General features: G+C 61.7%; 111 protein-coding genes (2 of these 111 running past the window's edge). 50 read left to right on the top strand and 61 right to left on the bottom strand.

What is annotated here, in order from left to right; genetic code table 11:
* Window positions 1-434: the 3' portion of an SDR family NAD(P)-dependent oxidoreductase gene (locus tag FHS64_RS01050; RefSeq protein WP_167174390.1), read on the top strand. The gene continues 289 nt to the left of window position 1, outside the view; the window shows 434 of its 723 coding nt (coding positions 290-723); its start codon lies off the left edge, out of view; its stop codon occupies window positions 432-434.
* A gap of 6 nt (window positions 435-440) precedes the next feature.
* On the opposite strand, the gene FHS64_RS01045 is transcribed toward FHS64_RS01050, so the two are convergent.
* On the bottom strand, window positions 441-1484 hold the full coding sequence (locus FHS64_RS01045; protein WP_167174387.1) for a CaiB/BaiF CoA transferase family protein: 1044 nt from the start codon (window positions 1482-1484) through the stop codon (window positions 441-443).
* A gap of 200 nt (window positions 1485-1684) precedes the next feature.
* Between FHS64_RS01045 and FHS64_RS01040 the strand changes: the two genes are divergently transcribed.
* The 5 genes from FHS64_RS01040 to FHS64_RS01020 all read left to right on the top strand — a co-directional run bounded on the left by FHS64_RS01040 (window position 1685) and on the right by FHS64_RS01020 (window position 8944).
* Window positions 1685-2860, top strand: a complete 1176-nt coding sequence (locus tag FHS64_RS01040; RefSeq protein ID WP_243862658.1) for an acetyl-CoA C-acetyltransferase — start codon at window positions 1685-1687, stop codon at window positions 2858-2860.
* Between the two features lie 27 nt (window positions 2861-2887).
* The gene (locus FHS64_RS01035; RefSeq protein WP_167174384.1) at window positions 2888-3667 is read left to right on the top strand and encodes an SDR family NAD(P)-dependent oxidoreductase; all 780 of its coding nucleotides are present in this window, start codon (window positions 2888-2890) and stop codon (window positions 3665-3667) included.
* A gap of 186 nt (window positions 3668-3853) precedes the next feature.
* Window positions 3854-5905, top strand: a complete 2052-nt coding sequence (locus FHS64_RS01030; protein WP_167174381.1) for a 3-hydroxyacyl-CoA dehydrogenase NAD-binding domain-containing protein — start codon at window positions 3854-3856, stop codon at window positions 5903-5905.
* A 27-nt stretch (window positions 5906-5932) separates the two neighbouring features.
* Window positions 5933-7183, top strand: coding sequence for an acetyl-CoA C-acetyltransferase (locus FHS64_RS01025; RefSeq protein ID WP_167174378.1), 1251 nt, complete (start codon window positions 5933-5935; stop codon window positions 7181-7183).
* A gap of 159 nt (window positions 7184-7342) precedes the next feature.
* On the top strand, window positions 7343-8944 hold the full coding sequence (locus tag FHS64_RS01020) for a fatty acid--CoA ligase (RefSeq protein WP_167174375.1): 1602 nt from the start codon (window positions 7343-7345) through the stop codon (window positions 8942-8944).
* A gap of 46 nt (window positions 8945-8990) precedes the next feature.
* Here FHS64_RS01020 and FHS64_RS01015 read toward each other — a convergent pair whose 3' ends face one another.
* The 4 genes from FHS64_RS01015 to FHS64_RS01000 form a co-directional block, all read right to left on the bottom strand.
* Window positions 8991-9236 carry a hypothetical protein gene (locus tag FHS64_RS01015; RefSeq protein WP_167174372.1) on the bottom strand — a complete coding sequence of 82 codons (246 nt, stop codon included), beginning with the start codon at window positions 9234-9236 and terminating at the stop codon, window positions 8991-8993.
* A gap of 131 nt (window positions 9237-9367) precedes the next feature.
* Window positions 9368-9736 carry a hypothetical protein gene (locus FHS64_RS01010; protein ID WP_167174369.1) on the bottom strand — a complete coding sequence of 123 codons (369 nt, stop codon included), beginning with the start codon at window positions 9734-9736 and terminating at the stop codon, window positions 9368-9370.
* Entirely contained in the window at window positions 9733-10368 is a 636-nt protein-coding gene (locus tag FHS64_RS01005) for a TetR family transcriptional regulator (protein ID WP_208380500.1), read from the bottom strand. The genes FHS64_RS01010 and FHS64_RS01005 overlap by 4 nt, the downstream gene beginning before the upstream one ends.
* A 125-nt stretch (window positions 10369-10493) precedes the next feature.
* Window positions 10494-10754: a hypothetical protein gene (locus tag FHS64_RS01000; RefSeq protein WP_167174366.1), complete on the bottom strand. Its 261-nt coding sequence runs from the start codon at window positions 10752-10754 to the stop codon at window positions 10494-10496.
* Between the two features lie 216 nt (window positions 10755-10970).
* Between FHS64_RS01000 and dnaG the strand changes: the two genes are divergently transcribed.
* From dnaG to FHS64_RS00985, 3 genes are all read left to right on the top strand, one after another.
* Window positions 10971-12854, top strand: coding sequence for a DNA primase (gene dnaG / locus FHS64_RS00995; protein WP_167174363.1), 1884 nt, complete (start codon window positions 10971-10973; stop codon window positions 12852-12854).
* Between the two features lie 75 nt (window positions 12855-12929).
* Window positions 12930-14855 carry an RNA polymerase sigma factor RpoD gene (rpoD, locus tag FHS64_RS00990; protein ID WP_167174361.1) on the top strand — a complete coding sequence of 642 codons (1926 nt, stop codon included), beginning with the start codon at window positions 12930-12932 and terminating at the stop codon, window positions 14853-14855.
* Window positions 14856-14927: 72 nt separating this feature from the next.
* Window positions 14928-15563, top strand: a complete 636-nt coding sequence (locus tag FHS64_RS00985) for an HAD-IA family hydrolase (protein ID WP_167174358.1) — start codon at window positions 14928-14930, stop codon at window positions 15561-15563.
* A 44-nt stretch (window positions 15564-15607) separates the two neighbouring features.
* On the opposite strand, the gene FHS64_RS00980 is transcribed toward FHS64_RS00985, so the two are convergent.
* The 6 genes from FHS64_RS00980 to FHS64_RS00955 form a co-directional block, all read right to left on the bottom strand.
* Window positions 15608-15964, bottom strand: coding sequence for a DUF1428 domain-containing protein (locus tag FHS64_RS00980; protein ID WP_167174356.1), 357 nt, complete (start codon window positions 15962-15964; stop codon window positions 15608-15610).
* A 221-nt stretch (window positions 15965-16185) separates the two neighbouring features.
* Window positions 16186-16680 carry a VOC family protein gene (locus FHS64_RS00975; protein WP_167174354.1) on the bottom strand — a complete coding sequence of 165 codons (495 nt, stop codon included), beginning with the start codon at window positions 16678-16680 and terminating at the stop codon, window positions 16186-16188.
* The gene (locus tag FHS64_RS00970) at window positions 16677-17153 is read right to left on the bottom strand and encodes an SRPBCC domain-containing protein (RefSeq protein ID WP_167174351.1); all 477 of its coding nucleotides are present in this window, start codon (window positions 17151-17153) and stop codon (window positions 16677-16679) included. The genes FHS64_RS00975 and FHS64_RS00970 overlap by 4 nt, the downstream gene beginning before the upstream one ends.
* A gap of 3 nt (window positions 17154-17156) precedes the next feature.
* On the bottom strand, window positions 17157-17585 hold the full coding sequence (locus tag FHS64_RS00965; RefSeq protein ID WP_167174348.1) for a VOC family protein: 429 nt from the start codon (window positions 17583-17585) through the stop codon (window positions 17157-17159).
* 68 nt (window positions 17586-17653) lie between these two features.
* Window positions 17654-17848, bottom strand: coding sequence for a VOC family protein (locus FHS64_RS00960; protein ID WP_167174346.1), 195 nt, complete (start codon window positions 17846-17848; stop codon window positions 17654-17656).
* Window positions 17849-18408: 560 nt separating this feature from the next.
* The gene (locus FHS64_RS00955; RefSeq protein ID WP_167174343.1) at window positions 18409-18618 is read right to left on the bottom strand and encodes a flagellar hook protein FlgE; all 210 of its coding nucleotides are present in this window, start codon (window positions 18616-18618) and stop codon (window positions 18409-18411) included.
* Between the two features lie 218 nt (window positions 18619-18836).
* Between FHS64_RS00955 and FHS64_RS00950 the strand changes: the two genes are divergently transcribed.
* Together FHS64_RS00950 and FHS64_RS00945 are read left to right on the top strand one after the other, a co-directional pair.
* Window positions 18837-20804, top strand: coding sequence for a DEAD/DEAH box helicase (locus FHS64_RS00950; RefSeq protein WP_167174340.1), 1968 nt, complete (start codon window positions 18837-18839; stop codon window positions 20802-20804).
* Between the two features lie 66 nt (window positions 20805-20870).
* Window positions 20871-21191, top strand: a complete 321-nt coding sequence (locus FHS64_RS00945; protein ID WP_167174337.1) for an Mpo1-like protein — start codon at window positions 20871-20873, stop codon at window positions 21189-21191.
* Between the two features lie 12 nt (window positions 21192-21203).
* Here the strand turns inward: FHS64_RS00945 and FHS64_RS00940 are convergent, their stop codons facing one another.
* Window positions 21204-22295, bottom strand: a complete 1092-nt coding sequence (locus FHS64_RS00940; protein ID WP_167174334.1) for an N-acetyltransferase — start codon at window positions 22293-22295, stop codon at window positions 21204-21206.
* 315 nt (window positions 22296-22610) lie between these two features.
* Between FHS64_RS00940 and FHS64_RS00935 the strand changes: the two genes are divergently transcribed.
* Window positions 22611-24269, top strand: a complete 1659-nt coding sequence (locus FHS64_RS00935) for an oligopeptide:H+ symporter (protein WP_167174331.1) — start codon at window positions 22611-22613, stop codon at window positions 24267-24269.
* 141 nt (window positions 24270-24410) lie between these two features.
* Here FHS64_RS00935 and FHS64_RS00930 read toward each other — a convergent pair whose 3' ends face one another.
* On the bottom strand, window positions 24411-26459 hold the full coding sequence (locus tag FHS64_RS00930) for a TonB-dependent receptor plug domain-containing protein (protein WP_167174328.1): 2049 nt from the start codon (window positions 26457-26459) through the stop codon (window positions 24411-24413).
* Window positions 26460-26607: 148 nt separating this feature from the next.
* Here FHS64_RS00930 and FHS64_RS00925 point away from each other — a divergent pair, with 148 nt between their 5' ends.
* Window positions 26608-27588, top strand: a complete 981-nt coding sequence (locus FHS64_RS00925; RefSeq protein WP_167174325.1) for a TraB/GumN family protein — start codon at window positions 26608-26610, stop codon at window positions 27586-27588.
* A 66-nt stretch (window positions 27589-27654) separates the two neighbouring features.
* Here the strand turns inward: FHS64_RS00925 and FHS64_RS00920 are convergent, their stop codons facing one another.
* From FHS64_RS00920 to FHS64_RS00895, 6 genes are all read right to left on the bottom strand, one after another.
* Window positions 27655-28710, bottom strand: coding sequence for a linear amide C-N hydrolase (locus FHS64_RS00920; protein ID WP_243862657.1), 1056 nt, complete (start codon window positions 28708-28710; stop codon window positions 27655-27657).
* A 20-nt stretch (window positions 28711-28730) separates the two neighbouring features.
* Window positions 28731-29483, bottom strand: coding sequence for a hypothetical protein (locus FHS64_RS00915; RefSeq protein WP_243862656.1), 753 nt, complete (start codon window positions 29481-29483; stop codon window positions 28731-28733).
* A gap of 206 nt (window positions 29484-29689) precedes the next feature.
* Window positions 29690-31129, bottom strand: coding sequence for a metalloprotease TldD (gene tldD, locus FHS64_RS00910; RefSeq protein WP_167174319.1), 1440 nt, complete (start codon window positions 31127-31129; stop codon window positions 29690-29692).
* A gap of 157 nt (window positions 31130-31286) precedes the next feature.
* Complete coding sequence (locus FHS64_RS00905) at window positions 31287-32060, bottom strand: GIN domain-containing protein (RefSeq protein ID WP_167174317.1); 774 nt, start codon at window positions 32058-32060, stop codon at window positions 31287-31289.
* A gap of 32 nt (window positions 32061-32092) precedes the next feature.
* Window positions 32093-32662 carry a DUF1700 domain-containing protein gene (locus FHS64_RS00900; RefSeq protein WP_167174315.1) on the bottom strand — a complete coding sequence of 190 codons (570 nt, stop codon included), beginning with the start codon at window positions 32660-32662 and terminating at the stop codon, window positions 32093-32095.
* Window positions 32662-33075, bottom strand: coding sequence for a PadR family transcriptional regulator (locus FHS64_RS00895; RefSeq protein ID WP_167174312.1), 414 nt, complete (start codon window positions 33073-33075; stop codon window positions 32662-32664). The genes FHS64_RS00900 and FHS64_RS00895 overlap by 1 nt, the downstream gene beginning before the upstream one ends.
* Before the next feature lie 234 nt (window positions 33076-33309).
* On the opposite strand from FHS64_RS00895, the gene coxB reads away from it, so the two are divergent.
* The 11 genes from coxB (at window position 33310) to FHS64_RS00840 (ending at window position 43552) form a co-directional block, all read left to right on the top strand.
* The gene (gene coxB / locus FHS64_RS00890; RefSeq protein ID WP_243862655.1) at window positions 33310-34278 is read left to right on the top strand and encodes a cytochrome c oxidase subunit II; all 969 of its coding nucleotides are present in this window, start codon (window positions 33310-33312) and stop codon (window positions 34276-34278) included.
* 21 nt (window positions 34279-34299) lie between these two features.
* Window positions 34300-35943, top strand: coding sequence for a cytochrome c oxidase subunit I (ctaD, locus tag FHS64_RS00885; protein ID WP_167174309.1), 1644 nt, complete (start codon window positions 34300-34302; stop codon window positions 35941-35943).
* Window positions 35944-36013: 70 nt separating this feature from the next.
* The gene (locus FHS64_RS00880) at window positions 36014-36982 is read left to right on the top strand and encodes a heme o synthase (protein ID WP_167174306.1); all 969 of its coding nucleotides are present in this window, start codon (window positions 36014-36016) and stop codon (window positions 36980-36982) included.
* A gap of 5 nt (window positions 36983-36987) precedes the next feature.
* Entirely contained in the window at window positions 36988-37197 is a 210-nt protein-coding gene (locus FHS64_RS00875; protein WP_167174303.1) for a hypothetical protein, read from the top strand.
* A complete protein-coding gene (locus FHS64_RS00870; RefSeq protein ID WP_167174301.1) occupies window positions 37198-37767 on the top strand; it encodes a cytochrome c oxidase assembly protein in 570 nt (189 codons plus the stop codon).
* Window positions 37768-37841: 74 nt separating this feature from the next.
* Window positions 37842-38714: a cytochrome c oxidase subunit 3 gene (locus tag FHS64_RS00865; RefSeq protein ID WP_167174298.1), complete on the top strand. Its 873-nt coding sequence runs from the start codon at window positions 37842-37844 to the stop codon at window positions 38712-38714.
* A 76-nt stretch (window positions 38715-38790) separates the two neighbouring features.
* Window positions 38791-39171 (top strand): DUF983 domain-containing protein, encoded by a 381-nt coding sequence (locus FHS64_RS00860; protein ID WP_167174295.1) that lies wholly within the window; start codon window positions 38791-38793, stop codon window positions 39169-39171.
* Between the two features lie 11 nt (window positions 39172-39182).
* Entirely contained in the window at window positions 39183-39893 is a 711-nt protein-coding gene (locus FHS64_RS00855) for an SURF1 family protein (protein ID WP_167174292.1), read from the top strand.
* 11 nt (window positions 39894-39904) lie between these two features.
* On the top strand, window positions 39905-41179 hold the full coding sequence (locus FHS64_RS00850; RefSeq protein ID WP_243862739.1) for a M16 family metallopeptidase: 1275 nt from the start codon (window positions 39905-39907) through the stop codon (window positions 41177-41179).
* Window positions 41180-41226: 47 nt separating this feature from the next.
* The gene (locus FHS64_RS00845; RefSeq protein ID WP_167174289.1) at window positions 41227-41835 is read left to right on the top strand and encodes a GNAT family N-acetyltransferase; all 609 of its coding nucleotides are present in this window, start codon (window positions 41227-41229) and stop codon (window positions 41833-41835) included.
* An 82-nt stretch (window positions 41836-41917) separates the two neighbouring features.
* Window positions 41918-43552 (top strand): putative bifunctional diguanylate cyclase/phosphodiesterase, encoded by a 1635-nt coding sequence (locus FHS64_RS00840; protein ID WP_167174286.1) that lies wholly within the window; start codon window positions 41918-41920, stop codon window positions 43550-43552.
* A gap of 12 nt (window positions 43553-43564) precedes the next feature.
* On the opposite strand, the gene FHS64_RS00835 is transcribed toward FHS64_RS00840, so the two are convergent.
* A complete protein-coding gene (locus FHS64_RS00835) occupies window positions 43565-44158 on the bottom strand; it encodes a YqgE/AlgH family protein (protein WP_167174283.1) in 594 nt (197 codons plus the stop codon).
* A gap of 174 nt (window positions 44159-44332) precedes the next feature.
* Here FHS64_RS00835 and FHS64_RS00830 point away from each other — a divergent pair, with 174 nt between their 5' ends.
* Window positions 44333-44821, top strand: coding sequence for a peroxiredoxin (locus FHS64_RS00830; RefSeq protein ID WP_167174280.1), 489 nt, complete (start codon window positions 44333-44335; stop codon window positions 44819-44821).
* A 74-nt stretch (window positions 44822-44895) separates the two neighbouring features.
* Here FHS64_RS00830 and FHS64_RS00825 read toward each other — a convergent pair whose 3' ends face one another.
* The 5 genes from FHS64_RS00825 to FHS64_RS00805 all read right to left on the bottom strand — a co-directional run bounded on the left by FHS64_RS00825 (window position 44896) and on the right by FHS64_RS00805 (window position 49623).
* On the bottom strand, window positions 44896-46770 hold the full coding sequence (locus FHS64_RS00825; RefSeq protein WP_167174277.1) for a response regulator: 1875 nt from the start codon (window positions 46768-46770) through the stop codon (window positions 44896-44898).
* Between the two features lie 138 nt (window positions 46771-46908).
* Window positions 46909-47946 carry a quinone-dependent dihydroorotate dehydrogenase gene (locus FHS64_RS00820; RefSeq protein WP_167174273.1) on the bottom strand — a complete coding sequence of 346 codons (1038 nt, stop codon included), beginning with the start codon at window positions 47944-47946 and terminating at the stop codon, window positions 46909-46911.
* Window positions 47947-47954: 8 nt separating this feature from the next.
* On the bottom strand, window positions 47955-48293 hold the full coding sequence (locus FHS64_RS00815; RefSeq protein WP_167174271.1) for a DUF952 domain-containing protein: 339 nt from the start codon (window positions 48291-48293) through the stop codon (window positions 47955-47957).
* A gap of 29 nt (window positions 48294-48322) precedes the next feature.
* Window positions 48323-48820, bottom strand: coding sequence for a SixA phosphatase family protein (locus FHS64_RS00810; protein WP_167174268.1), 498 nt, complete (start codon window positions 48818-48820; stop codon window positions 48323-48325).
* Entirely contained in the window at window positions 48808-49623 is an 816-nt protein-coding gene (locus tag FHS64_RS00805; protein WP_167174266.1) for a methyltransferase domain-containing protein, read from the bottom strand. The genes FHS64_RS00810 and FHS64_RS00805 overlap by 13 nt, the downstream gene beginning before the upstream one ends.
* Before the next feature lie 47 nt (window positions 49624-49670).
* On the opposite strand from FHS64_RS00805, the gene gloB reads away from it, so the two are divergent.
* Window positions 49671-50399: a hydroxyacylglutathione hydrolase gene (gene gloB, locus FHS64_RS00800; RefSeq protein ID WP_167174263.1), complete on the top strand. Its 729-nt coding sequence runs from the start codon at window positions 49671-49673 to the stop codon at window positions 50397-50399.
* 17 nt (window positions 50400-50416) lie between these two features.
* Here gloB and FHS64_RS00795 read toward each other — a convergent pair whose 3' ends face one another.
* From FHS64_RS00795 to FHS64_RS00780, 4 genes are all read right to left on the bottom strand, one after another.
* The gene (locus FHS64_RS00795; RefSeq protein ID WP_243862654.1) at window positions 50417-51259 is read right to left on the bottom strand and encodes a DUF4908 domain-containing protein; all 843 of its coding nucleotides are present in this window, start codon (window positions 51257-51259) and stop codon (window positions 50417-50419) included.
* Window positions 51260-51347: 88 nt separating this feature from the next.
* On the bottom strand, window positions 51348-52073 hold the full coding sequence (gene phbB, locus FHS64_RS00790) for an acetoacetyl-CoA reductase (RefSeq protein ID WP_167174260.1): 726 nt from the start codon (window positions 52071-52073) through the stop codon (window positions 51348-51350).
* Between the two features lie 153 nt (window positions 52074-52226).
* Window positions 52227-53588, bottom strand: a complete 1362-nt coding sequence (locus FHS64_RS00785; protein ID WP_167174257.1) for a glutamate--cysteine ligase — start codon at window positions 53586-53588, stop codon at window positions 52227-52229.
* A gap of 78 nt (window positions 53589-53666) precedes the next feature.
* The gene (locus tag FHS64_RS00780) at window positions 53667-54386 is read right to left on the bottom strand and encodes a 16S rRNA (uracil(1498)-N(3))-methyltransferase (RefSeq protein ID WP_167174254.1); all 720 of its coding nucleotides are present in this window, start codon (window positions 54384-54386) and stop codon (window positions 53667-53669) included.
* A 65-nt stretch (window positions 54387-54451) separates the two neighbouring features.
* On the opposite strand from FHS64_RS00780, the gene FHS64_RS00775 reads away from it, so the two are divergent.
* Window positions 54452-55978 (top strand): ABC1 kinase family protein, encoded by a 1527-nt coding sequence (locus tag FHS64_RS00775; RefSeq protein ID WP_167174251.1) that lies wholly within the window; start codon window positions 54452-54454, stop codon window positions 55976-55978.
* Here FHS64_RS00775 and FHS64_RS00770 read toward each other — a convergent pair.
* The 4 genes from FHS64_RS00770 to FHS64_RS00755 all read right to left on the bottom strand — a co-directional run bounded on the left by FHS64_RS00770 (window position 55971) and on the right by FHS64_RS00755 (window position 60465).
* Complete coding sequence (locus tag FHS64_RS00770; RefSeq protein ID WP_167174247.1) at window positions 55971-56858, bottom strand: bestrophin family protein; 888 nt, start codon at window positions 56856-56858, stop codon at window positions 55971-55973. The two genes, FHS64_RS00775 and FHS64_RS00770, sit on opposite strands and share 8 nt — an antisense overlap.
* Before the next feature lie 46 nt (window positions 56859-56904).
* Window positions 56905-58068, bottom strand: a complete 1164-nt coding sequence (locus tag FHS64_RS00765; protein ID WP_167176166.1) for an acyl-CoA dehydrogenase family protein — start codon at window positions 58066-58068, stop codon at window positions 56905-56907.
* A gap of 124 nt (window positions 58069-58192) precedes the next feature.
* Window positions 58193-59974: an acyl-CoA dehydrogenase C-terminal domain-containing protein gene (locus FHS64_RS00760; protein ID WP_167174244.1), complete on the bottom strand. Its 1782-nt coding sequence runs from the start codon at window positions 59972-59974 to the stop codon at window positions 58193-58195.
* Window positions 59975-59976: 2 nt separating this feature from the next.
* Window positions 59977-60465, bottom strand: a complete 489-nt coding sequence (locus tag FHS64_RS00755) for a MerR family transcriptional regulator (RefSeq protein WP_167174241.1) — start codon at window positions 60463-60465, stop codon at window positions 59977-59979.
* 212 nt (window positions 60466-60677) lie between these two features.
* Between FHS64_RS00755 and FHS64_RS00750 the strand changes: the two genes are divergently transcribed.
* Window positions 60678-61418: an SDR family oxidoreductase gene (locus FHS64_RS00750; protein ID WP_208380496.1), complete on the top strand. Its 741-nt coding sequence runs from the start codon at window positions 60678-60680 to the stop codon at window positions 61416-61418.
* A 131-nt stretch (window positions 61419-61549) separates the two neighbouring features.
* Here FHS64_RS00750 and FHS64_RS00745 read toward each other — a convergent pair whose 3' ends face one another.
* The 15 genes from FHS64_RS00745 to FHS64_RS00675 are packed head-to-tail and all read right to left on the bottom strand — an operon-like array spanning window position 61550 to window position 74472.
* Window positions 61550-62755, bottom strand: a complete 1206-nt coding sequence (locus tag FHS64_RS00745) for an acetyl-CoA C-acyltransferase (protein WP_167174235.1) — start codon at window positions 62753-62755, stop codon at window positions 61550-61552.
* 5 nt (window positions 62756-62760) lie between these two features.
* Window positions 62761-63144: a nuclear transport factor 2 family protein gene (locus FHS64_RS00740; protein WP_208380493.1), complete on the bottom strand. Its 384-nt coding sequence runs from the start codon at window positions 63142-63144 to the stop codon at window positions 62761-62763.
* Window positions 63145-63154: 10 nt separating this feature from the next.
* Window positions 63155-63610, bottom strand: coding sequence for a MaoC family dehydratase (locus tag FHS64_RS00735; protein ID WP_167174233.1), 456 nt, complete (start codon window positions 63608-63610; stop codon window positions 63155-63157).
* Between the two features lies 1 nt (window position 63611).
* Complete coding sequence (locus tag FHS64_RS00730; protein ID WP_208380490.1) at window positions 63612-64400, bottom strand: SDR family oxidoreductase; 789 nt, start codon at window positions 64398-64400, stop codon at window positions 63612-63614.
* Window positions 64397-65305, bottom strand: a complete 909-nt coding sequence (locus FHS64_RS00725) for an SDR family oxidoreductase (RefSeq protein ID WP_167174230.1) — start codon at window positions 65303-65305, stop codon at window positions 64397-64399. The genes FHS64_RS00730 and FHS64_RS00725 overlap by 4 nt, the downstream gene beginning before the upstream one ends.
* 3 nt (window positions 65306-65308) lie before the next feature.
* Window positions 65309-65761, bottom strand: coding sequence for a nuclear transport factor 2 family protein (locus tag FHS64_RS00720; RefSeq protein WP_167174227.1), 453 nt, complete (start codon window positions 65759-65761; stop codon window positions 65309-65311).
* Between the two features lie 3 nt (window positions 65762-65764).
* Window positions 65765-66916, bottom strand: coding sequence for an acetyl-CoA C-acetyltransferase (locus FHS64_RS00715; protein ID WP_167174224.1), 1152 nt, complete (start codon window positions 66914-66916; stop codon window positions 65765-65767).
* Window positions 66916-67947 (bottom strand): acyl-CoA dehydrogenase family protein, encoded by a 1032-nt coding sequence (locus tag FHS64_RS00710; RefSeq protein ID WP_167174222.1) that lies wholly within the window; start codon window positions 67945-67947, stop codon window positions 66916-66918. The genes FHS64_RS00715 and FHS64_RS00710 overlap by 1 nt, the downstream gene beginning before the upstream one ends.
* 6 nt (window positions 67948-67953) lie before the next feature.
* Complete coding sequence (locus FHS64_RS00705) at window positions 67954-69108, bottom strand: acyl-CoA dehydrogenase (RefSeq protein WP_167174219.1); 1155 nt, start codon at window positions 69106-69108, stop codon at window positions 67954-67956.
* Window positions 69108-69857, bottom strand: a complete 750-nt coding sequence (locus FHS64_RS00700) for an enoyl-CoA hydratase family protein (RefSeq protein ID WP_167174216.1) — start codon at window positions 69855-69857, stop codon at window positions 69108-69110. Before FHS64_RS00700 ends, FHS64_RS00705 begins: the two co-directional genes overlap by 1 nt.
* Before the next feature lie 25 nt (window positions 69858-69882).
* Entirely contained in the window at window positions 69883-70956 is a 1074-nt protein-coding gene (locus tag FHS64_RS00695) for a nitronate monooxygenase (RefSeq protein ID WP_167174213.1), read from the bottom strand.
* A gap of 3 nt (window positions 70957-70959) precedes the next feature.
* On the bottom strand, window positions 70960-71868 hold the full coding sequence (locus FHS64_RS00690; protein WP_167174210.1) for an enoyl-CoA hydratase: 909 nt from the start codon (window positions 71866-71868) through the stop codon (window positions 70960-70962).
* Between the two features lie 6 nt (window positions 71869-71874).
* Window positions 71875-72654: a CoA-transferase subunit beta gene (locus FHS64_RS00685; RefSeq protein ID WP_167174207.1), complete on the bottom strand. Its 780-nt coding sequence runs from the start codon at window positions 72652-72654 to the stop codon at window positions 71875-71877.
* Between the two features lie 12 nt (window positions 72655-72666).
* Window positions 72667-73548, bottom strand: coding sequence for a CoA transferase subunit A (locus FHS64_RS00680; RefSeq protein ID WP_167174204.1), 882 nt, complete (start codon window positions 73546-73548; stop codon window positions 72667-72669).
* Window positions 73549-73551: 3 nt separating this feature from the next.
* Window positions 73552-74472 (bottom strand): VOC family protein, encoded by a 921-nt coding sequence (locus tag FHS64_RS00675; protein WP_167174200.1) that lies wholly within the window; start codon window positions 74470-74472, stop codon window positions 73552-73554.
* 134 nt (window positions 74473-74606) lie between these two features.
* Between FHS64_RS00675 and FHS64_RS00670 the strand changes: the two genes are divergently transcribed.
* Genes FHS64_RS00670 through dmpG form a run of 6 tightly spaced genes read left to right on the top strand, consistent with a single transcriptional unit; the run spans window position 74607 to window position 79924 of the window.
* A complete protein-coding gene (locus tag FHS64_RS00670) occupies window positions 74607-75836 on the top strand; it encodes an acyl-CoA dehydrogenase family protein (RefSeq protein ID WP_167174197.1) in 1230 nt (409 codons plus the stop codon).
* A gap of 7 nt (window positions 75837-75843) precedes the next feature.
* Entirely contained in the window at window positions 75844-76662 is an 819-nt protein-coding gene (locus FHS64_RS00665) for an alpha/beta fold hydrolase (protein WP_167174194.1), read from the top strand.
* Between the two features lie 7 nt (window positions 76663-76669).
* Window positions 76670-77158, top strand: a complete 489-nt coding sequence (locus FHS64_RS00660; protein WP_167174191.1) for a flavin reductase family protein — start codon at window positions 76670-76672, stop codon at window positions 77156-77158.
* On the top strand, window positions 77155-77931 hold the full coding sequence (locus tag FHS64_RS00655) for a fumarylacetoacetate hydrolase family protein (RefSeq protein ID WP_167174188.1): 777 nt from the start codon (window positions 77155-77157) through the stop codon (window positions 77929-77931). The genes FHS64_RS00660 and FHS64_RS00655 overlap by 4 nt, the downstream gene beginning before the upstream one ends.
* 20 nt (window positions 77932-77951) lie before the next feature.
* Complete coding sequence (locus FHS64_RS00650) at window positions 77952-78890, top strand: acetaldehyde dehydrogenase (acetylating) (RefSeq protein ID WP_167174187.1); 939 nt, start codon at window positions 77952-77954, stop codon at window positions 78888-78890.
* The gene (dmpG, locus tag FHS64_RS00645) at window positions 78890-79924 is read left to right on the top strand and encodes a 4-hydroxy-2-oxovalerate aldolase (RefSeq protein WP_167174184.1); all 1035 of its coding nucleotides are present in this window, start codon (window positions 78890-78892) and stop codon (window positions 79922-79924) included. Before FHS64_RS00650 ends, dmpG begins: the two co-directional genes overlap by 1 nt.
* A 66-nt stretch (window positions 79925-79990) precedes the next feature.
* On the opposite strand, the gene FHS64_RS00640 is transcribed toward dmpG, so the two are convergent.
* The gene (locus FHS64_RS00640; RefSeq protein WP_167174181.1) at window positions 79991-80197 is read right to left on the bottom strand and encodes a hypothetical protein; all 207 of its coding nucleotides are present in this window, start codon (window positions 80195-80197) and stop codon (window positions 79991-79993) included.
* 318 nt (window positions 80198-80515) lie between these two features.
* Between FHS64_RS00640 and FHS64_RS00635 the strand changes: the two genes are divergently transcribed.
* The 7 genes from FHS64_RS00635 (at window position 80516) to FHS64_RS00605 (ending at window position 89047) form a co-directional block, all read left to right on the top strand.
* Complete coding sequence (locus tag FHS64_RS00635; protein WP_167174178.1) at window positions 80516-80998, top strand: Lrp/AsnC family transcriptional regulator; 483 nt, start codon at window positions 80516-80518, stop codon at window positions 80996-80998.
* A complete protein-coding gene (locus FHS64_RS00630) occupies window positions 80995-81468 on the top strand; it encodes an Lrp/AsnC family transcriptional regulator (protein ID WP_167174175.1) in 474 nt (157 codons plus the stop codon). The genes FHS64_RS00635 and FHS64_RS00630 overlap by 4 nt, the downstream gene beginning before the upstream one ends.
* 370 nt (window positions 81469-81838) lie before the next feature.
* Window positions 81839-82903, top strand: coding sequence for an aromatic ring-hydroxylating dioxygenase subunit alpha (locus FHS64_RS00625; RefSeq protein WP_167174172.1), 1065 nt, complete (start codon window positions 81839-81841; stop codon window positions 82901-82903).
* Between the two features lie 193 nt (window positions 82904-83096).
* On the top strand, window positions 83097-85499 hold the full coding sequence (locus FHS64_RS00620; RefSeq protein ID WP_167174169.1) for a TonB-dependent receptor domain-containing protein: 2403 nt from the start codon (window positions 83097-83099) through the stop codon (window positions 85497-85499).
* Between the two features lie 299 nt (window positions 85500-85798).
* Window positions 85799-87343, top strand: a complete 1545-nt coding sequence (locus FHS64_RS00615) for an AMP-binding protein (protein ID WP_167174166.1) — start codon at window positions 85799-85801, stop codon at window positions 87341-87343.
* A gap of 3 nt (window positions 87344-87346) precedes the next feature.
* Window positions 87347-87976, top strand: coding sequence for a nuclear transport factor 2 family protein (locus FHS64_RS00610; RefSeq protein WP_167174163.1), 630 nt, complete (start codon window positions 87347-87349; stop codon window positions 87974-87976).
* A 9-nt stretch (window positions 87977-87985) separates the two neighbouring features.
* The gene (locus tag FHS64_RS00605; protein ID WP_167174160.1) at window positions 87986-89047 is read left to right on the top strand and encodes an alkene reductase; all 1062 of its coding nucleotides are present in this window, start codon (window positions 87986-87988) and stop codon (window positions 89045-89047) included.
* 74 nt (window positions 89048-89121) lie between these two features.
* On the opposite strand, the gene FHS64_RS00600 is transcribed toward FHS64_RS00605, so the two are convergent.
* The 9 genes from FHS64_RS00600 to FHS64_RS00560 form a co-directional block, all read right to left on the bottom strand.
* The gene (locus tag FHS64_RS00600; RefSeq protein WP_167174158.1) at window positions 89122-89892 is read right to left on the bottom strand and encodes an SDR family NAD(P)-dependent oxidoreductase; all 771 of its coding nucleotides are present in this window, start codon (window positions 89890-89892) and stop codon (window positions 89122-89124) included.
* A 68-nt stretch (window positions 89893-89960) separates the two neighbouring features.
* Window positions 89961-92219, bottom strand: coding sequence for a TonB-dependent receptor domain-containing protein (locus FHS64_RS00595; RefSeq protein WP_167174155.1), 2259 nt, complete (start codon window positions 92217-92219; stop codon window positions 89961-89963).
* Between the two features lie 276 nt (window positions 92220-92495).
* Window positions 92496-92969, bottom strand: coding sequence for a nuclear transport factor 2 family protein (locus FHS64_RS00590; protein ID WP_167174152.1), 474 nt, complete (start codon window positions 92967-92969; stop codon window positions 92496-92498).
* A gap of 21 nt (window positions 92970-92990) precedes the next feature.
* The gene (locus tag FHS64_RS00585) at window positions 92991-93308 is read right to left on the bottom strand and encodes a 2Fe-2S iron-sulfur cluster-binding protein (RefSeq protein WP_167174149.1); all 318 of its coding nucleotides are present in this window, start codon (window positions 93306-93308) and stop codon (window positions 92991-92993) included.
* A gap of 39 nt (window positions 93309-93347) precedes the next feature.
* Complete coding sequence (locus FHS64_RS00580) at window positions 93348-94532, bottom strand: acyl-CoA dehydrogenase family protein (RefSeq protein WP_167174146.1); 1185 nt, start codon at window positions 94530-94532, stop codon at window positions 93348-93350.
* A complete protein-coding gene (locus FHS64_RS00575; RefSeq protein ID WP_167174143.1) occupies window positions 94529-95587 on the bottom strand; it encodes an acyl-CoA dehydrogenase family protein in 1059 nt (352 codons plus the stop codon). Before FHS64_RS00575 ends, FHS64_RS00580 begins: the two co-directional genes overlap by 4 nt.
* A gap of 74 nt (window positions 95588-95661) precedes the next feature.
* Window positions 95662-96414, bottom strand: coding sequence for an SDR family NAD(P)-dependent oxidoreductase (locus FHS64_RS00570; protein ID WP_167174140.1), 753 nt, complete (start codon window positions 96412-96414; stop codon window positions 95662-95664).
* A 50-nt stretch (window positions 96415-96464) separates the two neighbouring features.
* Window positions 96465-98192: an FAD-dependent oxidoreductase gene (locus FHS64_RS00565; RefSeq protein ID WP_167174138.1), complete on the bottom strand. Its 1728-nt coding sequence runs from the start codon at window positions 98190-98192 to the stop codon at window positions 96465-96467.
* Window positions 98189-98956 carry an SDR family NAD(P)-dependent oxidoreductase gene (locus FHS64_RS00560; protein ID WP_208380487.1) on the bottom strand — a complete coding sequence of 256 codons (768 nt, stop codon included), beginning with the start codon at window positions 98954-98956 and terminating at the stop codon, window positions 98189-98191. Before FHS64_RS00560 ends, FHS64_RS00565 begins: the two co-directional genes overlap by 4 nt.
* A gap of 133 nt (window positions 98957-99089) precedes the next feature.
* On the opposite strand from FHS64_RS00560, the gene FHS64_RS00555 reads away from it, so the two are divergent.
* The 6 genes from FHS64_RS00555 to FHS64_RS00530 all read left to right on the top strand — a co-directional run bounded on the left by FHS64_RS00555 (window position 99090) and on the right by FHS64_RS00530 (window position 106062).
* The gene (locus tag FHS64_RS00555; protein ID WP_167174132.1) at window positions 99090-99851 is read left to right on the top strand and encodes an SDR family oxidoreductase; all 762 of its coding nucleotides are present in this window, start codon (window positions 99090-99092) and stop codon (window positions 99849-99851) included.
* A 161-nt stretch (window positions 99852-100012) separates the two neighbouring features.
* Window positions 100013-100879, top strand: a complete 867-nt coding sequence (locus FHS64_RS00550; RefSeq protein WP_167174128.1) for an SDR family NAD(P)-dependent oxidoreductase — start codon at window positions 100013-100015, stop codon at window positions 100877-100879.
* A gap of 9 nt (window positions 100880-100888) precedes the next feature.
* A complete protein-coding gene (locus FHS64_RS00545) occupies window positions 100889-102589 on the top strand; it encodes a class I adenylate-forming enzyme family protein (RefSeq protein WP_167174126.1) in 1701 nt (566 codons plus the stop codon).
* A complete protein-coding gene (locus FHS64_RS00540; protein WP_167174123.1) occupies window positions 102576-103445 on the top strand; it encodes an amidohydrolase family protein in 870 nt (289 codons plus the stop codon). The genes FHS64_RS00545 and FHS64_RS00540 overlap by 14 nt, the downstream gene beginning before the upstream one ends.
* A 17-nt stretch (window positions 103446-103462) precedes the next feature.
* On the top strand, window positions 103463-104554 hold the full coding sequence (locus FHS64_RS00535; protein WP_208380485.1) for a Rieske 2Fe-2S domain-containing protein: 1092 nt from the start codon (window positions 103463-103465) through the stop codon (window positions 104552-104554).
* Window positions 104551-106062 (top strand): amidase, encoded by a 1512-nt coding sequence (locus FHS64_RS00530; protein WP_167174117.1) that lies wholly within the window; start codon window positions 104551-104553, stop codon window positions 106060-106062. The genes FHS64_RS00535 and FHS64_RS00530 overlap by 4 nt, the downstream gene beginning before the upstream one ends.
* Window positions 106063-106065: 3 nt before the next feature.
* On the opposite strand, the gene FHS64_RS00525 is transcribed toward FHS64_RS00530, so the two are convergent.
* Window positions 106066-106848: an SDR family NAD(P)-dependent oxidoreductase gene (locus FHS64_RS00525; RefSeq protein ID WP_167174114.1), complete on the bottom strand. Its 783-nt coding sequence runs from the start codon at window positions 106846-106848 to the stop codon at window positions 106066-106068.
* A gap of 136 nt (window positions 106849-106984) precedes the next feature.
* On the opposite strand from FHS64_RS00525, the gene FHS64_RS00520 reads away from it, so the two are divergent.
* Window positions 106985-107743, top strand: a complete 759-nt coding sequence (locus FHS64_RS00520) for an SDR family NAD(P)-dependent oxidoreductase (protein WP_167174111.1) — start codon at window positions 106985-106987, stop codon at window positions 107741-107743.
* 5 nt (window positions 107744-107748) lie between these two features.
* A complete protein-coding gene (locus FHS64_RS00515; RefSeq protein WP_167174108.1) occupies window positions 107749-109032 on the top strand; it encodes a spinster family MFS transporter in 1284 nt (427 codons plus the stop codon).
* An 86-nt stretch (window positions 109033-109118) separates the two neighbouring features.
* Here the strand turns inward: FHS64_RS00515 and FHS64_RS00510 are convergent, their stop codons facing one another.
* Window positions 109119-109871 carry an SDR family oxidoreductase gene (locus tag FHS64_RS00510; protein WP_167174105.1) on the bottom strand — a complete coding sequence of 251 codons (753 nt, stop codon included), beginning with the start codon at window positions 109869-109871 and terminating at the stop codon, window positions 109119-109121.
* Between the two features lie 129 nt (window positions 109872-110000).
* On the opposite strand from FHS64_RS00510, the gene FHS64_RS00505 reads away from it, so the two are divergent.
* Window positions 110001-112121 (top strand): oxidoreductase, encoded by a 2121-nt coding sequence (locus FHS64_RS00505; RefSeq protein ID WP_167174102.1) that lies wholly within the window; start codon window positions 110001-110003, stop codon window positions 112119-112121.
* Window positions 112122-112216: 95 nt separating this feature from the next.
* Here FHS64_RS00505 and FHS64_RS00500 read toward each other — a convergent pair whose 3' ends face one another.
* Window positions 112217-112937: the 3' end of a TonB-dependent receptor gene (locus FHS64_RS00500; protein ID WP_208380477.1), read on the bottom strand. The gene runs 1769 nt beyond the window's last position; only the last 721 of its 2490 coding nucleotides appear in the window; its start codon lies off the right edge, out of view; it ends in the stop codon at window positions 112217-112219.

The raw sequence follows: 112937 nt of genomic DNA, 5'->3' as shown, positions 1-112937 counted from the left end.
GCTTCCGCGCCCTGATTGATCTGAACCTGAATGCGGTGGCGGACCTGTGTTTCCGGTTCCACGATGCGTTGTCGGCAACGAAGGGCGCGATTGTGAATGTGGCCTCGGTCAGTGCACTGGTGACGCTGAAGGATACGCCAGCCTATACGGCGTCCAAATCGGGCCTGATGGGGCTGACGCGGGCCTTGGCGGACCAGTGGGCGAAGGACGGTATCCGAGTGAATGCTGTTTCGCCCGGCTTTATCGCTACCAAGCTGATTGCCGGTGTGGCCGAGGACGAAGAGCGTCGCAAGAAGACCGAGCGGGCCATTCCGGCACGGCGGCTGGGGCAGCCTGAAGATGTGGCACAGGTGGCCATGTTCCTCGCGGCACCCGAGGCGGCCTATATCGTCGGTCAGGGCATTGTGACCGATGGCGGTCTTACACTGCGATAGGCCCGCTCAGGTCTTGGGCGGGACTGGCTGGGGACACGGCGTGCCTGAATAGCGCGGGGCGGGTGCGGGTTGGTCCACGCCATCTACGTTGATGAAGGTGTTGCGGTCGCGGTTGTGGGGCGCAGTCAGGGCCTCGCCCATGCTCAGGACAGGGGTGACGCAGGCATCGAGGCCGTCGAATATAGCGGCCCATGCGTCGCGTGTGCGCGTTTTAATGCGGGCGGCCAGTGCGGCCTTTTGGGCGGGCCAGTTCTGGATGTCCATCTGGATGGCAAACAGCGGATCATCCGACAGGCCCATACCGTGCAGCATCATCGCATAGAACTGCGGCTCGATGGCCCCGACGGCGATGTGTTTGCCGTCAGAGGTTTCATAGACATCGTAGAAGGGGGCGGCGGTGTCGAGGATATTGCTGCCGCGTTCGTCCTGCCAGAAGCCGCTGGCGCGAAATCCCCACATCATGGCTGTCAGCAGGGCTGAGCCATCGGTCATGGCACAGTCGATGACCTGACCGGCCACACCGTTTTTGACAGCCAGAAGCGCGCTGACCATGCCGAAGGCCAGCATCATGCCGCCGCCGCCGAAATCGCCAACCAGATTGAGCGGGGGAACAGGGGCTTCGCCCTTGCGGCCGATCATGTGCAGGGCACCCGAGGCGGCGATATAGTTGATGTCGTGGCCAGCACGGGCGGCATAGAAGCCGTCCTGCCCCCAGCCCGTCATGCGCCCGTAAACCAGTTGCGGATTGTCTGCCAACAGCACATCGGGGCCAAGACCGAGGCGCTCCATCACACCGGGGCGAAAGCCTTCGATCAGGCCGTCTGCGGTTTTGACGAGTTCACGCAGGGCAGCTTGGCCTTCGGGTGATTTCAGATCGAGAAAGCGGACGGTACGCGAACGCAGGAGCGGATCGCGGCTTTCGATATGGGCCCCCGGCCTGTCAATGCGGATCACCTCAGCCCCATGGTCGGCCAGCATCATGGCAGCGAACGGGGCGGGGCCGAGCCCTGCGATCTCGATGATGCGGATACCGGAAAGAGGGCCGTTCATGGAAAGCTCCGTGCAGGCTTGAGGGGCGAAGCTGCGTTTGTCGTCCAGAGATAGCAGCGGGATTGCAGACTGGCGAGGGCATGGACGAGGCTTGGATAAAGCAAAAATCAATTGGTCAATTAAAATCAGCTTGCCTTACCTCGCGGCGGCTCGCTAGAAACTCACTAAGCAATTAGTTACTTGTTTGGGCGGGGATCAGGATGATGGGCGAAGCCTATATTGTTTCGGCGGTGCGGACGGCAGGCGGACGCAAGGGCGGACGGTTGCGCGACTGGCATCCAGTAGATCTGGCGGGCGCGGTTCTTGATGAACTGGTGGCGCGATCGGGTGTTGATCCGGCACTGGTCGAAGACGTCATCATGGGCTGTGTGAGCCAAGGTGGCGAGCAGTCCAACTCGGTTGGTCGTAATGCGGTTCTGGCCTCGAAACTGCCCGAGAGTGTTCCGGCTGTGACCATCGACCGCCAGTGCGGATCGTCGCAACAGGCGCTGCATTTTGCGGCGCAGGCCGTGATGAGCGGCACCATGGATATGGTGATGGCCGCGGGCGTCGAGAGCATGACGCGTGTGCCGATGGGTTCGCCCACGGTACTGTCGTTGAAGGCCGGTATGGGGGGCTCGACCTCGCCCGGTATGGAGGCGCGTTATCCTGGCGTGGTGTGGAGCCAGTTCAACGCCGCGCAGATGATTGCCGACAAGCACGGCTTTAGCCGCGAGGACATGGACCGCTTTGCGCTGGAGAGCCACATGAAGGCGGCCCGCGCCATCGAGGCGGGTGTGTTCAAGGCCGAGATTCTGGCGCTGAACGGTGTGGACAAGGAAGGCCATGCTGTCATCCACGATACCGACGAGGGCGTGCGCGCCACGGCGACCTATGAGGGGATTGCAGGCTTGCAGCCCTTGATGGAAGGCGGTGCAATCACGGCCGGTAATGCCAGCCAGATGTGCGATGGCGCAGCCGGTCTGCTGGTGGTCAACGAGCGCGGCCTGAAGCAGTTAGGCGTCGAGCCTCTGGCCCGCGTGCACCAGATGACCGTTTACGGCGAAGACCCTGTCATCATGCTGGAAGCGCCGCTGAATGCCACCAAACTGGCCCTGAAGCGTACGGGTCTGAGCATCAACGACATCGACCTTTACGAGGTCAACGAAGCCTTTGCCTCCATCCCGATGGCATGGCTCAAGGCGCTGGATGCGGACCCTGCCAAGCTGAACGTCCATGGCGGCGCGATTGCGCTGGGCCATCCGCTGGGCGGCACGGGGGCCAAGTTGATGACCACCCTGATCCATGCCCTGCGGTCGCAAGGCAAGAAGTACGGGCTTCAGACCATGTGCGAAGGCGGTGGTCTGGCCAATGTCACCATTATCGAGGCGCTGTAAGGCGCACGACTAGAGCGAGGGAAGATTATGAAGTTTCAAGGACAAGCCGCGATCGTAACCGGCGCTGCCAGCGGTCTGGGTGCCGCAACCGCCCGTGCGCTGGCCGCACAGGGTGTGAAGGTTGCCATCTTCGATCTGAACGAAGGCGCCGGCGAAGCCGTCGCCAAGGAAATCGGCGGCGTTTTCTGCAAGGTCAACGTCACCGACGATGCCTCGGTTGAAGCCGGTTTTGAAAAGGCGCGCGGTGTCCATGGTCAGGAGCGCATCTTCATCAACTGTGCCGGTATCGGCAATGCCTACAAGACCGCATGGCGCGACCGCGAGACGGGCGAGCACAAGCATTTCCCGCTCGACGATTTTAACCGCATCATCCAGGTCAATCTGGTCGGCACATATCGCTGCGTGGCCAAGGCGGCCCAAGGCATGCTGTCGCTGGACGTGATGGAGGACGGCGAGCGCGGCGTGATCATCAACACCGCATCGGTCGCAGCCGAAGACGGCCAGATGGGTCAAGCTGCCTATACGGCGTCGAAAGCGGCCATCGTGGGCCTGACCCTGCCGATCGCGCGTGACCTGATGAGCGAGGCGATCCGCGTCAACACCATCCTGCCGGGTATCTTCAGCACCCCGCTGATGAACGCTGCGCCCGAGCACGTGAAGGCGGCGCTGGCCGCCAGCGTTCCGCATCCGAAGCGTCTGGGCAATCCGGAAGAATACGCTTCGCTGGCGTTGGAAATGGTGCGTAACCCGTACTTCAACGGCGAAGATGTGCGCATCGATGGCGCCATCCGTATGGCTCCTCGCTAAGGGGTCGCTGTCTGCCCCAGTGGCAGCGTAAAAGGGGATGGAGGGGAGTGGATAGGATGCTCCTCCATCCCGCTATTTACCGTTTCCAGTCGGACGGCACCTGTGATGCCGACACACGAAAACGGGGTCCAAATTTTGAACAAGGTGGCCACGAGTGCCACGTCGAACGAGCAGGGAGTGAGGGCCATGAGCGCAATCGGTTCAACCGAGGTCATCGGACAGGTCGGTATTCTGACCATCGACAGCCCGCCGGTGAATGCACTGGGTCATGCCGTGCGGGTGGCCCTGCACGAAGGGTTGGCCGAACTGCTGGCCGATGAGCGCGTAAAGGGCATTGTGTTGACCTGTGCCGGTCGCACCTTCTTTGCCGGTGCCGACATCACCGAACTGGGCAAGCCGTTCAAGGAACCGAACCTTGATGTGGTGTTCGAGCAGCTGGAGAACCGTGAAAAGCCGGTCGTGGCCGCGATTTTCGGTACCGCTCTGGGTGGCGGTTTCGAGGTGGCGCTGGCCTGTCATCGCCGTATCGCTGTGCCGTCGGCCAAGGTCGGTTTGCCGGAGGTTCTTCTGGGCGTGTTGCCGGGTGCCGGTGGCACCCAGCGTCTGCCGCGTCTGGTAGGCGTAGAGGCAGCGCTGGACATCATCACCACGGGCAACCCGGTGGGTGCCAAGAAGGCGCATGATCTGGGTCTGGTCGACAAGCTGGCCGAGGAAGGCAAGCTTCTGGAACAGGCGATTGCCTATTGTGAAGAGCTGATTGCCGAGAACGCCGCCGCCCCGTTGTGGCGTGTGCGCGATCTGCAGGACAAGGTCGAGCTGTCGCGCGGCAAACCGGAAATCTATGCGGACTTCCTCAAGAAGAATGCGCGTGCCTTCCGTGGCTTCAAGGCTCCGTTCAACATCGTCAAAACCATCGAGGCGGCTGCGGAACTGTCGTTTGATGATGGTATGAAGCGCGAGTGGGAACTGTTCGAGGAACTGGTTTCCTCGACCGAGAGCGCGGCCCAGCGTTACTTCTTCTTTGCCGAGCGTTCGACGGCCAAGGTGTCTGGCATCGGCAAGGATGTGGCGAAGCTGCCGATCAAGTCGGTGGGCGTTCTGGGGGCGGGCACCATGGGTGGCGGCATCACCATGAACTTCCTCAATGCGGGAATTCCGGTGACGTTGGTGGAAACCAATCAGGCGGCTCTGGATCGCGGCATCGGTGTGATCCGCAAAAACTACGAGAACACCGCCGCCAAGGGCCGCATGACCAGCGAGCAGGTCGAGCAGCGTATGGCGCTGATCACCCCTTCGCTGTCGAAGAACGACCTTGGCGAAGTGGACCTGATTATCGAGGCCGTGTTCGAGGAACTGGGCCTGAAGAAGGAAATCTTCGGCGAACTGGACAAGATCGCCAAGAAGGGTGCCATTCTGGCGTCGAACACCAGCTTCCTTGATCTGGATGCGATTGCCGCCTCCACCAGCCGTCCCGAAGACGTGGTGGGTCTGCACTTCTTCTCGCCCGCCAATGTCATGCGTCTGCTGGAAGTGGTGCGCGGGGCCAAGACCCGCCCCGAAGTGGTGGCGACGGCCATGAACCTTGGCAAGATCATCGGCAAGGTGCCGGTGCTGTCGGGCGTATGTGATGGCTTTATCGCCAACCGTGTGATGGTCCAGCGCGGCTTTGCGGCGGACCAACTGGTGCTGGAAGGTCCGACACCGGAACAGATCGACAAGGCGCTTTATGACTATGGCTTTGCCATGGGGCCGTTTGCGATGATCGATCTGGTGGGTCTGGATGTGATCGGTCGTGGCTCGAACGAGCGCACCCTTTATTCCGACCTCGTGGCGCTGGACCGTCTGGGCCAGAAGAAGAATGGCGGCTTCTATGACTATGACGAGAAGCGCAATGCGACGCCGAGCCCTGTCGCGGCCAAGGTCATTGCGGATTTGGCTGCGTTCAAGGGCGTAACCGCGAAGGGTGAGAAGTCCGACGAGGAGATCGTGGCGGCGCTGCTTTATCCGGTGGTCAACGAGGCGGCCAAGGTGCTGGAAGAGGGCATCGCCCTGCGGGCCAGCGACATCGATGTGGCTTGCGTGCTCGGCTACAACTGGCCCGTCTACACCGGTGGCCCGATGTTCTGGGCTGATACGGTGGGCCTGACCAAGATCGTGGATGGCCTGAAGGCCATGGGCATCGAACCCGCTAAGCTTCTGCTTGAAAAGGCCGAGAGCGGCACAAGTTTCACCCGTTAAAATTCAAAGATTTAAGGGAGTATCATCATGGGCGAGGCCCTTATCATTGACGCCGTTCGCACCCCGCGCGGCATTGGCAAGCCGGGCAAGGGGGCGCTGTCTCACCTGCACCCGACCCATCTTGGCGCAACGGTCCTGAAGGCCATTGCCGAGCGCAACAAGCTGGACACCAAGACGGTGGATGATGTGATCATCTCCACCTCGGTGCAGCGCGGCAAGCAGGGCGGCGATCTGGGCCGTATGGCGGCGTTGTCGGCGGGTTTTGATGTCACCACCTCGGGTGTGACGCTGGACCGTTTCTGTGGCGGCGGCATTACGGCGGTAACGCTGGCGACGGCTGCTGTGGCTTCGGGCCATGAGCAATGCGTGATCGCAGGCGGCGTCGAAATGATGTCGTATCATGCGCAACTGGCTGCCGAAGACGCCAAGAACGGCACCCCACCGGCTCTGATGGGCGCAGGCTATGAAGAGCTGGACAAGCTGCACCCGCAATCGCACCAGGGCGTGTGCGGTGACGCGATTGCCGCCATCGAGGGCATCACCCGCGAGGAGCTGGATGCTCTGGCTTTGGTCAGCCAGCAGCGTGCGGATCGTGCCATCAAGGAAGGCCGTTTCGACAAGTCGCTGGTGCCGGTATTGAACCCGGATGGTTCGGTGGCTCTGGACCGCGAGGAGTTCCCGCGCCCGTCGACGACGGCTGAGGGTCTGGCGGCCCTGAAGGGTAGCTTTGCCGGTCTGGCCGAATGGGATCAGGGCAATGGCGTGACCTTTGCCAGCCAGATCAAGCGTCGCTATCCGGACGTGAAGATTGAAGCTGTGCACCATGCCGGTAACTCGTCGGGTGTGGTTGACGGTGCCGCAGCGGTGCTGATCGCGTCGCCGGAATATGCCGCCAAGCACGGCCTGAAGGCCCGTGGTCGCGTGGTCACCTATGCCAATATCGGTGATGACCCCACCCTGATGCTGAACGCACCTGTTCCGGCAGCCAAGAAGGTGCTGGAAAAGGCGGGTCTGACGATTGCCGACATCGATGTGTGGGAAATCAACGAGGCCTTCTCGGTTGTAGCCGAGAAGTTCATCCGCGACCTCGGACTGGATCGTGAAAAGGTCAATATCAATGGCGGTTCGATGGCGCTGGGCCACCCGATCGGTGCGACCGGATCGATGCTGGTTGGCACGGCTCTGGATGAACTGGAACGCTCCGGAGGTCGTTATGGCCTGATCACCATGTGCGCCGCTGGCGGCATGGCCCCTGCCATCATTATCGAGCGCGTCTGAGGGGTTAGACTGCTTCGATAATGAAAGGCCCGCTGCGGGAAATCGCGGCGGGCCTTTTTATCTGCACCAAGCAAAACGGATAACAGGAGTTGCTAAAACTATTTAATTAAGCAGTTAATGCTGTGAGGCTCCAAAGAGAGCCAAGCAGGAGGACTGTCCATGGGGCAAGTAGACAATGTCGTGTCTGAGATCGATTACGACGCCATGCCGACGCTGGGGGACATTCCGCGTCACTATGCGCGGACGCGACCGGGCAAGATTGCCAGTGTCTATGAAGGGCGCGAGACGGACTGGGCGGAACTGGACAGGCGTTCGAACCGTGTGGCCCATGCCCTGATCGCGGCGGGGGTCAGCAAGGGCGAGCGCGTGGCCTTTGCGGGCAAGGGCAGTGACGAGTTTTTCGAGCTGTATTTCGGGGTGGCCAAGGCGGGCGCGGTTATGGTGCCGACGATCTGGCGGCTGGCGGCTCCCGAGATTGCCCACATCGCTACGGACAGCGAGGTGCGTTTGCTGTTTGTTGCGCCGGACCAGTTTGAGCGGCTGGAGACGTTCAAGGGATTATTGCCGCAGGTGCGGATGATCACACTGGAGGACGGGGCGGCGGGCTATGAGCGGTTTGCCGACTGGCGCGAGGCGGGTGACGATAGTGATCCGGCCATTGCCGTGGAGCCGTCGGAAGTGTGCTTGCAGCTCTATACGTCGGGCACTACGGGCCTGCCCAAGGGCGTGATGCTGAGCCATTACAATATCTTGGGCAGTCGCGAGATTGCCGAAGATGCGGACATGGACTGGGCGCGCTGGGAGGCGGACGACGTCAATCTGGTGGCCATGCCGCTGGGCCATGTCGGCGGGGTCGGCGCGGCGGCCATGGGCTACTTGAACGGTGTGCGGAATATCATCCAGCCGGAGTTTGTGCCCGACAAGGTACTGGAGGCGCTGGCGGCGGGAGTGAACCGGCTGTTTCTGGTGCCGACGGCGCTGCACATGCTGTTGCTGCATCCGCGTGTACGCGAAGTGGATTACAGCCGTCTGCGCTATATTTTGTACGGGGCCTCGCCGATTGCGCTGGAGCTGTTGAAAGAGGCGACCGAGGTGTTTGGGTGCGGCTTTTGCCAGCAATACGGGGCCACCGAGACCAGTGGCACGATCGCCTATCTACCGCCGCAGGATCATGACCCGCAGGGCAACAAGCGTATGCGCGGGGCGGGCAAGCCTATGCCGAGGATCAAGTTGCGGATTGTGGATGCGGAACGCAATGTGTTGCCCGCCAACACCGTGGGCGAGATTCAGGTCCTGTCGGGCAGCACCATGGCGGGATACTGGAAGCGCGAAGCGGCCACGGCAGAGGCGGTGAGCGCTGACGGCTGGTTCTCGACCGGAGACGCCGGATATTTGGACGAGGACGGCTATCTGTATATTGCCGACCGCTTTAGCGACATGATCTGTTCGGGGGCGGAGAACATCTATCCGAACGAGGTCGAGAACGCGATTTATGGCCATCCGGCAGTGCTGGAGGTGGCAGTGATCGGTGTGCCGGACGCGAAATGGGGCGAAACGGTCAAGGCAGTGGTGGTGTTGAAACCCGGTGCTGAGGCCAGCGAGGAGGACATCATCGCCCATGCCCGCGAACGGATCGGGGGGTTCAAACTGCCCAAGTCGGTGGATTTCATGGCCGCCCTGCCGCGCAACGCCACGGGTAAGGTGCTGCGCCGCACCCTGCGCGAGCCGTATTGGGGTGAGCGCGAGCGCAAGGTGAACTGAGACAGGCATACGGAAAGGCCCGCTGCGGGAGGTCTAAGGTCTGACGTCAGTGTGTGCGTTTAGTGTAGCAAAGGCCTTGGGAATCATTGGGGCCGGCTATGGCGTAGTCCTTGCGGTCGGTACGCTGGACGACATCGATGTTGTGCTCGGCGATGATGTGAAACAGCGCGTCCGTGTTTAAACTGCCAGTATTGTTTAAGATACCGGCGTCGTATGTGTCATGCGGACCGACGCATTTCAGGCTGGGCGTGACGGTGATTCTGGCCGATCCAGGGGGGATCATTTCCGCCATCGAAAGGTGCCGAATACGATAGGGCAACGATCTTGTCCTCGAACTGAGGACCCAGTTCTGGTTTTTCGCGACAAGAAACTTGCGACAGCCCGCACAATAAGAGAACTGTCGCGACGGCTGCCCCTCACGGCTCAGTCAGCCTTGAAGGTCGAGAAGTAAGCTGGGCGGCTGGTGATCAGCTCGTTACAGGACTTCGTGAGCTGCGCGATGGCAGCATCCTCGTTGCCGCTGGGATGCTGGGTTTCCAGATCGGCCATCAGCTGGTTGTGGGCCTGTTCGGCAGCGTCATTGATGGCTTGCTCGCTGACACCAGCGGTTTGACCACGGGAGATCAGGGCTTCGGCAGATTGCATCACAGCATCACCGTCGAAAGTTGCAACTTGGATCACTTCGCAAATCTGGCCCATGGCCATATCACGTCCAAGAACGCGGGCTTCGTCCAGAATGGCCTGATCGGGTATTGCAACGAGAAACGAGGCCATAAGGAACGGGATCATCATGCGGGAGCCAAGCCTTTGGTCAGGGTTTGGTAGATGTGATCCACATAACGTCGTTTCAAATCCTGTGTCACCTCTTGCACGCCAAAGACGTGATCGAGGGTGGCGCGGCCAAAGAACAGGTAGTCGCAGGCACCGACCAGATGGAAATAGAACATCAGGGGATCGGTCTCGAGGAACAGGCCTTTTGACTGGCCTTCCTTGAGGATGGCGCTCTGGGTATCGACCAGAGGACGGGCGAATTCCTCGGCGATGATCTTGCCGTATTCCTGACCGGCCTCGGTCATCAGATAGTGCATCAGCCGGTTGACATAGGGGTATTTGAAATAGGTGTTCACCACGCCGTTGATGTGGATGCGCAGCTTTTCATTGGGGGCCATCGGCGCATGGACCAGCGGTTCCAGTTCGGCCATGCGCGGGCCCAGCACCTTGCGCAGCAGCGCGACCAGAAGGCCGTTCTTGGAGCCGAAATAGTATTTCACCAGTGCCGAGTTCAGGCCGGAGCGTTCGGCAATCTCGGCCAGCGAGATGTCGATGGTGCGCTGTTCGGTCATCAGTGCGCCGGTGGCGTCCAGTAGCTGGTCGCGGGCCGAAGGCGTGTCGGCGTCCATATTCTTGCGCGAGGGACGGGCCAAGCCTTGCTCCTGTTACCACTAACCGGCGTCGGAACCGAAGGGTTCGGTACCAGACGACGAATCGTTAAGCGGTATTTCTAGCGCAAAACAGAAGCGGAAACTAATCGCGCAACTAAAAGCGGGCCCTAGGGTAGCGGAAGAGCCTGCGGGCGCATCTGGTTGGCCTTGGTGACGGCGGCAAAGGCCGCTGCGATCCAGTAATGGGCGTCGTCTATCCGGTGTTCGCTCAGGCGCTGTAGACCACGCTGGCGACGCAGGGCGGCATTCGACAACAGGCGCGCATGAAGGGCGCGGGGTGTCAGGTTGGCGATGGCGGGGGAACCGGGGATAGCGACGGCATCGGGGCCGACCGGAACCACCGCAACGGGGGCGATGGCAAAAGACATAAAACGCTCGCTTACAATCATCCACAAGGCTTGTGGATAAGTCTGTGTAAAGAACAATGTCGTTCAGATTCAGGCGCTTGATATCGCAATCATGCCGCAGGTCTTACCGAGGGGTTAATGGGGGCAAGGGTTATTTAAAAAGTTAAAAGTTTCGCTCAAGATTCGCCAACTCCTGTTAACTCGCATATGTACGGGACTTGCTATCTGGGGCCCAAATTGCGGTTTGACGAACGCTTCATTGAAGAGCTGAAAGCGCGGCTTCGCCCGTCCGATGTTATCGGGCGCTCGGTGAAGCTGAAACGTCAGGGCCGCGAGTTTGTCGGGCTTAGCCCGTTCGCCAAGGAAAAGTCGCCCAGCTTCTTCGTCAATGACGACAAGGGCTTCTTCCACGACTTCTCGTCCGGCAAGCATGGCGACATCATCAGCTTCCTGCAGGAAACCGAGCGTCTGAGCTTTGTCGAGGCGGTGTCGCGTCTGGCCGCCGAGGCCGGAATGCAGATGCCCGCCGAAGACCCGCAGGCCGCCGAGCGCGAGCAGAAACGTGCGGGCCTGTCTGACTGGATGGATCTGGCTCAAAGATGGTTTGCCGCAAATCTGCGCCGCCAGACCGGCACGGCAACCCGCGAATATCTGGAACGGCGCGGCCTGCCCGAAGACCAGTGGGAGCGGTTCGGTCTGGGCTATGCGCCCAATGACCGCGAGGGCCTGAAGAACGCATTGATCCAGCGCGGGGCCAAGCCCGGCGAACTGGTCGAGGCGGGTTTGCTGATTTCGCCCGAAGGCGGCGGCCAGCCCTATGACCGTTTCCGCGACCGGCTGATGTTCCCCATCCATGATGCGCGTGGACGCATCGTGTCGTTCGGTGGTCGGGCGATGAACCCCGATGACCGCGCCAAATATCTGAACGGGCCGGAAAGCCCGCTGTTTCACAAGGGCGCGACGCTTTACGGCCTGCCCGAGGCGCGGCGCATTCTCGGGGCCGAGAAGCGCGGCGAGCAGGGGATCATCGTCGTCGAGGGCTATATGGATGTGATCGCCTGTCATCGGGCGGGGCTTCCGGCGGTGGCCCCGATGGGCACGGCCCTGACCGAGGAACAGATGGAGCGTCTGTGGCGGGTGTCTGCCGAGCCAGTCCTGAGCTTTGATGGCGATGCGGCGGGATTGCGGGCGGCGTACCGTGCCATAGAGCGGGCCTTGCCGTTGCTGAAGCCCGGGCGTTCGTTCCGCTTTGCCTTATTGGAGGGCGGGCAGGACCCCGATGATATTTTGCGCGACAAGGGCGCACCGGCCTTGCGTCAGGCCATGGTCCAGACGCGCACCTTCTCGGAGGTTCTGTTCCAGCGCGAGGTCGAGGCCGAACCGCTGGATACGCCCGAGCGCAAGGCGGGCCTGAAGGGGCGTCTGCGGGCGGCGGCAGGCGCGGTGCAGGATCGCGATCTGGCCGAGCAATATCGCCGCGATCTGTTTGACCGTTTCGACGCCCTGTTCCCGCGTACGCAGAATGCATCGCAAGGGGCATCGGGTGGATATGGCGACCGCGCCGGTGGTCGCTGGAAGGGGCGCAACGTCCTGCAAGGCCAGACCGCCGAGGGCCAGCGCGCCATGCAGGCCCTGTCGCGTTCCATTGAACCTGTGGCGGCGGCGCTGGCGCATGGAGCGGTCGAGGACCCCGAGCGTCTGGATGACCATATGGAGGCGATTGCCCGTTATGGTTTTGGCGATCCGGCTCTGTCCGATCTGGCGAAAGAACTTGTAAGGCTACGTTTCTCGGGCCGGAGCCTTGACTCTGCCGCCCTGCGCCGCCATCTGGCAGGTTCGGGTTACGATGTCTTGATGCATGAGGTCGAGAAGGCGGCGGCAAAGTCCGGCGCGCCATTCCTGGCTGCAGACAAGCCCCTCGGCGAGACACGCAACCTTTGGTCGCAGGCGTTTGATGTCCTGACCCGCGCAGCGGCGTTGGACGAAGCGTTAGCGTCAGCAAAGTCGGAGGCCCACAAAGCCTTCGATGCCTCGGCTTTCGCATTGGTGAAGGCCGAGCGCGATGCGCTGCGACGAGCCATAAAAACTGGAACGATTTGGAGCGATGATGCTTCTTCTTAGTGAAGAAGTTTCAGCCGTTGTATTTTTACCGCAGGGAACTGATCACTCCCTGACAGGTGCTGGAGAGAGACTTAAATGAGCGCGCAGACCGAGACGCAGGAAAACGAGGCCCAATCCGATGGCCCGCTGCTTGATCTGACCGATGCCGGCGTCAAGAAATTTATCAAGCAGGCCAAGACGCGTGGCTATGTCACGATGGAGGAGCTGAACAAGGTTCTGCCGTCCGAAGAAGTCAGTGGCGATGCCATTGAGGACACTCTGGCCATGCTGTCGGAGATGGGCGTCAATGTTGTCGAGGCCGAGGAAGACGCGGCCGAGGCACAGGGCACCGAAGTCGCCAATGCGGCCGAGACGGCTGTTGCCGAGGCTCCGGCCAAGTCGCAATATGACCGTACCGATGACCCGGTGCGTATGTATCTGCGCGAAATGGGTTCGGTCGAACTGCTGAGCCGCGAGGGCGAAATCGCCATCGCCAAGCGGATCGAAGCGGGTCGCGATGCCATGATTTCGGGTCTGTGCGAGAGCGCCCTGACCTTTGAAGCCATCATGGTGTGGCGCGAAGAACTGGCCAATAACCGCATCCTGCTGCGCGATGTGATCGATCTGGACGCCACCTATGGCGTGCTGAACCCGTCATCCCTGCCGCACAACCAGCCGAACCCTGCCGACGCGCCGGAAGAAAAGCCGGAAAGTGACAGCGAGGACGAGGACGACGACGATTTCGACGATGGCGGCGGCATGTCGATCTCGGCTCTGGAAGCCGAGCTGCGCGACGGCGTCATGGAAGTGCTGGACGCGATTGCGGCTGACTTTGGTAATTTCCGCAAGCTTCAGGACCGACTGGTCGAGGCTCGCCTGAAGGGCGAGGTTCTGGCGGCCAAGGAGCAGAAGGCTTACGAGACCCTGACGACGGCCATTTCGGACCGTCTGAAGACCATGAAGCTGAACAATGCGCGTATCGAGTCGCTGGTCGAGCAGCTCTACGCCATCAACAAGCGTCTGATCGGTCTGGAAGGTCGTCTGCTGCGTCTGGCTGATACCTACGGCATTTCGCGCCCTGAATTCCTGAAGGCCTATTTCGGCTCTGAGCTGGACCCGAACTGGTCCGAACAGATCAAGGAAATGGGTGTGCGCTGGACCAAGTTCAGCGAGAACGAAGCTGCCCAGATCGCCAAGATCCGCGGTGACGTGGCCGCTATTGCTGCCGAGGCCGGTCTGCCCATCGACGACTATCGCCGCATCGTGCAGATGGTCCAGAAAGGTGAGCGCGAAGCCCGTCAGGCCAAGAAGGAAATGGTCGAGGCCAACCTGCGCCTCGTGATCTCCATCGCCAAGAAGTACACCAATCGTGGCCTGCAATTCCTGGACCTGATCCAGGAAGGCAATATCGGTCTGATGAAGGCCGTCGATAAGTTCGAATATCGTCGCGGTTACAAGTTCTCGACCTATGCGACCTGGTGGATCCGTCAGGCCATCACCCGCTCGATCGCCGACCAGGCGCGCACCATCCGTATTCCGGTGCACATGATCGAGACGATCAACAAGATCGTGCGCACCCAGCGCCAGATGCTGCATGAAATCGGCCGCGAAGCGACGCCGGAAGAGCTGGCCGAACGTCTGGCCATGCCGCTGGAGAAGGTCCGCAAGGTCCTCAAGATCGCCAAGGAGCCGATCTCGCTGGAAACGCCTATCGGTGACGAGGAAGACTCGCACCTCGGCGACTTCATCGAGGACAAGAACGCCATCCTGCCGATCGACGCGGCCATTCAATCGAACCTGCGTGAAACCACCACGCGCGTTCTGGCCTCGCTGACCCCGCGTGAAGAGCGCGTTCTGCGTATGCGCTTTGGTATCGGCATGAACACCGACCACACGCTGGAAGAAGTCGGCCAGCAGTTCTCGGTGACGCGCGAGCGTATCCGCCAGATCGAGGCCAAGGCGCTTCGCAAGCTGAAGCACCCGTCGCGTTCGCGTAAACTGCGTTCGTTCCTCGACAGCTAAGACGGATCAGGGCAAAGGCTAGGGGTGGTCCGTGTACGGACCGCCCCTTTCCGGCCCTGTTCAAGGACGCGAATGACGACGCCCAAACTGGTCATCTTTGATTTCGACGGGACGCTGGCAGACACCTATGGATGGTTTCTGTCGATCCTCGACGATGCGATTGCACGTTTCCGCCTCTATAAGCCGGGGCCGGACGAGGTCGAGGCTATGCGTGGCCTGTCGGCCCGTCAGGTGATGACCAGAATGAAGGTCCGCCCGTGGAAACTGCCGGCTATCGTGCGCCATACGCGTCGCGAGAAGCTGAAGGCGGCGGCCACGACGCAATTGTTCGACGGTATCCCCGAACTGCTGCGTGACTTGCGCGCGGCAGGCATCAAGGTGGTGATCGTTTCCTCCGACACGACGGAATCTGTGCGTCAGGTTCTGGAGCGTGAAGGGATCGAAGTGGACATGCTGAACTGTGGAGCGTCCATCCACGGCAAGACCAGCAAGTTCAAAAAGGTTCTGAAGGCCATGGGCGTGGATGCCGCCGATGCAGTCAGCGTCGGTGACGAAATCCGCGATATTGATGCGGCCAAGCCGATCAATATGCGGGCCGGTGCCGTGTCATGGGGCTATACGCTTCCCGAAGCCTTGGCCAAGCATAATCCGGCCTATCTGTTCAAGGATGTGGCCGATATGCGCCGCATTCTGTTGGGCCAAGAATAAAGATCAAAGGCGGCTCTTTTCGGAGCCGCCTTTTTCTTTGTCGATCAGGTCGACCCGTTGTTGAAGACGGTTTCAAAACCGCCCCACATCATGCGTTTGCCATCGAACGGCATGTCCATATCGGCAAAGGCAGGGTCGTTTTCCATATTGGCCCACGCATTGTCGGCGGTGGCCTTGTCGGGCCAGACCAGCCACGAGAAGACGACGACTTCGCCCTCTTCTTGCTTCACGGCCATGGGGAAGCTGGTGACCTTGCCGTCGGGCACATCCACACCCCAGTTCTCGACATGGGCAGTGGCCCCGTAACGCTGGAAGTGCGGCCATGCGGCCTCGGCCGAGGCCACATAACGCTCTTTGTTCTCGGACTTAACGGGGGTCAGGAAGCCGGTGACATAACCCATCTTGGTTTCTCCTTTGGAGGTTGGCCCCTAATGCTCGCTACGCGATGAGGGGCAGGCTTGGAAATGTTCAGGCCGCGTCGGGTCGGGAGGTCCCGGAGGGCCGACGACCGCGGCCCACTCAAAAACTCCGCGTCGGGTCTGGAGGTCCCGTAGGGCCGACGACCGCGGCCATTCTTGATTGGCCGCGGTCAGAAGGCTCCGCCTTCTCGACCCGACGCGGCCTATTTAGACGCGGCATCTGCCGCTGCCTCGATCACACCGATGTCGATTTTCTGCATGGTCATCATGGCCTCGAAGGCGGCTTTGGAGCGGGCAGGGTTGGGGTCATCGAAGAACTCCATCAGGCGGCGCGGGGTGATCTGCCAACTGACGCCCCAGCGGTCCTTGCACCAGCCGCAGTCGCTGGCGCGGCCGCCATTGTCGATAATGGTGTGCCACAGGCGGTCGGTTTCGCCCTGATCTTCGGTCAGGATCATGAAGGACACAGCTTCGGTTTGCGGGAAGATCGGCCCGCCGTTCAGGCCCATAAAGGCGCGACCGGCGAGAGTGAAGTTGACGACCAGTTCCTCGCCTTCGGTGGTCGAGGGATTGTCTGTGGGGCTGCTGCTTATCTTGTCGATATGGCTGTGGGGCAGGCCCAGCGACATGTAGAATTCGGCGGCCTTTCCGGCCTGTCCCTTGTCGAACCAGATACAGGTGACGATTTTGTCGGTCATGGTGCGGGGCTTTCGTTTGCGAGGCGCTCGGCCACCTCGGTCAGTTGATCGGCGACCATGCCCCAGCCCTGCTCGAAGCCCATGCCGCGATGGGCCTTCATGGCGTCTGCGTCCCAGTGTCGGGCTTCGGCGGTGTAGCGGGTGCCGTCGCCTTCGGGCGTGAAGGTGTCGACGCGGACAAAATTCATGTCGCCCGCCTGCGGTACCCAGCCTTCGGTCATGGCGCTGGTTGTGACCAGTTTGCGGGCGGGGATGATTTCGAGGACCACACCGCGATAACTGTGGCGCTCGCCTTCGGGCGACTGCATCACCACATCGGCGCGTCCGCCGGGGTGAAGATCATAATGCACTTCGGGGGTCGTCCACGGGCGGGGTGTGAACCATTCGGTGGCGTGGTGGGTATAGGCGCGCCAGACGATCTCGGGGGAGGCCTTGATAAGGCGGCTGACCTTGAGATTGAAACCTTCACCCATAGATTAGCCCTCGAATGCGTCAGGTGTGGGCGGTACGGAGGCGGGGTCCATCCACATGATTTCCCAGATGTGGCCGTCGGGGTCCGCAAAGCTGCGGCTATACATAAAGGGAAACTCGATGGCCGGATTGGGATCGGCAATGCCGCCATGGGTGTCGGCGGCCTCGACAAGCTTATCCACTTCGGCGCGGCTTTCGGCAGAGATACAGATCAGTACCTGCGCGGTTTTATGGGCGTCGGGTATCTCGCGTTCGGTAAAGCTGGAAAACTTCTCGTGCGTCAGCAGCATGGCGTGGATGGTGTCGGAAAACACCATGCAGGCGGCTGTGTGATCCGAGAACATCGGATTTTTTTGCCCGCCGACACTCTCGTAAAAGGTCACAGACTTGGCGAGATTGTGGACGGGCAGATTGATGAATATCAAGCGCTGCATCACTTCACCTTTTTGGGCCGACCGAACGCTGATCCTGATTTAACGCAGGGTCAAGTTAAAGCCGTGGCTCAGCTTGAAGTTGTGATCCCGAAATAAACAAAGCTCATCTTGTTGCCGTCGGGATCGCGCACATAGGCCCCGTAGAAGTTCGGGCCGTATTGCGGACGCGGGCCGGGATCGCCTTCATTGCTGCCACCATGGGCGAGGGCGGCGGCATGGACGGCTTGAACCTCGTCCTCGCTGGCCCCCAGAAGTCCGACCATATTGCCGTTGCCGGGGGGGGGGCCGCTTCCTTGTTGTGCGGGGTGGTAATCCAGAGGCGGCCGCCATTGCGCATCTGGTAACAGAAGCCGTGTGGCATGAAGTCCATAATGACCTCGCCACCCAGCAGCGGCAGGACGGCATCATAATAGGCCCGCGACCTGACCACGTCGTTGGAGCCGATCATTACGTAGTTCAGGGACACGGGCTTGCTCTTGATGGGGGTGGAACATATCAAGAACATTGATCGGGGTGAGCGTCAAGGGGGAGTGTGGGGTGCGGGTTGATGCGTATCGCTACGGCGTTGCTTTCGCGCTAACGCGCGCCGCCAGCCCGCGTCGGGTCGAGAAGGCGGAGCCTTCTGACCGCGGGCCACTCAAAAGTCCCCCGATCAAGTCGGGGGATGACGAAAGAAGAATAGTGGGTAATGCCCTCAAGCAGCGAGCCACCGCGTGGCGAGTGTTAGGGCAAACAGAAGTCACCAGCCCGCGTCGGGTCGGGAGGTCCCGAAGGGCCGACGACCGCGGGCCACTAAGAATTTGCAGATCGATATCAAAGGCCGTCAGGCCTTCATATCGAGCAAACTTCCCATCATCGCGTCCGATGTGCGGGTGACGGTGAGGTTGGCCGAGAGCTGGGTGCGGGCGGCGGCGGCTTCGACCGATCCGGTCTGGGCGTTTTGCAGCGGGGCGACAGCCGTTTTGCTGGCAGCGGCCTCGAAACGCTCGAAAGCATTTTCGATGGCTGTGGTGTTCATTGTCAGGGCTTGCATGGGGGCTTTCCCTTTAAAAACGGCGGTTCTGCGAGTGGGGCCAGATTGCCACGGTTTGCATCAATGGGGAATGAAGCAAGATGGTGAATGTTGATTTCGCCCCATCAAGGCCTTGTTTCATGTATAGGAGCGCCCATTCGCCCGGCTCGAGGAACTGTCCTTGGCCGGGCGCGTCTTTTTTGTGAAGGCGCGTAAAGTTCTATTTAGATCGTGAATCCATGCCCTTTCCAGCCGTTCATCCTGCGTTAGACCGCGCTCTCTCCAAAAAAGGGTACGCTGAACCGACTTCGGTTCAGGCTGCCGTGTTGGAAGTCGGGCATGGGGATGCAGATCTACTGGTTTCGGCGCAGACCGGCTCGGGTAAAACCGTCGCCTTTGGTCTGGCCGCTGCACACACTCTTTTCGATGGTCAAGAAACCCTTGGACAAGCCGGCGCTCCGCTGATGCTTGCCATTGCGCCGACCCGCGAGCTTGCCCTGCAAGTCGCCGCAGAGCTGACCTGGCTCTATGGCGAAGCCGGTGCCAAGATCACCACCTGCGTCGGTGGCATGGACTCGCGTCGCGAAGCCCGCGCCCTGCAATATGGTGCGCACATCGTGGTCGGTACGCCGGGTCGCCTGAAGGACCACATTGACCGCGGGGCGCTTGACCTGTCCCAAGCCCGCGTCATCGTACTCGACGAAGCCGACGAAATGCTCGACATGGGCTTCCGCGACGACCTCGAATATATCCTCGAGCAAGCGCCGGAAGAGCGTCGTACCCTGCTGTTCTCGGCGACCATCGCCCGTGACATCGCGGTTCTGGCCAAGCGCTATCAGCGCGATGCCATCCGCATCGACACCGTCGATCGCAGCCAGCCGCACAACGACATCGAATACCGCGCCATGCGCGTTATCCCGAACCAGATCGAAGGCGCTGTCGTCAACGTCCTGCGCTATTTCGAAGCGCCGAGCGTGCTGGTCTTCTGCTCGACCCGCGCCAGCGTGAACAACCTGCAAGCGGCCCTGCTGGAGCGTGGCTTCGCCTCGGTTGCCCTGTCGGGTGAAATGGGCCAGCGCGAACGTAACGAGGCGCTGCAAGCGCTGCGTGACGGCCGTGCCCGCGTCTGCGTGGCGACCGACGTCGCTGCACGCGGTCTGGACCTGCCGGATCTGGGTCTGGTGGTTCACGCCGAACTGCCGATCAACAAGGCCACCATGCTGCACCGTTCGGGCCGTACGGGCCGTGCGGGCAAGAAGGGCATCTCGGTTCTGCTGGTGCCGCATTCGCGTCGTCGCAAGGCTGAAATGCTGCTGCACGCTGCGGGTGTGGAAGCCGTCTGGTCGGGTGCTCCGACCTCGGAAGAGATTCTGGTCAAGGACGAGCAGCGCCTTCTGGCTGCACCGATCTTTACGCAAGAACCGGCGGCCAGCGATGCCGACCTGATCGCGCAAATGGTTTCGGAACGTACGCCGGAACAACTGGCCGCAGCCGTGGTCAACATGCTGCGCAAGAACCTGCCGACGCCGGCCAACCTGACCGATCCGGGCGAAGGCCCGCAGCGCAAGCCGCGTCGTGAAGGTGAAGCCTATGAGCCGTCCTCGTCGCCGTTCGACCGTCTGTCGTCGGACGAGTGCACCTGGTTCCGCATGGATATCGGTCGCAACCGTAATGCCGATCCGAAATGGCTGATCCCGATGATCTGCCGCATCGGTGGTATCACCAAGGCGCAGATCGGTTCGATCAAGACCTTCCCCGAAGAGACCCGTTTCGAAATCGCCACCAGCCATGCTGAAGCGTTCAAGAAGCTGGCCGCTATGAACACCCAGGAAGCGAACATCACCAGCTCGGAAGCTCCGGCAGCGGGTATGTTCAAGGGTGGGCACCGCAACGGTCCCAGAGAAGGTGGCCGTGACTTTGGTGGTCGCGAAGGTGGTCGTCCGTCGTTTGGCCGCAAGCCGTTCGGTGGCAATGACCGTGGCGAGCGCACGGAGCGTCCGCGTGGTGAATGGCAGGAACGCAGCGAGTTCAAGCCGCGCACCGAGGGCGGTGACCGTCCGGACCGTGGTGCCAAGCCGTTCCGTCCGCGTGGCGATTTCGACAACAAGCCATCGGGCTTCAAGGGTAAACCTGCCGGCGCCAAGTCGTTCGCGGGCAAGCCTGCCGGTGGCAAGCCGGGCTTCAAGAAGCCCCGCCGCTTTGACTAATACCTAAAGACTGCTAACGCGGTTCTGTGATTTGCCTCCGGTGAAAACCGGAGGCATTTTGCGTTTATGAGCATGCATCCAGCCGAAGGGCGGTTCGCCTCGTTCGGGGCCTTCTATCCCTATTATATTCACGAGCATTCCAACCGGACGTGCCGCCGTATCCATGTGGTCGGGACCGGACTGGTGATTGCCGCCTTTGTCGCCTTTTTAGCGACGCGCAATGCGTGGTGGCTGCTGGCCATGCCGCTGGTGGGCTATGGCTTTGCCTGGGTGGGGCATTTCTTCTTCGAGAAGAACCGGCCCGCGACGTTCAAATATCCGCTGTGGAGCCTGATGGGCGATTTTCGTCTGTTCTGGGAAACCGTCAGCGGCAAGCGCAGGTTCTGAGCGCGTAACAGCCTATTGGGCTGGAGGCTGGCGCAGGGTGAAGCTGTAACTGCCCTCGAAGGGGGTCGGTTGCCAGTCTTTGAAACCGGCCTCGGGCGCATTGAAGTGGGCGAAGGCGTGGCCCCAGCCGCCTTCATTATGGGCAAGGCCTGCCTTGTATCCGAGCGCGGCATGGGTCTTGGCCGAAACCAGAGGCAGGCGCAGCTTGGCCGCCTGCATTTTGCGCGCCGCCAGTTTCAGCGCCCGTATCAGGGTCGGAATGGCGGTGTCGGGCGCGCGCTCAATGGCGACGAGGTCGATGATTTCGAGCGTGACGACCTCAAGGGGGCCGAACTTGGACAACTGTGCCATGGCATAGGCGCACAGGCCCTGTTCGTCATAATAGCCCAGCAGCAGAGGCCGTGCGGTAAGGTCCGGCATGGCGAGGCGCCAGCGCAGTATGGCGGGGCTGCGCCCGGCCACCAGTGCGCCATCCTCTTTCAGTTGCCGCCAGAAGGTGCCGAAGGCGGCATTGTCGGACAGGTCTTCGATGACCCGCACGCCAACAGGCCATGCCACGCGGCGTGGATCAAATAGGGGGCGTGGACGGGGCAGAAACCTTTCGCCCAAGAGCGGATAGAGGGCGGGCATCCGCATGGCCACACTACGCAGGGCCTTGGCGACCAGCACGCTGTGCGGGGTCAATATCCAGGCCAGTTTCACGTCATGGGCAGGCGATGCCAAGGGCTGCAAACCGTAGTGCCGATAGATGGGCGAGCCGATGTCATTGGCATTGAGGATGGTGACGGCAAACAGATCGGGCTGGGCCAGAAAGGGCTGGATCAGTTCACGCAGCGAGCCCTTGGCGCGGGGCGAGACAATAATGGAATGGCTGGTGGCGGCGTCGAAGGTGACGGAATCACGAAAATAGGTCTGGCGAAAATTGCCTAAAAACCCGTCGATGCGCCCGTCATTATCGATCACCCAGCCCATCGGGGACGGGCCGCGGGCAGGATTGGAGGCGAGCCAGTGCCAGTATGCGGTGCTGGGGGCGGGCCAGTTAATATCTGTGTGGAGGGCGTTGACGCCATCGATATCGGTAAGGTCGAACGGGCGTACTGCCACGGCGGTCACTCTGTTACACAACAGTGGTCGTTAACCCTGTCACAAGCTTGACCATGTGTCGAGGTGACGCACCTCTACAAAGGGTGGCGGTTAAGATTGTTTGCAATCTACGATTTTGTGACCGTTTTACGCCGCCTAAGCGGCGAAAAACGACGTTAACATCTTGTTACACGGCGCGTGTCGTGCTGTTTCTGACCGCTTTCGCGCCCGGTGGGGGCGCCAGACATGGAGTTCCGCGTGTCAGCGACGGAAAGTGGGGGCGCCCTAGACGCCGCGCCCCGTAAGACCTTCCTCGGGCATCCCCGGGGGCTGGTGGTGCTCTTCTTTACCGAAATGTGGGAGCGGTTCTCCTATTACGGTATGCGCGCCCTGCTGACGGTTTACCTCGTCCAGCACTTCCTGTTCGGCCCGAAAGAGGCTCAGGGCATCTACGCCGCCTATGCGGCGATGGTTTACCTGATGCCGGTTCTGGGCGGCATGATTGCCGACCGTTATCTGGGGGCCCGCAAGGCCGTGGTCATCGGTGCCGTCATGCTGGTGGCCGGTCACTTTGCCATGGCCTTCGAGGGTGAAGGCGGCAAGGAACGCATGATTGTTGACGGCACGACCTATCAGGTCGAGGTCGACGGTCGTGACCAGAACCGCAAGATGTTCGTGGTCAACGAGGCAGGCGAACGCGCCGAGGTGACGATCTCGGGCGAGGGCGTGACCCGCGTCGAGCCGCTGGCTGAAGGCCAGAGCGGCTTCCCGAACGCGGTGCCGACCGGTGGCTACACCACCGAGATCACCCGTGACCTCGGCTTTGGCGAGCCGATGCTGTTCTTTGCACTGTCGCTGATCATTGTTGGTGTGGGCTTCCTGAAAGCCAATATCTCGACGGTTGTGGGCGCACTGTACGAAGAGAACGATCCGCGCCGTGATGGTGGTTTCACCATCTTCTATGTCGGTATCAACCTCGGTTCGTTCCTTGCCACGGCAGCCTGTTCGTATCTGGGCTATAATTACGGCTGGGCCTATGGCTTCGGTCTGGCCGGTATCGGCATGCTGATCGGTCTGGTGACCTTCCTTCTGGGCCAGTCGTGGCTGGAAGGCCGTGGTGGTCCGCCGCAGCCGATCAAGGGTCGCCGTATCCTTGGTGTTCCGGTCGAGCCGTTCTTCTGGATCGCCACCATTGTTTCGGTCTTCCCGATCTGGATGCTGATGCAGCGTCACGGCATCATCGAAGCGGTGCTGATCCCTGTTGCCGCTGTGACCTTTGCACTGGTCGTCGGTACGACCGTCTTCACCCTGAAGGGTGCAGAGCGTTCGCGTATGCTGGTCGCACAGGTGCTGATCTTCTTCTCGGTGCTGTTCTGGGCCCTGTTCGAACAGGCTGGCTCGTCCATGACCCTGTTTGCGGACCAGTCCACCCAGATGCCGAACTGGTTCAATGCCGGTTACACCCAGATGTTCAACCCAGGCATTATTGTTCTGGGTGGTCCGCTGGTCGCCGCCCTGTGGGTTTGGCTGGGCAAGCGCAACAAAGAGCCTTCGACGCCGGTGAAATTCTCGCTGGCACTGGCACTGGTGGGCGCAGGCTTCCTGCTGCTGGCATGGGCTGCGGCAACCCAGGCTAACGACGCCTTCAAGGTGCCGTTGATGTTCCTGTTCCTGACCTATCTGCTGCACACGCTGGGCGAGCTGTGCCTGTCGCCGGTTGGCCTGTCGATGATCACCAAACTGTCGGTGGCACGCATGGTCGGCATGATGATGGGCGTATGGTTCCTGTCCTCGTCGGTGGCACATATCGTGGCCGGTGTGATCGCCAAGGCGACCGCGACCGACACGATTGCCGGTGTGGTTACCGATCCGGCCAAGGCGCTGGAAAGCTATACCTCGATGTACAACACCATCGGTATGACCGGTGTTGTGGTCGGTGTGGTGCTGCTGGTGCTGTCGCCGCTGCTGAAGAAGGGCATGGCGGGTATCCGCTAAGCCTTTCGGTCCCAGCCTGACGAAAACAAGGCTAGACGAAAAGAAGGCGGCACTTCCGAATGGAGGTGCCGCCTTTTTTAGTGACCTGACGGGAAGTGTCAGGCGGCCCGACGGTGTGACAGGAACACCGTCTGGGGATGCCTAGAACGTCTTGCGCAGACGGATCTGGTAGAAGGTGCGCGGATCAACGAAGCGGTGCTCGATAAAGCTGATCGGGCGGTTGACGCGGTCGCCATAGACGGTGCGCTCGATATTGAAGTCGTCCCAGATATTGACCTGTGCGCGGATCGACAGGGTCGGGGCGGGCTTATACTCGGCCCACATCTCGTAATAGTCGCTGCCCTTCCAGCCCGAGGTCTGGTCCGGCTGGTAGTTCATCTGGCCAAGGCGCGGGATCCATGCAGCACCCCATTGCAGCTTCCACGATGTGATGTCCTGCTGGAAGGAGACAACCGCCTGCGAGGCGCGGATACCCGAGATCGGGCGTTTCTGGCCGGTGGTCGGGTCGGTGACCTCGGTCTTGTTCCAGGTGTTGCGGAAACCGAACTGGCCGCCGCTGATACCCATCTTGTCGGTGGGCAGGGTGATGTTCAGGTTCAGCTGGTCCAGCGTGCCTTCGCCAATATTGCCGACCGCGGCCAGTCCGCCGTCCAGCGGGATCAGGTCGATGGCATCGACGATTTCATCGTGACGCAGGCCGATGCTGACCACGCCTTCGTCCCAGAAGCGTTTTTCATAGGTGATCTCGCTGACCCAGCGCTGTTCGGGGCTGAGGTTCACATTGCCGCCCATGACGTTTTCTTCGGACAGGCTGGCCGAGGCGGCAAAGTCCTCGAAGTTCAACTGGCCGACCACGCGCTCGAAACGCAGGCGCAACTGGTTCTTGTCATAGGGGTTCCAGGTCAGCAAAAGGCGCGGCTTGGCAAAGAAGAAGCTTTTCTCCTGATTGGCATCGCCCGACTGGCTGATGGTGGAGTTTTCGAGGCGCAGGCCGCCCTCCAACGTCCATTTCGGATTGATGCGCCATGTGCCCTTGCCGAACAGTTCGCCGCGCGTTTCCTCGACCTTTACTGAGGCCGAGGGCAGGGGGATGTTGGTGCCGCCGACCGAATAGGCCTGATCGGTTTCCAGCATATTATAGGCGACCTCGCCGCCCGCTTCGAAATCCATGCTGGCATTGCGCTCAAACCGGACAAGGCTACGCAGGATGGTCTCGGACGCATTGCCACTCGAGGCAAAGCGCTGTTCAGGATCGCTAACGCCGTCGATGCGGGTATTGGAGATGGCGACATCGTCAAAGTCGCTGAACTCGTGGATCAGGCGGGTTTCCAGCTTGGTGCGTGTCGTCAGCGGTCGGGTGAAGACGGCACCGACCTCGCCGCTGGAACCTTCATTGTCCGAGCGGCTGTCACGCAGGACATCGGGCGCGGTCTGCAGGTGGATATTGTGCCAGTCATTGATGCCATAGCGGGCCGTCAGGTCCAGCTTGCCACCCAGGACCGGACCGGACCAGTTGCCGCGGATCGAGTTGCCGCCGCCATAGCCGTCGTTCCAGTAGTCTTCGGCGCGGGTAATATTGCCGTTGGCATCAACGCGTTGCAGCGGGCCTGCGCCATTGGAGTCGCTGGAGGAAATACCGTCGCCGAGGGTGACGCCCCAGCTATAGTCGCCCTTGCGGCGGGTGAACTGGTAGGTGCCGCCGAACAGGTCCTGACCGCCCTCGAACAGGTTGGCATTGAAGGTGGCGATATGTTCGCTGCTGGCGGTGTTTTTGAGGATGATGTTGGCGACAACCGCATAGCCCTGCATCTCGATGCCGGGCGCGCCGCCACGGATCAGCTCGATGCGTTCGACCTGTGCGGCCAGTGTGCGGCCCAGAACATTCGATCCGGTATCGTTCTTGGAGGCCGGGCGGCTGCCATTGATCAGGACGTTGCCGACCGCGCCTTCAAAACCGCGTGCGCCGTCACCGTCATTGACCGAAAAACCGGGAACGCGATTGACCATGTCCAGCGCCGTATTGGGGCGGTAGTTGGCAAAGAAATCCGGCTGGAAAATCAGCACGCCATGCTCGCCGGTTTGCGGCATCGAGGCGGGCGGGGTGTCGGCAAAGGCATGCGACGGGGTGGCCATCACGGGGGCCATAAGGGCAGCAATCAGGGCAGTACCGGTCAGCAGGTGATGGCGCATCGCTTAATGTTCCTTGAACTTCGTTGCACCATCAAATGCGGCTTTTAGAGTACGATCTCCAGTTACAAGACAGACAGGTGCGTTACATCGAAGACAGGATTACGCGACTGTAATGATTATGAATATTGGTTTGAGATAAGATGGTTTGATGAAAACTTCCCTCGCCCGTCTGGCTGTTTCGCTCCTGTTGTCCTTGTCGCCTGTAACGGCCTTGGCCGTGACGCAGGACTATAGTGTCGATCCCGCAATCAGGGCGGACGAGGTGCCGTCACAGGTCGAGGAGATTGTCGTGGTGGCCCGTCGGGCGGGCCTGCCGATCTGGACCGTGCGGCGCGGTGACGAGGGCGTTCTGATCCTTGCGGGCATGATCCGCGAGGTGCCCAAGGATTTCGAATGGCGGACACAGGCGCTGGAGGATGCGGTGTCGCGCTCCGACCGTGTGCTGTTCCCGCAAGAGGGGCGGGCCTCGCCTGCGGATATCTTGCGCGTCATCTGGCGCTCGCGCACCATTGCCTTTTTGCCCGACAACACGCGGGCGGCGGACTATCTGTCGCCTGAAGACATGGCGCGCCTGACGACGCTGATGGCGGGCGATCGCAATGACAACTGGCAGCGGACCAGCTTCCTGATGACGGCGATCGAACTGATCAAGGATCAGGGCGGCGAGAAGGATTCCAGATCGCCGCGTATTGAACGTGCGGTCGAACGCGCGGCGCGGCGGGCGGGTGTGAAAACCCATCATATCGGCGTGGTGCGCGGCAATGAACTGGTGGAGACGCTGATCTCGGCCCCGCCCCAGACGCACATCCCCTGTCTGGATGCGGCCATGTCGGTGGCGGAATACGGCCCGACCGCTGTGGCCGACCGTGCCACCGCATGGAGCCGTCTGGATGTGAAGGGCGTGCTGGCCTCGCCGGTCGATCTGGCCATGGATGTCTGCTGGCCGTGGGGCGATCCCGAAGTGCGTCCGCGCGCCCGCGCCGAATGGGTCAATGCCATCTCCACCGCCATTGCCGATGAAGGCGTGACACTGGCCATCGCACCCGTCCGCACCCTTGGCGAAGACGGCGGCGTACTGGACATGCTGGTCGCCGCCGGTTTCGAGATCGACGGGCCGGATTGGAAGTGACAGCTAAAAGGCCACCCTGTCGGGTGGCCTTTGCACGATGCCTTGAATGCCCAAGACAACAGGACTCTATTGTGGTCCCTGGAAGGGAAAAGGCCGTGCATTGCTGAACTTTGCGGTGGTGTCGCCAGAATGTGTATTGATCTGGTTTTCACCCAGTTCGAGGCGTTTGACCGGCGCGTTAGGGGAGAAGTCAATTTTCTTCAGGTCCACCCAGAAGGTGTTCGGGGTCAAAGCGGACTCGAAGAAATAGAGCTTGCGCTTGTGATCGACGACCGTACGCCAGCGGGTCGAGGAGATGTTCGGCTGGTCCGGCGTCGAAATGCCAAACGGCACCGATACGTTACGGATCACGCTGAACACACTGGCTAAAGCCATGTTCTGATCTTCGAACTTGGGGATGGCATTGACGTAAAATGCGGCCCGCGCAAAGCGGTCTGCGGCGCGATTGGTGCCCGGCATCATGACGGTGCCGCCAATATCCTGCCAGTAACTGTTCAGAGCGAGCTGCTGGTCAAACGTCGGTGAGTTGGTCATCACCTGATAGTCACGGTTATGGTGGATCACCAACTTGCCGTCGATATATTCGAAGATGGCACTGTCGCCATTAGAGTCCGACAGTGAAAGGTGCAGGGTGGTCAGGCGATTTTGGCCCGGCACATTGTCACTGACCAGAACGAACGGTTCGCCGCGAAGTGCTTCGACGGCTTCGGCGACGGTAGCGTAATTGTCGAGGGCGTATTGCGCCCACGCGGCGATACTGAGGGCGGGCTTGTTCGGATCATAGGCTGGATATTCCGACTCGACCAACCAAAGAACGTTGGCGACCAGACCCATTTCGTTCACGCCATCGACGGTGGAGATGTCATAGCCGCTGGAAATGACGCTGCCGTATTTTGAAGTCCATTTGAGGGAATTGGGGCCACCGGCACCATCGCGATCCATGCCGCGCGGAAAGATCCAGAGATTGGTCATGATCTCGTCTTTCCAGTCCATGGAGCGGGCGGTAATCACGCCGCCGTCATGACCGTGGTAGACAAGGCGGGTGCAGGCCTCGGCAGCCGGAACGGCCAAGGCGAGAACGGCGGCGAGCGCAAGAGCGCCTTTCTTCATTCCATTACGCATGTGTCGTATCCTTTGGTGGGTCAGTAGGTGAGTGACAGGCCCAGAACGGGACCGTGGCGCGATACCTTCCAGTCAAAGCGCTGGCCGGTAAAATCATCCTGCTCATAGTTCTGCTGGAGCAGGCGGTATCCTGCATTGACCGAGACTGCCCCATCGCCCAGCGGGGTGCGATAGGAGGCCAGCGCCTGCCACGAGACGCTGTTGCGGTCGTTATCGCCAAGGCCACCGGCATCGACCTGAGCACGCAAGGTCCAGCGGTCGGTGACATCACCCTCGACCCTCAGGCCAAGCATGAGATCGGTCCATTCAGCGCCTTTGCGCGTGGCCCCCAACGGTGTGGCGAGATCGGCCTGCACCTTGCTCCAGCGGGCCCCGACAATAGGTTCGACACGCAATGAGCGCAGGTCGCCAAAGGCAGTACGTCCGCCTAGGGGGTCATCGATCAGGCGGTATAGCAGGCCGCCGGATACGGTGGTTGTACGGGTGCCGAGATTGGCAGGCATTCCCAGCAGGGACACATCTTCTGCGGTCTTGGCGTACTGGTAGTCGACATAGCCGCCCCAGCGGCCCTTGCGAACTTCAACATCACCCATGGCCACGCTTTCCAGCTGGTCGAAGGCATCCGAGAACGGCACATCGACCGGTGCCTTATGTCCTGCCAGAGTAATGTTGCCATCCAGAGACGTGGCCCAGACATAAGGACTGACAGTGACACGCCATTCATCGGTAGAGGTTGCGCTGTGTGCGGCACTTCCTCCCGCAATCGTGGCCATTAAGCCAAAAACAATCGAGGTAGAGCGTAGGGGGATCATGGAATTTACTCACAACAACCCAAGAGGACTGTTCGTGAGTAAAACGGCTAAGTTTAACTTAAAGTTTAGCGTTCTTTTAAAGTGGACTTTTTGTGGGCGGGCGAGAGGTGCCTAAAGAGTAACGGTCGGCAGTGATTGAAGAAAAACTGCCGACCGTACCTTTCTGATTAGACGGCGGTGCCGCCGACGGTGAGGCCGCCCATTTTGAGGCTGGGCTGGCCGATGCCGACGGGGACGCCTTGGCCGGCCTTGCCGCAGGTGCCGACGCCGGGGTCGAAGGCGAAGTCGTCGCCGATCATCTCGATCTTGGTCAGGGCGGTGGCCCCGTCACCGATCAGGGTGGCACCGCGAACAGGCGTGGTGATCTTGCCGTCCTCGATCAGGTAGGCCTCGGTGCACTGGAACACGAACTTGCCGTTGGTGATGTCGACCTGACCGCCACCGAAGTTTGCGGCGTAGAGGCCGCGTTTGGTGGACGAGATCATGTCTTCGAACTTGTCCTTGCCCGCCTCCATAAAGGTGTTGGTCATGCGCGGCATGGGCTGGTGTGCGAAGGACTGGCGGCGGCCATTGCCGGTGGCCTTGGCCCCCAACTGGCGGGCCGACAGGCGGTCATGCATCAGGCCGACCATGATGCCGTCCTCGATCAGTACGGTGCGCGAGGTCGGTGTGCCTTCGTCATCAAACGACAGCGAGCCGCGACGGTCGGCAATCGAGCCGTCATCGACAATGGTGACGCCCGGTGCAGCGACGCGCTGGCCCATCTTGCCGGTAAAGACCGACGAGCCCTTGCGGTGGAAATCACCCTCAAAGCCGTGGCCGATGGCTTCGTGCAGCAGCACGCCCGGCCAGCCTGCGCCCATAACCACATCCATTTCACCGGCGGGACAGTCGATGGCATCCAGATTGACCATGGCCTGACGGATCGATTCATCGACTTGAGCCTGCCAGCGTTCCGGCTTGATCCATTCCTCGAAGGGCGAGCGGCCACCGGCACCGGACGATGCGGTTTCACGACGACCGTTCTTTTCGACGGTCACCGAGACGTTGAGGCGTACCAGCGGGCGGATGTCGCTGAGGATCTGGCCATCACCGCGCAGGATGTCGATGGAGCGGCGCTCGCCGACAATCGAGGCGGACACCTGCACCACATGCGGATCACGCGCGCGGGCAAAGGCGTCGATTTCGGCCAGAAGCGCGATCTTGTCCGAGAAGGACGGCGACAGAAGCGGGTCAATCGGGGCGTAAAGGCGCTGGTTGGTGGCCAGAGGGGCATCGGCAACAATGCCCGAATGACCGCGCTTGGCCAGAGCGGCGCTGTCACCCGCACGACGGATGGCGGCGGCGGAGATTTCGTTGGCGTGGGCAAAGCCAGCGGTTTCACCGGCGACCACGCGCAGGCCGAAACCTTCGGAGGCATCATAATTGGCGTTCTTCAGACGACCGTCATCGAACAACAGGGCTTCGCTCTCGGTCTTTTCGAGGAACAGTTCGCCATCGTCCGCGCCGTCCAGCGCGGTTCGCAGGATGGACAGGGCCTCGGACGCATCGACACCGGCGGCGTCAAGAATGGGGGAGGGCGAAGGAGCATTAGCCGATTGGGTCATGCCCGCTAGATAGGCATGAAAGCCGCGTTCGTCATCATGGTCTGGGCCCCCGCCATAAGAAAAGCCCCCGTTTCCGGCAGCAGGAACCGGAAAACGGGGGCTATGGCGCTTTTGGGACGACCGCGCGGGGGAGAGGTGGCGGTCGCTAAAAGCGGGTCTAGTTGGTGACGACCTCGGCTTCACCCGACAGGTTCTGGCGCAGTTCGCCGGGCTGGCGGGTCAGGCGGACGCGGGTATCACCCGAGCCGTCGATCTCGACCTTGCCATCTGCCGAGGTACGCACGCTGGCATCGCCGCTGACACGGATGGTGGCATCGCGCGTCAGAAGCTCGTCCAGCTTGACCGAGTTATAGCCCGAGGCGTCGATCTTGAGGCTCTGGGTGGTGCCTTTGAACTCGGCATCGGCATTGCCCACCAGCGTCAGGTCCAGCGACGGCTGGTTATAGCCGTTCACTTCCAGATCGGTCTGGCCCGACAGGGTGAAGCTCTTGACCGCGCCACCCTTGATACGGACCGTCAGACGGTCGCGCTCGCTGGAGCCGGAGACACCGGCACCGGTCCACTGGATGTAGCCGCGCGAGGGCAGGTCGCTATCATCCAGCGTCAGGCGGTTGCCATCCAGTTTGACGGCATCGACATAGTCCTTGGGACCGGAGACGAAGATGCCGGTTTCGCTGCTGGCGGCGTCATAGACGACGGTGACAGGCATATCGATGGCTAGGCTCTCGCTGCCGGTCCAGGCGATGGTGCGCTGGATGTCGGGCTGCTGCGGACCGGCGCGCTCGAAGCGGAAATTGTCGTCCTTTTCACTGACGACCCAGCTCCAGCTGTGGCGGGTCAGGTCGGCACCGCCGACGGCAAAGGCGCCGCCGATACCGACGATGGCCAGAACCAGACCGGCACCGGAAATGATGAGGAGATTGCGGATCATGATGGGTGTCCTCTTCTTTCGTTAGGGCGCGATCAGGCCTTGGCCGGTTCGAGCGCAGGTTTGATGACGCGGTAGTGCAGGCGGGCGTACCAGATGGTGGCGTCGATCATCCATTTGATCAGGATGGCCATCAGGCCGATCATGAAGACGCCCAGGCCCATCAGGCCGATACCCATAAGGATGGCGGCAAAAGCTCCGCCCGGCAGACCGGCAAACGGGCCGACCACCATGACAGCGCCTCCGGCGATAAAGACGCCGACACCGCCGAGCAGGAAGCCGATGACGGTGCCGAAGATCGGCAGCACCAGCGGCAGCAGGATCAGGATGTCGATGGCCCCGAGGCCGATAATGCCGAAGATGGCCCCCATGGCATTGGAGGCGGTCGGTTGCTGGGCCCAGGCCTGTGCACCCGCCTCGGCTTTCAGCTCGCGGGCGATGCGGTCGGGATTACCCAGTGCCGTGGCGACATCTTCTTCGCTGCGACCGGCGGCGCGGCCTTCGTCGAAATGCGCCTCGTAGTCGGCGATGATGTCATCGGCGGCGGCTTGCGTCAGGCCGACAAGGCCTTTGCGAAGGCGGGCGAGGAACTCGTTGCGGTTCATTATTCAGCTCCCTTGTCAGATACGTCGCCGGTCTTGGCGGTCAGGGCCAGTACGGCGTCCGGTGCGCCGGCGTTGATGGTGTCGTGCGTGGCGGCCTCGGTCAGAAGCTGGTCCACGGAACGGGCAAAAGCTTCCCATTCTGCGCCCTGTGCCTTGAGGGCCTCATGGCCGCGCGGGGTCAGGCGGTAATATTTGCGCGAAGGGCCGCTGGATGATTCGACCAGATAGGTTTCCACCAGTCCGTCCGTCTGCATGCGGCGCATCAGCGGATAAATCGTGCCTTCACCCATGCCGATGGCATCGGACAGTTGCGAGGCGATTTCGTAGGCGTAGCTGTCTGTGCGGGCCAGCAGGGCAAGTACGCACAAGCCCAGAACGCCTTTCTTCAGTTGGATGTCGATGGTTTCGGGCATTGGTTTCCCTCGGTTGCTGATCAAAGGGGTATCGCAAGGTATCTTGCCACGCAAGGTACCTATTTAAACATGAACACCTTTTAATCCGGCATTTCCCCAATCCTTGTGCGGTGGAAACGGCCTGACCGCTTGCCCCGAGGCTATTCATCCGATAACGACCCCTCAAACGCTGCGGTTTTTGTGGGCTGCAGCGCGTTTGCGACTGGATCGCAAATGTCTGCTGCAGAACGAATTATGAGGACTTCTCGAATGGGGATGGGCACGCGAGCGATAACGCGGTTGGGGGCGGGGATCGCCACGGCTGCGCTTGGCGCATTCGTCGCTTCGCCGACTTGGGCGCAAGCACTTTTGGGGCAGCCGACCCCGGGGGCGATCGGCCTTCAGCAGAGCGCGTCTCCGCTGAAGCACGAAGTCACCTTCTTCCATAACTATGTGCTGCTGCCGATGTGTATCGGTATCAGCGTTCTGGTTCTGGCACTGCTGCTGTGGATCGTGGTGCGCTATAACAAGCGTGCAAACCCGATCGCAGCCAAGTGGAGCCACAATACGACGATCGAAGTGATCTGGACGATTGTGCCGATCCTGATCCTGTTTGTGATCGCCTTCTTCTCGTTCCGCCTGCTGTTCGCCTACGAGAACATGCCGGAACCGGACGTTCGCATTAAGATCACCGGCAACCAGTGGAACTGGGCCTACGAGTATCCGGACCACAAGGTGCCGGAATACATCTCGAACATGCTGCCGGAAGACAAGACCACCAAGCAACTCTACCGTCTGGCCGCTGACGAGCCGATGGTGGTGCCGGTGGGCGCAACTGTCGAACTGCTGATCACCGCTTCGGACGTGATCCACGCCGTGGCCCTGCCGGCCTTCGGCATCAAGATCGACGCCATTCCGGGCCGTACCAACCACACCTGGTTCAATGCCGAGAAGACCGGCACCTATTATGGCCAGTGCTCGGAACTGTGCGGTGTCGACCACGCCTTCATGCCGCTTCAGGTCAATGTTGTGACCCAGGCCGAGTTTGAAGCCTGGCTGGCCACCAAGGGCGGCTCGATGCCGGTTGCCGAAGATGCGGCTGCTGCCGCTGCTCCGGCCGCTGTGACCGAAGCTGCTGCGGCGCCGGCTGACGCTGCTGCCACCCCGACCGCTGCCGCTCCCGCGGCTCCTGCCAGCGCGCCTGTCGCGCCGGCAGCCCAGTAATAGAGCGAGAGCAGATCTAAAATGGCTAGCGCTAGCGCAACTGACAATCACGTGCCGGGGTTCTTTACCCGTTGGTTCTTCTCGACCAACCACAAAGACATCGGCGTCCTGTACCTTATCTTCGCTATCTTCACCGGTCTGGTGGGTGGCGCTCTGTCGGGCCTGATCCGCTGGGAACTGGCCGAGCCGGGTATCCAGCTGTTCAAGGAAGGCACGATCATCCAGCAATTGGGGATCGTCGAGGCTTCCAAGCACGGCTTTAACGTTACGGTCACGGCCCACGCCCTGATCATGGTCTTCTTCGTGGTCATGCCGGCCACGATGGGCGGCTTTGCCAACTACTTCACGCCGATCATGATCGGTGCGCCGGATATGGCCTTCCCGCGTCTGAACAACATCTCGTTCTGGATGCTGGTTGCCGCCTTTATCATGCTGTGCATCTCGATGTTCGTGGACGGTGGTCCGGGACGCGGCTTTGGCGGGGGCTGGACAGCCTATCCGCCGCTATCGACCATGGGCCACACCGGTCCGTCGTTCGATATGGCGATCTTCTCGCTGCACATTGCCGGTGCCTCGTCGATCCTCGGTTCGATCAACTTCATCACCACCATCTTCAACATGCGCGCACCGGGCATGACCCTGCACCGCATGCCGCTGTTTGCGTGGGGCGTGTTGATCACGGCCTTCCTGCTGCTGCTGTCGCTGCCGGTTCTGGCCGGCGCCATCACCATGCTGCTGACCGACCGTAACTTCGGCACCTCGTTCTTCGATCCGGCCGGTGGCGGTGATCCGGTCATGTACCAGCACCTGTTCTGGTTCTTCGGTCACCCTGAAGTTTACATCATGATCCTGCCGGGCTTCGGCATGATCTCGCACATCGTCTCGACCTTCTCGAAGAAGCCGATCTTCGGCTACCTCGCCATGGCCTATGCTATGGTCGCCATCGGCTTCATCGGCTTCATCGTGTGGGCTCACCACATGTACACGGTCGGTATGTCGATCGAGCTGCGTACCTATTTCGTGGCTGCGACCATGATTATTGCGGTGCCAACGGGTGTTAAGATCTTCTCGTGGATCGCCACCATGTGGGGCGGCTCGCTGACCTTCAAAACCCCGATGCTGTGGGCGATGGGCTTCATCTTCCTGTTCACCGTCGGTGGTGTGACGGGTGTGGTTCTGTCGAACGCCGGCATGGACTACTCGCTGCACGACACCTACTACGTCGTCGCCCACTTCCACTATGTGCTGTCGCTGGGTGCCGTCTTCTCGATCTTCGCCGGTTTCTACTACTGGTTCGAGAAGATGTTCGGCGTGAAGTACAACGAGTTCCTGGGCCAGTTGCACTTCTGGATCATGTTCATCGGTGTGAACGTGATCTTCTTCCCGCAGCACTTCCTGGGTCTGCAAGGCATGCCGCGTCGTTATATCGACTATCCGGAAGCCTACACCCTGTGGAACCACGTTTCGTCGGTGGGCTATCTGATCACCATCGTCGGCGTCGGCGTCTTCCTGATCATGCTGATCGAAGCCGCTATCCGTCGTCGTCCGGCAGAAGCCAATCCGTGGGGCGAAGGTGCAACCACGCTGGAGTGGACCCTGTCCTCGCCGCCGCCCTACCACCAGTTCAATGAACTGCCGGTGGTTAAAGCGGACGATCACCACTAATATCCCTCTCCAAGGGATAACAATGGAGAGGCCGCCCTTTCGATTTCCGAAGGGGCGGCCTTCGCCTTTTATGAATATGACCGAACGCCAAGCTCCCATCGTAACGACCGCCCAGCCGGAAGACTTCTTCCAGTTGCTGAAACCCCGCGTCATGTCTCTGGTCGTATTTACGGCTGTGACAGGCATGATTGCGGCCCAGGGCAACATGCCCCTGCTGAACGCCGTGGTGGCGGTGATCTGTATCGCCGTGGGGGCCGGTGCTGCCGGTGCCCTCAACATGGCACTGGAGGGCGAGACAGACGCTCTGATGCGTCGCACGCGCGGCCGCCCTGTGGCGGCGGGGCGCGTCCGCAAGAATGACGCCATGAGCTTTGGTGTCATCCTGTCGGTGTTTTCGGTCATGCTGCTGGGCATGACGACCAACTGGCTGGCCGGTGGCCTGCTGGCCATGACCATCGTCTATTATGCAGGCTTCTATACGCTGCTGCTCAAGCGCCGCACGCCGCAGAACATCGTCATTGGCGGTGCTGCAGGCGCCTTCCCGCCGGTCATCGGCTGGGCGGCGGCAACCGGCGATGCGCCGTGGCAGGCCTGGCTGCTGTTCCTGATTATCTTCCTGTGGACTCCGCCGCATTCGTGGGCACTGGCCCTGTATTCGGCCGGTGACTATGCCAAGGCCGGTATTCCGATGATGCCGGTCGCGCGTGGGGCCAAGTCCACCCGTCTGCAGATCCTGCTCTACACCCTGATCTTTGTGCCGGTCGCGATTGCGCCGACCTTTGTGGGCGTGGGCGGCGTGATCTATGGCGTGGTGTCGATCACCGGCGGCCTGTTCTTCCTGTATCTGGCGCTGCGCCTGTGGCGCTCGCGTGCAGGCGACCAGCCGGACAAGGCGGACGCCATAGGACGAGAAGCCGCATTGTATGATGTGCGCCTCGAGGCCAAACCGGCCCGCAATCTGTTTGCTTTTTCCATCCTGTATCTGATGGCGTTGTTCTCGGCCCTGCTGGTCGAGCAACTGCCGATCATTGGAGTCTGATGCCCATGAGCCAGCCCGAGTTCATCAAACTGACGGACGAGCAGGTGAAGGCCCGCAAGCGCCGCAACATCGCCATCGCCTTTGGCCTGCTTTTGTTCATCGCGACGGTCTATGCCATCACCGTTTCGCGCATGCATGCCAATAACGAGGCGCGCAAGGCTCAGGACACCGCGCAAAACATTGCCGCCGGTGTCGTGGTCCCGGAGGCGAACTAAATGGTCGATCAGGGCGCTGCGAAAACGCAGGGGCGCAAGAACCTTGTCGCCATCCTGTGTGTTTTTGGCGTGATGGCCATGGTCGGCGCGGCCTTTGCCGCAGTGCCGCTATACCGCCTGTTCTGTCAGGTGACCGGATTTGGCGGCACGGTGATGCTGGCCGAAAAGGCACCCGATACCGTGCTTGACCAGACTGTGATGATCCATTTCGACACCAATGTGCGTAACCTGCCCATGACCTTCGAGGCCGAGCAGGTGAGCCAGCGTGTGCGGATCGGTGAAACCGGCATGGCCTATTTCAAGGTCAAGAACACCTCGAATGAAACGCTTCATGCCACCGCAGCCTATAATGTGGTGCCACTCAAAGCCGGTCCCTATTTCCAGAAACTGCAATGTTTCTGTTTTGAAGGACAGGAAATCGCTCCGGGTGCGGAGATGATCTTCCCGATTCAGTATTTCGTAGCACCCGAACTGGCAACCGATCGTGAGGGGCGCGGCGTGAAAGAAATAACCCTGAGTTATACCTTTTACCCAACCAAAGGGTTTGATCCCGAGGTTTCCGCCCAATAGGCATTGGCAAACGCCATTCGGCAACGCTATAGCCTCACATAACTCGACTCTTGCCTTAATTCAGAGACCCTGGAATGGCCCACGCGAAACCACAACACGACTACCATCTGGTTGATCCCAGCCCCTGGCCGCTGCTCACGTCCCTGACCGTCGTGGTCATGCTGACGGGTGCTGTGGTTTGGATGAAGGGCATGTTTGGCCTGCCGGAAGGCACCAAATGGATGTTCTTTGCCGGTCTGGCCGGTGTTCTTTTCTGCATGTTCGGCTGGTGGCGCGATGTCATCCGTGAAAGCCAAAAGGGTGACCACACGCCGGTCGTCCAAATCGGTCTGCGTTATGGCATGATCATGTTCATCGCTTCGGAAGTGATGCTGTTCGTCAGCTTCTTCTGGATGTTCTTCGACATGGCCATCTTCAACGAAGCCCGCACCCTGACGCCGGAAATCGGCAACTGGGCCGAGACCGGTGCCGCTTGGGCAACCTGGCCGCCCAAGGGTGTCGAGCTGCTGGACCCGTGGTCCCTGCCACTGCTGAACACGGTGATCCTGCTGCTGTCGGGTACGACCGTGACCTGGGCGCACCATGCCATCATCAAGAACGACCGTGACGGCGCCAAGCTGGCCCTGTGGATCACGGTGATTCTGGGCCTGATCTTCTCGGGCGTGCAGGCTTACGAATATTACCACATCATCCACAGCAAGCTGTTCTTCAACGAAGCGGCGATGAATTCGGGCCTGTACGGTTCGATGTTCTTCCTCATCACCGGCTTCCACGGCTTCCACGTTGCCGTCGGCACCATCTTCCTCGCCGTCTGCCTGCTGCGCCTGTATCTGGGCCAGATGTCGCCGGAGAAGCATTTCGGCTTCGAAGCGGCCGCTTGGTACTGGCACTTCGTGGACGTGGTCTGGCTGTTCCTGTTTGCCTTCATGTACGTCGTTTACGGCTGATAGGCAGACCTGAAGTCTGATAGTTCAAGACGGCGCGGAGCTTCGGTTCCGCGCCGTTTTTTGTTGGATAGGCCGGATGGACAACAACCAGAAACTGCGTGGTCCCAAACTGCGAGGGCGTGAGGCGGTCTGGGCGGGCGTGCGCGGGCGGTGCCCCGAATGCGGGCAGGGCGCATTGTTCGCAGGCTGGCTCAAGGTGAGCGAGACGTGCGAGGCCTGCGGTTTTGCGCTGGGCAAGGTCGAGACGGGCGACGGTGCGGCCACCTTCATCATGCAGATCACCGGCATAACGGTGGGCATGTCGGCGGTGGCGTTCAATCTGGCCTATCGGCCCCCCCTGTGGGTCAATCTGGTTTTCTGGCTGCCGCTGGTGATTGTGGTGGCTGTGGGCTTGATGCGACCGGGAAAGGGGTTGATGACGGCGCTGAACCTGTTGCGATGCCGCGCGGACGATTGAAGGGGGCTGTGATGAGCCAGAAACGCTTTCCTGTGGTGCTGACCGTTTTGACCGTGGCCATGCTGGCTGTGCTGATTGCGCTTGGCGTGTGGCAGGTCCAGCGTCTGCACTGGAAGGAAGGCTTGCTGGCGGCGTCGGCCCGCTCCGAGCAGATGGCTCCGGCCTCGCTCGACGAGGTGCTGGCCTCCGGTGCGCCCGAGTTCCGCAAGGTACTGATGGTCTGTCGCGGGCTGAACACCGCCCCGTTCGTGACACTGCGCTCGATTGAAGAGGGCCAGCCGGGCTATCGTCTGGTGTCGGCCTGTCCGCAATCGGACGGCAGCACGGTGATGGTAGATCGCGGCTTTATTGCCGAAGGTTTCGAGGCGCGTCCGGTCGAGCGCGAGGATGCCGCCATGCCGCTGGCCTTTACCGGCGTGGTCCGCAGTGTCAGCAAACGGTCGGGCATGACCCCGCCGGCGGAAGGGCGTCTGTTCTATGGCCGCGACAATCAGGCCATGGCCAAGGCGCTGGGCGTGACGGGGCCGGTCTCAAGCTGGCTGGTCTATGCCGCCACTCCGATCAACCCCGAGGTAGAGGGTCTGCACCCGTCGGTGCCGCCTGCCGCCTTCAGCAATAACCACGCCGGATATGCCGCGACATGGTTCGGCCTCGCCCTTGTCCTGATCGGGGTCTATATAGGTCTGCTGCGCCGTCGCCTGACGCGACCGGCCGATCTGTAAGGAAATACCCCCTGACTGTTCGCCTGCACACGCTATCCAACGGCGTAAGACTGATCTGCGACCCGCTGGACGGTCGTCGCACCTTTGCCCTGAATGTTGCCGTCGCAGGCGGAGCGCGCTTGGAAAGCGAGGCCCAGTCGGGCTGGTCGCACTTCCTGGAGCATCTGGTGTTCAAGGGCGCGGGCGATATGGGCGCACGCGAGATTGTCGAGCGGATCGAGGCGACAGGTGGCTCGATCAATGCCGCCACCGGCTATGAGCGCACCAGTTTCGATGTGCGCGGTGTGGACGGGGCGCTGGGCCTGTCGATGCAGGTGCTGTCCGATCTGGTCCTGCGTCCGACGCTGGATCCGGTCGAGATCGAGCGCGAAAAAGATGTGGTGGCGCAGGAAATCGCCGAAGCTTTCGATACGCCCGACGACCATGTTTTCGAAATGGCGCAGGCCACGGCCTTTTTCGACCAGTCGCTGGGGCGGCCTATTCTGGGTTCGGTCGAGAGCCTGAAGCCGGTCACGCGCGAGATGATTTCTCAATGGCGGGCGGCACTCTATTCGCCGGACCGCATGGTGGTGTCGATCTCTGGCGGTGTGGACGAGGACGAGTTCCTGAAACTGGCCGAGCAATGGTTCGGCTCTGCCGTGGCCAGTCCCGCGCCCGAAGTGGTGCCTGCCGAGTTTATCGGCGGCGAGGCCCGCATGGCCCGCAAGATCGAACAGGCCAATCTGGTGTTCCAGATGGTCGGGCCCGATGCGAAATCGGCGGACATGCCGGTGGCGCGTCTGTTTACCGAGATACTGGGCGGGGGCATGGCATCGCGCCTGTTCCAGTCGGCCCGCGAGGAACGCGGTCTGGCCTATGCCATCGACGCCTATATGGAACCGTATGACGATATCGGTCTGATCGGCATCTATGCGGGGGCTGCCGCCGAGCGTTCGCAGGAACTGGCGCAGGTCTGTGCCGAACAGGTGGTGGAACTGGCCACAGGCGGTCCGACCGAGGCCGAACTGCAACGGGCCAAGGCGGTGATGGCCGCAGGGCTATGGATGGCCGATGAAAGCGCGGCCAACCGCTCGGCCCGCCATGCCACGCAGGCGCTAGTTTACGGGGCCCCCGTGGCGTCGGAAACCCTGGTTGATTCGCTGGAGGCGGTAACCGCCGCCGATATGCTGCGTTTCGGCAAAGAGCTGCTGGAAGACGGTCGCACGGCCTCGGCTGTTCTGGGGCCGAAATCGGCGATCAAGGCGGCAAAAGCCTTTGCATCCACAATCAAGTCGCACTCAAGTTGAGACTGCGCCCTTTCGCGACAGCGGCATAAGGGCGTAAATGGGTGCCGATGGCCCTGTTTGACTGGAAATCGGGAAATAGCGGGCCGGTCCTGCATGGACCGGGTGTGATCCTGCGTGCCCCGCGTGCGCTGGATTACCACCCGTGGGCAGACCTGCGCGAGGCATCGCGCGACTATCTGCAACCGTGGGAGCCGGCATGGGGCGAGGATGATCTGAGCCGTGCCGCCTTCAAGCGCCGCCTGTCCATCTATGACCGCGAAATGGAACTGGGCACCGCCTATCCCTTTTTTGTCATCGACGAGGCGACGGGTGCCCTGACCGGCGCGATCACCCTGTCCAATATCCGTCGCGGCGTGGCCGAGACAGGGACGCTGGGCTACTGGATCGGTCGTCCCTATGCAGGCGAGGGGCGCGGAACGGCGGCGGTAGAGACCCTGCTGGACTTTGCGTTCGACAACCTGATGTTGCATCGCGTCGAGGCGGCGTGTGTGCCACACAACCATGCATCGAAACGGGTTCTGGAAAAGGCGGGCTTCCGTCACGAAGGAACGGCCAAGGCTTATTTGAAAATTAACGGGGTGTGGGCAGACCATCTGTTGTTTGCCGTTCTGGAGTCCGACCTTGGGGGGCGGGGTCTGCCGGAGAGCACCCTGTGAGGCCATTTTGACCAACCGCACCCGATCGCTGACCGGATCCATATCCGGTTCAGGCACCCGATCTGCACGATGGGACCCGACGATGGCGCTGGAAGCTCTGGCTGCCGCGGATACGGCGCTATGGGCGTGGACACCCTCGCAGGACAGCATCACCTTTAGCGGGGCCACCCCGTCTCTGGGACTGGGACCGGTCGCGCCGGAATGTTCGGCCTCGACCTTTGTGGCCATGACCTTGCCGCAGGACAGGGCACTGGCCGAGCGTTTCCTGAAGCCGCGCGAGGAGGGGGCCGAGATTTCGGTACGCCTGCGTATGCGCGGCGGCGATATGTGCCTGTGGCGCGGTGTGTGGCTGGAGGACGGGCTGAGGGCGGCAGGTATTGTGACGCTGGAGCGGCACATGACCACATCGTCCCGTTGCAGCCTGACCCAGCTTCTGGACCGTCACAGTTTTCTGGGCCGCGTGACCGAAATTCTGAAAGTGCCGGGCGATTACGAAATGGTGGTCGCCGATCTGGACCGCCTGAAACGCCTGAACGAGGCGCTGGGGCCGGAACGGGCCGACCTTTTGTTATCGACACTGGGCTCGCGGCTGTCGGCGGCCTTCCCCGTAGAGGCGGCACCGGCGCGGGTGGGCGAGGACGAGTTTGCCGTGTTTGTGGCCCGCGACCGTCTGGCGGGCAATGCCACAGCCGAGCGGGTGCGCGAGGCGCTGGAACTGCCGCTCTCGGTGGCGGGCTATGACATCTATCCGACCGTGGCCATTGGCGCGGTGACCGCCGAGGGCGGGCAGGATGCGGCGGCGGCAGGCGAGTTGCTGCGTCGGGCATCTCTGGCGCTGGAACGGGCCAAGGCGGCAGGGCGCGGCGGGGCAGCGGCCTATGGTCGTGCGCTGGAAAATGACAGCCTGTCGCGGCTGGCGCTGGAAAGCGAGCTGCGTAACGCCTTCAGCCGTGGCGAGATCGAACCCTTCTTCCAGCCGATTGTGAACCTCTCGACGGGGGCGGTGGCCGGTTTCGAGGCCTTGGCGCGCTGGCGTCACCCTGTGCGCGGACTGGTGGCACCGGACGAGTTCCTGTCACTGGCGCAGGAAATGGGCCTGATGGGCGAGCTGGGTCTGGTGATGATGCGCCAGGCCGCACGCCAACTGGCCGAATGGCTGGCACGCCATCCGTCGGCAGGGGCCCTGTTCTGCAGCGTGAACCTGTCGGTGGGCGAGATCGAACGCCCGCATCTGGTGGACGATGTTTCCGAAATCATCGCCACGACCGGCCTGCCCAAGGGGGCGCTCAAGCTGGAAGTGACCGAGAGCGACATCATGCGCGATCCGGCCAAGGCCGCCGATATTCTGGCCTCGCTGCGCGAGGTCGGGGCGTCGCTGGCTCTGGACGATTTCGGCACCGGCTTCTCGTCGCTGTCCTATCTGGCGCGACTGCCGTTCGATACGCTCAAGATCGACCGTTATTTCGTTCTGACGATGGACAAGGACGAGGGCTCGGCCAAGATCGTGCGCTCGATTGTGAATCTGGGGCGCGACCTGTCACTGGAAGTGGTGGCCGAGGGCGTGGAGAATGCCGGTCTGGCCTATCTGCTGGTCAAGGACGGCTGCCACTATGGTCAGGGCTTTGGCTATGCACCGGCGCTACCGGCGCAGGAGGCCGAGGTCTATCTCAATGAATCGCTGGCCGACGGGGCCGCGCCGATCAAGGCCAGAAGCTGAATTAATCAACGATCAGGCGTTGCCGCCGTGCGATGACAGATTGGCGGCGTCCACGCCCAGCAGGGCAAGGGCGCGGCTCCATTTACCGGCATAGTCTTCGTCAAAGATCAGATCGGCATCGGCATCGAGTGTCAGCCAGACATTCTCGCTGAGTTCTTCTTCGAGCTGGCCCTCGTCCCATCCGGCATAGCCCAGCACCAGTGCCGAGCGAGCCGGGCCGGTGATCTCGCCCATAGCGGACAGGGCATCGCGGGTGCCGGTAACGGCCATGCCGCCATGGATTCTCAAGCTGGTCTCGTCGCTGAACCAGTCATCGGTGTGCAGCACAAAGCCGCGTTCCGGCTCGACCGGCCCGCCCAGCAGCACCGGACGGCCCGTGGCCCCGTGATGGTTCACGTTCAGCGCCTCAAGCACATAGGCCAGATCGACACCGGGGGCCGGAAGATCGAGGCGCAGGCCCATGGCATGATCGCCTTCATGGGTGCAGACCAGAATGACGGCATACTCGAAACGTTCGTCATCAATGCCCGGCATGGCGACCAGAATACGCCCTGCCAGAGAGGGCCATTCGGTTGCATGCAGGTCGGAGGTGGGGGCCGCGCTCATAGTTTGTATAGTCGGGTGCGTATGCGCCGTGCGCAAGGGGCGAAGCCTTCACAGAATAAACAAAGCTATGCGCGGGTTTTTCGGGGGTGCGGACTTGGCGCGGGTGGGGACTGCACTATGTTCAGGGCGAACCGTTATCCGGATGTGCCGGCTGCGGTGTCTGGAGGAAACCCCATGACCATCAAGACCGGCGAGCGCCTGCCCGAGGCCAACCTGACCCAAATGACGGCCGAAGGGCCGCGTCCGGTGTCGACGCAGGACTTCTTCAAGGGCCGTACCGTGGCCCTGTTTGCTGTTCCGGGTGCCTTTACCCCGACCTGCTCGGCGCGCCATCTGCCGGGCTATAAAGACAACCTGTCGGCCCTGACCGACAAGGGCGTGGATGCCGTGGCCTGTGTGTCGGTGAACGACGCCTTTGTTATGGGCGCATGGGCCGAGGCCAATGGCCTGAACGGCAATGACGACATCGTCATGCTGGCCGACGGCAATGGTGCCTTCACCAAGTCGCTGGGTCTGGAGCTGGACGCTTCGGGCTTTGGCATGGGTGTGCGCTCGCAGCGCTATTCCATGCTGGTCAAGGACGGCGTGGTCGAGAAGCTGAATGTCGAGCAAGGCGGCGAGTTCAAGGTTTCGGCCGCCGAGTTCCTGATCGAACAGCTGTAAACACAGCCCTTCGCGGATGTGAAAAGAGCGCCCTGTTCGGGGCGCTCTTTTTGTTTGTGCCGCGTATTTTTGGCTCAGGCGGCGTTTTGGGTGCCGCTTGCGGTCATTGCCTGTTGTTCCAGCGTGGACTGCAGGACGGCAATCAGGCTGGCCGGTGTCAGGGGCTTGGCCAGATAGGCGGTCATGCCCGCCGCCGCACAGGCCAGTTGGTCCTCGGGCGCATTGTCGGCGGTGACGGCAATGACGGGGGTTGTCGCATTGGGACCGCCGCTCTTGCGCAGGCGGCGCGTCGTCTCGCGGCCGTCCAGTTCGGGCATACGCACATCCATAAAGATGACGTCAAAGGCCGAATGGTCGGCAATCTCCAGCGCCGAGCGTCCGTCGGTGGCCATGGAGATATCGCAGTCAAAGCCTTGCAGGATCAACTGGATCGCACGGCGGTTGATCTCGTGGTCGTCCACGATGAGAATCCGCAACGGGGCCTCGTCGATCTCTTCGCTATCTGTGGCATCGGAGACAGAGGCCTCGGGGGCAGGGATAAAGGCGGTGGCCTGTTCGGCAACCGTGGCGGGGACAGAGGCCGACAGATCGTCAAACCCGGTATCGGCGGGGGCGATCACCGCCGGAATATAGGGCTGGTTCAGCGCCGCAGGGACGTTGCCGATGGCGCTGGCCTCGGCAGGGTAAAGGGTCAGGGCCACGGTAAAGATGCTGCCCTTGTCCAACTGGCTGCGGGTGGTCAGGCGACCGTCCATCAGGCGCACGAGGTCACGACAGATCGACAGACCCAGACCCGAGCCGCCATGCTGGGTCACAATATCGTTCGAGGTCTGCTCGAACGGGGTAAACAGACGGGCGATCTGGCTGTCCAGCATACCGCGTCCGGTGTCCTCGATTTCCAGAGTCAGGGCGTGGTTGTCGGCATCGTCCACCCACGAACGGCAGCGCAGGGTGATGGCGCCTGTGGAGGTGAATTTCAGCGCATTGGACATCAGGTTGTTTAGCACCTGACGCAGCCGCACCTCGTCCCCCAACAGGGCGACGGGCAGGTCGTTTGGAATATCCAGATGCAGTTTAAGACCCTTGGCGCGGATCGGGTCCTGCCACAGGCGGGCGGTCTGGGCGATCATGCGGCGCAGGTCAAACGCCTGTTCGTTCAGGGTCAGGCGACCGGCATCGATGCGCGCCTGATCCAGCAGGTCGTTGAGCAGGCTGTTCATCATCCGGCCCGCATCACCGATCATGGCCAGCTCTTCGCGGGCCTGCGGCAGGGTCTTGTCCCGAAGCGTGTCGGCGCCGGTCATGATGGCGGTGATCGGGGTGCGCAGATCATGGGCAATGGTGGACAGGAAGGCCGTGCGTGCGGCGACAGCGGCCTCGGCCTCGGCACGTTTGCTTTCGGCCAGTGCATAGGCGATGCGCTGGTTGCGGTCGGACGTGTACAGGCGCTGGGCCGCCCCCAGACAGATGCCCAGAAACACCAGACAGGCCATGGTAATGGCCACGATCTCGTTGGTCGCCGCCCCTGTCTGTTGCAGCATCAGCGGCGTGGCTAGGATGGCCAGAGCCGTGGGGATGGTGGTGATGATCGTGATGCGTAGCGATCCGGCACCGTTGATGATCGACTGGACCATGCCTGCGCCCAGATAGATGCAGGCGCACAGACCGCCATAAATGCCCGCTACAAACCACAGCGGCATGACGATCCACGCAAAGGTGAGGACCGAGGTGAACAGGATGGCGTCGTACAGAAAACCTTGCAGACCGCGCGGGCCATATTCGTCAGTGGCGCTGGAAACGCGGACCACGATCCGCTCCAGCCCGATGATGAACATGTAGCAGCAGACCCAGGCCAGAATGGTGGTGACGCCGATAATCGGGGCCATGACCACAGCCGAAGCCACTGCCGCGGCAATGCGGTGCGTCACCGTTCTGTGGCGTGCAGCCATCGCTGTCGCCCAGCCAGTCGCGTGCGCTTGCGCTGATTGCACGGCCTCGGCCATTGATTTCCCCACGCGCGTTGACGTTTTTTACCACCTTGGGTGGCATTATGAACGCGATTATGTGCGGCGAGCCCTAATGGACTGTCAACGGAACGTCGATATTGCGTCGTTCAGCGTGTTAAAACCGTCCGCACGCAGACGAGCCAGCAGGTCACGCTTGATATCCGCGACCAGACGCGGGCCTTTGAAGACAAGGGCCGAATAGACCTGAATGGCGGATGCGCCCATGCGGATACGCTCATAGGCCTCGGCACCGCTATCGATACCGCCGACGGCGATCAGGGGCAGACGGCCTTGCGAGGCCTCGGCAGCCGCTTGCAGGGCGCGGCGGGCAAAGGGTTTGACCGGCGCACCCGACAGACCACCCGTCTCGCCCTTGAAGGCCGATTTCAGATGGGCGGGGCGTTCCAGCGTGGTGTTGGAAACGATCAGGGCGTCGATCTTGTGGGCCAGAGACGCCTCGACAATCATGCCGATCTCTTCGCCGACCAGATCGGGGGCGATCTTCAGGAAGACCGGCGCACCATCCGACGGGCGGGCGGCATTGATGCGGCCCAGCAGGTCATCCAGCGCCTCGCGGCCTTGCAGGGCGCGAAGGCCCGGTGTGTTGGGCGAGGAGATGTTGATGGTGAAATAATCGGCCAGACCCGCCAGACGCTGTAGGCCCGCCACATAGTCGGCGGCCTTGTCCTCGGTATCCTTGTTGGCTCCCAGATTGGCCCCGATCGGCACCGTGCGCGGGCGATCCTTCAGGCGGGCGGCAAACGGCTCCAGACCGTCATTATTGAAGCCCATGCGGTTGATGACGGCTTCGTCTTCGCTGAGGCGGAACAGGCGCGGCTTGGGATTGCCGGACTGGGCCTTGGGCGTCACCGAGCCACATTCCACAGCGCCAAAACCCATGCGGGCCAGACCGTGCAAGGCCTCGCCATTCTTGTCGAGGCCCGCCGCCAGACCGACCGGATTGGGGAAGGTCAGGCCCGCAATGGTGACGCTCAGCGCCGGATCATCGGCCTTGGGCGCGGGCAGGGGCAGGAGGCGCGCGGCATGGATGGCTGCGCGGTGGGCCGTCTCCGGATCAAGCTGGCGGAAAAGGGCGGTGCCGAGATTGGTCAGGGACATGGAATGGCTCAGGAAAGGATCATGGTGCCGTCAATCGTGACGGACATCGGGGTGGTTTTGACAACAGCCGAGGCAGGCAGAGGGCCATAGATGTGCGGGAACAATGCGCCACCGCGTGATGGCTCCCACTGGAGGGTCTCGCCCAGAGGGGCCAGCAATACCTCGACCAACATCAGGTCGTTCAGGCCCGCATAGTGTTTGGCGGCGGTCTGTTCCAGTTGGTCTTTGGTGGACATGTGGATATAGCCGTCGGCCAGATCGACGGCGGAACCGTCATAGCGGCCCTCGGCCACGGTGCGGCGCCAGTCGGCGGCGGACAGGATTTTATAGGCCACGTCGGGGTGCATGGTCCGGTCCTTGGACAGCGAAACAGAAATCAGAGGGCCGACGGCGTCAGCCAGCCCTCGAAGGACGGACGACCGGCGGCATCGACGCTGAAGATGGCGCAGCTGGCCGTCGGGAAACCGCCCGAGAATTTTTCGAGCACGGACACCGAGGCGGCGCTTTCGACCAGATAGTCCACGGCCAGTTGGTGAATGCCCGGATTATGGGCCAGCACCAGTACGCAACCGCCCGTATCCTCGTTGATCTCGACCTCGGTGCGCAGGGTGCGGGCATCGGCATCATAGAGATGCTCGATAATCTGCGTCTCGACAGGGCCGAAAGTGTCCCTGACCTGCTGCCATGTCTGCTGGGTGCGGGTGGCTTCGGAAACCAGAGCCAGATCGGGCTTGAAGCCTCGTGCGGCCAGTGCGCGGCCCATGGCGGCGGCTTCGGCGCGTCCGCGTGCGGACAAGGGGCGATCAATATCGCCGCCGCCTTGTGGGGCGCGGGCCTCGGCCTCTGCGTGGCGCATAAGGATCAGTCGGTGCATGACTGGCCCACATAGAGGGGTTTGCCGCTTTGGGCCAGATCGCTTGTCGTCGCAGGGACGCTAAGGGCGGGGCCTTGGGCCGAAGAAGCGCGTGTCGAGGCCGGATTGAGCGCGGGCACGGGGGCGATGACGCTGCGGGCACCGCGCAGCTTGGGGCGGGCATAGGTCAGGCGACCGGCCTCCATCAGCAGCAGGCCTGCCGTACCGGGAAATAACAGGCGACCGACCTGCTCGATACCGTCCGAGAAGGGCAGCATGGCCCGCCACGGCGGCACATAGAGGGCTTGCGACCACGCCCTTGGCTCAAGGCCGGAACTGCGGATCAGGCCCTCCATCTGGCGGCGCGAGAAGGGACGGCCATGGCCAAAGGGGGTGGCTTCGTTACGCGCCCACAGCCCGCCGCGTGCCGCCGAGACGATAATCAGACGGCCCGAGGGCGACAAAAGACGGCTGGCCTCGTTGAGCAGGGCCTGCGGATCGTCGGCTTCTTCGAGCGCGTGCACCAGCAGGATGCGGTCAAACAGGCCCGCCGCAAAGGGCAGGGCGCGATCATCGACCAGAACGGTACGGTTGCGGTTTGCTGTGACCCAAGGCTCGGCCCCCTGACCGCCCGGCATGGCGGCAATCACACGCCGCGCGCCGCTAAAGCACCCCAGCCACGGCGTGGCATAGCCCAGCCCCAGAACATCGCAATTGTCGGCTGTGCCCCACGCATCGGCCAGTTGAGCGGCCAGTATGCGTCGCACCAGAGCCCCCTTGGGGTCTCCGTAAAATGATCGAAGCTCGTCGATACTGCGCCGCATGACAGGCACTATAGGATGATGCGGGGTGTATCGGCTAGGATGTCTGTATGACCCTAGAAATCCGTCAATTCCCGTGCCTGAACGACAACTATGGCTATCTGGTCCTCGATCAGGACAGCCGGCAGGTGGCTGCGATCGATACGCCCGACGCCGATGCCATTCTGGCCGAGCTGGACAAGGCGGGCTGGGACCATCTGGATCTGGTGCTGAACACGCACTGGCACCCCGACCATACGGGCGGCAATGAAAAGCTGAAGGCCGAGACGGGGTGCAAGATTATCGGTCCCGAAGAGGTGAGGCGCGCCGCGCCGCTGGATCAGGTGATAACCGACGGTAGCCGTATCTGGTTGGGCGAAACGGCTTTTGATGTGGTGGCGGTACCCGGTCATACGCTGGGCCATGTGGCGTTTCACGCGGTGGCGGATCGGGTGGCCTTTGTGGGCGATGTGATCTTTGCGCTGGGCTGCGGGCGTCTGTTTGAAGGCACGCCCGAACAGATGTGGGACAGCCTGTCACGCATTGCGCAATGGGATGACGAGACGGTGCTGTATTGCGCCCACGAATACACGGCCTCGAACGCCCGCTTTGCACTGTCATTGTCGGAAGATGCGGCCCTTAAGGCCCATTGCGACGAGATTTTTGCCAAGCGCGAGCGGGGCGAGTGGACGGTGCCGACGACCGTGGGGGTCGAAAAACGCTTTAACCCGTTCCTGACGGCGGGAAATGCGAAGACCTTTGCCGAGCGCCGCGCGGGCAAGGACAGCTTTGCGGGCTAGGGCAGGGCTGTGTGGCCCTAGTCCTCGGGGATAATGGCGCGGATGATACGGGCCGAGGACGGACGACCGGCCACACCGCGCGACGGGTCCACCACCACGCGCAGCTCGCCACGCTGATAGGTCACAGCCGAGCGGTTGCCTTCGATAATCGTGATGACGCGCAGGCGCTCAAGGAAGGGCTTGGCGCTGGGCGAGCGGGCGATGCGGATCACCGTGTCGGTGGCCACGATCAGGGCCTCGACGCACAGGGCCTCGGATTCATCGCCATAGACATTGATCTGGACCAGACGGCCCACAGCATCGCTGATGAGGCCCGAACGGCGGGTCATCAGGTTGAACAACTGGACCGGACCCAGAGCTTGGGGCTCGAGGCTGGGGACGGGGCCGCTTTCGGTGGATACCGGCGAGCCGCCCGGACTGCGCGAGGAATACAGGGTGATGCCGCCGCTGGCATTCACGCGCAAAACCTGTTCGCCCGCATCATTGCGATAGATGGTGTCGCCGCGCGGGGCCGAGGACGGGCGCAGCACCCATGTCTCGTTCGAGCGGTCAAAGCGCAGCAGGACCTGCGATCCCGACTGGTCCAGCACAAAGCCCTGTCCGGTAGCGGCACTATAGCGGCCAATACGCGGCGTGGTGCGGGTGACCGATTGCGAGCGGATCTGGCGGCTATACTCGACCTGCGCGTTGCCGCGCTCCTGTCCGGTCAGGACCTGTGCCGATGCTGCCGATGCGCCCATCAGTGCGACGCAGAGGGTCAGGGTCGTCAGGCCAACCGTGCCGATACCCAAGCTGGCGAAACCGTGACCTGCAGAGCGCACACCTATGGCGCCCGATGTACCCACATCGGTTACAGGCAAGGGCGGTTTCTCCACCATTGGCAGGGCCACGCAATTCATAACTTCACTCGTCCGATGAAGGCGCGGCGGATTTTAGGCAGAGTCGGGGTCACCCTACGAGGTATTGTCCGCCATTGAGCGAGAGTGTGCAGCCTGTGACATATCCGGCACGCTCTCCCGACAGCCAGGCCACCATATCCGCGATCTCCTCGCCCTTGCCCAGACGACCGACGGGAATCTGGCCGACGATGTTTTCCAGCACCTTGGGGTCCATGGCATCGACCATTTCGGTGTCGATATAGCCCGGCGCGATACAGTTGACCGTCACACCCTTGCGGGCATTTTCCAGCGCCAGCGCCTTGGTAAAGCCGATCATGCCGGCCTTGGCGGCGGAATAGTTGGTCTGGCCGATCTGGCCCTTCTGGCCGTTGATCGAGGAGATGTTGACGATCCGGCCCCAGCCACGGTCGCGCATGCCGTTAATGACCTGACGGGTCATGTTGAACACAGAGTCCATGTTCACGCGGATGACGTCGGACCACTGGTCGGGGTTCATCTTGTGGAAGAAGCCGTCGCGGGTAATGCCCGCATTATTGACCAGTACATCGACAGGACCAAAGCGGGCCTCGACCTCGGCCACGGCGCGGGCGCAGTCATCAAACGAGCCGACATTGCCTTTGACGACCATAACGCCCAGTTCTTCGGCGGTCTTGCGGGCGGCGTCCTCGTTGCCGGAATAACCGGCGGCAACATTGAAGCCGTCTTCCTTGAGGCGCTGGACAATGGCCTTGCCAATGCCGCGGGTGCCTCCGGTAACCAAAGCGGTGCGCGTCATAACTGCCTCCCCGAATACGCATCGTCGCAAAGAAACGGACGACGCTGTTTCCTCAAGGCTTAACGCCTGAGGCCGGAAGGACAAGCGCCAGAAAGCCACACCCGGCCTGTTCGCTGTTGAACAAGCCGTGATGCGGCCCTTTGGTGTTTGAAATCAGTAGGCAAAATCGCGGTAAAGGCGCGACAGATCGCCCTGCCAGTCGCCGTGATACAGGCTCAGCAGGCGATCGGCGGGGGTGATGCCGCTATCGGCAATCTCTTCCAGTTCGCCCAGATAGCCGCGCTCGTCCACCATACCGGCGGACAGACGGTTGCGGTTTTTCAGACCGTCCTTGGCAATGGCCACCATATCGACGGCGACATCGCGCACGCTGCGGCCATTGACCTCGGCCTTCAGACCCAGACGGGTCACGTCGCGGCGCAGGCGCTCGTGGTCGGCGATGTCCCAGTCCTTGCACACGTCCCATGCGGCGGCCAGCGACGGCGCGTCATAGAAGATGCCGGTCCACAGGGCAGGCAGGGCGCAGATGCGGCTCCACGGGCCACCATCGGCACCGCGCATTTCGAGGTATTGCTTCAGACGCACCTCGGGGAAGAGGGTCGTCAGGTGGTCGGCCCAGTCCTTGATGTTGGCGCGGTCGCCGGGAAGGGCATCGACCTTGCCGTCGATAAAGGCGCGGAAGGACTGGCCGGACATGTCTTCATAGACATCGCCGCGCTTGGCGAAATACATCGGCACGTCGAGCGCGTAATCGACATAGCGCTCATAGCCAAAGCCGTCGGCGAACACGAAGTCCAGCATGCCTGTGCGGTCGGGATCGGTATCGGTCCAGACATTGGCGCGGGCCGACAGGAAGCCGCTGGGCTTGCCCTCGATAAAGGGGCTGTTGGCGAACAGGGCCGTCGCGATGGGTTGCAGGGCCAGCGAGGTGCGGAATTTTGCCACCATGTCGGCCTCGGACGCGAAGTCCAGATTGGCCTGAATGGTCGAGGTCCGCAGCATCATGTCGAGGCCCAGCTTGCCCTTGGTGGGCATATAGGCGCGCATGATGTTGTAACGGCCCTTGGGCATGACCGGCACGTCTTCGCGTTTCCACATCGGGTCGAAACCGACGCCGAGGAAGCCCAGACCGATCTGGTCGGCCACCTGCTTGACCTCCATCAGGTGGCGGCCTGTCTCGTCACAGATGTCGTGCATGGTCAGCAAGGGCGCGCCCGACAGCTCGAACTGGCCACCCGGCTCTAAGCTGATCGAAGCGGTAAAGCCCTCGGCGTTTTTGCGCTCCAGAGCGATGACATTGTCGCCCTCATAGACCGGTGCCCAGCCGAAACGGGTCAGGCCGTCCAGCATGGCCTTGATGCCGCTTGTACCCTCATAGGCAGGACGGCGCAGGGTGGAGCGGTCAAAGCCGAACTTTTCATGCTCGGCACCCACGCGCCACTGATCGGCGGGCTTTTCGCCACGGCTGATGGTTTCGATCAGCTGATCTCTGGTAAGCGGCGCGTATTCAGCCATGTGTAACCCCTGTTGTTGCGGGTTAGATGATGCACGGACAAGCTCGGCACAAGCCCCCCGCAACGGTTCAAAAGCGGATTATCGTTCCCAGTCCCCAACCGCATACTGCCACAGGGTCATGGCCGAGATGGCGGCGGTGTCGGCGCGCAGGATACGCGGGCCAAGGGAAACGGCGGTGGTAAAGGGCAGGGCGCGCAGCATTTCGCGCTCTTCGGGCGAGAAGCCGCCTTCGGGACCTATCAGGATCGACCATGCGCCGCTGCCCGCTTTTTGCAGGGCGGGGATGGCCGGATCACCGCCGGTCTCGTCGCAGAACATCAGCTTGCGGCCGTCAGGCCAGTCCTTGAGGATGTCGGCCAGTTTTCTGGATTCATGCACCAGCGGCACATCGAGGCGGCCCGTCTGTTCGGCGGCTTCCTCGACAATGGCATCCAGACGGTCGAGGCGGATACGCTCGGCATTGGTGCGCTGGGTGATGGTCAGTTGCACCGACTTGGCCCCCAGCTCGGCAGCCTTTTCGACCACAGTTTCCACGCGGGCCTTTTTGATACCGGCAAGGATCAACTCAAGGTCGGGACCGTAAATCTGGGCGCGGGTCTGTTCGACGCAGCGCAGGATGACGCCCTTCTTCAGCACCTCGACCACTTCGGCGCGCCATTCGCCGTCCTTGCCGTTGAACAGCAACAGGGCGTCGCCCTGTTTCAGGCGCATGACCTGCGTCAGATAGCGGGACTGGTCGAGGGTGGGGGCTACGGCATGGCCGTCGGCCAGAGGGGCGGTGACGTGAAGGCGGATCATAAGCGTTGAATATCGCGCTTTACCAACAGAGGGAACAGGCCAGAGCGCGCAGGCGTTGATCGGGAATGTTTACAACCCTTGCTGTAGCGGCGCGTGATCGCCGGCGTCTTGCGGAAATCACGGCGGTCGTCGGTCGATACGGCCTGTCAGCGGTGCTGGCCCGTCTGGGGCTGGATGGAAAGGGCGAGGAGGATCAACGCCCCGAGCCGCTGGCCCGCCGGACCCGTATGGCGCTGGAGGCGCTTGGTCCCAGTTTCGTGAAGATGGGACAGATCCTGTCCACCCGTTCCGATCTGTTACCGCCCGAATGGATCGCCGAGTTCGAGCGGCTTCAAAGCGGGGCGCTCACCATGGATTTTGGCGTGTTGCGCCCGCAGGTCGAGGCCGCTCTGGGCGCGCCGCCCGAAGAGATATTTGCCCGTTTTGATCTTGAGCCTCTGGCCGCAGCCTCGATCGCGCAGGTGCATCGCGCCGCCTTGCATGATGGCACAGAGGTGGTGGTCAAAATCCGCCGTCCGCATATCCGCCACCGCATAGAGGCCGATCTGCGTCTGATTGCGGAACTGGCCAGAGCCGCCGAGCAGTCCAGCAGCGAGATTGCCCGCTATCGCCCGCGTGCGCTTGTGGCGCAGTTGAGCGAGGCGATGCTGAACGAACTGGATTTCACCATCGAGGGGCGCAATGCCGACCGCTTTGCCGCCGACTTTGCCCGCAATCCGGATGTCGTGATCCCGCAAATCTACTGGCAGCACACCAGCGAGACCGTGCTGGTGCAGGACTATCTGGAAGGGGTGCCCCCTGTAGATGCCGCCCAACTGGTGAGGGCCGGTATCGATCCGCACAGGCTGGCCAAAATTGGGGCCGAGGCGGTGCTGGATATGGTGCTGTTGAACGGGCGGTTCCATGCGGACCCGCATCCGGGCAATCTGCGCGGCATGGAGGGCAGCCGCGTCGGCCTGCTGGATTTCGGCATGGTCGGCACGGTGACGCCCAGACGGCGCAGCGAGTTGATCGGTTTTGTTCAGTCGCTGGCGGGCAGTGATGGCGAGCGCATGGCCGAGGTGTTGGCCAACTGGACCGAAGGCACGGATATATCGCGTTCCAGTCTGGTGCAGGGGGCCGAGCAACTGATTGCCCGTCATGGTCAGGGCGATGTGGATCTGCCGGCGATTGTGGCCGATCTGATGGGGTTGATGCGCAAGGAACGCGTGGCGGCACCGCCCGATCTGGTGCTGATCCTGAAGGCGCTGGTGACCATCGAAGGGGTTTTGTCGCGGGTCGATCCCGGCTTTGATCTGGTCAAGGCGATGAACGGGGCGTGGACGCGGGCGCTGTTTTCCAAACGCGATACCGAGGCGCTCAAGAACTGGGCGATTGGCACGCTGCTGGACCTGTCGGCGGTCGGCGATGAGTTGCCGCGTATGATCCGTGCGGCCTCGCGCCGATTGACCGAGGACAGGCCGGTGCAGTCGTCTGCTGTTGAGGGCAGGCTCATCGCCAGGGCGGTGCGACAGGTCGGCGTGATGATCGCGCTGTGTGTGCTGGCCGGTGGCGGACTTGTCGCCGCCGCGATCTGGTTTGGCCCTAGCTGAGGCGGTCGCGCTTGGCGGGCCAGACGGGTGGCAGGTGGGTTACCCCCTGTGCATGGCGCAGTTCGCGTTCCAGCATCCGGCTCATGGCATCCAGCGGAAGGTCGTTGGGATCGTTACCGAACGGGTCTTCCAGTTCGTCGCCCAGAGCGTCCAGTCCGAAGAAGGTGTAGGCCACCAATAGCGATACCGCCATGGTCCACCAGCCCAGTGCTGGGGCCAGCGCAAAGGGCAGCATCAGGCAAAAGGCGTGGGCGGTCCTGTGTAGCAACAGTGCATAGGCAAAGGGCAGGGGCGTGGTCTTGATCCGCTCGCAACCGGCCAGAACATGGCTCATCTCGGTCAGGCGTTCTTCCAGCACCGAATAGCGGATCGGGTCGATCAGGCCGTCTTGCAACAGCTCGCTACATTGCTTTCCGACGGTGTTCAGGGCGGCGTCGGTGGCATGGGGCGCGGGTGAAAGCGCGACCCATTTGGCGATAGCGGCGTCTTCGTCGTGGTCCCGCAGGCGCGCGGCCAGACCAAAGACAAAACCGCCAACCCCGTTCAGCATCGGGGCGCGGCGATCCTGCGGCAGCAGCGAGGTTTGGCGAATAAACGAGCGGACGGCGATAATCAGCTCGCCCCACAGCTTGCGCGCCTCCCACCAGCGGTCGTAGCAGGCGTTATTGCGGAAGCTCATGAAGATCGACAGCGCCAGCCCGATCAGGGCAAAGGGCGCAGCGGCCAGATGCACCGGCAGGTCCGGCCGTGTCCTGTGCAGCATGATCGCGCCCACCGTAATGGCAGCCGTCAGACACAAACGCCCGATGACGCGCGGCAGGATAGACCCGTTGATAGCGAACAGGATTTGCAACGGGCCGGGGCGGGAGCGAACGATCATGCCGCCCGCCTACCGCCCCGAAATGTCTTTTTTAAGCGCAGAAATGCTAGAGCGTTCTGGCGATCAGCAGCTTCATGATCTCGTTGGTGCCGCCATAGATGCGCTGGACGCGGGCGTCCTTATACAGCTGGGCGATCGGGTATTCGGTCATATAGCCATAGCCGCCGAACAACTGGAGCATCTCGTCGATGGTTTCGCCCTGAATGTCGGTGACCCAGTATTTGGCCATCGAGGCGGTGGCGGCGTCCAGCTTGCCCTGAAGGTGCTGTTCGATGCAGTGGTTCACGAACACGCGCGCGACCGTCAGCTTGGTCTTGATCTCGGCCAGTTTGAACTGGGTGTTCTGGAAGTCGATCACCCGTTTGCCGAAGGCCTTGCGTTCCTTGACATAGGCGAGGGTGGCTTCGAGGCCGCGTTCGGCGGCGGCGCAGCCCTGAATGGCGATGTTCAGGCGTTCCTGCGGCAGTTGCTGCATCAACTGCACAAAGCCTTGCCCTTCCGAGCCGCCAATGGCGTTTTCCAGCGGCACCTTCACATCATTGAAGAACAGTTCGGAGGTGTCATTGGCCTCCATGCCGATCTTGTGCAGGTTACGACCGCGTTCAAACCCTTCGGCTCCGTCGGTTTCCAGACAGATCAGGCTCATGCCCTTGCTGCCTTCGGACGGGTCGGTCTTGGCGACGACGATGATGAAATTGGCCAACTGACCGTTGGTGATGAAGGTCTTGGAGCCGTTCAGGACGTAGTGGTCGCCCTTTTTGATGGCGGTGGTTTTTACGCCTTGCAGGTCCGAGCCAACCCCCGGCTCGGTCATGGCAATGGCCCCGACCAACTCGCCCGATTGCAGGCGCGGCAGCCAGCGGGCTTTTTGCTCCTCGGTGCCGTAGTGCCAGATATAGGGCATGACGATGGCGTTGTGCAGCGAGATGCCGAAGTGGTCAGCGCCCTTCCAGCCCAGCTGCTGCATGATGACCACCTCGTGGCGATAATCGCCGCCGAAACCGCCATCCTCTTCGGGCATGGAGACGCCCAGAAGTCCTGCATCACCCGCCGCATTCCACAGACCACGCGGGACGGACGAGGCCGCGATCCACTGGGCGAACTTTTCCGGCGGGGCGTGGTCGTCGATCCATTTGGCGACGCTGTCATTGAACAGGACGATGTCTTCATCCTGCATGAAGGACGGGGTGGGCAGGTTCAGGACGTTCATGGACATTCTTGGGCTTCCTCTAGGGCATGCCCGCTCTTAATGGCGGGTTGGTGCATAGACAGGGTAAGTTTTTGGGCAAAGAAAAAGGCCTTCCCCGAGGGAAAGGCCTTTTCGTTTTTGTGGATCAGAAGGCCGAGGCTTCGAGGTCCATCAGGACTTCGGCACCGGTCTTCAGCTTGGTCAGGTGCGCGGCGGCATCCGGCAGGATACGCTCGATGAAGTAACGGCCCGTCTTCAGCTTGTTGGCATAGAACGGATCGGCATCACCGGCGTCGATCTTGGCCTGTGCAGCCTTGGCCATCTGCGCCCAGATATAGGCATAGGCGGTCAGGCCAAACAGATGCAGGTAGTCGCTGGAGGCGGCACCGGCATTGTCCGGATTGGCCATGCCGTTCTGCATCAGCCACATCGTGCCTTCTTGCAGCTTGGCCTTGGCGTCGGACAGGCCCTCGACATAGGACTTGATGGCTTCGTTGCCCGCGTTTTCCGATACGAAGGCGTCGATATCGCCGAACCACGACATGATGGCGCGACCGCCCTTGGCCGGCAGCTTGCGACCGACGAGGTCCAGCGCCTGAATGCCGTTGGTGCCTTCATAGATCATGGTGATGCGGGCATCACGCAGGTACTGCGAGGCCTGGAAGTGCTCGGTATAGCCCGAACCGCCGTGAACCTGCATGCCCAGCGAGGCGACGTGGAAACCACGGTCGGTCAGGAAGGCTTTCAGGACGGGGGTGATCAGACCCATATAGTCGTTGGCCTTTTGGGCCACGGCTTCGTCCTTGGAGTGTTGCAGGTCGGCTTGCAGCGCGGTCCACAGGATGAAGGCGCGACCGCCTTCGACATAGGCCTTGGATTCCATCAGCATACGGCGCACGTCCGGATGGACGATGATCGGATCTGCCGGACCTTCGGGGTTCTTCGGACCGGTCAGGGCGCGGCCCTGCAGACGGTCATTGGCGAACTCTACGGCGTGCTGATAGGCGGCATCACCGATGGCCAGACCTTGCAGGCCGGTGCCGAGGCGGGCCTCGTTCATGACAACAAACATGTTGTTCATGCCGCGGCCTTCTTCGCCGATCAGCCAGCCCTTGGCGTCTTCGTACTGCATGACGCAGGTGGCGTTGCCGTGGATGCCCATCTTGTGTTCGAGGCCGACGCACTGGACGCCGTTGCGCTCGCCGATGGTACCCGCGTCATCGACGTGGAATTTCGGAACGAGGAACAGGGACAGACCCTTGATGCCCGGAACCGCGCCTTCGACGCGCGCCAGCACCGTGTGGACGATGTTGTCGGCAAAGTCGTGCTCGCCGGCCGAGATCCAGATCTTCTGACCCGAAATGGCATAGGTGCCGTCACCGTTCGGAACGGCCTTGGTGCGAACCATACCCAGATCGGTGCCGCATTGCGGCTCGGTCAGGTTCATGGTGCCGGTCCATTCGCCGGTCGCCATCTTGGGCAGCCATTTGGCCTTCAGTTCGTCCGAACCGTTGGCCTCGATGCCGTGGAAGGCACCGGCGGTCAGGCCCGGATACATCGAGAAGGCCGCCGACGCCGCAGCGGTGAACTGGCCCACCGCCATCGACAGGATGGAGGGCAGGCCCTGACCACCATATTCGGGGCTGAAGGCGAGGCTGGTCCAGCCCGCCTCGACCATTTGTTGATAGGCGTCTTTCCAACCGGTCGGGGTGGTGACGACGCCGTTTTCAAGCGTGCACTGCTCGACATCGCCCGTCTTATTGATGGGGGCGATCACGCCGTCGGCGAATTTGGCGCCTTCTTCGAGGATCTGGTCAACCAGATCACGAGAGACGTCGGCATTGCCGAAATGCTCGGCGAGGGTTTCGACCTGCAACACGTCATGCAGGACGAAGGACAGGTCACGGACCGGCGACTTATAGGCCATGGTTAAGCTCTCGCTTTGAAAGGCTGGTAGAGATTATCGGGATCGTTGAGGCGTTCGCTCAACAGTGAAGCGTAGGCATCCGCTCCGGGCAGTAGGTCCGGTCTGTGTTCGACCAGTGTACGTTCCATCCAGGCGCAGCCTTCTTCGGCTGTTTCGATGGCGCCTTGAATGTCTTCGAGCTGCTGCTTCAGCGCCTCTACGCGGGCGCGGTAACGCGGCAGGGCAATTGCCATCTGATGGACATTGTGTTCCTTGCGGTCATACAGATCCAGCATCTCCTGGATCTCCTGCAAGGCAAAGCCGATGCGTCTTCCGCGCATGATCAGCTTGAGGCGAACACGGTCGCGCGCCGTGTAAACACGCGTCTGGCCCTTGCGCGAAGGGGTCAAAAGCCCCTTGTCCTCGTAAAAACGAAGCGCACGGGCCGTCGCGCCAAACTCGCGGCAAAGTTGCCGGATCGAATAGGTGCGGAGATCGTCTGCGTTAGCCATGCGGCTAGATAACTTTACGCGGACGTAAAGTGCAAGAGGTTTACGCGCGCGTAAACGTAAGCTTTATGTGACAGGGGCGATCTTCAAGCCTTCAGTCGACTGTTTGCGCCATTCTCGTCGACCTGTCATGTGCTGCAAGACATTGAACGTCATTACGCAAAGCGATATAACTACGCTCTATAATTGAATTTATGCGTAATCGAGGTGCGGCTTTGTCTCCTATTGCATTGGTAACCGGCGGGACCAAGGGGTTGGGGCTGGTCACGGCGCAGCGTCTGTTGGCGGATGGCTATCGGGTGTTTGTCTGCGGTCGCAATGATACGGGCGATTTGGGTGCGCTGGAGTTTATCCGTTGCGATGTGCGCGATCCGCAGGATGTGGCGGCGATGGTGGCGGACATCCGCGCCAAGGCCGGTCCGGTGCGGGTGGTGGTGAATAATGCAGGGGGCTCTCCGCCCAGCGATGCGGCAACCGCCTCGCCGCGCTTTGCCGAAAAGATTGTCGGGTTGAACCTGATGGCACCGTTATGGGTGTCGCAGGCCGTCTATGCCGATATGGCCGAACATGGTGGCAGCATCATCAATATTTCCAGTGTCTCGGCGCTGCGTCCTTCGCCGGGCACTTCGGTCTATGCAGCGGCTAAGGGCGGGCTTTTGGCCCTGACCCGCAGTCTGGCCAATGAGTGGGGACCAAACATCCGCGTCAATGCGGTGGTGGTCGGCTATATCGAGACCGAACAGACCGAGACGACCTATGGCACCGATGAGGCCCAGTCGGGCATCAGCCGTAATATCGGCCTGAAACGTCTGGGCCGCAGTGCCGAGATTGCCGATGCGGTGGCCTATCTGGCCTCGGACGGGGCTTCCTATGTTTCGGGGGCCGTGCTGGAGGTTCATGGCGGGGGCGAGCGTCCCGCCTTCCTTGATGTGCTGGAACGCGAAGGCCAGCTTTAAAGAGATTGCACTGACGACGGGCTGAGGGGCTGTCGTCTGTTGCATAGGGGGCCGGCATCTCCTGACGGCCCCCGCACTTCATAAAAAAGGCCCGCCATTCGGCGGGCCTTTTGCGTTTGTGCCGAGGGCGATCAAGCGACCTCGAACAGTCCGGCGGCACCCATGCCACCGGCGACACACATGGAAACGATGACATATTTCACGCCGCGACGCTTGCCCTCGATGAGGGCGTGGCCGACGAGGCGCGAGCCGGTCATGCCGAAGGGGTGACCGATGGCGATGCCGCCGCCATTGACGTTGAGGATGGCGGGATCGATGTCGAGGGCGCGTTGGCAGTAGAGGGCCTGCGAGGCAAAGGCCTCGTTGATCTCGAACAGGCCGATATCGCTCATCTTCAGACCTGCACGTTTGAGTAGTTTGGGGATGGCGAAGACGGGGCCGATGCCCATTTCCTCGGCCTTGCAGGCGGCGACCTGGAAGCCGCGATAAATGCCCAGAACCGGAAGGTTCTCGGACTGGGCCGTCTTCAGGTCCATGATGACTTGAGCCGACGCGCCATCCGACAACTGGCTGGCATTACCGGCGGTGACGTGACGGCCCTCCTTGATGATCTGGCCGTCTTTGAACACAGGCTTCAGACCGGCCAGTGCCTCATAGGTCGTGCCGGCACGGATGCCTTCGTCGGATGACAGGGTGACTTCTTCCTCGCCGATCTCTTCGCCGGTCTTGGCGAACAGGGTCTTGGAGGTGGTCAGCGGCACGATCTCGTCATTGAACAGACCGGCGGCCTGAGCGGCGGCAGCACGCTGCTGGCTCTGGGCGGCGAAGTGGTCTTGGTCTTCACGCGACACGCCATAACGGTCCGCGACCAATTCGGCGGTTTCGATCATGGCCATATAGGCGTGCGGATCATGCTCCAGCACCCGCGTTGAGCGGTTGCGATAGGTCGGCATGTGTTTGTTGAGGGTCAGCGAGATGCTTTCCATCCCGCCCGCAACGGCGGCGTCGATCTCGTCGGTCATGATGCCGCGTGCCGCCAGCGCAATGGCGTTCAGGCCCGACGAGCATTTACGGTCCAGCGTAAAGCCCGCCACGGTTTCATCCGGCAGGCGCGAGGCGTGGACGCTGAGGCGGCCCAGATTATAGCTCTGGGTGCCCCAGTGGTTGCCGACGCCGAGGTAAACATCGTCGATACGAGCCGGATCAACACCGGCACGTTCCAACGCGGCATCGATGACATGGGCCGACAGGACAGGGGCTTCGGTATTGTTCAAGGCTCCGCGATAGGCCTTGCCGACGCCGGTGCGGGCTGTGGAGATAATGGCAGCTTCGCGCATAGGATTTACTCCGTAGAACCATGCATGTTGTTGGGCCCCCAATAGGCGGTCATCTGTTGGATCAGACCGTCGGGGTTGAACTCAAAGGTGTCGATGACGTCGATCCGGCACGGCCCATTGGGCAGGGTCAGATGGACGCTAAAGGCAAAGGCGGCGATGCTGGACGCGGTGCGTACCGGACCCTCGAGGGACAGCCTGGCCCCCGTGGCCATCGACGCCTGATAGAAGGCCAAAATGGCGTCACGGCCCTCGACAGGCTTGGCGTCCACCGGATCGCGCACCACGGCATCAGCGGCATAGAGGCGGGCGACAGCCTCGGCATCGCCGGTTTCAAAGGCCGCGACATAGGCCTCGACGGTTTCGATCATCTTTTGCGGCGATACCGACATGGCGTGTCCTTTAAGGAATGTAGCGGCTGATGGTGGAGGCGATGCAGGCAGGCTTGTCGTGGCCTTCGATCTCGACCGTCACATCGACCGTCACCTGAACGCCGGTGCCTTTCTGTTCGATCTTGGAGATCACGCCTGCACCGCGAATGCGCGCGCCGACCTTGACGGGGGCCAAAAACCGCACCTTGTCCAGACCGATGTTCAGGCCCGAGGACACACCGTTGACGGTGATCAGATCGGGCATGAAGGCATTGACCAGAGCCAGTGTCAGATAGCCGTGGGCAATGGTGCCACCGAACGGGCCGTCCTTGGCGCGCTCGGGATCGACGTGGATCCACTGCATGTCGCCGGTCGTCTGGCCGAAGGTGGTGACACGGTCCTGTTCAACCGACAGCCAGTCGGTGTGACCGAGGTCGCGACCCTCGGCACCGAGCAGGGCGTCCGGCGTATCGAAGACAACACCCATCTTACGCCCTCTGGCTGGAGGCCGAGATGACCTCGCCGGTCAGATAGGACGACAGGTCGCTGGCCAGAAACACCATGATGTTGGCGATCTCCCAGACCTCGGCGGGACGGCCAAAGGCTTCGCGCTTGGACAGTTCGGCCAGCATCTCGTCAGTCGTCACCTTGGCGAGGAACGGGTGCATGGCCAAGGACGGCGAGACCGCATTGATGCGCACGCCGTGATCGGCCGCTTCCACCGCCGAGCAACGGGTGAAGGCCATCACACCCGCCTTGGCGGCGGCATAATGGGCCTGACCCTTTTGCGCGCGCCAGCCCAGCACCGAGGCATTGTTCACAATGACGCCCGACTTGGCGGCATACATGATTGGCAGGAAGGCGCGGCTCATGCGGAAGACCGAGGTCAGGGTCACGTCCAGAACGCGGTCCCATTGCTCGTCAGTCATGTCCACGACATCGACCTCGCCGCCCAGACCCGCATTGTTGATCAGCACGTCGATACGACCCAGCAGCCGAAGCGATTCATCGCGCAGACGATCGACATCCGCTTGGTTGGTCACGTCGCAAACCACGGTGAAGGGACGCACACCAACCGCCGCCTCGATAGCGTCAGCAGCCTCGCCCAGACGACGCTCGTGAAAGTCACTGATGACCAGGGTTGCACCTTCTTCAGCGGCACGCTTGGCCGCCGAGAAGCCGATACCCGTTCCGGCCGCAGCGGTAATCACCGCCGTCTTGCCCTTCAGCAAACCACGGGCCTCTGGATAGGCGGGGGGAGTGTTCACAAAACTCATGCTTGGGTGCCCCAGACAGGTTTGGCCGCAGCGCGTTCGGCCACTAATTTATCAACGACCGGACCCAGTTCGTCCGCCTGCCAGCGTGCGCCCTTGTCCTGATCGGGGCTGTCGGTCCAGCCTTCGGACAGGAAGATGCGGCCACCGATCAGCTCGAAGACCTGACCCGAAATATGGGCGGACTGACCACTGCACAGCCATGCCACCAGCGGGGCCATATTGGCAGGATCATAGACGTCGAACGCGCCATCCTTGGGGGCCATGTCAAAGCCGCCGGTGGCGGTCATGCGGGTGCGGGCATTGGGGGCCAGCGCATTGGCGGTGATGCCGTAACGGGCCAGTTCCGCCGCTTGAACCAGCGTCAGGCTGGCAATGCCGCCCTTGGCCGTTGCATAGGCCGACTGGCCGATAGAGCCCTGAAGACCCGCGCCCGAGGTGGTGTTGATGATGCGGGCATCGACCGGATTGCCCGCCTTTTGCTGGGCACGCCAGTAATCGACGGCATGGCGGCTGGTGCAGAAATGGCCCCGCAGATGGACGCGCAGGACGGCATCCCATTCGTCGGGGGTGCAGGACACGAACATACGGTCGCGCACGAAACCGGCATTATTGACCACGGCGTCCAGACGACCAAAGGTCTCGATGGCGGTCTGGACCATGCCGTGACCGGCTTCCCAGTCGGCCACATCGCCGGTATTGGCGACCGCTTGCCCGCCCAGTGCGATGATTTCATCGACGACCTGTTGGGCAGCGCCCTTGGAGGCACCGTCCTCGCCATGGGTGCCGACACCCAGATCGTTGACCACGACCTTGGCCCCTTGTGCGGCCAGTTCCAGAGCATAGGCCTTGCCCAGCCCGTTACCCGCGCCGGTAACAATCACAACGCGATTTTCGCAGATGCCCATAGGTTATACGTCCCCGGCAGGTTTTGGCATTTGAAGGTGGGCGCTTACGTCGCCCATGAAGTCGATCTGGAGATAGCGGCGCTCAAGGAAGCGCCATGCCCCGTTGATGATGGCCAGCCGGTCGTGATAGCGACCGGTGGCCACGATCTGGAGCGGCAGGGTGTCGGTGGCTTGCAGCACCGTCCATTGCGACCAGCACTGTGCGCTCAGGCCATCGTCCGACAGCGCAATGCGCGGATTGGTGGTCAGGTGGCGCGTGCGTGGTGTGCCGTCGGCATACAGATGCACCGTCTTGTTCCACATGGCGACGATGGCGTCCTCGCCCCTGATCTCGGTGTTTCCGGCCATCAGGGCACCGTGATCGAACAGACGGGCCGCCCCTGCAAAATCACCCGCGTCGAACAGGTCGGCATAGGTGTAGAGCAGGTTGGGAATGTCGATGGCCGCGTTCGTCATGGCTTACAGGCGCTCGATAATGGTGACATTGGCCTGGCCGCCACCTTCGCACATGGTTTGCAGACCATAGCGTCCGCCCGTGCGTTCAAGCCCGTTCAGCAGGTTGGTCATCAGGCGCACGCCGGTGGCCCCGATGGGGTGACCCAGAGCGATAGCACCGCCCATGATGTTCAGCTTTTCGTGCGGAACATTCAGCTCTTTCATCCACGCCATCGGCACGGAGGCAAAAGCCTCGTTGCACTCGAACAGGTCGATATCCTCGATCTTCATGCCTGATTTTTGCAGCGCATATTGTGTCGCAGGGATCGGGCCGGTCAGCATCCAGACCGGATTATCGGCGCGCACGGAAATGTGGTGGATGCGGGCGCGGGGTTTCAGGCCGTGAGCCTTCACCATGGCTTCCGACGCGATCAACATGGCGGCGGCGGCGTCGCAGTTCTGGCTGGCGACACCGGCGGTGATGACGCCGCCTTCATTGACGGTTTTCAACGTGGCCAGACCTTCCAGTGTGGTGGTCGGGCGGATGGTTTCGTCGTGCGACAGGCCTTCTAGAGGCGCGATATCGCGGGCGTACCAGCCCTGTTCGGTGGCATGCTGGGCGCGCTGGTGCGAGGTGACGGCGAAGGCTTCCATGGCTTCGCGGGTCAGGCCCCACTTGTTGGCGATCATCTCGGCCGAGCGGATCTGGTTGACCTCTTCGTCGCCATAGCGGGCGTCCCAGCCCTTGGCCCCACGGAAGGGTTCTTCAAAGCCGAACTGCGGACCGACCAGCATGGCCGCAGAGATGGGGATACGGTTCATGGCCTGACTGCCGCCGACCACAACCATGTCCTGCGTGCCGGACAGGATGCCTTGGGCGGCAAAATGGATGGCCTGTTGCGACGAGCCGCACTGGCGGTCGATGGTCACGCCGGGGACGTGTTCGGGCAGGCCCGCGCACAGCCATGCGGTGCGGGCAATATCGCCTGCCTGACCGCCGATAGTGTCGGTGCAGCCCCAGATCACGTCATCCACCAGACCGGCATCCACGCCCACACGCTCCATCAGCGCCTTGATCGGATGGGCGGCCAGATCGGCCGGATGAAGCTCGGCGAGCGAGCCTTTTTTGCGGCCAGTGGGGGTACGAACGGCGTCGATAATATAGGCTTCGGCCATCAGGCGACCTCGGATGCAAAGGTTTGGTCCGGCCCGACGGGTCGGTTGAAAATACGCTCGGAAACGCGGGCGCAGTGCAGGGCGGGTTCGCCCCAGCTATAGGTCAGGCCCAGCGCGCGTTTGAGGATGAGGTGGACATCGACCTCGTAGCTGTAGCCCATGGCCCCGTGGACCTGCAGGCTGGCGCGCGAGGCATAGTCGGCGGCCTCGAGGCAGGCCAGTTTGGCTTGGCTGATGCGGGCGCGGCTGAAGATGTCATTGTTGGCCAGACCAGCAGCGGCTGCATGCAGGACCGGACGGGCGAACTCGATCTTGGTCTGGGCCGAGGCGAGGTGGTGCTTGACCGCCTGATAGGTGCCGATCGGCTTGCCGAACTGCTGGCGTTCCTTGGCGTATTCGACGGCCAGATCGACCGCACGCTGGGCCAGACCCAGACCTTGGGCGGCAGCAAACAGGGCGGCGCGGTCAAAGGCCTGATCCCACAGTTCCGAACGGTCGGAAATCTGGGTGGCGCGGTCCGGCGTCCAGTCCACTTTGAACAGGCGGCGGAACGGGTCGATGCTGTCGACGCGGGTCAGGGTGACTTGCGACGGGTTCAGCAGATGCGTTGCGCCATTGTGGTGCAGCAGGATGGCGTCGGCGATATCGGCATCGGCCACGACCGGATTGATCGGGTGGGCAATGGCGATGCGCTTGGACGGATCGGACAGGTAATCCGACGCAGGCGAAACCGCAGCCAGCAGCGGCGCGGCAATCCCTGCACTTTCGACCAGAGGTTCGGGCAGCAGATAATAGCCAGCCGCCTCGGCGATCAGGGCAAAGTCCAGCGCGCCAAGTTCCAGCCCGCCCGCAGCCTCGGGCAGCAAAACAACCGTCAGGCCGGTCTCGACCACGGCGTCCCAGCGGTCTTGATCGAACGCATCCTTGCGCTCCAGCATCTTGCGCAGACGCAGGGTGTCGCAGGTATCGGCCAGCACCGTGCGGGCGGCCTCTACGAACATCAGTTGGTCTTCGGAAAGGGTGAAGTCCATCGCGCCCTACCTCGGCAGGCCGAGCATGCGCTCGGCGATGATGTTGCGCTGAATCTCGTTGGAACCGGCATAGATCGGGCCAGCGAGGGCGAAGATGTAGTCGTCGATCCAGAGAGGCTGGCCTTCGATTGAAGGCGGTGCCGTAAACTCGGCTTCGGGGCCGAGGATGCGCAGGGCCGTGTCGTGCAGGTGGATGTCCAGCTCCGACCAGAAAATCTTGTTGGTGCTGGTTTCCGGCCCGATCTTGCCGCCGCTCATCAGGCGGCTGGCGGTGGCATAGATGTTCAGCGCATAGGCCTCGGCATTCATCCACGCCTTGACCACCTCGGCCTCGATGGACGGATCGCAACTGTCTTTGCGGGCTTGGTACAGGGCCGCAAGATTGGCGGCGGCGACCTGATAACGGGCAGGCGAGCGCAGCATCAGACCGCGCTCGAAACCGGCGGTGGCCATGCAGATGTGCCAGCCCTGACCTTCGTCACCCAGACGGTTGAAGGCCGGAACGCGGACATTCTCCAAGAAGATTTCCGCAAACCCGACATGGCCGTTCATCTTGGGAATGGCGTTGACCGTCACACCCTCGGCATTCAGCGGGAAGAAGATCAGGCTGAGGCCCTTGTGGCGCTCGGTGCCCGGTGTGCGGAACAGGCCAAAGGCCCAGTCTGCAAACACGGCGCGCGAAGACCAGATCTTGTGACCGTTGAGGATATAGTCGTCGCCGTCCTGAACACAGGTGGCGCGAACGCCCGCAAGGTCCGAACCGGCTTGCGGTTCCGACCATGCCTGCGCCCAGATTTCATCGCCGGATGCCATGGGCGGCAGGAAGCGCGACTTCTGCTCGTGGGTGCCGAACTCGATCAGGGTCGGACCCAGCAGGAAGATGCCGTTCTGGTTCACGCGACCGGGGGAACCGGCACGATAATATTCTTCCTCGAAGATCAGCCAGCTGATCAGATCAAGACCGCGACCGCCGTATTCCTTGGGCCATGTGACCATGCCCCAGTCGCCGGATTTGAGGGTGGCTTCCCATGCGCGGTGGGCCTCGAAGCCCTCGCGGGTGGCGTCGAAATGCTCCAACGGTTCGGCAGGGACGTTTTGCGCCAGCCATTCACGCACCTCGGCGCGGAAGGCGTCATGTTCGGGGGTGTAGGACAGCTCCATCAGTATTTCGCCGTCTTGCCGCCATCGACAAAGGCGTCGCGGGCCTTCTGGCTGTCCTCGTGCATGTACATTTCCAGCGTAAAGCCCTGCTCGAAACGATAGCCGTGATCGACGTCGCGGGCCTCCAGCCCGTTCAGCGCCTGTTTGGCCAGCAACAGCGCCGTGCGGCTCTTGGAGGCGATGATGGCGGCAAAGGCGCGGGCTTCGCTGGCCAGTTCGTCGCGGGTGACGATCTTGTGGATGCCGCCCAGACGCCATGCGTCCTGCGCCGTGATGCGGCCGCCGGTAAAGAAGGCGGCGCGCACGACATGCAGCGGGAACATGCGCGACAGGTGCGATGCGCCGCCCATCGCGCCACGGTCAATCTCGGGCAGCGAGAAGAAGCAGTCATCGGACGCGATCACCGTATCCGACGCGCCGCAAATGCCGATGCCGCCGCCAATGACAAAGCCGTGGGCGGCCGTCACGACCGGAACGGGGCAATCGCGCACGGCCTTGAAGGTTTCGTAATTGCCGCGGTTCAGTTTGACGATGCGCTCGGGGTGGGCCTGCATCTCCTTGATGTCGACGCCGCCGCAGAAGCCACGGCCCTCGGCGCGGATCAGCACCACGTTCACGTCTTCGCGCGAACCGGCTTCGGTAATGATACCGGGAAGGGCACACCACATATCGGAATCAAAGGCGTTGACCGGTGGATGGTCGAAAACGATTTCGGCGATCCGGTCTTTGACGCTCAGGGTAATGGGCATCTGGGAACTCGCGATAAAAGTTAAATCAGGGACGCAAGGCGGCGACGGCATCCATGCGGGCCAGCGCCTCGGCTATGGTGCGGTCAACCAACTCGCGGCAGGTCGGGATTTCGTTGAGACGGCCACCGACGAGACCTGTGGCCAGAACGCCGTCCTTGACGTCGCCGTGGACGACGGCCTTCTGGATCAGGGTCGGCATGGTGGCGGCCATCAGGGCCTGTTTCAGCGGCTGTTCGCCATGGCCGGTCATGCCCTTTGCGCTTTTTAGCAGGTCGCCAAAACTGGCACCCGTCTGGCGCTTCATAATCATGGCGGCCTCAAAGGCGCGCAGCCACATCGAAAGCGGGCCGGACTTTTCGATACGGTCCATCAGAGGCGTTCGGATCAGGCGCTGGGGGATGCCGTCCAGTTTCGTCGACACGATGATCTGGTCGGTGCCTGCCTTAAGGTAGCTGGCCTTGGCCTGCGCATGGACGGGGCTTTCCTGCGTCATCAGGAAACGGGTGCCCATGGCGATACCGACCGCGCCAAACGACAGGGCCGCCGCCAGTCCGCGACCATCGGCAAAACCACCTGCGGCGACGACCGGAATCTTCACGGTGTCGAGGACTTGGGGCAGCAGGATGGTGCTGGGGACGGAGCCTGTGTGGCCGCCGCCTTCGCCGCCCTGAACCGTGACCATGTCACAGCCCAGTTGCTCCATTTTTTGCGCGTGTTTTACCGCGCCGACCGTGGGGATGCAGAGGATACCGGCATCCTTGAAACGGCCGATCATCTTGGCATCGGGACCACGGCCAAAGGAGACGGCCCGGATCTGGTCTTTATTGGCGAGGATCGTCTCGACGATCTGGTCTGCGCCCGGCTGGAACATGTGGAAGTTCACGCCGAACGGCTTGTCGGTGCCGTTGCGGACTTCAAGGATTTTGGCGCGGGCCTCGTCCGGTGTCATGACGGCGGCACCGAGGAAACCAAACGCTCCGGCCTCGACGCTGCCGATCACCAGCGACGGTTCGGCAACCCAGCCCATAGCGGTCTGGATGATCGGTGCGCGGCAGCCGAGACGCTCGGTCAGTATTGTAGAAATATTCCCCCCCGCCACGGCCTATTCCCCCGACTTGGCCGCTTGGGCCTTGTTGGCCGCTGCCATGGATTTGGCATCCATGCCGCCCAGATTGTGACCCATCACCAGATCGCTCTGGGCGTGGGCGAAGTGGTGCATGTGGAAGACCGCATCCATCGCCGTGCGCTTGCCGCGCAGGTCCTCGACATGGTTGAGCGCCTGCTTGGTCAGCCAGTTGCCCAGACGCGGGCGGGTGGCCAGTTCGTTGGCCATGGCCATCACGTCGTCCATCAGTTTTTCGCGATTGGACAGGCGGTTCACCATGCCGAAATTCCATGCCCGTTCGGCGGGCATGCGCTCACCCAGCATGATGAATTCCTTGGCGATGCGCGGCGGCAGTTCGAACCCGTGGGCGAAATATTCGACGCCGGGAATGCCCATGCGGTTCACAGGGTCCTGGAAGAAGGCATCATCGGTGGCGACGATGAAATCGCACACCCATGCCAGCATCAGGCCGCCCGCAACACAGGCCCCCTGAACCGCCGCGATGGTGGGCTTGGAGATGTCGCGCCAGCGGCGGCACATGCCCAGATAGACCTCGTGCTCGCGCGTATAGAGGAACTCGGCCTTGGGCTTGTTGGTGTGGTCGGCCACCAGATGCGCGCGATCAAAGGTTTCGGTGACGTCGCGCCCCGGCGTGCCGATGTCATGACCTGCAGAGAAATGCTTGCCCGCGCCCGCCAGAACGATGGCCCTGACATTGTCGTCGTCCACCGCCTGTTTGAAGGCAGCGTCCAGCGCATAGGTCATCTGGCTGTTCTGGGCGTTGTTGAAGGTCGGGCGGTTCATGGTGATGACCGCCACATGACCCTTGACCTCGTAGAGGACGGGGGTGTCGGTCTCGTAAACCACATCGGCCTGACGCGGGTCGGCAAAGCTGTGCAGGTCCATGACGGTTTAGCCTCGAATGCCTGAGGGATTGTCCTTGATCATCTTTGCACGGATGTTCTTCGGATCAATCTTGGCCATGGCGGCCAGTTCGGCTTCGGTCGGGGCGGGCGTAACCGGAAGGTTCTCCAGACGGGCCAGCTCAAAGCCCGTATTGTCCTGAACCTCTTCAAAGGTCACACCGGGGTGCAGCGAGATCACGCGCATGGCACGATCGGGACCGCCAAAGTCCATCACGCACAGATTGGTGATGATGCGCCCCAGATCCAGCCAGTTTGGCACCTTGCCGTCCGGATAGCGGGACGGATTGAAACCGGGCGAGCAGACATAGTCCACCTCGCCAGCCACAAACGCACGCTTGGTGTGGTTGGTGAAGATGAAGCTGTTCAGGTGGCAGGTGGTGTTACCGGGGAAACCGCGTGCGCCCAGCATGGCGGACTTGGGTTTCTTGTGGTCGCCGATGACGCTGATATTGGTCTGACCAAAGCGGTCCATCTGCACCGGCGCGACCATGGCGTGACGCTTGCCGCTCCACAGGGTGGTGAAGACGCGTTGGTAAGGGACCCAGCCTTCGATTTCGAAATCGACGCTGGATAGGCCCGGACCCAGCGGTTCGGTGGTGTAGAAGCACTCGCCGTCCGTGGTCATCAGGTCTGGATTATAAAGTGACTTTGCGACACCTGCGGCAATGCGGGGCAGGGGGCCAATGCCCGTGCCCATGATCTCGCCATCATCGGCCCAGCATTGGGCCGCGGCGGCGATCATCAGTTCGGCCAAGGAATAAGACATTTCCAGAACCCTTTAATAAGCCGGTTTGCGCAGGGCGCGGATGGCATCGACACCGCCAACTGCGGCGACATAGGTTTCGTGCGGTACGTCCACGAAACGCTGGCGGTATTCCGACAGAAGCTCCGGCGAGGTGGCCGCATCGCAATAGGTTTTCAGATGCTCCATATCGATGTGGTAGTCCGGCTCGGCGCTGGTCGGATGGGCACCGAAAGGCACCTCGGCCACACCGGCCACAAGGGCGCGGTCGATAATGTTGAAGCGGCTGTTGGCGCGCATATCCAGTTCGGCGGTCGTGACCAGTTTCTCGGTGGTCACGAAGGTACGCTTGGCGGCGCGGGCCAGAATCTCGTCAAACAGAGGATCGGGCGACAAGGTCAGCACATTGCCGCGCTCGTCCGAACGGTGGACGTGGATCAGGGCGGCATCCAGAGGAATGGCCGGCACAGCCACCAGTGTCTCTGCGTCTTCAAATGGGCTGGTGACGGTTTTCGACAGTTCGGGCTGTTTGATCAGGTCGGTACCCAGACCGATGCGGGTGGCCATGAACGGCACCTGCATGGCCGCCGCCATCAGGGCCATTTGATAATGGCCTTCATCCAGTTCCAGAATGTCGAAACCGCCCGCCTGACGTGCCGCACGGAAATGCGGGTCCAGCGGAATCTGGTCCATGCTGACGAACGAGAAGATCAGCTTCTTGATCTTGCCGGTGGCCGCCAGAATACCGATGTCAGGACCGCCATAGGTCATGAGCGTCAGGTCTTTGAGCTTCGAGCGGGCAATGGCACGCGCCAGAGCCATCGGCTTGCGGCGGGTGGCCCAGCCACCCAGACCGATGGTCATACCGTCTTCGAGTTGATCGACGATGTCGTCGAGCGTCATACGCTTGTCAGCCATAACTTAGTCCTCGGCCTCCCAGGCCCATTTGTGGCCCCATGCACTCACCGCCATGCTGGTGGTGGGCACCCATGTTTGCGGATCGATCACCAGACCGTTCCAGCCGTATTCGAGGTCGAAACCGCCGGGGGTCTGGACGTAGAACGAGATCATCTTGTCGTTGACGTGCTGGCCCAGCGTCGCAGAGATCGGGATGGCACCCTTGCTCTTGAGCGCGCGGTCATAGGCGCGGCCCACATCGGCCAGTTCTTTGACCTCAAGCATGATGTGGACGGCCCCGTTGGGGCTTTCCGGCATTTCACCCAGAGCCAAGCTGTGGTGGCGGCCATTGGTGGCATGCATGAAGGCAAAGCCGATACCCGGATCGTCGCGGCCACCGCCCTGTAGATAGAAGCGGCCCAGATCGGTGTCGCTAAAGCCCAGCACGGACTTGTAGAATTCGTGGACGGTGGTGAAGGTCGGGGCGGTCAGGACGACGTGGCCCATGCCCAGATCGCCATTATCACCGGTGACGAAACCGCTGGTGCCCGCCGTGGAGCTGAACGGCGCATAGTCAACAAAACGACCGTGGAACAGCTCGAAGGCGTGACCGTCCGGATCGGAAGAGCGGACGATTTCATAGGTCTGGCGCGCGCGGGCCTCCAGCACATCGACGTGCTCTACGGGGCGACCGGCATCTTTAAGCGCAACAACTGCGGCGTCGAAGGCTGCCTTGTTCGGCAGTTCCCAACCGGGGGCGACAAAGCGGTCCTGCTGACCCTTCTGAACCCAGAATCGGTAGGGGCGGTCATCTATACGGAAAAGTGCCACGTCGGGATCGGCGGACGGGGCTTCCATCATGCCCAGAAACTCGACGGCGAAACTGCGCCACCGGTCGAGATCCGTCGCCTCCACCACAATATATCCCAAAGAGCTTACGGCCATGCGTCGAACCTCCCCGTTGTACGTTTGGCTGATTTTTGTGCCGAACGCTCGCTTGACGATTTGCGTATTAAACAATAACTCTTTTTACGCAATATGAAAGTTCTATCCGCTTTACGCAGAAGGATGCAAGCCAGATGGTCGATGTCATTGCACATGAGACTGCCAAGAATAATGCTGCAAACGTGGCTTCGGCACCGACGGCTGCCGAGCTGATCGAGCGTGCTCGCGCCTTGATCCCGGCCATCCGTTCGCGCGCCGTGCAATGCACCGCCGAACGCCGTGTGCCGATGGATACGATTCGCGAAATCGAGGCGGCGGGCCTGTTCAGGATTCTCCAGCCCAAACGCTGGGGCGGCTATGAAATGGAGCCCAATGTCTTCTTCGAGGTGCAGAAGCTGCTGTCGCAGGGCTGTATGTCGACGGGCTGGGTGTTCGGTGTGGTCGGTGGCCACCCGTACGAGATCGCCCTGTTCCCGCATCAGGCACAGGCCGATGTCTGGGGCGAGGACGATACGGTTCTGGTGTCGTCATCCTATCAGCCGGTCGGCAAGGTCGAGCGCGTCGAGGGCGGCTTCAAGCTGTCGGGCCACTGGGGCTTCTCGTCCGGTTCGGAGCACTGCAACTGGGTGTTGCTGGGCGCGATGATCCCGCCGCTCAATGCCGGTGATCCGCCGGACATGCGCACCTTCCTGTTGCCGCGCAGCGACTACCGTATCGAAGATGCCTGGTACACGTTCGGCCTGCAGGGCACGGGCAGTCAGGACATTGTCGTCGAAGACGCCTTCGTGCCGGAATACCGCACGCACAAGGCCGCCGACGGTTTCCTCTGCACCAATCCCGGTCAGGTCGAGAATGACGGCCCGCTGTTCCGTCTGCCATGGGCGCAGGTCTTCCTGCGTCTGGTTTCGACCTCGGCGCTGGGGGCCACGATTGCGGCTCTGGACGGTGCGACCAAGATCATGGAAAGCCGTATCTCGACCAATACGGGCAAGGCGTCCAAGGCCGATCCCCTGCTGCAAGGTGCGATTGCACGCGGCTATGCCGAGGTGGACGAGATGGAAACCGTCCTCACGCGCAATATGAATGTGCTGTATAGCCGTTCGGTCGCCGGTGAAGAGGTGACGATGGAAGAGCGTGCGCGCTTCCGTTACCAGTCCTCGACCGTGGCCCGCCGCTGTGCCGAGATCGTCGATGCGCTGCTGCCGCTGCTGGGTGGCCGCGCCATCTATATGCACAGCCCGTTGATCCAGCCGTGGCTGGACCTGAACGCCGCGCGCCAGCACGTCGCCAATGACCCGTCAAACGGTGCGGCAGACGTGATCGGCACCCGCTCGGGCCAAGCCCCGTCCTTCATGTTCATGTGAGGCAGCCATGACCCGCGCGACTGTTACCCGCAAGGTCCACCGCATTAGCGGCGGCTATGACATCTGTATTCAGGAAGCCGGTTCCGGCCCTGCCGTGGTGTTTCTCCACGGCAGTGGCCCGGGCGCGTCGGGTCTTTCCAACTTCCGCCAGAACGTCGATGCCTTTGTCGATGCCGGTTATCGCGTCATCCTGCCGGACCTGATCGGCTATGGCGCATCGTCCAAGCCGGAAGGCATCGACTATACGCTGCACCTGTTCACCGACACGATTGTCGAGGCCCTGAAGGCCCACGGCATCGAGAAGGCCACCCTGATCGGTAACTCGCTGGGCGGCGGTGTCGCTATCCAGATGGGGCTGGACCACACCGAGATGGTGGATCGTCTGGTGCTGATGTCGCCGGGCTGTATCGAAGAACTGCCGATCTATTTCGCCATGCCGGGCATTGTGAATATGAAGAGCGCCTTTGGCAGCCCCGAGTTCAGTCTGGCCGACCAGCGCCGTCTGGCCGAAAGCCTCGTCTTTGATCCGGCGCACGTCACCGACCAACTGGTGGCCGAGCGTTTCGAGGTCGCCCGCACCCAGCCCAAGGATGTTCTGGCCCGCATGAAGACGCACAACCTGCGTCCGCGCCTCGGCGAGCTGAAAATGCCGATCCTTGGCTATTGGGGCTTTAACGATACCTTCATGCCGCTGACGGGGATCAACTACTTCCTCGAAGACTGTGCCGATGCCCGCTTCATGACCTTCAACAAGGTCGGCCACTGGGTGCAGGTCGAACGCGCCGAAGAGTTCAATCGCTATACCTTAGAGTTCTTGCGTGGGTGAACCGGCCATGAGCGTTGATCATAGCGATGACCTGTGCGGCGGTCTGAAAGATGCCATGCGGCGTCTGGCGTCTGCGGTCGCCGTGGTTTCGGCCCGCAGCCGTGATGGCGGGGCCGTGGGCATGGCGGCGACCTCGGTGACATCGCTGTCGATGTCGCCACCGTCGCTGCTGGTCTGCGTCAACCGCCAGACCGGCATCCATCCCAGCCTGTTTATCGGTGCGAAGTTCAATGTGAACCTGCTGGGACACCAGCACCGCGATGTTGCCTCGGCCTTTGGCAGCTCGCTGGCCCGCGAACTGCGCTTTGGCGTGGGACAGTGGGTTGACGACATTCAGGGCCTGCCCGCCCTTGCCGATGCTCAGGCTGTTGTCGGCTGCGAGGTCGATCGTCTGGTCACCTATGGCACCCACTCGATTGTCATCGGTGCCGTGCGCGAGGTGCGTGTCTCGGGCGAGGTGCAGCCGCTGATCTATCAGGACGGGCGCTATCTATGAGCAAGCACCAGATTTACGCGGACCAGCTTCATGTGGCCCTGCGCGAAGGCCATGTCGTTGTGCCTCTGATCGAGCAGGACCCGAGCCTGACCATCGACGATGCCTATGCCATCTCGCTAGAGGTGATGCGGCACCGCACGATCGAGGGCGAAACCGTCATCGGCAAGAAGATCGGCGTCACCTCCAAGGTGGTGCAGGACATGCTGGGCGTCGATCAGCCGGACTTCGGTTTCATGACCGACCGGATGCTGGTGGAGGGCGATATCGATATTGCCGCCCACAAGCTGATCGCCCCACGTGCCGAGGCCGAGATCGCCTTTGTCCTGAAGTCATCGCTGAAAGGCCCCGGCGTCACCGAGGCCGATGTGCTGGCGGCGACTGAAAAGGTCGTGGCCTGTTTCGAAGTGGTGGATAGCCGCATCAAGGACTGGAAGATCGGCATCGTCGATACGGTGGCCGACAATGCCTCGTGCGGCGTGTTCGTGCTGGGCGATGAACACAATGATCCGGCCGCGCTGGACCTGCCCAACCTCAAGGTGGTGGTCAAGAAGAACGGCCAGTTCCTGTCGGAAGGTTACGGATCGGCTGTGCAGGGATCGCCGCTGACGGCGGTGGCATGGCTGGCCAATACGCTGGGCCGTTACGGCGTCACGTTGGATGCTGGCGATGTGATCTTGTCGGGATCGCTGGTGCCGCTGGCCGATGCTGTGGCGGGCGATGAGTTTGAAATGGAACTGGACGGGGTGGGGCGCTGCGTCGCCCGCTTCGTCTAGGCACCAGTAAGGGGATAGTTATGAGCAAGATTAAGTGCGCGATCATCGGATCGGGCAATATCGGCACGGATCTGATGGAAAAGCTGATCCGCTATCCGAAGAATCTGGAACTGGCCGCTGTGGTCGGGGTCGATCCGGCATCGGAAGGTCTGGCCCGCGCCCGCGCCCACGGCGTGTTCGCCACGCATGAGGGTCTGGACGGTCTGGTCGCATCCGATGTGTATGCCGAGATCGGTGTCGTGTTCGATGCCACCTCGGCCTATGCCCACAAGGACCACGATGCGCGCCTGCGGGCCGACGGCAAGCTGGTGGTCGATCTGACGCCCGCCGCGATTGGCCCGTTTGTGGTGCCTGCGGTGAACGGTGACGAGAACCTCGATAGCGGTAACGTCAACATGGTCACCTGCGGTGGTCAGGCGACCATTCCGATGGTGGCCGCTGTCAGTCAGGTTTCCAATGTGCGCTATGCCGAGATCATCGCCTCGGTCTCGTCGCGCTCCGCTGGTCCGGGCACCCGCGCCAATATTGACGAGTTCACCCGCACGACCGCCCGCGCGATTGAGAAGGTCGGCGGTGCCGAGCAGGGCAAGGCCATCATCATCCTGAACCCTGCCGAGCCGCCGATGATTATGCGCGACACGGTCTTTACTCTGTCGGACGGTGCTGACGAGGAAACCATCCGCGCCTCGGTTGAGGCCATGGTCGCCAAGGTCAGCGCCTATGTGCCCGGCTACCGCCTGAAACAGCAGGTGCAGTTTGAACGCTTTGGCGACAACAACCCGCTGACCATTCCGGGCCGTGGCCAGTTCACCGGCCTCAAGACCTCGATCTTCCTCGAGGTCGAAGGCGCGGGCGACTATCTGCCGCCCTATGCCGGCAATCTCGACATCATGACCGCAGCGGCCAAGGCCACGGGCGAGCTTCTGGCCGCCCGCCGCCAAGAGAAGGAGGCCGCATAATGGGCTTCGACGTCAACAAAGACCGTCTGTATATTCAGGACGTGACCCTGCGCGACGGCATGCACGCCATCCGTCACATGTATGGTCTGGATCAGGTACGCGACATTGCCCGCGCACTGGATCGCGCGGGTGTTCACGCCATCGAGGTCGCCCATGGTGACGGCCTGTCGGGGGCCAGTTTCAACTATGGCTTTGGCGCGCATACCGACTGGGAATGGCTGGAAGCGGTGGCCGAGGTGCTGGAACAGTCGGTGCTGACCACCCTGATCCTGCCGGGTGTCGGCACGGTCGAAGAACTGAAACGCGCCTATGATCTGGGGGTGCGCTCGGTGCGCGTGGCCACCCACTGCACTGAGGCCGACGTGTCCAAGCAGCATATCGGCATGGCGCGTGATTTGGGTATGGACGTGTCCGGCTTCCTGATGATGAGCCACATGATCGAGCCGGATGCGCTGGCGCAACAGGCTCTGCTGATGGAATCCTATGGCGCACAGTGCGTCTATGTGACCGACAGTGGCGGCGCGCTGGACATGGATGGCGTCAAGGCCCGCTTTGAAGCCTATGACCGCGTCCTCAAGCCGGAAACCGAGCGCGGTATGCACGCCCACCACAACCTGTCTCTGGGTGTGGCCAACTCGATCGTCGCGGCCCAGTGCGGCGCTGTGCGTATTGATGCCAGCCTGACGGGCATGGGGGCAGGGGCAGGCAATGCGCCGCTGGAAGTCTTCATCGCCGCCGCCGACCGCAAGGGCTGGAACCACGGTTGCGATGTCAGCGCCCTGATCGACGCCGCCGAGGACATTGTGCGCCCGATGCAGGACCGTCCGGTCCGCGTGGACCGCGAGACGCTGAGCCTTGGCTATGCAGGGGTCTATTCGTCCTTCCTGCGCCACGCCGAAAAGGCCGCCGAGGATTACGGACTTTCCACCAAGGACATTCTTGTCGAACTGGGTCGCCGCCGCATGGTCGGTGGTCAGGAAGACATGATTGTCGATGTGGCACTGGATATGTTGAAGGCCCGGGAAACTGCCTGAGACATATAAAAAGCCGGAGGATGAGCGATCATCCTCCGGCTTGAATCTTTATGGGTCTGACGGCGTTCAGGCCCTGTGGGTTGCCGTCGTTATGATGCGGTCGGCCGAAACCTCGGCATAGGGCTGAAGCGCCGGCTTGGCCTGAGCGGTGTTCAGAACGCCTGCAACAATCGCGCAAAGCCCGATCGTGACCAGAATGGTCAGGACGATATAGGCCGAGCGTTTGTCTGTGGGCTCGAAGGCGCACCGCGCCCCTGCTGTCGTATTGGTCATGGTTTCCTCCCCCGCCTCTTGATGGGCCGGTATGGAGATGAAGCTATGAAACCGATGTTCTGTAAATGGCTAAAATGCGCCAACAGGGCGTGCGAGTGCTATTATTTTGTGTTTTTGCGTAAAAAGATTGATCTAAAAAACGAATATGAATGTTAATGGCGCGTGCGGTGCACGCATGATCGGGGGCGAGCGTGACTTTTCCTGACGGGTGGATACCGCAAATCCGGTCTGTTGTTTTAGCGGACCGGATCATGATCGTAATTTCGCAAAGAACGCTTTATGAACGCTAGTGGAAAACAGGTTACCCGGCGGAGTAGGATGCAGATTCGCGAAAGCAATGATGGTGCTGTCCCCACACTCGATGAGCTCGAGACGGGCATCATTGATATTTTGCGCGAGAACGGTCGTGCAACCAATCTCGAGATTGCCGAGCGTTTGGGCGTAACGGCTGCAACGGTTTCAAGCCGTATCAAGCGTCTTGAGGAAAGCCGGGCCATGAAGGTGGTGGCGGTATCGGATTTCGCGGCCCACGGCTTCGAGATACTGCTGGCGGTCGGGGTCAAGGTGACGGGCCGTGATGTGGACGCCGTGGCGACCGAACTGGCGGCCCTGCCCGAGGTGTTCTCGATCAATATGGTCACGGGCCGTTTTGATATGGAACTGCTGGTGGCGCTGAGATCGTTTGACGAGATCGCCGTGCTGCTGACCGAGCATGTGGGGAATATCCAGGGGATTTCCGATCTGGATGCCGGTGTCGTCTATGATGTCGTGAAATTCGAATTCAACGTGGCCCCGCTATGACCAAGCCTGCTCTGGACGAACTTGATCATCGCATCATCGAGACTTTCAGCCGTGATGCCCGTGTCTCGAACCGTCAGGTGGCGAGCGAGCTGGGTGTAACGGAAGGCACGATCCGCACGCGTCTGCGGCGCCTGCAAAACAGCCGGATGATCCAGTTTACGGTCGTGACCGATTACCGGATGGCGGGTTCGCCCAATCTGGTGATGATGGGAATCAAGGCCAATCCGTCGCATGTTCAAGCCTTGGCCAAGGCCCTGTCGGACATGCCCGAAATCGGTTCGGTGGTTCTGATGATGGGGCGCTACAGCCTGTTGGCCACGGCCCTGATTACCTCCGTCGAAGCCGCCGACCAGTTGATCCGGCGCAAGATCAGAACGCTGGAGGGCGTGCAGGACGTTGAGGTGTCATGGTCGATAGGCGCACCCAAATATGATGCGCGTCTGGCCCGCATTACCGGACCTGCCGAATAGGTTGAAAATGTTCAGGCCGCTGTGTTTTCGCAGCGGCCTTTTTCATGCGCGTTACGGCGGGGTGCGTAGTTCCGAGGCTGGATCATACGCAAATGTGACCGCCGGGCTGTCTCGAAATTATCCGCACAGAATGCATTTTCCATGGTTGGAAAACGGCAGGATTGCGATTGGCCTTTAAAAATGTAGGGTTATTTCAGGCTTGCTGTGATTGTCGCGCCAAGGCGACGTCGCCAAGTATGAATTGACAATCTGCGTACTGGATATAACAGTAATATACGCGATCACACAATTGCACCTGCTCTAGAACAGGTTTTGCGCTTTCAGGCGCATAGAGTGTAGTTCGTATGACCGTTGGACGTGGGAGTGAGTCATGGCGGGAACACAAGATTACGGGCTGGGGCCTTTTACCTATCCGCGCGGATGGTTTCTGGTTGCAGAGGGCAAGGAAGTCACGAACAAGCCGATGGCGGTTCGCTACTTCGGTGAAGAGCTGGTGCTGTATCGCGGCGAGAGTGGCCGCGTGTTTATGGTGGCCGCCTTCTGCCCGCACATGGGAACGCATCTGGCCAAGAATGACAGTTCGTATGTGGTGCGCGACCGCGTCCATGTAGAGGGCGACAATATCCGTTGCCCCTATCACGCATGGCGTTTCGGCCCCGACGGCAAATGCAACGAGATTCCCTATTCCAAGGCCCCGATTCCGGCCGCGGCCAAGATCCGCACCTGGAAGGTCGAGGAAAAATACGGCTGCGTATTCGCCTGGCACGATGCCGAGGGCGGCGAGCCCGATTTCGATCTGCCGGTCATTCCGCAGTGGGATGATCCCGCCTTTGTGCGCTGGGATCTGGACCATCTGGGTGAACTGCCGTGCCACCCCAAGGAAATCATCGACAATATCTGCGATGTGGCCCACCTCGGCCCGACGCATGGCGGTCCGTGCGAGTATTTCCATAACGAGTTTGACGGCGTGGTCGCGCGCCAGCGTCAGGGTGGCTACCACCGTGCGCTGGAAGTCGGCGTCATGCTGGAAACCGACACATGGTACACTGGACCGGGCATTCTGATCTCGACCTTCAATGAAGGTAACTCGGTCATGTTCATCTGCCACACGCCGGTAGACGATGGCCGCACGCGGGCTTGGCACGCCCTGATGATCAACTCCGGCAAGCCGGTGGCAGAGCCTTCGGACAAGGCTGTGCAGATTGAATATCAGGCCGGTAGTCTGGCCGCGTTCGCGCAAGACTTCGATATCTGGATGAACAAGGCGCCCTGCATCACGCCTCTGGCTGTGCCGGGTGACGGAGCCTATGCCAAGGTCAAGACCTGGTACCAGCAGTTCTATAACCCCCGCGCCGAAGCTGAATCGTTCCAGCAACGGGCCAACGGGGTTTACAAGATTACGGGTATGCCGACCGTCCGCGAAGACGCCGCCTAAATCTTCATAGTTAGCGGGGAGTCCGGGGTTTTTCAGAACCCCGGCTCTTTCATGCGCCATAAGCCCGCGCCTTGGGGAAGGTGCGGGGTAATGACCTATGTCTGAAGCATAAAATATTCAAAACGCAGAACAAACACAGGCGCGTCTGCGGTTTTTGCCAAGACATGAAAGCCATTCATCAGGGGAGGGTGATGTGCAAAAGATTCATGATTCAAAGAGAGCTTGGCTGGCCGGTTCGGCAGGTGCGGTTTTGCTGGCAGCCCTGCCGGTAGCGGCTCAGGCGCAAACAACACCATCGGATCAGGATGCCTCTACGGTTGCCGATGTTGTGGTGACCGCCACCCGCAGCAACCGTCTGCTTAAAGACGTGCCGATCGCCGTCGATGTGGCCACGGGCGACAAGCTCGAACAGCTCACCATCCTTGACGTCAAGGATGTGCAGCAACTGAGCCCCGGTCTGGAGATGAGCAACCGCGACGGTCGCTCCAACACCGCATCGCTGCGCGGCATTGTCTATGATCCCGACTCCGGCACCCAGCCCTCGGTAGACGTCTATATGAACGAGGCCGCGGTCGATCCGCAGCTGGTGTTTGCGGCGATGTATGATCTGGGGCAGGTCGAGATCCTGCGCGGCCCGCAGGGGATTTTGCGCGGTCGCACGGCACCGGCAGGCGCGATCACCATGACCACCCGCAAGCCGGACCTGACCCGTATCGAGGGCTATGTTCAGGCCACGGCCACCGAGCACAGCGCGCATAATATTCAAGGTGCCGTATCGCTGCCTCTGGTGACCGACCGTCTCGGGGTGCGTCTGGCCTTTGTCGATGACCGCAACAACGTCAATTTCGTCCGCAACGTCACCCGCGATGACGATGCCTATGGCGAGGCCCGCAGCTATCGCCTCAGCCTTCAGGCCCGTCCGACCGACACTCTGGAACTGAACCTCAGCTTCCAGCACCTCGAAACCTTCCAGCGCCAGTATCTACAGGTGATCGGCAAGGGCAATCTGCTGCCGAACGGCCCTGCGCCCGATTATTCCATGGTGCGCAACGGTCCTGTGGCCGGTGTGTCGGATCGTATCGCCGTATCGGACGGCCCCTCGACCTTCGGGCGCGAGGTCGATCTGCTGACCTTCTCGGCCGACTGGGCCCTGCCGTTCGGCACCCTGTCTCTGGCCGGTAGTCTGACCGATGGCTATCTGGACCAGCGCCTCGACTTTGACAGCGGCAATGCCGTGCCGAACTATGACGAGATGCAGATTGTTCAGGCACCGACCGACGGCAAGTCTGTCGAGTTGCGCTTTGCCTCCGATCTGGCCGGTCCGTTCAACTTCCAGATGGGGGCCGGTTACGGCAGCCAGAAGCAGAATCCGGCCATGGTTTACCAGCGCACGGACTATCTGATCAGCGGCTTTAGCGACGGTCAGGGCAATGTCACCTCGACCTTCCCGAACTATATGCTCAGCCCCGTCAATGTGGAGATCGCCACACCGAACGATGTGGCCAGCAAGTATGTGTTCGGTAGTGTGGTCTATGACATCAATGACCGCCTGCAGGTGAATGCCGGTCTGCGCTATGCCTATTACAACCTCTATGCACAGAGCGTGCTGACGGTGAATGCGGGTGGAACCATTGTTCTGGACCAGCTGGCCACCCTGCCGTTCGATCAGGCCCGCAAATCGGTCGGGGCGACCACAGGCGGGGCCAGTGTGGTTTACCGCTTCACGGACGATATCAGCGGCTATGCCTCGTATGGCCGTTCGTTCCGCCCTGGTGTGGCGGCTGTCGGTAACACCGCCCCGCTGGAAAACCGTCTGGTCGTGACCCAGGACGAGACGTCGGATGCCATCGAGTTCGGCGTGAAGGGCACCTTCCTTGATCGTCGCTACAGCTTTACCGCCAATGCCTTCTATCAGGTATTCGAGAACTATATCGGTCGCACCCCCGGCATGATCCGCATGGCCAGCGGTCGTAATGGCGTGATCGATAGCGTGCTGAAGGTGAACTATAATGCCGATGCCGTGGTGAAGGGTGTCGAGACGACCCTGTGGGGCAAGCCGCTGCCGCAGTGGGACTTCTCGATCTCGGCCAGCTATTCGGATGCCAAGTTCGATAATGCCAGCATCCCGTGCAACCAGTTGGACGGCAATGGCGACATCTTCGTGCCGGTCGGCCAGCAGGCGTCCTTCTGTAATGTCGATGGCAAGATGGGCGACAACGCCCCGCTGCAACTGTCGGGTTCGAGCGAATACCGCTTCAATCCGATTGGCTCGGTCGAGCCGTTTGTGCGCGGCCTGTTCCAGCACGCTGTGTCGTTCGATTCCGATATAATCGACTACAGCTATGAAGCCTTCACCAATGTGAACCTGTTTGTGGGTCTGCGCGGTGACAGCGGCTGGGAGTTGGCGCTCTTTGCCAAGAACCTGTTCGACAAGGCTGTCGTCCGTTCGGCCAGCGACAGCATCCACGTCAAACAGACCAACATCCTGAACCCCGATTACAGCTTCTCGGCAGGTCCATCGCTGGACTCTGGCTACCGGAATGTTGTGGTCAATCCGCCGCGTGAAATCGGTGTCTCTCTGCGCATGCGTTTCTGATGCCTGCGTAACTGTCTCCTCGAAGCCTCTCGACTTTGGCCCGGCATCTTCGGATGTCGGGCCGTATTTTATCGGGGGGGTCTGTAGGTGATGCGGGTCAACTCATTGTTCGCGCCATCATTTGTGCATTGATCTACGCAAAACGTGGTTGTGAGTGCCTTAAATTCAAAATATGCGTATATCAAAGACCGTAAGGGTCATGAGTGGATAGAATGGGTAGGGGTTATGACCATCTGTCATAGGCGGACGCAGGGCGGGCAGTCTTCCAAGGCTGTACGTGGTTTGAGGGGCCAGACCCTATGACCCTGCTTGCACGCACCATTCCCCATGCCGCGCAGGCTGCGGCGGCCCGCTGGGGCGACAAACCTGCCCTGATCGAGAACGGCACCACGGTGTCCTATAACCAGCTCTGGGCCGAGGCGCGGGCGGTGGCATCAAGCTGTCTGGCCAAGGGCGTGGGTCCGCAAAGCCGCGTGGCGATCTGGGCCCCGAACTGCCGCGAATGGATCGTGGCCACGCTGGGCGCACAGATTTGCGGTGCGGCGATTGTGCCGCTGAACACGCGCCTGAAGGGCCGCGAGGCGGGCGATATCCTGCGCCGCGCCAAGGTCAGTGTCCTGTTCACCGTTAAAGAATTTCTGGGCTGCGACTATCCCGCCTTGTTGAAAGACGAGGATACGCCCGATCTGGCCCACACCGTCCTGATGGAAGGGGACCACTGGCAGGCCTTTTTGAATGAAGGGCAGGGCGCGGGCGATGATCGTCTGGATGGCCTGTTGGCACAGGTTACGGGCGAGACGATCAGCGACATCATGTTCACCTCCGGCACGACCGGCGCGCCCAAGGGCGTGCTGTCGGTTCACGGTGCGGTGGTGAAGATGTTTTATGACTGGGGCGAGCGGGTCGATGTGCGCGAAGGCGACCGCTTCCTGATCGTCAATCCGTTCTTCCACACCTTTGGCTACAAGGCGGGCTGGGTGGCCTGTCTGGTGCGCGGGGCGACCATCCTGCCCATGCCGGTGTTCGATGCGGCCAAGCTGGCCGACATGATCGAGCGCGAGAAGGTGAACTTCATCCCCGGTGCGCCGACCATCTACCAGATGCTGCTGATCGAGCAGGAAAAGGCCAGCCGTGACTTCTCTTCGTTGCGCGTGGCCGTGACCGGTGCCGCGCCTGTGCCGCCGTCGCTGATCTATCGCATGAAGAACGAACTGGGCATGGAGCGCGTGGTCAACGGCTATGGCATGACCGAACATGGCTGTGTCTGCATGACCCCCGCCGAGGCCTCGGTGGACCAGATTTCGGCCTCCATCGGCACGCCCTTGCCCGATGTCGAGGTGGTCTGTGCCGACGAAAACGGTAACCCTCTCGGCCCCGACCAGTCGGGCGAGTTCTGGGTGCGCGGCTATGGTGTGATGCGGGGCTATCTGGACGATCCCGAGGCCACCGCCGAGACGATCACCCCTGACGGCTGGTTGCGAACGGGCGACATCGGCCGCATCGACGCCAACGGCTATATGTTCATCACCGACCGGATGAAGGACATGTACATTTCGGGCGGCTTCAACTGTTATCCGGCCGAGATCGAAAAGCTGCTGAACGACCATCCGGGTATCGAGGTGGCGGCGGTTGTCGGCATGGATGACGAACGGATGGGCGAGGTCGGCAAGGCCTTTGTCATCCCGCGCGCCGGTGTCGAACTGGACCCAGCCGAGGTGATTGCGTGGGCCCGCGAGGCCATGGCCAACTACAAGGTGCCGCGCAAGGTGGTGATCGTGTCGGACCTGCCGCGCAATGCTGCGGGCAAGGTTCTGCGTAATGCTCTTCGAGAAGTGGCGGATTGAGAGATGACGGATAATACCGATCTACTGCGTCGTATCGACCGGCTGGAATCGCTGGATGCGATCCGCCAGCTACCGGCCAAATACAGCCTTGCGCTGGACATGCGCGATTCCGATGCGTGGGTCAGCCTGTTCCCTGAAGATGTGCAGGTCGGCGGCGGCAAGTCGGGGCGCAAGGCGCTGCGCGACTGGTTCGACGAAACCATGGGCCAGCAGTTCGATGGCACCTCGCACCACATTGGCGGCCACGTCATCGAGTTCATCGACGAGAATAACGCGCAGGGCGTCGTCTATTCCAAGAACGAGCACGAGACGGGCGCGGAATGGGTCATCATGCAGATGATGTATTTCGACCGATACACCCGCATCGACGGCCGCTGGTATTTCCAGCGCCGCCTGCCGCTGTACTGGTATGCCACCGATCTGAACAAGCCGCCGATTGGCAGCCGCAAGATGCGCTGGCCCGGCCAGCCGCCCTATGAGGGCAGCTTCCATGACCTGTTCCCGTCATGGCAGGCGTTCTGGGAGCGGGCGGGCAAGGCCCATGATGCGCCGGTTTCAGAGCCTGCGCCCATCGACGGTTTCATTGATGCGATGCGCAAGGATCACCCCTTGCCGCGTCCGCGTGTACGCTAGGAGCCGATTTTGGCCGGACTGTTTGAACCTGTGAAACTGGGCGCGATTGCCCTGTCCAACAGCATCGTTATGGCCCCCATGACCCGCGACCGCGCGGGGGCGGGCGATGTGCCGACCGATGTGATGGTGGACTATTACCGCCAGCGCGCCACGGCGGGCCTCATTATTACCGAGGGCACCCAGCCCTCGGCGGCGGGCAAGGGCTATTGGCGCACCCCCGGCATCCATACGCCGCAACAGACGCAAGGGTGGGCCAAGGTCGCCGAGGCCGTTCATGCCGAGGGCGGTAAGATCGTCATGCAGTTGATGCATGTGGGCCGTGCGGCTGTCGCTGCCAACAAGGACATGGACGCCGATACCATTGCCCCGTCCGCGATCCAGTGTCCTGACAAGATCCCCGGTCCCGATGGCGTGCCGCAGGATTGTGTGGTCCCCACGGCGCTGGAAACGAACGAGATTGCCGGTGTGGTCGCCGACTATGTCCACGCCGCCCGCTGTGCCATCGAGGCCGGTATGGACGGTGTCGAGTTCCACTGCGCCAGTGGCTATCTGCCGATGCAGTTCCTGTCGTCCAACTCGAACCAGCGTACTGACCAATATGGCGGCAGTGCCGAGAACCGCGTGCGCTTCGTGGTGGAAACCTTGGCAGCCCTGTCGGAAGCCATCGGTGCGGATCGTGTGGGCTTTCGCATCTGTCCGGGCGTGACGCTGAACGGTATGGCCGATGCCAACCCTGCGCAAACCTATGAGACACTGCTGAAGGCCGTGGACGGTACAGGCTTGGCCTATCTGCACCTGATCGACCTGCCGCAGGAAGGTCTGGATGCACTGGCTCTGGTCAAGGCGAACTGGACGGGGCCGCTGATCCTCAACAACAGCCGTGGCGTCGAAGACAATATCCAGCGTCTGGAGAACGCCACAGCCGATGCCGTCTCGTTTGGTCGCGGATTCATTGCCAACCCCGATCTGGTCGGCGCGCTGAAGCGCGGCGAGCCTCTGGCACGGCCGGATCGCGCGACGATCTATACTGGCCAAGGTGACGATGCGCGGGGCTATACGGACTACGTTTAAACCTCGGACATACCGACAAACAAAAAGGCCGCTGGATCGCTCCGGCGGCCTTTATGCTTTCGGGGAGAAAGGCGTTAGACGCCGAAACCACCCGCCACCGAGATCACCTGTCCGGTGATGTAGTTGGCGCGGTTCGAGGCGAGGAAGACGGCGGCATTGCCGATATCGTCCGAGGCACCCCAGCGCTTGATCGGCAGCAGTTTCTTGACCTCGGTTTCCCAAGCCTCGTCGAAATAGCCGGCTTCCTGACCGACCTTGAACTGGCCGGCATCGATCACACCGACCAGCACCGTATTGGCGCGGATTTCGTTGACGCCCTCTTCCTTGGCGATGCCCTTGATCAGGGCCTCATTACAGGCCTTGGGGGCCACCGACAGGCCGTCCAGATGCGGGAACCAGTCATGGCCCGCCGAGCCAAGATGCACGAACGAGCCGCCACCCTTCTCGCGCATGTGCGGGATCAGGGCGCGTACCGCATGGTGGAAGCCGAAGGCTTCGATCTCGATGGAGGCGCGGAACTGCTCGTCGCTCCATTCGGCAATCGGACGCTGCGGCACAACCGGACCTGCGCCCCAGACCATGGTGTGCACACGGCCATGGGCCTCGATGACCTGTGCGGTCATGGTGCGGACCTGATCGGCGTCGCGCACATCGCATTTGTGGATTGTGGCGGTCACGCCCAGCGCACGGATGGCCTCGGCGGTTTGCTCGGCCACATCCTGTTTGGAGTTGTAGCCGATCGCAACGGGCGTGCCTGCGCGGGCAAATGACATGGCAACGCCGCGACCGATACCGCCGCTACCGCCATAGATAATCGCTACCCCTTCGGGAAAATCATTCGTCATTGGAAGATCCTGAACAGAAAAAAAGGCTGCGGACACTGGGTCCGCAGCCTGAAGTCGAGAGGAGGGGGTTAGAAGGCGTACCGGACGGTCGCGTAGATGCGGCGCGGCGGATTGTAATAGGCCTCGGTGAAGCCGAAGAAGGCGGCCCCGTCATAGCCTTCCTTGATGACGCGCTCGTCGGTCAGGTTCTGGCCTTCGATGCCGAAGGACAGGCCGTTATCCGCACGGAAGTTCACGCTGGCATTCAGCAGGGTATGGGCTTCACCCTTCAGCAGCGGCTGGTTCTGGGTGTCGCTGTACTGCTCGTCCATATAGGCGGCATCGACGCGGAAGGTGGTGTCGAACTGGCCGATACGGCGGTTCACAACGGCACCGAGGCTGGCGGTCCACGGCGGTGTGTGTTTCAGCTTCAGGTGGCTGTAGTCGAGGATGTTACCGGACGGGTCCTGGCTGAAATATTCCTCGTAGGCGGCGTTCAGATAACCAAGCGCGCCTTCGAAGCTCAGCCAGTCATTGGCGATAAAGCGGCCTTCGGCCTCGATACCCCAGATGCGGGCCTTACCGGCATTTTCGGTGCGGGCCACAACGCCACCCATGATCGGGTAGGATACGACGACCTGCATGTCCTGATACTGGTTGTAGAAGGCGCTCAGGTTCAGGCGCAGACGACGATCCAGCAGATCGTTCTTCAGGCCGATTTCATAGCTGGTCAGGATTTCCGGATCGAAGCTGCCGATCTCGGCTTCCGAGGTCGGACGACCGTTGAAGCCACCGGAACGGAAGCCCTGCGAGATGATGGCGTAACCGCGCACCTCGTCATTGAACTCGTAATTGGCGCTGACCTTGGGCGAGAAGTTCGACCAGGTTTCGTCCAGAGTATAGCTGGGCACGCCGGGGATCAGCGGCACCTTGGCAAAGATGCGCGTGGCCGATTGGTCGAAGGTTTTCTCTTCGTGGGTGTAACGGGCACCGACATCGAACGACAGGCGCTCGGTCGCGCGATAGGTGGCGTTACCGAACAGGGCGATGTTGTCGGTTTCCTGAGTCTGGTCAAAGGCGACGTTGAAGTCCAGAGCCTCGGCCATGGCCGGATCGAAACCGGCTTCGATCAGCTTGGGATACAGGCCCCATGCGGTGACCAGCGTGGTCTTCTGGCGCGAACGTTCGTGATACAGGTAAAGACCGGCCAGAGTGGTCACCTTGCCGTCGAACAGTTCGTTCGACAGCTGGAATTCCTGCGAGAACTGGCGGCTGGTAATGTCCTGACGGTCGCCCGAATAGTTGGTCACCGAGGCATCGCCGTCACGGGCAAAGGCCACGCGGCTATAGCGGGCTGCCGAGATCGACTTCATGTCACCCCCAAAGGCGGGGAAGTCGAGCGTCAGGGTGGCCGAACCGGCATCGGCATTGTCGATGTTCAGCATCGGCGTGACATCGGTCTTGTCGATGTCCTTATGGACGGTGCAGCACGGCTCTACGAACTGCGAATACATGTCCGAGAAGAAGACCGGCTGGAAGGCGATCATGCTGTTCGCCGCCGCATTCTGGCGCTGGCGATAGCCGTCCACGCTCAGAACGGCATCAAGCTCGCCCTTGGTCCAGCGCAGGGCCGCACGACCGGCAATCTGGTCGGTATTGCCCTTGGTGCCGCCGCTTTCCAGCTCCTGCCAGCCGTCGCCCCAGCGGCCCAGTGCCGAGACCGACATGGACAGGTCGTCGGTCAGGGCCATGTCGTAGCTACCGCGCACCTGTGCGTAGTCATAGCTGCCGACCTTCAGGTCCGCCTCGCCAGTGTTGGAGCCGGTCGGCTTTTTCATTACGACGCTGATGGCGCCGCCAATGGTGTTCTTGCCGAACAGCGAGCCTTGCGGGCCGCGTAGAACCTCGACGCGCTCGATCCCCATCAGCGAGGTCAGGGCACCGAACGGGCGGCCCTGATAGACGCCGTCAAAGAACACAGCCACGGCCGGATCGGAGGTGACGATATAGTCGTATTCACCCACGCCGCGCACATAGGCCGACATCTGGCCCGACGAGCCGCCGGTGCCGGGGGTGAAGGTCAGGTTCGGGGTCATCTGCTGGATATCGATCAGCGAGCTATAACCGCGGGCCTCGAGGCCTTCGCCGGTCACAGCCGTTACCGCGATCGGCACATCCTGCAGGTTTTCGGAACGGCGGCGCGCGGTCACGACCACATCGCCAACCATGGTCGCGGCTTGCGGGGTTTCGTCGACCTGCTGGGCCGCAGCGGGCGTGGCGATGGCGAGCAGTGCAGCCGGTGCAGCGCCCAGCATCCAGGCACGCAGAATTGCTTTGTTAGATTTCACGATATCCCTCCCGAAACGCTTATGCGTTTTCGTCTTTGCGTTTTGAATGCCGCATTCAGAAACGCAAATCAATGTTTCTGATTTAATAATATGTCATATTGCGCTGCATGATCGATGACATCTACGCGATTGCCTGTTTTGCGCGCGCGGGTGGCGCACAGGGTTACGGCGCATGCGGGTAACGCCGTCATCTGCACGGATTTGTGTCGTGGTGGGAAATTAAAAAAGCCGGATCAAGCAGATAGCTCGATCCGGCCATAAAGGGTGTGATGGGGGTCAGGCGGTGGGCAGCAGCCAGTTGGCGCTCAGCTTGCCCTCGATGGCTGTGCCTTCCAGAGCGGATCGGGCCAGCGATCTGGTTTTGGAAATGCGCCAGCCGTCTTCGGTACGGCGATATTCGTCATGATAGAACATCGACAGGGCACGGAACTGGCCGGTGCGTGGATCATAGGTGGTGAAGCCCAGATTCCAGATGGCCTTGGCGGTGTCGGCGCTCAGGATTTCGATCTCGGCATTATGGCCGTGGTGGCTGTCGCTGATGGGCGAGTTGACGGCGATTTCGGTGAAGATGCCGACCAGCTGGTCCACATTGAACACGCCCATACCCTCGAAATCGATGACGGCATCCAGGGTGAAACAGGCCCGTACCGTGTCGGCCTGTTTGGCGTCGCAGGCATTCAAATAGCGGGCCTTCAGGCGGCGGATTTCGGACTCGGCCTCAAGGCGGGCCAGACGCTCTTCGATAGTCATCGGGATACTTTCTACAGGGACTTAGTCTTCGGACGCGATGGTCACCTTCAGGCCGCTGACGGCATCGCTGAAGGGCAGTTGGCATGACAGGCGCGAACAGGCGGTGCTATTTTCGGACCATTCCAGCAGGTCGGCCTCGTCCTGATTGGGGGCGTCGAAACGCCCGAAATAGGCCTCGTCCACATGGACATGGCAGGTGGCGCAGCTCAAACCGCCGCCGCATACAGCCTGCAACTCGTCAAACCCTGCATGGCGGATGGCCTCCATAACGGACTGGCCACCGGCAATTTCGGCTTCGTGTTCGGTGCCGTCGCGCGTGACGACAATCAATTTAGGCACTTCAAATCTCCTGATGGGGGGCTGTTCAAACCCGCAGGTTTACCCGCGCGGTTCGCGCGGGAGGCCAAGACCGCGCTCGGCGATCAGGTTGCGCTGGATCTGGTTGGTGCCGCCATAGATCGTGTCGGCCCGCGAATAGAGGAACAGGTTCGGCAGGGTGTCCCAGCCATATGCCTCGCGGTCATTGACCTCGCCCGCCTGACCCAGAACATCCATGGCCAGTTCGCCAAGGCCGCGACGCCACGAGGCCCACTGGATCTTGTAGGTCAGGGCCGCACCGTCGATGCGCGAATGGTCGGTCTGCGACAGCATCCGCAGCGCGCCATAGCGCATCAGGCGAAGACCGATCTCGGCCTTGGCAATGCGCTGGCGGATCAGCGGATCATGGGCGGTGCCATTGGCCTTGGCGGCCTCGATGATCTCGTCCAGCTCGTTGCGGAACGACATCTGCTGGCCCAGCGTCGAGACGCCGCGCTCGAAGGCAAGCAGGCCCATGGCGATCTTCCATCCCTCGCCCGGTTGGCCGATCAGGCTGTCGGCAGGACAGCGGGCATCAGTCAGGAAGGTCTCGTTGAACTCGGCATCGCCATTGATCTGGGGGATGCCGCGAATCTCGATACCCGGCTGGTCGATCGGCATCATCAGGAAGCTGAGGCCTTTAGGGCCAACCGTGCCTTCCTCGGTGCGGGTGATGACGAAAATCCAGTCGGAGATATGGGCAAGGCTGGTCCAGATTTTCTGGCCGTTAACGACCCATTCCTGTGCGCCCTCTGGCCCTTCCAGATGGCCCTTGGTGCGGACCGAGGCGAGGTCCGACCCTGCGCCCGGTTCGGAGAAGCCCTGACAGAAGATGGTCTTGCCCGCCGCAATATCGGGCAGGAAACGCGCCTTCTGTTCTTCGGTGCCAAAGGCCAGAATGGTCGGGCCGGCCAGTTCGATACCGATATGGTTCACACGCCCCGGCACACCGGCGCGGGCATATTCTTCGGCAAAGATGACCTGCTGGGCCAGTGTCGCGTCTCGTCCGCCCCATTTGGCGGGCCAGCCGATGCAGGACCACTTATGGGCGGCCAGTTGCTGTTCCCATTCCTTGCGGCGTTCGGGCATGTCGGTCAGGGAGGTGATGCCCCTGATGTCCTTGAACTCGCCCTCCATCTGGCCGTTCAGCCAGTCGGCGCATTCCTGACGGAACAGTTCGTCAGCGGCAGAAAAACCGAGCTTCATGCGGCGGCTCCCAGAATCATGTCGGCGATTTTGGCGCGGTGCCAGTTGTTGTTGCCCAGAGCGGTCTGGGTGGCGCGGGCGCGTTTGAAGAACAGGTGGGCGTCGTGTTCCCACGTAAAGCCGATGCCGCCGTGCAACTGGATCATGTCACCGGCGCAGCGGAAATAGGTGTCGGTGGCAAAGGCCTTGGCGGCATGCATGGCCAGTTCGGCCTCGTCGGATTCCTCGTCGGCAGCACAGGCGGCCCAATAGACGGCAGAGCGGGCCTGTTCGATCTCGATCATCATATCGGCGAGGCGGTGCTTATAGGCCTGGAACGAGCCGATCTGGCGACCGAACTGCACGCGCTCTTTTGAATAGGAGACGGTGCGGTCCAGACAGGCCTGTGCCCCGCCCAGAGCCTCGGCGGCGATGGCGACAAAGGCGGCGCGGTGGGCATGGCTGATGGCGGTGATCGCATCGGCCAGAGGCGCGCCCTTGGCTCCGTTCAGCGTCACATGCGCATAGGGACGGGTCTGGTCCATGGTGGTCTTGGCGATGACGCTGACGCCATCGGCCTTGGAATCGACGATCCATGCGCCGCTATTGCTGGTGACGACGAAAACATCGGCCGAAGCGCCATGGGCGACAAAGCCGTCTGCGGCCGTCAACACATCGCCATCGGCGCTCAGGGCCGCATCATGGACATAGGCGGCGATACGCTCGCCCGACAAAAGCTCCGGCAACAGTTCGCCCTTCTGCTGCTCGGTACCGCCATAGGCGATGGCACGCGCGCACATGACCAGACTGCCCAGCATGGGCAGGGCGGCAACCTGCGCACCGGCGGCTTCGGCGATAATGGCCATCTCGACCAGACCCAGACCGGCCCCGCCGGCTTCCTCGGGAATGCCGATGCCCGACAGGCCCAGTTCCTGACAGAAGGTGGTCCACAGGTCGTGGTCGATACCGTCCTTGGCCATGGCGGCGCGGGTGCGCTCGCTGGTGGCATTTTCGGTGAAGAAGGCGCTGGCCGTTTCGGCGATCATGCGCTGTTCTTCGTTAAAGGCGAATTCCATTATGCCTTGTCCCAAACTGCTGGTGCCGTGTGACGGCAATCATTCAAATTCAAACGGTTAAGTTGCGTTATGGCCTAGCCCGCGACATGGCCGCCATCGACGCTGAGCAGGGTTCCCGTCGCCTTGCGCGCGGCATCTGAGGCCAGCCATGCAATCGCTTCGGCAATGTCTTGCGGCTCGCAGGCCCCGTTCTCCAGCTTGGGCGCGGCGCGCATCATCAGGGAGAAGTCGATGTCGTCGGCCTTGGCACCGGCTTGCGGCACCGTGGCCGTCATCGGGGTGTTGACCTGACCGGGGCAGACGCCGTTGACGCGCACGCCGGTCGCGGCCCACTCGACGGCTAGCCCCTTGGTGATGCCGATGACGGCATGTTTGGAAGCCGAATAGGCGACCGTATAGGGCATGCCGATCAGGCCCGAGGACGAGGCCGTATTGACGATGTTACCCTTGGATTTCAGCAGGTGCGGGAAGGCGGCCTGACACAGGGCAAAGACGCTGGTGGCGTTCACGCGCATCACAAGGTCCATATCCTCGACCGCAAAGGTCTGGCTGGAACCCCATTTGAGGATGCCCGCGACATTGCAAAGCACGTCCAGACCGTCAGCAGCAGCCACGTCCACCAGTGCACGGCAAGAGGCGGCATCGGCGGCATTATAGGCCTGGATCTTGGGCGCGGTGGCCATCAGGGCCGCCGTCTCGGCCAGTCCCTGTGCGTTGATGTCGCCAATCGTGACCGTCGCGCCTTCGCGGGCGAACAGGATGGCGGTGGCGCGGCCAATGCCCGAGGCCGCACCCGTCACAAGGACTTTTTTGTTCTGGAAACGCATGGAAACACTTGGGTTGTCGTTAGAAACAGGCGGTTAGGGGCGCGGACGGATCAGTCATTCGCCCCTGTGATGTGGCGGGCGGCCAGATAGCCGAAGGTCAGGGCTGGGCCGAGGGTCACACCTGCGCCCGGATAGCTTTCACCCATGGCCGAGGCGGCGTTGTTGCCGATGGCATAAAGGCCGCTGATCGGCTGGCCTTGGGTGTCCAGCACCTGCGCCTTGTCATTGGTCAAAAGGCCGCCATTGGTGCCGATATCGCCGGGATAGATCGGCATGGCATAGAAGGGCCCCTGATCCAGCGGACGCAGGCACGGATTGGGCTGGACACGCGGGTCGCCATACATCTTGTCATAGGCCGCCTCGCCACGATGGAAGACGGGGTCCGAACCGTTGGCGGCATGGGTGTTGAAGCTCTGGATCGTCTCTTCCAGTGCCGACGGATCAACCCCCATGGCCTTGGCCAGTTCGGCGACCGTGCGGCCCTTTTTCAGGATCGAGCGCACGCCCTTGCCATGTAGCCAGTCCGGCTGGATCGGATAGAGCGGTCCCACCGGATACGAATGGCGATAGCGGTGGTCGAACACGAACCATGTCGGCGAGGCATCGCCGGTTTGCGCCTGACGACGCGCCATCTGCTGGCCGACAATGTGATAGGACGCCGCCTCGTTCAGATAGCGTTTGCCGTCCTGCGCCACCATCATGCAGCCGGGCAGGGCGCGTTCAATCGTGCACAGGCGGCCACGGTCCTCGCCCGGCACATAGAAGACCGGCGCGGCCCATGTCGATTGCAGGTTCAGGGTTTGCGCCCCTGCATCCATACCGGCGCGGATGCTGTCGCCCGTATTGCTGCTGATCCCGCCCGATAGCTGGGTGTTGGGATAGAGCGGCGCATGGGTCTGGCGCATGGCTTTGTTTTTGTCGAAACCGCCTGCGGCCAGCACCACACCCTTGCGGGCGCGGATGTTCAGGGTCTGGCCGTTTTGCTTGACGCGCACGCCGACAACCTTGCCGTCCTCGCGGATCAGGTCCTCCATCGGGCTGTTCAGCCACAGGGGGACATTGCGCTGGTTCAACGCATCGCGCAGACCACCCGTCAGGGCATTGCCCAGCGTCAGGCGACGGTCCTTGCGCGAGGTCAGGCGGAACGGCAGGTCCAGCCAGTAGCGGGTCAGGCTCTTGGCCAGATGTTTCCACCAGCCCTTGGCGCGGAACAGCAGGATATAGGTTTCGTCAAAATGCCAGTTCAGATAGCCGAACAGGCTGGCCGCCGGAGAGGCAAAGCGCATGTTCGCCACATCCTTGCCCAGCACCCGACCATCGATGGGCAGCGGCATATGGGTGCGGAATCCCGTCGGCGAACCGCCCGGATTTTCGGCGTGATAGTCGGGATAGGGGAAGGCCTGATAGCTGATCGCCGTATTGGCCGTCATCCAGCGCAACATGGGCGCGGCATTATCGACAAAGGCGCGGATATTGGCGTCGGGCACATTATCGGCCGACAGTTTGCGCACATAGGTAAAGGCGTCGTCGGTGCTGTCATTAAAGCCCGCCGCTGCCGCCTGATCGCTGGCCGGAATCCAGATGCCGCCGCCCGAAGTGGCCGAGGTGCCGCCCCACAGGGCGTCCTTCTCGATCACCAGAACCTCGGCATTGTGGTGCGAGGCGACCAGAGCGGACATCAGCCCGCCCGCGCCCGAACCGACGATCAGGACATCGACTTCCTTGTCCCATTTGGTGGCGGCTTGGCCTGCCGCGCCGGAGGTCACAGCGGCGCTCATGACGGCAGGTACATCTGGGCAGCCTTGCCGCCATCGACGGGCAGGGCCACGCCGGTAATATAGCTGGCGGCATCGGACAGCAGGAAGACAATGGCCTGCGCCAATTCTTCGGGCAGACCGCCGCGACCCATCGGAATAGCATCGGCGGTGCGGGCGGCGATATCGGGGGCGCGCTGGCTGAACTCTTCGGTGCCGGCGGTCTGGACCTGACCGGGCACAATGGCGTTGACGCGGATACCCTTGCGGGCCCCTTCCATGGCGGCGACCGAGGTGAACTGGATCATGGCCGCCTTGGAGGCCGAATAGCTGGACATATTGGCCGCAGCACGGATGCCGCAGGTCGAGGAGATATTGACGATCGAGCCCTTACCGGCCTGACCCATGATCTTCATCGCCGCCTTTGTGCTGACGAAAACGGCCTCGGCATTAACGGCGAAATCCTTGCGCCAGTGATCCACTGTCAGGCGCGAAATGGGGGCATAGTGGGTGGACATGGCATTGTTCACCAGCATGTCGAGGCGACCATATTTCTGGCCGGTATTCTCGATCAGGGCCGTGAGGGCAGCTTCGTCGGAGACATCGAGCTGGACGGCTTCGACCTTGCCACCTTGGGCTTCAATGACGGATTTGGCCTGATCCAGTTTTTCCTGACGGCGACCGCAAATGACCACCTGCGCCCCGCGCTGGGCCAGCAGCGATGCGGTGGCGAGGCCGATCCCGTCACTGCCTCCGGTAACGACTGCAACCTGTCCGGACAAATCCACACTCATTTCCCTACCCCAATATTCAGAGTGACTATTTTTAGCCTTATTCCCGCAATTGACGTCTAGATTGACGAGCTGTCAATCAAATGCGTAGCTGTGAAATATATAAAATACGAATCTTGGGGATTTTGAAGTGGTTGACCTCAGTAACAAAGTGGCCCTCGTAACCGGTTCGGGACAGGGGGTCGGTCAGGGCATCGCTCTGGCTCTGGCGAGCGCGGGCGCAGACATCGTCGTATGCGGGCGCACGGCTGAAAAGCTGGCCGCCACCTGTGCCGAGATCGAGGCGCGAGGCCGCAGGGCGCTGCCTCTGACCGGAAACGTCAAGGATGCCGATGACCTGTCGCGCATTGTCACGGCGGCTTGCGAGCATTTCGGCGGCATCGATATTCTGGTCAATAATGCGCAGGAAGTGCCGGCGGGCCGTCTGCTGGATGTGACCGACGAGGCGTTCACAGCCGGATTTGAATCCGGCCCTCTGGCGACGTTCCGCCTGATGAAACTGGTGCATCCGGTGATGGTGGCCCGTGGTGGTGGTACCATTATCAATCTGGCTTCATCGGCAGCCGAGCGGTGGGATCCCAGCGGCTATGGTGCCTATGGCGCGGTCAAACAGGCCATCCGTACCCTGACCCGTGCCGCCGCCGCCGAATGGGGACGCGAGGGCATCCGCGCCATTGCGATTGCGCCCCATGCGGAATCGCCGGGCCTGAAGAAATGGGTCGAGCGTAATCCTGTCGAGGCCGAGGCCTTTTTCCGCACTATTCCTCTGGGCCGTATCGGGCGTCTGGAAGAGGATATCGGCCGCGCTGTGGTGTCCTTGTGCGGGCCGGATATGGGCTATCTGACCGGAGCGACTGTGCCGCTGGACGGCGGACAGGCCAATTTCGGCTGAGGAACGCATGATGTGCGATTGGCCCAAAGGATAAATGCGCGAACAAAAGCTATACGGTCACTACATAGCTGTTTTGCGTATTTTATAGCCCTTTGACATTCGCAAATCATGGACTAGTGTTTTCTCAAAAGCATAAATGCGTCTGTAGGGGAGTACAGGGTATGACGAAAATTGCACTGGTAACAGGGGCAAGCCGTGGCGCAGGTCGGGGGATCGCGCGCGGCCTGGGCGAGTTGGGCTATACGGTCTATGTGACGGGGCGCACCATCCAGCCGGGCAATGCCACGGGCTGGGACGGCAGCGTCCTGCCGGGCACGGTGGCCGAGACGGCTGCCGAGGTCACCAAGGCGGGCGGCAAGGGCATCGCGGTTGTGTGCGACCATGGCGATGACGCACAGGTGGCCGCCCTGTTCGACCAGATCATGCGCGAGCAGGGCCGACTGGATATTCTGGTCAATAATGCCACCTATATCCATCACCAGCTGATCGAGAAAAAACCCTTCTGGGAGAAGGAAGTCGAGGCGGTCGGTATTCTGGATGTCGGCCTTCGCAGCGCCTATGTGGCCAGCTGGCATGCGGCCAAGATCATGACCAAACAGGGCAGCGGCATCATCGCCTTCGGCTCGTCCTTCGGCGGTTCCTGCTACATGCACGGTCCGGCCTATGGCGCGCAAAAGGCCGGTCTGGACAAGTTTGCCCACGACATGGAACACGACCTGCGCGGTACCGGCGTGGTGACGGTGTCGATCTGGATGGGGCCGCTGATTACCGAGCGTTCGGCCATCGCCAGCCAGACCAATCCCGAGCAGTACGAAGCCTTCATCAAGACGGCCGAGAACCCCGAATTCACGGCCCACATTATTGATGCGATCGACAAGTCGGCCCAGCGCGACGAACTGTCGGGCCAGACCCTGATCGCTGCCGAGATCGCGCAAACCCTTGGCGTGACGGATCGCGGTGCCACACGGCCCTCGTACCGTGAAATGCTGGGCAGTCCGCACCCGAAAAATCCAGCAGCCGTCTATTGAGGCCCGGCAATGACGCAAATCGATCCCGTATTCGCTGCTGTCACTGCCCCCGGAACTCCCTTTGAGCTGGCGGAGGTCGATGGCCTCCTCCAGTTCGCCAATGCGGCCCCCGATCTCAACCAGATGATCGAGCAGGCACGTCGTCATGGCGACAAGACCTTCCTCGTGGACTTCTCGTCCAACGGGCAAGAGCGCCGCCTGACCTTTGAGCAAGTCTTTGCATGGCGTGACCAACTGGTCCCGCTGCTGGGTATCGGGCGCGGTGACCGCGTGGCGATCTGCATGCGTAACCGTGCCGAATGGATGGTGGCCTATCTGGCCGTCATGAAGGCTGGCGGGGTGGCTGCACTGTTGAACAGTCGTGGCGCACCGACTGAAATCGTCGCCATGATCGAGGATGTCGAGCCGGCTGTGGTGCTGGCCGATACCCGACGGGCCGAACTGATCCGCAAGGGCGGTTATACTGGCCGGATGCTGGACCTGACCAAGCCGTTCCCGCCCGAAGAGATTGCGCGTCGCCAGTCTGGCGAGATCGAAAATACCGGCAGCGCCCAATCCGGTGATGACTGCGCCATCCTGTTCACCTCCGGCACGACCGGACGGGTCAAGGGCGCGATCCTGTCGCACCGTAGCCTGATTACGGGGCTGATGGGGTCACAGCTTTCGGGCATCATGGTGATGCACAATATGGCCAAGGCCTATGGCATGTCGCCGGAAGCCTTGATGGCCAACCTGCCGCAACAGGCCAGTTTACTGGTCTATCCGCTGTTCCATATTTCGGGGCTTGGCTCAGCCTTCCTGTCGCCTCTGCTGGCGGGCTCGAAGGTGGTCATCATGCGTCGCTGGAGCGGCGAGGAAGCGGTGCGCCTGATCGCACGCGAAAAGGTCACGAACTTCGCCGCTGTGCCGACCATGATCTGGGATCTGGTCAATGGGGCCAAGCTGCTGGATCACGATGTGTCGTGCCTGAAGAATATCGGCTCGGGCGGGCAGGCCCTGCCGATCAATCTGCTGGATTCCCTGCGCGAGCATTGCCCCGATATTGTGCTGGGCGTGGGCTATGGCATGACGGAAACCTCCGGTGCCTTTGCTCAGGCCTTGGGCGAAGACTTCATGCGTAAACGGGCCTCAGCGGGACGGGTGCTGCCTCTGGCCAGTGTCTGTATCGAGGGACCGGATGGCCGCATCCTGCCGGCGGGCGAAAGCGGCGAGATTCTGGTCCGCAGCGCCATGGTGATGAAGGGCTACTGGAACCGTCCCGAGGAAACGCAAAAGGCCATGACCGCTGACGGATGGCTGCGTACGGGCGATGTCGGATATATCGACGAGGAAGGCTATGTCTTCATCGTGGACCGCACCAAGGACATGGTGATTTCCGGCGGCGAGAATATCTACTGCGCCGAGGTCGAACGTGTTCTGAGCGAGTTCGAGGGAGTCACGGAATGTGCCGCCTTCGGTATCCCCGATGAACGTCTGGGCGAGCTACTGGTGGCGGTGGTCGGGGGCGATGTCCACAACGCGGACCGCATCATCGACTGGGTGGCCGAACGACTGGCCCGCTACAAGGCACCGGGTCATGTGATCGTGTCCGACGGGCCTCTGCCGCGAAACCATGTGGGCAAGATCGACAAAATGGCACTGCGCGCCGCGTGGCCGCAACTTGCCGCTGCGAAAATGAAATCGGGGGACAAAATCCATGGCTATGCCTGAAGGTATCCGCGTCATCGACACCATGCTGGGCATCCCCGAGGCGGATGACCGTTCCGACTGGTTCGATCCTTTTCGTCCGCTGATCAAGGACAAGCAGACCCTCGAACAATTCGCCATGCCGGCCCAGTACATGTTCAAGGACATTCCGCAGACCAGCAATGTCGATGACTATGTGACATGGACCGTCGAACAGATGGACCGGTTCAACATCGACAAGGCGATGGTCGGCTGGAACGACAATGCCACCTCGCGCCGTGCCAAGGAAAAATACGGCGACCGCTTCTTCTTTGACGTGCCGTGCGACCCGAACAAGGGCGTGGACGAGGTGCGCCGCATCAAGCGTCTGCATGCCGAGGTCGGGATTTCCGCCATCAGCGTCTTCCCCGCCGGTACGCTGCCGCAGGTGCCGATCAACCACAAATATATGTTCCCGCTCTATACCTGTGCGGCAGAGCTGGGCATTCCGATCATGCTGAATGTCGGCATTCCCGGCCCGCGTATCCCGATGGAAAACCAGAAGGTCGAGCATCTGGACGAGGTGTGCTGGTTCTTCCCCGACCTGAAGGTCGTCATGCGCCACGGTGGCGAACCGTGGGAGGCACTGGCCGTCAAGCTGATGCTGAAATGGCCGAACCTCTATTATTCGACCAGCGCCTTTGCGCCGAAACACTATCCCAAGGCGATCATCGACTACGCCAATACGCGCGGTGCCGACAAGATCATCTATGCCGGCTACTTCCCGATGGGACTGAGCTTGGACCGCATCTTCTCGGACATGCAGCACGTGCCGTTCAAGGACGGGGTGTGGCCGAAATTCCTGCGTGAAAACGCGATCAAAGTCTTTGACCTGAAATGACAGTGCAGGAGAAACCCGTGACCGAACCGACACCTGCTGCCGCCACCGATGCCCGCACCGCTCCGGTAGCCGTCTGGCAAATCCTCGAAAAGCTGCGCGGTCAAGATTTGAAAGACTGGCGCAAGGCCGAGGTGAAGGGACGCGCCTCGGTAGCCGAGCGCAATCTGGATATCGGCTTCCCGTTTGGCTGGTACGCCATCGACCTGTCACGCGATCTGGCCATCGGTGAAGTGAAACCGTTGCGCTATTTCGCCAAGGACTTGGCCATGTGGCGCGGCGAGGACGGCAAGGTCCGCATCATCGACGCCTATTGCAAGCATCTGGGCGCGCATATGGGTTATGGCGGCAAGGTGTACGGCAACCTGCTGGAATGCCCGTTCCATGCCTGGCGCTATGATGGCGAGGAGGGCGTGGTCAAGGAAATCCCCTATGCCAAGCTGATCCCGCCCAAGGTCAAGCGCCGCTGCACGGAAACCTATCCGGTGGTCGAGGCCAATCGCTGGATCTGGATGTGGTACCACCCCGACAATATCGCTCCCCTGTTCGAGGTCCAGCACCAGCCGGAAGCCTCGGACCCCGACTGGACCGATTACGAAATCCACGAATGGAATGTCTGGGGCAATATCCAGAACATGGCCGAGAACGGCGTGGACGTGGCCCACTTCAAATTCATCCACGGCACCGCCAATGTGCCGCTGGGCGAACTGCGCTGGGACGAGTGGGGCCGCGGGGCCGACGTCAAGGCCAAGATGGGCACGCCGTGGGGCGAGGTTGATGGCAGCATCAGCTATGACACCATGGGGCCGGGCCAGAGCTGGACCCGCTTTACCGGCATTTCCGAGACCCTGTTGGTGGCCTGCATCACGCCGGTCGAGTTGGACCACGTCCATGCCCGCTTCTGTTTTGCCCAGCCGCGTTCGCAGGCCGAGGGCGAGCGGGCAGGGGTGGCCAAGGCCATCATCCGCGATATCTGCAAGCAGTTCGATCAGGACAAGGTCGTCTGGGACCGCCAGAAATACGAACCGAACCCGACCATCTGTGACGGTGACGGCCCGATCCCGCAGTTCCGCAAATACTATTCGCGCTACTACGCGACGCCGTCGTCATGATGAGCCGACGCGACCTGATCGCAACCGGAGCCGCTGCGGCGGCTCTGGCTCCGGCAGCGGGTGTTATGGCCGCTCCGGTCCGGTCCGGCAGTCCGCTGGATACGCATGATGCACTGGGGCTGGCGGACTTGGTGCGCCAGCGACAGGTCTCGGCGTCGGAACTGCTGGAAGAGGCCATCCTGCGCACCGAGGCGCTGAATCCGCGTTTCAACTTTATGGCCCAGGAACATTATGATCTGGGTCGCGCGGCCATTGCGGCGGGTCTGCCCGAGGGGCCGTTTTCCGGCGTGCCGTGGCTGGTCAAGGATTTGAACACCACCATCGCCGGTGAAGTGACCGAGAACGGCAGCCGCTTCTATAAAGGCGATCGGGCCAGCGTCACCTCCGAGATCGTGACCCGCGCCCAAAAGGCCGGATTTGTGGTGTTCGGCAAGACGACAGCGCCCGAGTTCGGCCTGTCAGCCAGTACCGAAAACAAGCTTCAGGGCGACACCCGTAATCCGTGGAATCCGGCCCATATTGCGGGCGGATCGTCTGGTGGCGCCGCTGTTGCGGTGGCTGCGGGCGTCCTGCCTGCGGCCCATGCGACCGATGGCGGCGGCTCGATCCGTATTCCGGCCTCGTGCTGTGGCCTGTTCGGCCTTAAGCCCAGCCGTGGCCGTATCCCGATGGGACCAACGCGCACAGAAGGCTGGGGCGGACTGTCGGTCCACCATGCCATTACGCGCTCGGTGCGCGACAGTGCGGCCATCATGGATGCGACGCACGGGGTCGAGCTGGGTTCGCGCTATGCGGCCCCGACGCCGGAAGGGACGTTCTTGTCCTATGTGGACAAGGCCCCGCGTCCGTTGCGGATCGCGCTGATGCTGACGCCCGCCTCGGGTAGTCCGGTTGATGCAGAAGCGGTCGAGGCGGCGCGTGCGGCAGCAAGACTATGCGAGGCCTTGGGCCACTATGTCGAGGAAGCGGCCCCGAAACTGGATGCCGCCGCCATCGGCGTGGCCAGCTTTGTGCTGAGCGCCTCGTCGATTGCGGCGGACCTGCTCGATCGCGCCAAGGCGACAGGGCTGGTTCCCGGACCCGATAATCTGGAAGCGATCACGCTGGCCTTCTTCGGATACGGCCAGCAGACGACAGGAATGGATTTTGCGCGGGCCAATAACACCCTGCAAACCGCCGCCGTCGAGGTCGCCCGCTTCATGCAGTCATATGATCTGATCCTGTCGCCCACCCTTGCGGCACCGCCGCTGGAACTGGGCAGGATCAATCTGTCGCCGGATGTCGATTTTGCCCAATGGGGACAGAGGATCGCGGTCTTCTCTCCGTTTGCGCAACTGGCCAATCTGACAGGGCAGCCAGCCATGTCGGTGCCTTTGGCGACGTCCGCCTCGGGATTGCCGATGGGGGCGATGTTTATGGCCCGCTATGGCGACGAGGCGACGTTGTTCCAACTGGCAGGCCAGTTGGAGAAGGCGGCACCGTGGGCGGATAAACGCCCGCGCCTATAGGCGTCAGTCTTCGCCGAGATCAGGTGCCCACGCCACGCCGTTGATGTGGGCACCGCCATCGACAAACAAGGTATTGCCGGTCAGGTAACGCGCATCGTCACTGGCCAGAAACGCGCAGACGCCACCGATATCGGCATCGGGATCGCCCATCCGGCCCATGGGGTTGGCGGCGCTGATACGCTCGATCATGCCGGGCTGCTGTTCCATGATGCGGCGGGCCGATTGCGACAGGGCGGCAGGACAAACGATGTTGCAGCAAATACCGTAGCCCGCCCATTCGCGTGCCGCCGTGCGCGTCAGGGCACGTAGGGCTTCCTTGGCGACATTGTAATCGGCGCTGCCCATATGGGCGTTCACACCGTTCAACGAGGCCATGTTGATGACGCGGCCCCAGCCCTGCGCCTTCATGTGGGGCAGGGCGCTCTGCATGGTCCACTGGCAGGCATACAGCCCCATTCGTAGGGTGGTGTCGAACTGGGCATCGGTCTTGTTTTCGATGCGGCCAATCCCCTGACCGCGCCATGCATTATTGACCAGAATATCGACCGGGCCGGCCGCCGCCATCATGGCCAGAACGCTGTCCTTGTCGGTGATATCAACGGCGATAAAGCGGGCCTTGCCGCCCCGTTGTTCGATGTCGCGTGCGGTCTGCTCGCCCGCTTCCGTATTATAATCGGCGACAATGACACGGGCACCATCACGGGCCAGACGGTGTGCCACGCCCTGACCAATGCCCTCGGCCGCGCCGGTGATCAGTGCTGTTCTTGTCGATAGGTCATTTCCCATAGGTCGCGCGCCTCCTTCATGCGTCATTCAGTTCGTAATAAAATACGATAATGGCGTTTAGTGTTGCATTTCGTTCGATATATGCGTGTTATCTTGACTTCATAAGAACGCAAAATGCGATGTTTGGGGAGTGAAGATGCGCGGCTTGAAAGGCAAGGTCGGTATTGTCGCCGGTGGAGGTCGCGGTATCGGCGCAGCCACCGCAAGGCGACTGGCCGAAGAAGGCGCCTGCGTTGTTATCGGTGACATAAACGCAGGCTGGGCACAAGAAACCGCACAACTGATCTGTGACGCGGGCGGACAGGCCGTGGGGGTCATGCTGGACGGCACCTCGGCGGCATCGCAGGCCAATATCGTTCAGGCCGCCTTGTCGGAATTCGGCGCGCTGGACTTTTACCACTCCAATCTGGCGGGCGGCACCGAAGGGGATATCGACATCCTCAACTGCACCGAAGAGGTGTTGGACCGTTCGTTCGCCATCAATACCAAGAGCCATTTTCTGGCCAGTCAGGCCGCTATGCCGGTGATGATCGAGCGCGGCGGCGGGGCGATGATCTATACCTCGTCGGGCGCGGCCACCTCGGGCAACCCGATGCAGGTCGCCTATCCGATGACCAAAAACGCCATCCATGCGCTGGTGCGCCATGTGGCCCGCAAATTCGGTAAACAGGGCATCCGCGCCAATGCCATCAGCCCCGGCATGGTGATGACCGAGGCCCTGTCCCAGCATCTGACCGAAGAATACGCGCAACAGTTTCTGGCCCAGTTGCCGCACACCCGCCTTGGCAAGCCCGAGGATATTGCGGGCGCGGTCGCCTTCCTCGCCTCGGATGATGGCCAGTGGGTCAATGGTCAGGTCTGGCACGTCAATGGCGGCTCGGTATTGAGGGATTGATGGATATGGCAACGATACAAACAACCAATCCCCCCAGCAGCAAACTGACCAGTCCATGGCTGGTTCTGGCCATGTTGCTGCTGGTCTCGATTGTGAATTTCGCAGACCGCTTTTTGCTGACCGGACTGATCGGACCTATCAAGGCCGAGTTCGGTCTGGGTGACGGCATGATCGGCCTGTTGATGGGGCCGGCCTTTGTTGTGCTCTATGTGGTGGCGGGTATTCCGCTGGCGCGTCTGGCGGACCGCTGGTCGCGCAAGATGATTATCGCCATCGGCTGTGTGACCTGGAGTCTGGCCACCATCGCCACCGGCATGGCGCAGGACGAGGTCAGTCTGGCTATTGCCCGCGCCGCGGTCGGCATTGGCGAGGCCTCGTTTGCGGCACCGGCCTATTCACTGCTGGCGGCCTATTTCAAACCCGAGCGTCGTGGTCTGGCCTTTGGCCTTCTGGGGATCGCCACCTATGTCGGCCAGATCATCGGTCAGGCGGGTGGTCCGGCCATTGCCGAGATGCATGACTGGCGTGTCGCCTTCTATCTGCTGGGCACGATCGGTATCTTTGTCGGTGTGTTGATGGCGGTTGTAGTGCGCGATCCGGTTCGCGTGGTCAGCGAAACCGCCCCGGCGGTCACGATCCCGATGCTGTCGCTCATCAAGGTCTTGTCCCGCAATGCCAGCTTTGTGCTGATGATGCTGGCCTTTGGTCTGGGTGCTCTGTCGGGCATTGCCTTCGGCTATTGGGGACCCGAGCTGTTCACCCGCAACTATGGTCTGGAGCCGGTTGTGGCCAAGACTGCCTTTGCGGTGAATTTCGGCATAGCCGGCTTGCTGGGCATGCTGTGCTTTGGGGCGGTTTCCGACCGTTTTGCCAAGCGTGACATGGCATGGCCGGTGCGGCTTTCGGCCTTGGCACTGGGCACGGCGACGCTGGTTATTCTGGCTGTGACCTGGTCCAACTCGTTTGCGCTGGCCAAGTGGCTGGCCATTCCGGCGGGCCTGCTGGGCGGCGGCTGGTCGGTCGGCATCTATGCAACCTTGCAATACATCCTGCCGGACCGTTTCAGGGCCACGGCGACGGCGCTGTTCCTGGCCATCACCACCCTGCTGTCCTACTTCCTCGGACCGTGGGTGACGGGCCTGCTGAGCCAAGCCTTTGGTGACGGAACGGACTCGCTGAAACTGGCCCTGACCGTGGTGATCCCGATCGGCTTTATCGCATCGGTCATCGCCATGATTGCCAGCCGCCGGATCGAAAAGGACCGCGCCTTGCTGGAACAGCAGCAATAGGCACCAAGCCGACCCTCTAAAAATAACAGCCGCCTTCCGGGATCAGAAGGCGGCTGTTGTCATTCCAGGCTTTGGTTCGGGGTGGCTCAGGTCGCGGTGGCCCCGCCATCCACCACCAGCGGGTGGCCGGTGACAAAGCTGGCCTGATCCGAACACAGCCACAGAACCGCACCGGCGATTTCCTCGGCGCGGCCCATGCGGCCCATCGGGGTCAGGTTGTCCATGATCTTGCGCATGTCGGGATTGGCCGCCAGCGGAGCCGTCATCGGCGTTTCGATCACACCGGGGCAGACGGCATTGACGCGAATACCCGCCTTGGCCCAGCGCAGCGCACCGTGGCGGGTCAGACCAACGACGCCATGCTTGGTGGCGACATAGGCCGGCTGTCCCGCATTGCCGACCAGACCATTGATCGAGGCGGTGTTGACGATGGCACCCTTACCCTGTTTGAGCATGACCTCGGCCTGTTCACGCATACAGTACATGACGCCGCTCAGATTGATGCTCAGGCTGCGGGCCCAGACGTCATCCTCGTATTCGTTGGCCCCCATCGAGTTGATACCGGCATTATTGTGGGCAAAGTCGAGGCGTCCGTATTCGGAAACCGCCCGCGCCACCAGCGCCTTGACCTGATCGGCATTGGCCACATCACAGTGCTGGAACACCGCCTTGCCGCCCGCCGCCTCGATCAGGGCGACGGTTTCCAGCCCGCCTGCCTCGTTCACATCGGACACCACAACCGCTGCGCCAGAGGCGGCAAATGCGACCGCGGTGGCGCGTCCGATACCGCCACTGGCACCTGTCACCAGTGCGACCTTGCCGTCGAACCCGTAATTCATGGGAAATCCTTGATTTGCGTAGTGAAAGGCATAAAACTTCTCGATAACAACGATCAATAAAGCATGGTGGCGAGGAAATGCGAATGACAGAGGCGTTTAAATTTTCGTCTGTACGGGCGGGGACTGTTCATGTCGGCTGAGTATTCCCGCCTTTTGTCCCCGGGCCGCATCGGCACGATGGAATTGCGCAACCGTATGGTTGTCTCGGCCATGGGTGTCATCCTGTCCGAAGCCGACGGCACAGTCGGCGAACGCATGATGGGCTTTCACGAGGCACAGGCCAAGGGCGGTGCCGGATTGATCGTCTCGGGTGTTGTCGGGGTGGCGTGGCCGGTCGGCGCGGTGGTGCCGCACCAGACCGCCATTTCCGATGACCGCTATCTGGCAGGCCTGAGCGAGATGGTGAAACGGGCGCACTGCCACGGGGCAAAGATCGCCGCGCAACTGCACCATGGCGGGCTGGTGGCCGGATATTCGGCGGGGGAATATGATGTGCCGCTATGGGCACCGTCCTATCCGCCAGCCTTGCAGGGGGATTTCGTCAGCTATTTCCTGCCCGAGGAATTGGCGGCCTTTGCGCCCAAGAAAATGCCGACCATCAAGGTGCTGGAAAAGGCCGATATCGATGTGGTGATCGCCCAGTTTGCAGCGGGCGCACGACGGGCCAAGGCAGCGGGCTTTGACGGCATCGAAATCCATGCGGCCCACGGCTATCTTTTGTCGTCCTTTATCTCGCCCAAGACCAATAGCCGTACCGACGACTATGGTGGTCCGCTGGAGAACCGCCTTCGTCTGTTGCTGGAGGTTATCGCCGCCATTCGCACCGAGGTCGGGGCCGACTATCCGCTCTGGTGCAAGTTGGATGCGTGGGAAGCGGGCAAGGAAGGCGGCATCACCCTTCAGGACGCCATAGCCGCCGCCAAGCTGGTCGAGGCGGCGGGCGTGGATGCCATAACGGTATCCAGCTATCACAATGCGGCGGTTGGAAAACTGCATTCCGGCTCGAACATTCCGCATGTGCCGCAGACCAATATTCCTGCGGCCACCGCCATCAAGGCCGAGGTGGCCATTCCGGTGATTGCGTCGGGCCGTGTCGAGATGGAGGACGCCGAGCGGCACATCGCCAACGGCCAGTATGATTTTCTGGCCATGGGCCGCAAGGTGCTGGCCGACCCGTCCCTGCCGAACAAACTGGCCGAGGCCAAGGCCGATCTGATCCGGCCTTGCGTCTATTGCTATACCTGCGTCAGCGCCATCTATTCGCAAGATCCGGTGCGCTGTGCGGTCAATCCGCAGACGGGGCTGGAATGGCAGCACAAACCCCACCGTATCAGCGGCCAGACCTATGTGGTTGTGGGCGCAGGACCGGGCGGCATGGAGGCGGCTTGTCAGTTGGCCGAGGCGGGCAACCGCGTCACCCTGATCGAAAAGTCGGGCCGTATGGGCGGCACATTGCGCTTTGCCTCGCTGGCCTATCCGGCGAACGAGCGCTTGCTGGACTGGCTGATCGCGCGGGTGAAACGCTCGTCTGTCGAGGTGAGGCTGAACACCGAAGCCACGCCCGAACTGCTGGCGGCGCTGAAACCCGATGCGGTCATCGTGGCCACGGGGGGGCGGCGCGATATGCCCGATCTGGTCGGCAATGACCTGCCGCATGTCTTTAGCGGTGATGACATGCGCAACCTGTTGCTGGCGCAATCGTCGGACGCGCTTAAACGCAAGACCGGCAGCCTGACCCGTCTGGCCACCAAGATCGGGGCCGCTACGGGCCTGACGGACAATCTGGAGTTTGTGCGCAAGGTGTCGCACACATGGATGCCGCTGGGGCACAAGATCGTCATTATCGGCGGCGAGCTGGTCGGGGTCGAACTGGCCGAGTTCCTGTGCGAGCGCGGGCGCGATGTCACCGTGATCGAACCGGCGAGCCATCTGGGCCGCGGGCTGACACTGGTGCGCCGTGCGCGGTTGTTGTCCGAGCTTATGGAGCATGGTGTGCGCCTGCATGGCGGGGTCACCGATATCGCCATCGGCAAGACCGCTGTGACCTTTGGCGACAAGGACGGCAAGGCGCATACCGTGGCCGCCGACCATGTGATCGTGGCTATGGGAGCCAGCGGAGACACCGCACTGGCCGAGCGGATTTCGGCCTTGGGCTATCGCGTCCATGTGGCGGGTGATGCCAAGGGTATCGGCTATATCGAAGGCGCCATTCGCGGGGCCTCCGAGGCGGTGGATGAACTGATCGCCTGAGTGCGGCTACCAGACACAACAAAGCCCGCCGGTTTTCACCGGCGGGCTTTTTATTGGCAGCCGGTGCGGTCATCCGCACCAGCTGTTTTTGTGCCCTAGAAGCGGGCGCTGACCGTGATGCCGAAGGTGCGCGGATCGGCATAATAGCCGCCCGCCAGACCCAGAGCCGCAAAGTCCACGCCGCGCACGAAGTCGTGGCTGTCGGTCAGGTTCTTGACCCACAGGCGGACCTCGCCCTGTGCATTGCCGAAGTTCAGACCATCGACGCCGATCTGGGCGTCGATGACGTTGCGGTCATCACCACGGATTTCTTCGTTGAACGGCACACCGAGGGAGTTGTTGAAGCTCAGCTTGCCGTCTTCATAGGTGTAGCTGAGGCGTCCAAAGACGCGACCGAACGAAACGGGGAACTCCATGTTCACAGCCGCGCTGGCGGTCAGCGGCGAGGTATAGCCCGCCTCCGTGATCGAGGCGACGTTGATCGGCGGAGCGCCCGGAATGACGGACTGGCCGGTCATGAATTCCTGATACTCGATGTCGATATAGCCAAGGTTGGCTTCAACCCAGAAATTATCGTTCAGGATGGCCTGGGTTTCGATGTCGAAGCCCGTATAGGTCACTTCACCGGCATTGCCGACGCGGGTCGCAAAGGTGCCCGGAGGGGCATCGACGCGCGGGATGTTGACGGCCAGATCGGTATAGATGTTGTGATAGGCCGAGGCGTTGAGGCGGAAGCGGCGGTCAAACAGTTCCGACTTCAGGCCGATCTCGTAAGAGATAACGGATTCGGGGTCGAAGCTGGCCAGTTCCTTGGTG

The organism is Brevundimonas terrae (genome assembly GCF_011761985.1).
GTDB classification, from domain to species: Bacteria; Pseudomonadota; Alphaproteobacteria; order Caulobacterales; family Caulobacteraceae; genus Brevundimonas; species Brevundimonas terrae.
The sequence above is the reverse complement of the archived record's forward strand: the minus strand, read 5'-3'. Positions and strand labels throughout refer to the sequence as shown.

Excerpts from the sequence above, each read along its gene's own strand:
- FHS64_RS00755 (WP_167174241.1), bottom strand. The coding sequence starts at position 60,465 with ATGGCTAACGCAGACGATCTCCGCACCTATTCGATCCGGCAACTTTGC.
- FHS64_RS00705 (WP_167174219.1), bottom strand. The coding sequence starts at position 69,108 with ATGGAGCTGTCCTACACCCCCGAACATGACGCCTTCCGCGCCGAGGTG.
- FHS64_RS00900 (WP_167174315.1), bottom strand. The coding sequence starts at position 32,662 with ATGAACCGCAACGAGTTCCTCGCCCGCCTTCGCAAAGGCCTTGTCGGC.
- FHS64_RS00740 (WP_208380493.1), bottom strand. The coding sequence starts at position 63,144 with ATGTCGGTATCGCCGCAAAAGATGATCGAAACCGTCGAGGCCTATGTC.
- FHS64_RS00635 (WP_167174178.1), top strand. The coding sequence starts at position 80,516 with ATGCAGATTCGCGAAAGCAATGATGGTGCTGTCCCCACACTCGATGAG.
- FHS64_RS01015 (WP_167174372.1), bottom strand. The coding sequence starts at position 9,236 with ATGGCGGAAATGATCCCCCCTGGATCGGCCAGAATCACCGTCACGCCC.
- FHS64_RS00855 (WP_167174292.1), top strand. The coding sequence starts at position 39,183 with ATGAGCCAGAAACGCTTTCCTGTGGTGCTGACCGTTTTGACCGTGGCC.
- FHS64_RS00565 (WP_167174138.1), bottom strand. The coding sequence starts at position 98,192 with ATGAGCGCCGCTGTGACCTCCGGCGCGGCAGGCCAAGCCGCCACCAAA.
- FHS64_RS00610 (WP_167174163.1), top strand. The coding sequence starts at position 87,347 with ATGACGGATAATACCGATCTACTGCGTCGTATCGACCGGCTGGAATCG.
- FHS64_RS00715 (WP_167174224.1), bottom strand. The coding sequence starts at position 66,916 with ATGGCCGAAGCCTATATTATCGACGCCGTTCGTACCCCCACTGGCCGC.
- FHS64_RS00640 (WP_167174181.1), bottom strand. The coding sequence starts at position 80,197 with ATGACCAATACGACAGCAGGGGCGCGGTGCGCCTTCGAGCCCACAGAC.
- FHS64_RS00775 (WP_167174251.1), top strand. The coding sequence starts at position 54,452 with ATGTTTACAACCCTTGCTGTAGCGGCGCGTGATCGCCGGCGTCTTGCG.
- FHS64_RS00960 (WP_167174346.1), bottom strand. The coding sequence starts at position 17,848 with ATGGTCGGACTTCTGGGGGCCAGCGAGGACGAGGTTCAAGCCGTCCAT.
- FHS64_RS00720 (WP_167174227.1), bottom strand. The coding sequence starts at position 65,761 with ATGACGAACGCGGCCATCGACATTCCCAACCTGCTCTACACCTATGCC.
- gloB (WP_167174263.1), top strand. The coding sequence starts at position 49,671 with ATGACCCTAGAAATCCGTCAATTCCCGTGCCTGAACGACAACTATGGC.
- FHS64_RS00520 (WP_167174111.1), top strand. The coding sequence starts at position 106,985 with ATGCGCGGCTTGAAAGGCAAGGTCGGTATTGTCGCCGGTGGAGGTCGC.
- rpoD (WP_167174361.1), top strand. The coding sequence starts at position 12,930 with ATGAGCGCGCAGACCGAGACGCAGGAAAACGAGGCCCAATCCGATGGC.
- FHS64_RS00650 (WP_167174187.1), top strand. The coding sequence starts at position 77,952 with ATGAGCAAGATTAAGTGCGCGATCATCGGATCGGGCAATATCGGCACG.
- FHS64_RS00765 (WP_167176166.1), bottom strand. The coding sequence starts at position 58,068 with ATGAACGTCCTGAACCTGCCCACCCCGTCCTTCATGCAGGATGAAGAC.
- phbB (WP_167174260.1), bottom strand. The coding sequence starts at position 52,073 with ATGACGCGCACCGCTTTGGTTACCGGAGGCACCCGCGGCATTGGCAAG.
- FHS64_RS01035 (WP_167174384.1), top strand. The coding sequence starts at position 2,888 with ATGAAGTTTCAAGGACAAGCCGCGATCGTAACCGGCGCTGCCAGCGGT.
- FHS64_RS00780 (WP_167174254.1), bottom strand. The coding sequence starts at position 54,386 with ATGATCCGCCTTCACGTCACCGCCCCTCTGGCCGACGGCCATGCCGTA.
- FHS64_RS00505 (WP_167174102.1), top strand. The coding sequence starts at position 110,001 with ATGTCGGCTGAGTATTCCCGCCTTTTGTCCCCGGGCCGCATCGGCACG.
- FHS64_RS00785 (WP_167174257.1), bottom strand. The coding sequence starts at position 53,588 with ATGGCTGAATACGCGCCGCTTACCAGAGATCAGCTGATCGAAACCATC.
- FHS64_RS01020 (WP_167174375.1), top strand. The coding sequence starts at position 7,343 with ATGGGGCAAGTAGACAATGTCGTGTCTGAGATCGATTACGACGCCATG.
- FHS64_RS00930 (WP_167174328.1), bottom strand. The coding sequence starts at position 26,459 with ATGCGCCATCACCTGCTGACCGGTACTGCCCTGATTGCTGCCCTTATG.
- FHS64_RS01045 (WP_167174387.1), bottom strand. The coding sequence starts at position 1,484 with ATGAACGGCCCTCTTTCCGGTATCCGCATCATCGAGATCGCAGGGCTC.
- FHS64_RS00710 (WP_167174222.1), bottom strand. The coding sequence starts at position 67,947 with ATGGACTTCACCCTTTCCGAAGACCAACTGATGTTCGTAGAGGCCGCC.
- FHS64_RS00550 (WP_167174128.1), top strand. The coding sequence starts at position 100,013 with ATGACGAAAATTGCACTGGTAACAGGGGCAAGCCGTGGCGCAGGTCGG.
- FHS64_RS01010 (WP_167174369.1), bottom strand. The coding sequence starts at position 9,736 with ATGATGATCCCGTTCCTTATGGCCTCGTTTCTCGTTGCAATACCCGAT.
- FHS64_RS00690 (WP_167174210.1), bottom strand. The coding sequence starts at position 71,868 with ATGGACCTGCACAGCTTTGCCGACCCGCGTCAGGCCGATGTGGTTTAC.
- FHS64_RS00830 (WP_167174280.1), top strand. The coding sequence starts at position 44,333 with ATGACCATCAAGACCGGCGAGCGCCTGCCCGAGGCCAACCTGACCCAA.
- FHS64_RS00655 (WP_167174188.1), top strand. The coding sequence starts at position 77,155 with ATGAGCAAGCACCAGATTTACGCGGACCAGCTTCATGTGGCCCTGCGC.
- FHS64_RS00675 (WP_167174200.1), bottom strand. The coding sequence starts at position 74,472 with ATGGCCGTAAGCTCTTTGGGATATATTGTGGTGGAGGCGACGGATCTC.
- FHS64_RS00965 (WP_167174348.1), bottom strand. The coding sequence starts at position 17,585 with ATGCAGCGCTTGATATTCATCAATCTGCCCGTCCACAATCTCGCCAAG.
- FHS64_RS00685 (WP_167174207.1), bottom strand. The coding sequence starts at position 72,654 with ATGTCTTATTCCTTGGCCGAACTGATGATCGCCGCCGCGGCCCAATGC.
- FHS64_RS00915 (WP_243862656.1), bottom strand. The coding sequence starts at position 29,483 with ATGGCCACGATTGCGGGAGGAAGTGCCGCACACAGCGCAACCTCTACC.
- FHS64_RS00525 (WP_167174114.1), bottom strand. The coding sequence starts at position 106,848 with ATGGGAAATGACCTATCGACAAGAACAGCACTGATCACCGGCGCGGCC.
- FHS64_RS00980 (WP_167174356.1), bottom strand. The coding sequence starts at position 15,964 with ATGGGTTATGTCACCGGCTTCCTGACCCCCGTTAAGTCCGAGAACAAA.
- FHS64_RS00575 (WP_167174143.1), bottom strand. The coding sequence starts at position 95,587 with ATGGAATTCGCCTTTAACGAAGAACAGCGCATGATCGCCGAAACGGCC.
- dmpG (WP_167174184.1), top strand. The coding sequence starts at position 78,890 with ATGGGCTTCGACGTCAACAAAGACCGTCTGTATATTCAGGACGTGACC.
- FHS64_RS00825 (WP_167174277.1), bottom strand. The coding sequence starts at position 46,770 with ATGGCTGCACGCCACAGAACGGTGACGCACCGCATTGCCGCGGCAGTG.
- FHS64_RS00670 (WP_167174197.1), top strand. The coding sequence starts at position 74,607 with ATGGTCGATGTCATTGCACATGAGACTGCCAAGAATAATGCTGCAAAC.
- FHS64_RS00745 (WP_167174235.1), bottom strand. The coding sequence starts at position 62,755 with ATGCGCGAAGCTGCCATTATCTCCACAGCCCGCACCGGCGTCGGCAAG.
- FHS64_RS00700 (WP_167174216.1), bottom strand. The coding sequence starts at position 69,857 with ATGCCCATTACCCTGAGCGTCAAAGACCGGATCGCCGAAATCGTTTTC.
- FHS64_RS00860 (WP_167174295.1), top strand. The coding sequence starts at position 38,791 with ATGGACAACAACCAGAAACTGCGTGGTCCCAAACTGCGAGGGCGTGAG.
- coxB (WP_243862655.1), top strand. The coding sequence starts at position 33,310 with ATGAGGACTTCTCGAATGGGGATGGGCACGCGAGCGATAACGCGGTTG.
- FHS64_RS00955 (WP_167174343.1), bottom strand. The coding sequence starts at position 18,618 with ATGCAAGCCCTGACAATGAACACCACAGCCATCGAAAATGCTTTCGAG.
- FHS64_RS00580 (WP_167174146.1), bottom strand. The coding sequence starts at position 94,532 with ATGAAGCTCGGTTTTTCTGCCGCTGACGAACTGTTCCGTCAGGAATGC.
- FHS64_RS00735 (WP_167174233.1), bottom strand. The coding sequence starts at position 63,610 with ATGGGTGTTGTCTTCGATACGCCGGACGCCCTGCTCGGTGCCGAGGGT.
- FHS64_RS00815 (WP_167174271.1), bottom strand. The coding sequence starts at position 48,293 with ATGCACCCCGACGTGGCCTATAAAATCCTGTCCGCCGCCGACTGGCGC.
- FHS64_RS00730 (WP_208380490.1), bottom strand. The coding sequence starts at position 64,400 with ATGAGTTTTGTGAACACTCCCCCCGCCTATCCAGAGGCCCGTGGTTTG.
- FHS64_RS00925 (WP_167174325.1), top strand. The coding sequence starts at position 26,608 with ATGAAAACTTCCCTCGCCCGTCTGGCTGTTTCGCTCCTGTTGTCCTTG.
- FHS64_RS00805 (WP_167174266.1), bottom strand. The coding sequence starts at position 49,623 with ATGCGGCGCAGTATCGACGAGCTTCGATCATTTTACGGAGACCCCAAG.
- FHS64_RS00510 (WP_167174105.1), bottom strand. The coding sequence starts at position 109,871 with ATGAATTACGGGTTCGACGGCAAGGTCGCACTGGTGACAGGTGCCAGT.
- FHS64_RS00680 (WP_167174204.1), bottom strand. The coding sequence starts at position 73,548 with ATGGCTGACAAGCGTATGACGCTCGACGACATCGTCGATCAACTCGAA.
- FHS64_RS00515 (WP_167174108.1), top strand. The coding sequence starts at position 107,749 with ATGGCAACGATACAAACAACCAATCCCCCCAGCAGCAAACTGACCAGT.
- FHS64_RS00985 (WP_167174358.1), top strand. The coding sequence starts at position 14,928 with ATGACGACGCCCAAACTGGTCATCTTTGATTTCGACGGGACGCTGGCA.
- tldD (WP_167174319.1), bottom strand. The coding sequence starts at position 31,129 with ATGACCCAATCGGCTAATGCTCCTTCGCCCTCCCCCATTCTTGACGCC.
- FHS64_RS00975 (WP_167174354.1), bottom strand. The coding sequence starts at position 16,680 with ATGACCGACAAAATCGTCACCTGTATCTGGTTCGACAAGGGACAGGCC.
- FHS64_RS00770 (WP_167174247.1), bottom strand. The coding sequence starts at position 56,858 with ATGATCGTTCGCTCCCGCCCCGGCCCGTTGCAAATCCTGTTCGCTATC.
- FHS64_RS00600 (WP_167174158.1), bottom strand. The coding sequence starts at position 89,892 with ATGACGAATGATTTTCCCGAAGGGGTAGCGATTATCTATGGCGGTAGC.
- ctaD (WP_167174309.1), top strand. The coding sequence starts at position 34,300 with ATGGCTAGCGCTAGCGCAACTGACAATCACGTGCCGGGGTTCTTTACC.
- FHS64_RS00920 (WP_243862657.1), bottom strand. The coding sequence starts at position 28,710 with ATGCGTAATGGAATGAAGAAAGGCGCTCTTGCGCTCGCCGCCGTTCTC.
- FHS64_RS00570 (WP_167174140.1), bottom strand. The coding sequence starts at position 96,414 with ATGCGTTTCCAGAACAAAAAAGTCCTTGTGACGGGTGCGGCCTCGGGC.
- FHS64_RS00660 (WP_167174191.1), top strand. The coding sequence starts at position 76,670 with ATGAGCGTTGATCATAGCGATGACCTGTGCGGCGGTCTGAAAGATGCC.
- FHS64_RS00895 (WP_167174312.1), bottom strand. The coding sequence starts at position 33,075 with ATGCCCGAAACCATCGACATCCAACTGAAGAAAGGCGTTCTGGGCTTG.
- FHS64_RS00950 (WP_167174340.1), top strand. The coding sequence starts at position 18,837 with ATGCCCTTTCCAGCCGTTCATCCTGCGTTAGACCGCGCTCTCTCCAAA.
- FHS64_RS00865 (WP_167174298.1), top strand. The coding sequence starts at position 37,842 with ATGGCCCACGCGAAACCACAACACGACTACCATCTGGTTGATCCCAGC.
- FHS64_RS00820 (WP_167174273.1), bottom strand. The coding sequence starts at position 47,946 with ATGTCCCTGACCAATCTCGGCACCGCCCTTTTCCGCCAGCTTGATCCG.
- FHS64_RS00625 (WP_167174172.1), top strand. The coding sequence starts at position 81,839 with ATGGCGGGAACACAAGATTACGGGCTGGGGCCTTTTACCTATCCGCGC.
- FHS64_RS01000 (WP_167174366.1), bottom strand. The coding sequence starts at position 10,754 with ATGTCTTTTGCCATCGCCCCCGTTGCGGTGGTTCCGGTCGGCCCCGAT.
- FHS64_RS00725 (WP_167174230.1), bottom strand. The coding sequence starts at position 65,305 with ATGGGCATCTGCGAAAATCGCGTTGTGATTGTTACCGGCGCGGGTAAC.
- FHS64_RS00905 (WP_167174317.1), bottom strand. The coding sequence starts at position 32,060 with ATGATCCGCAATCTCCTCATCATTTCCGGTGCCGGTCTGGTTCTGGCC.
- FHS64_RS00970 (WP_167174351.1), bottom strand. The coding sequence starts at position 17,153 with ATGGGTGAAGGTTTCAATCTCAAGGTCAGCCGCCTTATCAAGGCCTCC.
- FHS64_RS00615 (WP_167174166.1), top strand. The coding sequence starts at position 85,799 with ATGACCCTGCTTGCACGCACCATTCCCCATGCCGCGCAGGCTGCGGCG.
- FHS64_RS00540 (WP_167174123.1), top strand. The coding sequence starts at position 102,576 with ATGGCTATGCCTGAAGGTATCCGCGTCATCGACACCATGCTGGGCATC.
- FHS64_RS00880 (WP_167174306.1), top strand. The coding sequence starts at position 36,014 with ATGAATATGACCGAACGCCAAGCTCCCATCGTAACGACCGCCCAGCCG.
- FHS64_RS00630 (WP_167174175.1), top strand. The coding sequence starts at position 80,995 with ATGACCAAGCCTGCTCTGGACGAACTTGATCATCGCATCATCGAGACT.
- FHS64_RS00845 (WP_167174289.1), top strand. The coding sequence starts at position 41,227 with ATGGCCCTGTTTGACTGGAAATCGGGAAATAGCGGGCCGGTCCTGCAT.
- FHS64_RS00665 (WP_167174194.1), top strand. The coding sequence starts at position 75,844 with ATGACCCGCGCGACTGTTACCCGCAAGGTCCACCGCATTAGCGGCGGC.
- FHS64_RS00590 (WP_167174152.1), bottom strand. The coding sequence starts at position 92,969 with ATGACTATCGAAGAGCGTCTGGCCCGCCTTGAGGCCGAGTCCGAAATC.
- FHS64_RS00945 (WP_167174337.1), top strand. The coding sequence starts at position 20,871 with ATGAGCATGCATCCAGCCGAAGGGCGGTTCGCCTCGTTCGGGGCCTTC.
- FHS64_RS01030 (WP_167174381.1), top strand. The coding sequence starts at position 3,854 with ATGAGCGCAATCGGTTCAACCGAGGTCATCGGACAGGTCGGTATTCTG.
- FHS64_RS00545 (WP_167174126.1), top strand. The coding sequence starts at position 100,889 with ATGACGCAAATCGATCCCGTATTCGCTGCTGTCACTGCCCCCGGAACT.
- FHS64_RS00530 (WP_167174117.1), top strand. The coding sequence starts at position 104,551 with ATGATGAGCCGACGCGACCTGATCGCAACCGGAGCCGCTGCGGCGGCT.
- FHS64_RS00875 (WP_167174303.1), top strand. The coding sequence starts at position 36,988 with ATGAGCCAGCCCGAGTTCATCAAACTGACGGACGAGCAGGTGAAGGCC.
- FHS64_RS00835 (WP_167174283.1), bottom strand. The coding sequence starts at position 44,158 with ATGAGCGCGGCCCCCACCTCCGACCTGCATGCAACCGAATGGCCCTCT.
- FHS64_RS00870 (WP_167174301.1), top strand. The coding sequence starts at position 37,198 with ATGGTCGATCAGGGCGCTGCGAAAACGCAGGGGCGCAAGAACCTTGTC.
- FHS64_RS01025 (WP_167174378.1), top strand. The coding sequence starts at position 5,933 with ATGGGCGAGGCCCTTATCATTGACGCCGTTCGCACCCCGCGCGGCATT.
- FHS64_RS01040 (WP_243862658.1), top strand. The coding sequence starts at position 1,685 with ATGATGGGCGAAGCCTATATTGTTTCGGCGGTGCGGACGGCAGGCGGA.
- FHS64_RS00840 (WP_167174286.1), top strand. The coding sequence starts at position 41,918 with ATGGCGCTGGAAGCTCTGGCTGCCGCGGATACGGCGCTATGGGCGTGG.
- FHS64_RS00810 (WP_167174268.1), bottom strand. The coding sequence starts at position 48,820 with ATGCACCGACTGATCCTTATGCGCCACGCAGAGGCCGAGGCCCGCGCC.
- FHS64_RS00760 (WP_167174244.1), bottom strand. The coding sequence starts at position 59,974 with ATGGCCTATAAGTCGCCGGTCCGTGACCTGTCCTTCGTCCTGCATGAC.